We start from the raw sequence: 115,343 nt of genomic DNA, 5'->3' as shown, positions 1-115,343 counted from the left end.
GCGTGTAGATTTCATGCTTGACGAAGGCCGCATAGGCCGGCGCCGTCAGGTACAGCGCCAGGATGAAGAGCAGCGACCAGAACACCGAAAGGCGCGCATCGCGAACGCCGGGCGTGGTGTAATAGCGCGTCAGGACGTGCGGCAAGGCTGCCGTACCGATCATCAGACAGAAGACGAGGGTCAGGAAATTCGCCCGCGCCACCTCGTTCACCGACTCGCCCGGTCCTGGATAGGCGGTCATGTGATGATCGGGATCGACCCCCCGCTGCGCCGCCTGGCGCATGTGTGTCTCCCAGTAGTTGCGCGCGTCTTCGCTGTTTCGCGGCAGTTCCCGGCGCTCGCGTTCAAGCGCCACGATTTCGCGCATCTGTGCGTTGTCATTCTTCAGGGCGTTGATCCTGGCCGCCAGTTCGCGTCGCTCCTCGGCCAGCGACTCGGGGAGAGACAGGATGCGATCGTGGTAGGCATCGGCACGTTCACGGAACAGGCGGCGCGCCTCGACTTCGCCGGGATCGCCGAAGATTCTCTCCTCCAGCACCTGCACCTGCTGCAGCACGCCGCCATAGGTCAGCTGTGCCAAGGGAACTCCGGTCACCTGGTGGGAGAGAATGGTCACCGGAACCAGGTAGGCGACGATCAGGATCGCGTATTGCGCCACCTGCGTCCAGGTCACGGCACGCATGCCGCCGAGGAATGAGCACACCAGGATGCCGGCCAGACCGACGAAGACACCGATCTCGAACTGCAAGCCGACGAAACGGCTGGTGATCAGGCCGACGGCGTAGATCTGCGCAACGACGTAGACGAACGATGCCAGGATGGTCGCCAGGACCCCGACCACACGTGCCGGATTGCCGCCATAGCGGGCAGCAAGAAAGTCCGGGATCGTGTATTGGCCAAAGCGGCGCAGATAGGGTGCCAGCAGCAACGCCACGAGGACGTAGCCGCCGGTCCACCCCATGACGTAGGCCAACCCCTGATGGCCCGACAGGTACAGGGTTCCCGCCAGGCCCATGAACGACGCGGAGCTCATCCAGTCGGCGCCTGTGGCCATGCCGTTGAACACGGCCGGCACGCGTCGGCCGGCAACGTAGTATTCGGCAACGCTGGTGGTCCGCGCCAGGACACCGATCGTCGCATACAGGAAGATCGTCAACAGCAGAAAGGAGTAGCCGATCCAGCGTGGTGGCATGCCGTAACGCTCGAGCACCGCCAGCATCAGGACGAAGGCGAAGAACCCGACCGTGTAGGACGCGTAGTAACGCCGCAGCCGCACCATGTACTCGGCCATCGCCGGCCCTCTCTAGGCGCTCTGATGCATGTGCCGGCGCGCCTTCTCCAGTTCGCGCAGGCTGGCCGGTGTGTCGATTCCCTTGCGGGCGGCATGGGCGACGGCGATCTGCATCAGTTGCGCGGTGGCAAAGGCATCCGACAACGCCTCATGGCGTCGGATGCTGCTGATGCCGAAGTGCTCGAGCCAAGGGTCGAGCCGCTCAGGGCCGGCATCGACCTCACGGAAAAGGTCGGGCAGGATCCACGCCAGATCCAGCCACGGCAGTCGCACCCGCACACCGAGATGCTCCGCCAGGGTCCTCTGCAAGAGCCTTCTCGCAAAGCGGGCGTTGTAGGCCACCATGGGCGCCTTGCCGACGAAACCGAGGAAGGCGATCAACTCATCGACCGGCGGCGAGCCCGCCCGCGACTCGGTCGCAGCGACGTCCGGCGACGACGCAGGATTCGCCCCCTCAGCCTGTTCTTCCAACACCAGTCGCCAGGCATCCTGGAAAGAGATCTGGCCATCGATCACCGCCACGGCGGCAATAGCAAGCAGACGGGCCGTGTCTGGATCGCCACTGCTCGCCTCGACATCGATCACCACGTAGCGACAGCGATAATGCGACCGCCGCAGGTCGGCGTCGGGCAACTGCTGCCAGCCGCCCAGAAGCTGCTCCTGCCGGGCGGTCAGGGCCACACCGGGAGTGTTCCGGGCACCGAGAAGGCGGGAGAACCAGCTCATGCTCAGAGTTGGTAATCAAGCTTGAGGCGAGCCTGCAGCTTGCGCGCCTGACGGAAGGCCTCCTTCAGGACGCGCCGTTCGATCTCGTTCAGATCGTCCGGCCGGATCAGGTTGTCGCCCGGTCGCCCGTGCTCCTGCTCGAAATGCTGATGACGCAGCCGCAGAAGCTGGATGAAATTGAAGCCCTCGATGCTGGCCGCCAGATCGTCAGTGCCGATGTTCATCACGGCACCGGCACGCCGGAGCCGTTGCACGGTGTTGGTCGCCTCGACCGCATTCGCCAGAGCAAAGACACGCGCCGCATCGGTGAACAGACGGACGCCATAGGTCTTCAGGTCGATGGTGCCCGGATGCTCCGGGTCGGTGCTGGTGACGAAGTCGCGGATCCGTCCGAGAGGTGGCGCCACGCTCAGTGCATTCTCGGCCAGCATGCGCAGGAACAGCGGATTGCCACGCGTCTGCCGGAACAGCTCCAGTCGCAGCCTGTGGGCGAGATTGAAGCGGCCGAAGAGCGGACGGAAGTCGAAGAAGATCGTTGCGTTGAGCAAGGCCTGAGGCTCCGGCATCCGAACCCAGCGCGCGAACCGTTCCTCCCACTCCTCGAGGGTCAGGCAGAGGTCCGGGTTGCTCGCCATGATGTTGCCCTTGCACAGCGGAAATCCACAGCGATCCAGATCCGCGTTGACATCGCGCGCAAAATCGAGGAAGCGCAACTGGGTCAATTCGCGATCCATGATGTCGGTGCAGATGAAAACGATCCCGTTGTCCTGATCGGTGGTGAAGGTCTGCTCATCCCGCCCTTCGGACCCGAAGGACAACCAGGCCCAGTCGATGCCATAGAGATCGTGCCGTTCGAGATTCAGCTCGATGATGCGGCGCGTCACGGTGTCGTTGAGGGTGGAGATGAACTGCGTGATCTCCGCCGCGCCGACGCCCTCGGCGAGCATCGTCAAGGACAATTGCCGCACATCGCGGCGCGCGTGCTGCAACACCTCGACGCTGTTTGCAGCATCGATCGCATGTCGAATCTGCCGCAACCCCGCTCCCTGCAGCTTGAACAGATCGCGCTCCGAAACCACGCCGCGCAGGCGACCGCCCTCGTCGACCGCAAGCACATGGCGAATCCCCCGCATCGCCATCAACAGGGCCGCATCGTGCGCATTCGCCGCCAGCGGCAGGGTAGCCGGCGCCGGCGACATGACGCTCGCGATCGGCTGCGTGAGTGACGCGCCGGGAAGAACGATGCGCTTGAGGACGTCGGAGAGGGTGAAAATGCCAACCGGCACTTCCTGTTCGTCGACCACGACCATCGAACCGAGGTGCCGCTCGGCCATCAGTTCGACGACTTCGCGAATCGATGCGGTGGTCGGCACCGCAACGGCTTCCCGCTTGACGACTGCCGCAAGTGGCGAGTTCATCGTCTTCTGCTCGGCGGCGCGCTGCGCGAACTGCAATTGCAGTTGCTGCTGCGACTGCTTGAGGAGGCCGGCGATGTGCTGCGTACAGAACAGGTTGAAGGCCGAACTCTTCTGCGTCAAGGCAAAGAAGTCGTCCGCTGGCAGCTCATAGCAGAAGACCTCGTCGACCGCCTCGTAGGAGCCGAAGGTCGGCCTCTGCGCCATCAGGGCGCCGATGGCGAACGCCTGTCCGGGGCCGAGCGTCGACAACGTCGTTTCGCCGCTGCCGAGGCCGACGGTGGATTTCGCCCGCACCCGTCCACGGTGGATGATGTACAGGGCGGGCGCGACACCCATCTCGGTCGACAGGATGCGCGCACCCTTCGGGTAGTGCTGGAGCCGGACACGCTCGGCAAGGAAGCGCAGTGCCTCCGCCTGCATCTGCTCGAAGGGCGGGTAAGCCTGCAGGAACCGAATGCACGCAGAAATGAGCGTGTCGACCGCACTGGTGCTCATGCTGCTCCTTGATCGGCACGAATGAAACGGCCGGCACCGTTGGCACCGGCTGGGCATACCCGCTTCGCGGCCGCCGCTTCGGGTCCAGGGCCCGAACAGCACCCGGCCCGTTCAGGCTTCGCTGGCGGAGAGCGGCAACCGCCACTCTCCGCCACCGCCGGCAGCCTTGCTGCGCAGCCCCGCTCGCTCAGCCGCGCAACTGCTCGAGGATCGCCGGGTTTTCCAGCGTCGAGACGTCCTGCGCAACCGTGTCACCCTTGGCCAGCGAACGCAGCAGGCGCCGCATGATCTTGCCGGAACGGGTCTTCGGCAGGTTCTCGCCAAAGCGCAGATCCTTCGGCTTGGCAATCGGGCCGATCTCGCGTCCGACATGGTCCTGCAACTCCTTGACCATCTTCTTCGCTGCTTCACCAGTCGGGCGCGGGCCCTTGAGAACGACGAAGGCGCAGATGGCCTCCCCGGTCAGATCGTCGGGACGACCCACCACCGCCGCTTCGGCCACCATCGGATGCGACACCAGCGCCGACTCGATCTCCATGGTGCCCATGCGGTGACCGGAGACGTTCAGCACGTCGTCGATGCGGCCGGTGATGGTGAAGTAGCCGGTGTTGAGGTCGCGGATCGACCCGTCGCCGGCGAGGTAGAGCTTGCCGGCGAAATCGTCCGGATAGTACGACTTCTTGAAGCGCTCGGGATCGCCCCAGATGGTGCGGATCATCGACGGCCACGGCCGCTTGACGACGAGCATGCCGCCCTTGCCCCAGTCGAGCTCGGTACCGGTCTCATCGACCACCGCCGCCTGGATACCCGGGAAAGGCAGGGTGCAGGAACCGGGCACCAGCGGCGTGACGCCGGGCAGCGGCGTGATCATGTGGCCGCCGGTCTCGGTCTGCCAGAAGGTGTCGACGATCGGGCAGCGACCACCGCCGACACTGTCGTAGTACCACTGCCAGGCTGCCGGATTGATCGGTTCGCCGACCGTGCCGAGCAGGCGCAGCGACGACAGATCGTACTGCGTTGGAGCGACCGCCGGATTCGTGTCGGCAGCCTTGACCAGCGAGCGGATGGCGGTCGGCGCGGTGTAGAAGATGCTGACCCGGTGCTCCTGGATCATCTTCCAGAAGCGACCGGCATCGGGATAGGTCGGAATGCCCTCGAAGACCATCTCGGTCCCGCCACAGGCCAGCGGGCCATAGGCGATGTAGGTGTGACCGGTGACCCAGCCGATGTCGGCCGTACACCAGAAGAGGTCGTCGGGCTTCAGGTCGAAGGTCCACTTGGTCGTCACGATGGCGTGCAGCAGGTAGCCGCCGGTCGAATGCTGCACGCCTTTCGGTTTGCCGGTCGAACCCGAGGTATAGAGCAGGAACAGCGGGTGCTCGGCCTCGACCCACTCCGGCTCGCAGACATCGGACTGCCCGGCGATGACGTCGTGCCACCAGATGTCGCGGCCGGCAACCATGTTGCAGGCGCCGCCGGTGCGGCGAAAGACGATCACGTCCCGGATCGACTCGCAGCCGCCCAGGGCGATGGCCTCGTCGACGGCCGGCTTGAGCGGCGGATTCTTACCGCCGCGGCATTGCTCGTCGGCGGTGATCACCGCCACGGCACCGGCGTCGTTGATGCGATCACGGACCGACTGCGCCGAGAAGCCACCAAACACGACCGAGTGGATCGCACCGATGCGCGCGCAGGCCTGCATGGCGACGATTCCCTCGACACCCATCGACATGTAGATGAGGACGCGGTCACCCTTCTTGATGCCGCGCGCGCGCAGGCCGTTGGCGAACCGGCTGACCTGCGCCAGCAACTGGCGGTAGGTGACCCTCGTCACGGCGCCGTCGTCGGCCTCGAAGACGATCGCCACCTTGTCGCCAAGACCGGCTTCGACGTTGCGGTCAAGGCAGTTGTATGAGGCGTTCAGCGTGCCATCGGCGAACCACTTGAAGAAGGGGGCGTTGGACTCGTCGAGAACCTGCGTGAACGGCTTCTTCCAGGAGAGGTGTTCGCGCGCCAGCCTGGCCCAGTAACCGGTGTAGTCCTTTTCGGCCTCGGCACAAAGCGCCTTGTAGGCGTCCATGCCGGAAATGGTCGCCTGGTTGACGAACTCGGCGGAGGGCGCGAAGAAGTTTACGGCCTCGTTCAGTGACATGTTCCATCTCCTCTGATTTATGGTGAACGACAGACGACTCGAACACAGACAATGACGTCGCCGGAGCACGACGCGCCAGCAACCGCGACGCACGGCCTCACCCCCGTGGCTGCCTGCAGAAACGCCAATCGCAGCTGATTAGACGCCGGAAATCTTACATCCCACTTACACGGCGGCGATTCCCCGCATGCGGCAAAAGGGTCAATCTTTGGTGCTAGAATCCGGCATCCCGATCACCCCCCTGGCAAGCTCATGAGTGCCCTCAAACCGACCATCGACCGCCTCGAAACGTTCATCTTCTGGAGCCGCTGGCTGCAGGCACCGCTCTACCTCGGCCTGATCATCGCCCAGTGTGCCTACGTGTACCTGTTCATGCTCGAACTCTGGCACCTGATCCACAACCTGTTCTTCAGCAGCACGCGCATCACCGAGACCGAGGTCATGCTCGTCGTCCTCGGTCTGATCGACGTGGTCATGATCGCCAACCTGCTGATCATGGTCATCATCGGCGGTTACGAGACCTTCGTCTCCCGACTCGATCTCGAAGGTCACCCGGACCAGCCCGAATGGCTGTCGCACGTCAATGCGGGCGTGCTGAAGATCAAACTGTCGACGGCGATCATCGGCATCTCCTCGATCCACCTGCTGAAGACCTTCATCAACGCCGAGAACATGAGCGAGCACACGATCAAGTGGCAGGTCGTGATCCATGTCGTCTTCCTGCTTTCGGCGCTGGCGATGGCGTGGGTCGACCGGCTCATGACGACGACGGTGGCGCTGGGCAAACCGTCCCATGGCCCGCGTCACTAAGAGTGAACCGACATCCGCAGCAGCAGCAAGCACGCTGCCATTCACCGAGAGAGAAGCTCAAATGACCACGATCAAGCAGGAAGACTTCATCCAGAGCGTTGCCGACGCATTCCAGTACATCAGCTACTATCATCCCCTCGACTACATCAAGGCCTTGGGCGCCGCTTACGAGCGTGAGCAGAGCCCGGCGGCGCGCGACGCGATCGCCCAGATCCTCACCAACAGCCGCATGTGCGCCGAAGGCCACCGTCCGATCTGCCAGGACACGGGAATCGCGGTGATCTTTCTCAAGGTGGGCATGGATGTCCGCTGGGACGCCAGGCTGTCGCTGCAGGAGATGTGCGACGAGGGAGTCCGCCGCGCCTACGACCACCCGGACAACAAGCTGCGTGCATCGGTCCTGCTCGACCCGGCGGGTACGCGCCGGAACTCGCGTGACAACACGCCGGCGGTCGTCCATTTCGAGATCGTCCCCGGTCACCATGTCGAGGTCATCTGCGCTGCCAAGGGCGGTGGCTCGGAGAACAAGTCCAAGTTCTACGCCCTCAACCCGTCGGACTCGATCGTCGATTGGGTTCTCAAGACGGTGCCGACGATGGGCGCCGGCTGGTGTCCACCGGGCATCCTCGGCATCGGCATCGGTGGCACTCCCGAGAAAGCCATGCTGCTCGCGAAGGAATCGCTGATGGCACCGGTCGACATGCACGAACTGATCGCCCGCGGAGCCAGCAACCGTGTCGAGGAGTTGCGCCTGGAACTGTACGAGAAGGTCAACGCGCTGGGGATCGGTGCGCAGGGCCTGGGCGGCCTGACCACGGTCCTCGACGTCAAGATTCTCGATTATCCGACGCATGCCGCCAGCCTGCCGGTGGCGATGATTCCGAACTGCGCGGCGACGCGCCACGCACACTTCCACCTCGACGGCTCCGGTCCGGCGGTGCTGACGCCTCCTGATCTCGATCAATGGCCGAAGGTGAACTGGACGCCCAGCAGCGAGACTTCGACGCGGGTCAACCTCGACACGCTGACACCGGCGGAAGTCGCCGCCTGGAAGCCGGGCCAGACCCTGCTGCTGAACGGCCGCATGCTGACCGGCCGTGACGCGGCTCACAAACGCATCCAGGACATGCTGGCGCGTGGCGAGACGCTGCCGGTGGACTTCACCAACCGCGTCATCTACTACGTCGGACCGGTCGATCCGGTGCGCGATGAGGCCGTTGGCCCGGCCGGCCCGACAACCGCGACGCGCATGGACAAGTTCACCGAGATGATGCTCGCCGAGACCGGCCTGATCTCGATGGTCGGCAAGGCCGAGCGTGGGCCGACGGCGATCGCCGCGATACGCAAGCACCGCTCGGCCTACCTGATGGCCGTCGGTGGCGCCGCCTACCTGGTCGCCAAGGCGATCCGGACAGCGAAGGTGGTGGGCTTTGCCGACCTCGGCATGGAAGCGATCTACGAATTCGAGGTCAGGGACATGCCGGTGACCGTGGCGGTCGATTCGACGGGAGAGTCGGTGCACGAGACAGGACCACGGGAATGGCAGACGAGGATCGGCAAGATCCCCGTCGTCGCCGCCTGAAGCCGGGCGGGCGCGCCGGCGACGCGCAGCGGGCGCCGATCCGTTGCGCGACCGGGCCCGGCGGGCGGTTGCCGGAGCGACGGTGCGGGAGGGCACCGTCAGGACGCGCAGGCGCGGCTGCCACTGATGAAAAGGAACGATGACCGTCGGCTCACGGAGGAGGAGGCATGGCGATCGAACGGCACGGAACGACGCAGCGTTATTCGGACATCTGCGCTTACGGCAATACCATCTATCTCGTCGAGACCCCGCAGACGCTCGACAGCAATGTCGCCACCCAGACGCACGAGGTCCTCGCCGGAATCGAGAAGCTTCTGCAACGGGCCGGCAGTGACAAGTCCCGCCTGCTGATGGCGACGATCTACCTGCGCGACATCGAGGACAGCATCGCCGTCAACGCGGTCTGGGACCGTTGGGTTCCGCGGGGAACGGCGCCGGTGCGAGTCTGCGTCGAGGCCAGGATGGCGCACCACGATTTCCTGGTCGAGGTGGCCATCGTTGCCGCGCGCTAGCCGGCCGCAAAGCGCTCGGGTACGAACGGTGGCAGGCGCGTCGACGAGGCTGCCGCCTGCTGCCAGCGTGACGGGCGTCAAGGCACACCGGCTCGCGGTCACAGCCAGCGAGGCGCACCGGTGGCGGCGACCGCCTCTACGGCGGGACGTCACCGGCGCCAAGACCGGCTCCCCGATCGTGAAGGCACGAGCGACGAGCTGCTGCGGTCCGACATGATCGGCATCTTCGACAGCGGTCTGGGCGGCCTGTCGGTTCTCGCCGCCATCGCCCGGAAACTGCCGGCAGCCGATCTCATCTACCTCGCCGACACGGCGCACCTGCCCTACGGCAACAAGGAGGATGGCTACATCCGCAGTCGCGTCCTGCAGATTGGCAGCAGGCTGGTCGACGACGGCTGCGGGGTCATCGTCGTCGCCTGCAATACGGCGACCGCGGCTGCCGTGGCGGCCTTTCGCGAGCATTTTCCCGAACTGGCGGTGGTTGGCGTCGAACCCGGGGTCAAGCCGGCGGCCGCTCAGTCCCGCAGCGGCCGCATCGCTGTCCTGGCAACCGAGTCGACGGCGCGCAGCGAGCGGCTGGCAGGATTGATCCGGCAACACGCCGGATCGGTACGGGTGCATGTCGAACCCTGCCCGGGCTGGGCGACGCGTGTCGAGACGCTGCAGCTCGACGACCCGCATTTTGCCGCCGAGGCGCGCCAGCACCTGACCCCGCTGCTCGAGTGCGGGGTGGACCAGATCGTTCTCGGCTGCACGCACTACAGCTTTCTGGCACCCGTTCTGCAACCGATCGTCGACCAGCGGGCAGCGCTGGTCGATGTCGCCGAAGCTGTCGCCCGCCAGTGCGTCCGCCTGGCCGGTGCTGCAGCACTCGGCAGCGGTCGCCTGACGCTGCTCGCCACGGCCCACCCCGAGCGCCTGCAGGCGGCGCTGCCGGCACTTGGCCTCGGCTGGCTGCGTCACCGCCTGTGCAGCGCCGCCCGCCTGGTCGTCGCCTGATCGTCTGCCTGAGCCGGGCAGGCCGGACACTCGTCGGCCCGATGGTCGCTGCGGCCTCACGCCTGCATTCCTGACGCGAGGCAATGCGAGTCTGCTTACCGGCGGGTTGCGCGGACTGCAACACCGCTTCGCAACATGCGACAAATGCGAATCATTCGCATATAATGCCGGTACAGTCCTGGCCCGGCCGCGAGCGATGCACGGTCTGGGAACTGCGACACACGAGCATGACGACATTCAATCCAAAGAGAGGAACCCGCTACGATGATGGCCACGGGATCGATGACCCTGTTTGAGCTGCCGATGGGGCAGGAAGGAACGGTGCGCGGCGCCCCGGTCGCGAGCGATGAGCGGACGGCGGAACAGGAGATTGCCCTGCGACTCTTCGAGATCGGCTTCATCCCCGGCGAGCGCGTGCGCGTCGTCGCGCGCGGCTACCCCGGTGGCGATCCGCTGGCCGTGCGGGTCGGCGACACGATGTTCGCCCTGCGTCGCTTCGAGGCCGAGCGCGTGCTGGTGACGCCGGCTTGCGAGGCAGCCCGATGAGCGCCGCAACGGAAAGCCTGCGCCTGGCCCTGCTCGGCAACCCGAACTGTGGCAAGACGGCGCTGTTCAATCTCCTGACGGGCAGCCGGCAGAAGGTCGCCAACTATCCGGGAGTCACCGTCGACCGCAAGGAAGGGCACTTCACCACCGCGGCCGGCAAGAGCTTCCGTGTGCTCGACCTGCCGGGGGCCTACAGTCTCAACGCACTCAGCATCGACGAGGAGATCACCCGCGACGTCATCCTCGGCAGGCTCGACGCGGAGCCACCGCCCGAACTGATCGTCTGCGTCAGCGACGCGACCAACCTCAAGCTCAACCTGCGACTCGTCCTCGAAGTCAGGCGCCTGGGCGTACCCATGATTCTCGCGCTCAACATGACCGACCTGGCCAAGCGGCGCGGCATCGTCATCGACGTACCGGCGCTCGCCCGCGAGCTGGGAATGCCGGTCGTCAGCACGATCGCCATCAAGGGCGGCGGTGCCGACGAGCTGATCCGTCAGCTCGATACCCCGCTCGCAGCGACGGGGTCGCCCCCGGCATCCTGGCTGCCGCCGGATGTCGCCGACGTCGGCGCAACGCAACGCGAGGTGCGACGCATCCTGGCCGCGACGGTCAGCCAGCCGGCGGTCGACACGCGCCGCGACGAGAGAATCGACCGCGTCGTCCTGCATCCGGTCTGGGGCATGCTCATTCTCGCCGGTACGCTGTTCCTCATGTTCCAGGCCGTTTTCAGTTGGGCAAGCCTGCCGATGGAGCTGATCAAGGATGGCGTCGCAGCGATCGGCGAGTCGGTCGGCGAGTGGATGCCGGACACCATCCTGCGCAGCCTTCTGGTCGACGGCATCATCGCCGGCGTCGGCAGCGTCCTCGTCTTCCTGCCGCAGATCCTGATTCTCTTCCTGTTCATCCTGGCCCTCGAGGATTCGGGCTATCTGCCCCGCGCCGCCTTCCTGCTCGATCGCCTGATGGGTACCGTTGGCCTCTCAGGACGATCGTTCATTCCGCTGCTGTCGAGCTTTGCCTGCGCCATCCCCGGCATCATGGCGGCGCGCACCATCTCGAACTGGCGCGACCGGCTGACGACGATCATGATCGCCCCGCTGATGACCTGTTCGGCCCGCCTGCCGGTGTACGCGCTGATCATCGCTGCGTTCATTCCCGAGACGACGGTCGCCGGCGTCTTCAATCTGCAGGGCCTGGTTCTGTTCGGCCTCTACGTCGGTGGCGTGGCCAGTGCCATGGCGGTGGCCGGCGCCCTCAGGCTGGCTGCCGGCAAGGGGGCGCAGTCGCCACTGATGCTCGAACTGCCTTCCTACCGCTGGCCGCATGGCCGCAGCCTGCTGCTCGGCCTGCTCGAACGGGCGCGCATATTCATCCGGCGCGTCGGCGGCGTCATCCTGTCGCTGATGGTCGTGCTGTGGTTCCTGTCGTCGTTCCCGGCAGCGCCCGAAGGTGCCAGTGGCCCGGCCATCCAGTACTCGTACGCCGGCATGCTGGGTCGCGCGCTCGAGGTCGTGCTGGCACCGATCGGCTTCAACTGGCAAATCTCGATCGCTCTGGTTCCCGGCATGGCGGCGCGGGAAGTGGCCGTCGGCGCCCTCGGCACGGTCTATGCGCTGTCGGCTGCCGGCGACGATGTGGCCGATCAGCTGCTGCCGATGCTGGCGGCGAGCTGGTCGCTGCCAACGGCTTTCGCACTGCTTGCGTGGTACGTCTTCTCGCCGCAATGCCTGTCGACACTGGCGGTCGTCCGCCGCGAAACCAATTCATGGCGTTACCCCTTGCTGATGGCCGCCTATCTGTTTGCGCTGGCCTATGGCGCCGCCTTCGTGACCTACCGCGTCGCCCTCATCCTCACCGGAGGCTGACATGATCGAGGAAGTCGCCGCCTATGGCGTGGTGGTCGCCGCCATCGCCCATCTCGGCCGCGGGCTGTTCGCCGCCACGCTCATGCCGGCGCTCGCCCGGCGCTGGCCGAATCTGCTGCGCAGCCGACCGACCGCCGCAACCAGTGGCGGCGAGCGCCAGGCGAATGCGCGCCGCTGCAATGGCTGCTGCGGCTGCGCCGGCCGGCGGCAGCAGCCACAAAGCCAAGTGCTCAGCATCCACCGCAAAGGCACGGCAGACCGCTGAACAGGATGCCCCACCGGCCCGGCGATACGGCGGCATTCGCAAGCGACCGGTATCGATGCGTCCACACGTGGCAGGATGCGCGTGGCCTTGCCTGAAGTCAACTCTGTTGCATCTGCAACAGAACCATGTTGAAATGACGTCAACACGAGTCAAGAGTCTTTTGCACAGCGAGAGGAGGGAGGGCATGTCGATGCAGGAGAAATCGTTTGGCAACAAGGGACTGGCGGCCTTGCTCGCCGGCCTGCTGCTGTCCGGAATCCCCGGGCTGGCCGCCGGCGAGGCCGCTGCAGGGGCGCAGGCCCCGGCAAGCGGCGATCAGGCGGCCGCGCCAACGCAGAGTGCCGGCAACGACGACAACGAAGACAAGGCGCCGGACTGGCAAACGAGCACGCTCAGTGGTGACTGGGGCGGCGCCCGGCAGCGGCTTTTCGACGCCGGCGTCCAGGTCGACCTCGTCTACACCGCCGACTACCTGCGCAACAACAGCGGCGGCCTCAAGCGTGGCGGCGGCTACATGGGCAACATCAACCTCGCCATCGGGCTCGACGGCGAGAAGCTCCTCGGCTGGCGCGGCGGCTCGGCGTATCTGGCCCTGATCAGCAACAGCGGCCAGCGCGTGAACCTCAACGATGTGGGCAGCTTCATGGGCGTCGACAATCTCGAGGCGCCGGTCAACCGCACCGGCATCTTCGAGGCTTGGCTGCAACAGTCGTTCCTCGACGGCAAGGCGTCGCTGCGCGCCGGTCTCTACCCGCTCGACAGCGAATTCTACGTCACCGACTCGTCCGGCGTGTTCATCCACCCGTCCTTCGGCATGGCCGCCGAGGTCGCCGACTTCGGCAGTCTCGCCGGCCCGTCGATCTACGCCACGAGCAGTTACGGCGCCCGCCTGCGGGTCGACCCCGATCCGGCGTGGTACGCGATGCTGGCGATCAGCCGCGGCATTCCCAGCGAGCGCATCGACACGGCCGGCCCCAACATCAGCTGGCGCAAGAGCACCGGCAGCCTGCTCATCGGCGAGGTCGGCTTCAGTCCGGTGAAGGCGGGACTCCTTGGCGATGCCTTCGGTCCGGCCGGCGATGACGATGACTACTCGCCGATCAGCAAGGTGGCGATCGGCGCCTGGCGCTACGCGCCTCGCTTCGAGCAGCTGACCGCCGTCGATGCCAACGACGAGCCACGCGACGCGCGGCACTGGGGCGCCTACCTGCTCGGCGAGCAGACCGTCTACCGCGTCCCGGGAAGCAAGCGCGACCTCAGCCTCTTCGCCCGCTACGGCTTCACCGACGGGCGCACGAGCACCCTCGGCTACTCGCTGAGTGCCGGAATGAGCTTCCGTGGTCCGTTCCCCGGTCGCGAGGACGACGTCTTCGGCATTGCGGCGACCCGCGCGCACGCCGATCCGCAGGGGCGTGCCCTGCTGGCCGACGAATCCGGCTCACCACTGACCGCGAACAACGAGACGGTGGTCGAGATCACCTACCAGGCGCCGCTGCTTCCCGGGCTGGTCGTCCAGCCGGTGATCCAGCGCATCTTCAACCCGGGCTTCCAGTTGCCCGATTCGACCGTCGCCGGCGTCCGCCTGCAACTGACGCTCTGAGGGCCGGTGTGCAGCTCCCGGGCGGGAGCTGCACACCGTCGGACACGATCAGCGGCGGCGCGACCCGCCGCCGAGAATCGAGCCAAGGACACCGCGAATGATCTCGCGGCCAACCTGCGAGCCGATCGCCCGCGCCGCGCTCTTCGCCGCCGTCTGGATCACCGAGTCACCACGCCCGCGGCCACCCCCGCCACCGCCAAGCAGGTCGCCGAGACTGCCCAGCCAGCCACCGCCGCCGGCTGCCGGCGGCTGTCCACCGGCAGCCGACTCGCCAGCCGCCGGTTGCTCCGCCGCAACGCCCTTGAGCTTCTCGTAGGCGGACTCGCGGTCGACGGCATTCTCGTAATGCCCGTAGATGGCTGAAGCCTTGATCACCGCCTGTCGCTCCTCGGCGGACTGCGGGCCAATCCGCGAAGCCGGCGGCAGGATGAAGGCACGCTCGACGACGTTCGGCCGCCCCTTCTCGTCGAGAAACGAAACCAGTGCCTCGCCGACGCCCAACTCGGTGATCGCCTCCTCGGCGTCGAACTTCGGGTTGGCGCGCAGGGTCTGCGCGGCCGCCTTGACTGCCTTCTGGTCACGCGGGGTGAAGGCGCGCAGGGCGTGCTGCACGCGGTTGCCGAGCTGGCCGAGCACCTTGTCGGGGATGTCGAGCGGGTTCTGGCTGACGAAGTAGACGCCGACTCCCTTCGAGCGGATCAGCCGCACCACCTGTTCGATCTTCTCGAGCAGCGCCGCCGGCGCCTCGTTGAAGAGCAGATGCGCCTCGTCGAAGAAAAAGACGAGTTTGGGCTTGTCGACGTCACCGACTTCCGGCAGCTGTTCGAACAGCTCGGCGAGCAACCAGAGCAGGAAGGTCGAATAGAGGCGCGGCGAAGCCATCAGCCTGTCGCCGGCCAGGATGTTGACGACGCCGCGGCCATCGTCGGTCTGCATCAGGTCGCCGATGTCGAGCATCGGCTCGCCGAAGAACAGGTCACCACCGTGCTCGCCGAGGTTCAGCAGCCCGCGCTGGATGGCACCGATCGAAGCCGCCGAGACGTTGCCGTACTCGGTGGTGAAGTTCTTCGCGTTCTCGCCGACATGCTGCACCATCGCCCGCAGGTCCTTGAGGTCGAGGAGCAGCAGCCCGTTGTCGTCGGCAATGCGGAAGACCAGTTGCAGCACGCCGGACTGCGTGTCATTGAGATTCAGCAGCCGGGCCAGCAGCACCGGTCCCATGTCCGAGATCGTCGCGCGTACCGGATGCCCCTGCTCGCCGAAAACGTCCCAGTAGACGACCGGGCAGCGCGCCGGTACGTGATCCTTGACGCCGAGCGCGTCGAGCCTGGACTGCAGCTTCGGCGTCAGGCTGCCGGCAGCGGCCAGCCCCGACAGATCCCCCTTGACGTCGGCCATGAACACCGGCACGCCAATGCCCGAAAAGCGTTCGGCGAGCAGCTGCAGGGTGACCGTCTTGCCGGTTCCGGTGGCGCCGGTGATCAGTCCGTGGCGGTTGGCGAGTGCCGGCAGCAGCGCCAGCTCGGTGCCTTCGTGGCTGGCGACGAGGAGAGGTGAAACCATGGGCGACTCCGGAAAGCGATGACGGGAAAGGATGGTGCGGCGGAAGTGCTAGAATGCCGGCCTTGATTATCGACCATTTGCGGCCCGTTTTGTTGCTCGGGGTGCGGCCGCAGCGCAGCGGAATTCTTCAGAGGGCAGCATGGCAGGACATTCGAAATGGGCGAACATCCAGCACCGCAAGGGCAAGCAGGATGAGAAGCGCAGCGCATCCTTCTCCAAGATCGCACGGGAAATCACCGTTGCCGCCAAGGCCGGCGGTGGCGATCCCTCGTTCAATCCGCGCTTGCGGCTGGCGATCGACAAGGGCAAGCAGGTCAACATGCCCAGGGACAAGATCGACAACGCGGTCAAGAAGGGAACCGGCGAGCTCGAAGGCGTCGATTACATCGAGGTCCGCTACGAGGGCTACGGAATCGGTGGCGCAGCCGTGATCGTCGATTGCCTGACCGACAACCGCACACGCACCGTCGCCGAGGTGCGTCACGCCTTCAACAAATATGGCGGCAACCTCGGCACCGACGGTTGTGTCGCCTTCCAGTTCAGGCACTGCGGTCAGCTCCTCTTCGCCCCCGGAACCGACGAAGGAGCGTTGATGGAGGCGGCGATCGACGCCGGCGCCGACGATGTCCTGAGCAACGACGACGGTTCGGTCGAGGTGATCACGCCTGCCAACGACTACATGGCGGTCAAGGAAGCGCTCGCCGCCGCCGGCTTCGCCGCCGAGTACGGCAGCGTCACCATGAAGGCCGAGAACGAGACTCAGCTCGCGGGTGACGAGGCGCTGCGCATGCAGAAGCTCATCGACGTCCTCGAAGGCCTCGATGACGTGCAGGAGGTGTACACCAGCGTCGTCATCGACGAGTGAAGGAGCACATGCAGGCAATCGCTCGCGACCAACTGGCGGCACGCAGCGCAGGCCCGGAAGGGGCGGCGGCCAGGCATCGATGAAGGCGGTCATCCTCGCCGGTGGCGCGGGCACGCGGCTCGCCGAGGAAACGATCGTCCGGCCGAAACCGATGGTCGAGATCGGTGGCAAGCCCATCATCTGGCACATCATGAAGATCTACTCCAGCCATGGCATCAACGATTTCGTGATCTGCCTCGGCTACCGCGGTTACGTGATCAAGGAGTATTTCGCCAACTACTTCCTGCACATGTCGGATGTCACCCTCGACCTGGCGAGCAACCGGATCGAGGTGCATGAACGCCATGCCGAACCCTGGAGGGTGACGCTGATCGACACCGGCGATGCCACGCAGACGGGTGGGCGCCTGCGGCGTGCGCGCGCGCACGTGGAGAACGAGGAGCTGTTCTGCATGACCTACGGCGATGGGGTCGGCAACATCGACATCGCCGCCAGCATCGACTTCCACCGCCAGCAGCGGGTTCTGGCGACCGTCACCGCCGTCACCCCGCCAGGCCGCTTTGGTGCCCTTGAACTGAGTGCCGACCGCGTGCTTGCCTTCCAGGAGAAGCCGGCAGGAGATGGCGCCTGGATCAATGGCGGCTTCTTCGTTCTCAGTCCGCGAGTGATCGACCTGATCGACGGCGATTCCTGCATGTGGGAAGCCGGACCGGTCAGCCAGCTGTCACGGAGCGGGCAACTCGCCGCTTGGCGCCACGATGGGTTCTGGCACGCGATGGATACCCTGCGCGACCGCAACCATCTGGAGCAGCTGTGGGCTTCCGGCAGCGCACCATGGAAAACCTGGTGATCACGCCGGCGTTCTGGCAGGACCGACGGGTCCTGGTCACCGGCCACACCGGCTTCAAGGGTGGCTGGCTCGCGCTCTGGCTGCAGACAATGGGTGCAAGAGTGATCGGCTTGGCACTGCCGCCGGCGACGCAGCCCAACCTGTTCGAGATCACCGGACTTGCCGGGCGGATGGTTTCGATCCTGGCCGACATCCGCGATCGCGACGCACTGACCGCTGCTCTCGCCAGCCACCGGCCGGAAGTGGTATTCCATCTCGCCGCCCAGGCGCTGGTGCTTCCCTCCTACTCCCGCCCGGCAGAGACCTATGCGAGCAACGTCATGGGAACGGTCAATCTGCTCGATGCCATCCGGCACACCGGTGGTGTCCCGAGCGTCGTCATCGTCAGCAGCGACAAGTGTTACCAGCCGCGCGCCGCAGCCTGCAACGAAAGCGACCCGCTCGGGGGAGCCGATCCGTACAGCAGCAGCAAGGCCTGTACCGAACTGGTCGCGGCCGCGTATCGCGCGTCCTTCTTCAACTCGAACGATCATGCCGGACACGGCACCGCGCTGGCGACGGCGCGCGCCGGCAACGCCATCGGCGGTGGCGACTGGTCCGCTGGCCGCCTGATTCCCGACGCCGTGCGCGCTTTTGCTGGCGGGCGCCCCCTGCTGGTCCGTCATCCGGAAGCGATCCGACCATGGCAGCACGTCCTCGAACCGCTCGCCGGCTATCTCATCCTGGGCGAGTGCCTGTACCGGCAAGGCGCTCGCTTTGCCGAAGCCTGGAATTTCGGACCCGGCGGCGACATCTCGCACAGCGTTGCCGACCTCCTGACCAAGATGGCCCGAATGTGGGGCGCGGGAGCCACCTGGCGCCGTGACGACACAGCGCATCCGCATGAGGCGCCGTGCCTGCGGCTGGCTGTCACGAAGGCCGCACAGGCCCTGCAGTGGCATCCCCGCTGGCCGCTCGCCACCGCCCTGCAAATGACCGTCGACTGGTATCGCGCCCACCTGGACGGCCAGGACATGGTGGCCGTCTCGCGCCAGCAGATCGCGCGCTATTGCGAGAGCCTACGAGACGCTGCAAGGCCATGAACACCGATCCGATGCGACAACAGATCCTCGACCTCGTCGAGCGCTACGGCGAAGCGAGCCGCGCAACCGCCGCTTTCCAGGCAGGTGTGACGCCGATCCCGGCTGCGGGCAAGGTCATCGGCGGAATTGAAATGCGGCAGATGGTCGACGCGGTCCTCGACGGCTGGCTCACCAGCGGGCGCTTCAACACCGAGTTCGAACGACGGCTGGGGGCATTCCTCGGGATCGAGCACGTGCTCACCACCAACTCGGGATCTTCCGCCAACCTCCTGGCGTTCACCGCCCTCACCTCGCCAAGCCTGGGCAACCGCGCCATCAGGCCGGGCGACGAGGTCATCACCGTCGCTGCCAGCTTCCCGACGACCGTCAATCCGATCCTGCAGAACGGCTGCGTGCCGGTCTTCGTCGACGTTTCGCTGCCGACCTACAACATCGACGCCGGCCAGATCGAAGCCGCGCTGTCCGAGCGCACACGAGCGATCATGCTCGCCCACACCCTCGGCAACCCGTTCGACCTCGACGAGGTCTGCCGGATCGCCAGAAAGCACGACCTGTGGCTGATCGAGGACTGCTGCGACGCGCTGGGTGCGACCTACGCCGGCCGCCCGGTCGGCACCTTTGGCGACATCGGCACGCTCAGCTTCTACCCGGCGCACCACATCACCATGGGCGAGGGCGGCGCCGTCTTCACGCGCGACGCGCAGCTCAAGAAGATCATCGAGTCGCTGCGCGATTGGGGGCGCGACTGCTATTGCGCGACCGGCTGCGACAACACCTGCGGCAAACGCTTTGCGCAACGGCACGGCGAGCTGCCGTTCGGCTACGACCACAAGTACACCTATTCCCACCTCGGCTACAACCTCAAGATCACCGACATCCAGGCTGCCTGCGGACTGGCGCAGATGGATCGCCTGCCGGACTTCATCGCCGCCCGCCGGCGCAACTGCGAATATCTCAGGCAGCGTCTCGCGCCGCTCGCCGACTTCCTGATCCTCCCCGAAGCCACACCGGGTGCCGATCCGGCGTGGTTCGGCCTGCCGCTGACGCTGCAGCCCGAAGCGGGCTGTGCCCGCGTCGATCTCCTCACCTACCTCGAGCAGTACCGAATCGGCACACGGCTGCTGTTCGCCGGCAACGTCATCCGCCAGCCGTACATGCAAGGGCGCGGCTTCCGCCTCGCCGGCCCCCTGACGCAGACCGACCGGGTGCTCGACGACACCTTCTGGATCGGCCTCTGGCCAGGGCTGAGTGAGGAGATGCTGGACTTCGCCAGCACCAGGATCAGCGAGTTTCTCGGAGGCGAGTTCTGAGCACACCCTGCCCGCCGCTGCCCGGCGCCGATCTCGAGCACATCCTCGCTCAAACCAGGGCATTGTGGCGCGAAATGGCCGGCGCCCAACTCTTGATCACCGGCGGCACCGGCTTTTTCGGCACCTGGCTGCTGGAAACCATCGCCGCAGCCAACGATGCGCTGCAAGTGGCCGTCGGTGCCACCGTGCTGAGTCGCGACCCGGAGCGCTTTCTCCTGCGCGTACCGCATATGGCGAGGCGCAGGGAGTTCGAGTGGCTTCGCGGCAACCCTGCCAGCTTCCCCTTCCCGCCGACGCGCCACGACTACCTCCTGCATCTCGCTACGGCCACCAGCGCCGATCCCCGGCACACCGAACCTATCGAGATGCTGCACACCAAGCTCGCCGGCGTTCACAACGTCCTGCGCCATGCCCGCCAGGCAGGCGTCCGGCGCATGCTGGTCACCAGTTCCGGCGCGGTCTACGGACCACAACCGGCCGACCTCGGTCGCATCCCGGAGAACTGGCACGGCGCGCCGGATCCGCTGAACCCCTCATCCGCCTACGGCGAGGGCAAGCGACTGATTGAACAGGTGTGCACGCTGACACCCGAGGTTCCATTTGTGATCGCCCGCTGCTTCTCGTTCATCGGCCCGCATCTGCCACTGCATGGCCGGTTCGCCGCCGGTAACTTCCTGCGTGACGCCATGAACGGTGGGCCGATCGTCGTCAATGGGGACGGCACGGCGCGCCGAAGCTACATGCATCCGGCCGACCTCGTCTCCTGGCTGTTGACCATCCTTCTACACGGGGAGACCGGCCGTGCTTACAATGTCGGCTCGGATCAGGGCGTGTCGATTGGCGATCTGGCCCGGCAGATCGCGGGTCAGGTCGGCGGCAACCTGTCGGTGGAGATTCGCGGCGAACCGGATCGCTCGGGAGTTCATTCCTATGTACCGCAAACCGATCGCGCAAGGCATGAGCTTGGTCTCCAACTCACGCTCGACCTGCCCGCAACCTTGCAGCGAACCATCGACTGGCTCCGGACGGCGATCGACACGCGAGAACCTCGCATGGCGACCTCTTCCCTGCGGATCCCGGCTCGGCACTGACCGAAAGATGGCATCTCCGTCACCATGACAGACAGCCGGCCCGCCGCGCTGCCCGCGCGCACCGTGTTGATCGATGGCTCCCCACAGACTTGGCGTGGCTACTGGCACGAACTGTGCAGCTTCCACGAGGTGACACGGATGCTGGTCCGTCGCGATCTCATCGTACGCTTCCGGCAAACCTATTTCGGCCTCGCCTGGCTGCTCTTCAAGCCGCTGATGCTGATGGCGGTGACCAGCTTTGCTTTCGGATTCCTTGCCGGTTTTGATCGCAGCCACGCCGTTCCATACCCACTGATCATCTTCTGCGGCGTCATCCCTTGGTACTTCTTCTCGAACGCGGTGCCCGACGGTATGAACTCGCTGGCTGGCCACCTACACGTGATCCAGAAGACCTATTTCCCGCGCGCCATCATCCCGATCGCTGCCGTCGCCGTCGACGCCGTTGAGTTCCTCGTCGCCTGGCTGCTGTTTGCCTTTGCCTGCATCTGGTTCGGCTACCTGCCTGGCTGGCAGATCGTTTTCTTCCCTTTGTTCTGTCTGCAACTGATGGTACTTTGCACCGCCGCCGGCCTCCTGCTGTCCGTAGTCAACCTCCGCTTCCGCGATGTCGGAAATCTGGTTCCCTTCCTCCTGACGATCGGCTTCTTCGTCACCCCGGGAGGGTACACGCTGGCCCGAATACCTGAGCAGTGGCACTCGCTCTACGCACTCAACCCACTCGTCGGCATCATCGAAGGTCTACGCTGGAGCCTGCTGAACGGAATGGACGGTTTCCCGCTCAAGCCGGTACTCGTCTCGCTGGCAGCTACCCTGGCGATTTCGCTCGTGGCCGGTCGGCATTTCCTGGCCAGCGAAGCAAGCTTGGTCGACTTGGCGTGACCCCAACCGGGATGAGCGATATCGTCATCGACATCGAAGATCTGGGCAAACGCTACGCGCTTTCCCGTCGACATCGTCCGGACTCACTCAAGTCTTGGTTGCAAAGCTTGGTGCGGCAATCCAGAACGACAAGCCCCCACCCGAGCGCCGATGAGGAGTTCTGGGCGCTGAAGAACGTGTCTCTGCAAGTCCGACAGGGAGAATGTCTGGCCCTTGTCGGCAGGAACGGCTCCGGGAAATCGACCCTGCTCAAAATCCTCTCCCGCATCATTCCGCCCAGCCAAGGGCGTGCCCGTGTCCGCGGCCGCGTCGCCTCGCTACTCGAAGTCGGCACGGGCTTTCACCCGGAACTCACCGGGCGCGAAAACATCTACCTCAACGGCGCCATGCTGGGTTGTCCGGAGCGCGACATCAGGCGGCGCTTCGACGCGATTGTGGACTTCTCTGGGGTGGAACGTTTCCTCGACACCCCAGTGAAGCACTACTCGAGCGGAATGTACGTACGTCTTGCCTATTCCGTGGCTGCGCATGTGGACGCCGACATCCTGATCATTGACGAGGTCTTGGCAGTCGGTGACGGAGATTTCAAGCAGAAATGTCTCAGCCATCTGGGAACAACACTGGCTTCCGGCAAGTCGGCAATCATGGTCTCGCACGACCTCATGATGCTGGAGGCCTTGTCAAGCCATGTGGCTTGGCTCCGCGATGGTCACCTTCTGGAGGTCGCACCCATCAAGTCTGATTTGTTGCGGCGTTATGCGGTCTAGTGGCTGGACTACCCGCGCAAGTGCGAGCGTCTTGGCCACGTGGCCTGATGCGCGGTACTTCTGCGTGCCTTGGTCGGAGAACAACTGCCGCATGTCTACCCCCTACATCGTTTGCAGTACTGCTGCAAAGAGCCGGGTCCGTTGCGCTCACCAGAATGGACCCGTTGCTGCTCAGCAGAGCTGACCAACTGTGCAAGCTTGGCGGGTAACCTATGAAGCGATGCTGCGATTTGCGGCGCAAGGGCAACTATCGTCACTACCGAGAATCCAGTAGACGTCTCCTCCGGCTGAACGGCTGTCAGTGGCGGCCAACAAGGCAATCGTTCACACCCTCTTAAGAAAAGCCGCCAGCCTGATGATTTGTATGGCACAGTTGCGGAACTTGCAAACGACCTGACAGACGCGGCACGATGGATCTGAGCAAACATGACCACTCCCAGATGAACGACGAGTGGCTGAAGAAGCCGCCGGCGAAGCTCTTCCTGGAAATGTGGAAGCAACTGTTGCACGACGTGAAGGAGCTGCAGGATCGGCTGAATGAGAAACCGGACAGCAGCTCATGTCCGCCGACCAGCCAACCGCCTTGCGCGACGACAGGTGGCTCTGAGAGGAACAGAGTGGCGCGACGGACGAGCGCGGCACTGCAGCCGCGGCCGCGGAGACGGCGGGAATCTCTGCCACACTACCCGACGAGGGACAAGCAATGACGAGCCTACTCAGAAAAGTACTATCGCCCGTTCTGACTTGGATGCTCGAACCACTCATATGCCGCGTCGATGATCGGCTGCGCCTGCAGATTCTGCAGCTGGACGCAAGACTTGCACGACTGGATGCCGCATTGTTCCCACGGCTACTACCTGTTGTCATCAAGAACGAGTTGTGCAACCTTGAGTATCTGCCGCGTGACATTCTCGCCAGCTGCCGCCGCGTACACTTTGTCGGCTACTACGCCAATGACGCGGCGGACCAGTTCTCCAACGCGACTGCCAGTTCGCCGCTTGATTCCTCAGCAGTTCATCTCGCCGTTTCCGCCTTGGGCCCGAATGATGCCGTAGCCTTCCTCGACGAGTATCACTTCCGGCGATTCATGGAAACTCACTGGTGCTCCCCCAGCACGACGGCGGGAACGCTACTGATCGCCACCCGCTTTGAGCTTCAGTCGGAAGACGACTGTCGCCACGTCTTGCATTCTCTGGGTTTCATGGAAATCGCGCGCACGTGCCGGAGCCATGGTGGAAAACCAACAGGAGTTACCGCAGTCAGTCATGCAGAAGCAACGACTTGCGCCCCAAGGTATCTTGACCGTAGTCCGCAAGACGTTCCTGATGATGTCGGATGGCTTGTGGTCCGCCGCTATCCGCAACATGCCTAAGGTAGGACGTCCGGTGTCAATTGCCAACGTGCGCAACCACTATCAGTTCTTGTTGTGCGGCTTTGGCTGCGAATATTCGCTCTCGCCTTTGGCCCGTTATCTCGCCGAGCGAGGCTACCGAACGATCGCCGTCGATATGCAGGACACCCCTTTGCCCGAGGAGATCGCCGGCCCACTGGTCTTCATTTCCTCGCAGCATCCAGCGTGTTCATCACTGGTTTTTCAGGCACACTGGGGCGAGACGCAACCGTTTTGCCAATATGTCGCTCCGCTGGAAATCCGACAGCGCTTGCGCCCAGCTTGTTCTGTTTTCATTCCGCATGATCTGGAGACGCCGATCCGACCAGAAGAACTGGTCTACATGAGCGCGTTTGACTTGTATGCTGCCCCTTCGGGTCCGATTAATCCAGCCCTTGGTCACTACTGCAAAGTCATCAAGACCGGGTGGATAAAGCACAATCAACTTGACCAAATTGCGCCCGACATCGAGGCAATCGTCGCCGAACGGGGGCTGATGTTCGTCAATCAGATTGTGCAAGTACTTCTGCGCGGTGGTGCGCGCTACCTGCTGTCCAGTTACCCCGAGATTCTCGCCAAGGGCCTACCGGTGAAACTGCCCGTGTGGCCGGGATGCGATGCGCTCGAAAAGGAACTGGCTGCCCTGGGTGCACTGGTTCTTCCGGCCGCGCTGCCTAGCACTTCTCTGATTGCCGCTAGTCGCGCTGTGTATGTCAATTGTCCAGGTTCCGTTGTAACAGAGGCCCGCTACCTCAATGTTCCCGTTACTGTCCTGAGGTCCGGTGCCCAGGAAGTAACTCCTCAAAATAATACCACTTCCAAAAGCCTTGTTCCGCCATTCAACTTTCCTCTCTTGTTGGAATCGATAGATCTGCTGCTCGGAGCGCACCGGTGATCCTGCGCAGAACCGCAGTGATCAATGCCGCACGCCGCGGGACGCGGATGGGACAGAGTCGCCCGAAGTGCCTGACGCCGATACTTGGGCGGTTGCTTGTCGAATGGCAACTCCTGACCTTGAGCACCTTCGAGGAAGTCGTTGTCGTCGTCGGTTACCAAGCGCAAGACGTTATTGCGGCCGTAAGCAAATTGCGTTCCGATGCGGTATTTGTGACCAACTCGGAATTCGGGTCGACGGGTACAGCGGCCAGCCTATCGCTAGCACTTGAGCACGCACGATTTCCTGTGGTATCGATTGATGGCGACCTACTGGTGCATCCGAATGATCTCCTTGTCCTGACACAGTCGGCAGTTCCATCGATAGGCGTCAGTGAGATCCAGAGTCTTGCGCCTGTCCTTGTAAGTGCGCGCTGCAACGCCGCAGGTCTGCTTGAAGCAATCGCGTTTCATCATGGCGAACCGCCTCTGCCCGACGCGCTGACCAAAGAATGGACTGGCTTGGTGACGATCTCGCCGAAGGTGCACACCGTTCGCGGCACAGGCCACGTGTATCAGATGATCCGAACACTGTTACCATGTCCAGCAATCCATGTTCGGTGTCGTGAAATCGACTATCCGGAAGAGGTGCCGGCCATGGAGGAATGGTTACGTGATTTGATCGATCAGGGAACGGTTCATGGATAAAGCAGTGATCGACCATTTTTGGCGGCAGCGCTCCGCGCTTGGTATGGGCCGGTGGACCGGGAATTCTATGCTGGCTTTCGAGCTCGACCTGTTGGCGCCATTAGTCGGACCCAACTGCCGGATCCTTGACCTAGGCAGTGGGGCAGCCGAGCTTTCGCGAAATTTGCTGCTCGACTCTTCGCGATTGCTGGCGGTAGACAGGTATCCAAGCTTCCTTGAGAGCATTCCCGATGATTCGCGGATTTCCAAGCAGTGCAGTGACCTTGGATCCTTCGCTACCACGGATAAATTTGATCTCATCCTCCTGTTTGGCGTCGTCACTCACCTGGAGATCGAGGAGGAAGTGGAACTCTACCGAAAGGTCCGTTCGTGGCTCAACCCGGGGGGTATTTTTGTCGTCAAGCACCAAGTCTCTCGCGCGGCCGAACTATCGGTTGATGATTTTTCGGAAGCACTGCAATGTCGCTACGTCGCTCGCTACCCCAACGTCAACAGTCAGGCAAATCTGCTCAGAGCGCACTTCAACACCGTGAAGACCGTCAGCTACCCAGAAGCTCTTAACCACTGGCCAACGACCATGCATCTGGCGTTCCTGTGCTCGGGGGCACGTTAGCCACTCACGCACGGAGCAATACTGCCCTACACCGAATTTGCCGATTTCCTCCAGGATTCCACTGATGCACGAAGCCTCGAAAACACAAGCCATTCGCCCGGAAGATTTCGCCGACCGCTTTCTGGCCGGGCACGGCATCGACCCTGGCGTCGGTGATGATCAGGTTTGCCCATGGGTCGAGAGCAATGCCAGCCATGTCACGCGCTACCGACAAGAACTCACCCACGATGCGGTGCACAGCTCACATTGCCTTGAGCACATGCATGATCCCAAGAGCGCCTTGCGAGAATTGTGGAATCTTCTGAAACCCGAAGGAAAACTCATTGTCGTGCTCCGGGGCGATGGATCACGCAGGGCTCCACCCCTCACGATCTCAGGGATCCTCATTCTGCTCGCCCGCCTTGGTTCTGTCAGACTCGTCTTGCAGAGCCCACGTTTCCGAGTCCTTTTTTTCCTAGCCTGTGCAGTAGACCAAACATTCGACACGGCGCTTGCGCACATTCAAGTGGTCGAAAGAGGTCTCGGCGTCAACTTGCAACAGCCGTCATGACGGCGGCTTCACTGCCGACCGAGAGTCTGGTCACCGTGGTCGGAGCCTTCCCCCATCTGGACATAGGTCAGTCACGAGTTGGGCGGTTCCTGATCCAGCCTGGGTTTCGCATCTCGCAGGATCACGTCAGCCACCGCGAGATGCTGGACAGCTTCGTCGCTACGCCGAGTCGCTACGTCTTCGAAATGTTGCGGCGGACACGGGAAACTCGGCGCGACACACCCCGCATCCTGATCTTCAACCCGTTACTCAGGTTATCAAGCTACTTGATCCGTCTTACCCTCGCCAGGGTCTCAGAATCCCACCACGCTGATGCCGTAGTGCGGTCCAGCAACGGTCTCCCGATGGCCTATCTGTTGACTCTGGAGCCCACCGAGCACTATCGACACCTGGTGCTCCTATCCTGTTCCAATCCCGAACTAGACCGCAAGCTGCTGGCAGCGCTCTATTTCAGAGACGTTGGCCTGATCGCCATCCAGTTCCCTTGCCTCACGGCAGTTTCCAATGGCTTCCTTCCCGGCCCGTACTGGCGTCCGATGGAATGGTGCGCCCAGAATGCGCTCGACGTATTGCACGAGATCGACGGCGAACCAACGGCGCCGATTCCGGATCAGCGCGCCTTGCGCGATGCGGTTCGTATCAGCGCATTCTTCACCCACCATGCCGGTGATGTTCTCTTCATGGGCATTGCCGCGAGCATGACGAAACGTCCTCTGTTCGACGAGATACTGATCAACGAAGCCTACTTCCCGATTGTACGCGACAACCCTGGAGAAGTCGGATTTTCGACCACGGACGGGCCGATTCCATTTCGCGGAGAGTATCGCAAGGAAGACTGCCACCATTTTCTGGACATGGTCCCGCGCTTGGCCAGAGGCATTTTCCACGTTTATTGTCGCGCGACACGGAACTACAACTTCACCAATTTTCACTTCATCGACCATTTCCGCTTCTGTCTTGGCGAATCCCTCACCGATGATAGTCAATTGCATCGGGGCCTGCCCAGCGGTTCGGTCCAAGCGGCTCGCTCCAATGACGATGGGCAGCCGACGATTTTGCTCCATTTCGATGCGGGCTGGCCATTGAAGGTCTATCCGCGAGCATTGCAACTGGAGCTGGCGACGCTCCTGCGGAAACAAGGATTTCGGCTCATTGCGCTGGATGCGCACGCTCCATTGCCGAGTGTCGAATCCGAGCGCTTCCGCACGCTGGAGGAATTCGACGCGCTGCTCGACCGCGTCGATGTAGTGATCGGGATGGACTCGTTCCCGGCCCACTACGCCGCGCAAGCGCGGGCCATCAAGACCATTCACCTGTTCTCGAGTACCCATCCGGTGCACTCTTGGGCGGGCGACAGCGCCGACCATCATGCACTGCATAACAGCGAGAGTTGTTGTCCCTGCCTTGGCTGGGACAGGTGCGTCCGCCACGGCGGCTCGGTCTGCCGCAACTTTGCCACTCCCACTGCGGTGATGCGTGCTGTCGGCGAGATCATCGACAGCCTGCCGCGCGTTGCGCCGACGCTTGAGCGGCTACCCTTGCCCTCCTCGAAATGTCCGCGGCAGTTTCGGGGCGGCACGGGGAAGACCGTTAGCTTTCGCGAACGGGACATCTCCAGAACCCGGCTGCAACTGATGCGACCGTTTCGGTACCTGGCTCTGATTCCCTGCGTCGCGGCCATACTCGTTGGCGAATTCGTCACCGCGGTGCACCACGAGGGCCTTCGCAAGGCGCTGTATCTGACCCATGCGTTCGTGCGCCGTCATTTCCCCCGACTCCTTCCCTAGAGCGGGGGTGGCACATCCTGAGCTCGGCAAGATCGCCATGCGTATGAACAGAGAAATCGTACCGCAAGGTCCAACGGCTCTAACGCCCCCTCATCCAGGAAGGTGCCGTTCCCAAAACCAGGAAAGTCCTCCAGCTCACGCACGCCGTTGCACTCCGCGTCGCGTTCTCAAGACTCGCAGCATCGTCGGCGAACGCCGCTACTCTTCCCGCAAACGATCCATGGAATATTGGACTTGTTATCCGACGTTTCATGGTGAATTTCCTATTTGCTCCCGCGCCCTGTTCATCTTGCCCAACTGCTTCAGCGCTTGGGCCAATTCCGGATGGCTGCTCTGCTTGGAGCACGCCAGGTTGGAACAACCACCTTGGCACGGCCAGCGAGCGGCGATCTGGGGTGGCCCGCTCAAGCATTTCGATTTTCAAGATCCCGACGATCAGGCGCGACTCTCCGATCCTGCTTTCGCGCTGCGTCCACTGACCGGCTTGGTCGTTCTGGACGAAATCCAGACACGGCCGGATTTTTTCCCGCTGTTGCGCGTTCTCCCCGACCGCCCCGAGACACCGGCACGCATCCTGATGCTGGGCAGCGCCTCACCGGAACTAACGCGGCGTGCTGCCGAGAGCTTGGCCGGCCGCGTGACATTTCAGCAACTGGGCGGTCTTGGACTCGATGAACTCGCTGCCGCAAGCGGCTTGGGAACCATCCACCCCACTTGGCTCGACAGCCACTGGCTGCGCGGTGGCTTCCCACGTGCGTTGCTGGCCAACGACGTCCCGACCCGCCGCGATTGGCGAAACGCGTTCATTCGCACCTATGTCGAGCATGACCTGCCGCAACTCGGTATCAGTCTGCCGGCGCTGACCTTGCGCCGCTGCGAGGTCATTCGCCGCAGCGGCGCACGTCGGGGCGGAGCCCATTTCTGCGGTGTCCATACCGGCACTGAACTGGACTTGCTCATCCCGCCGGATAAGGCCTGCCCATGATTACCGTCGCCGCTTACCTGGCTCAATCCATGGCCGATCACGGCCACCGCCATGCCTTCCTCGTCACCGGCGGCGGAGCGATGTTCCTCAATGATGCACTCTGTCATCACCCCGACATCCAGCCTGTCTTCTTTCATCACGAACAGGCGGCAGCGATGGCCGCCGAAGCCTACGCCCGCATCGCCGGCAGACCGGCGATCCTCAACGTCACCACCGGTCCCGGCGGAATCAACGCGATCAATGGCGTCTTCGGCGCCTGGACCGACTCGCTCCCGATGATGGTCCTTTCGGGCCAAGTCAAGCGCGCCACCTGTCTGGCGACGACGCCTGTTCGCGGCCTGCGTCAGTTGGGCGACCAGGAAAGCGAAATCATCCCGATGGTGCGTGGCATCACCAAGTATGCGGCGATTGTCGGCCAGCCCGACGACATCGCCTGGCATCTCGATCAGGCGCTGCACATCGCGACATCAGGCCGACCAGGCCCGGCATGGCTTGATATCCCGATCGACGTGCAGAGCGCCACGGTGGAACCGGCCAGCATGCGTCGCTTCCTTCCTCCGCATGAGCCCGACCACAGGGCTTCCGGGGTCGAGCTGGACGCACTGATCGAGCGACTGCACCAAGCCTACCGCCCGGTCATCATCGCCGGAACCGGCATCCGTGCGGCCGATGCGAGCGAGGACTTCGCCACGCTGATCCGCCGCCTCGGCATCCCGGTGACGACGGCGTGGACGCACGACCTGATCGCCACCGATGACCCGCTTTTCTGTGGTCGGCCCGGCACCATCGGCACCCGCGCCGGCAACTTCACGGTGCAGAATGCCGACCTGCTGCTGATCCTTGGCAGCCGTCTGAACGTCCGCCAGGTCGGCTACAACTGGCAGGCATTCGCGCCGCGGGCATTCAAGATCCAGGTCGATATCGACCCGGCAGAACTGGCCAAGCCTACGGTCCGACCAGATCTCGCGATCTGCCGCGACCTGCGCGATTTCCTGGCAGAGATGAACGCGCGACTTGCCAGGCAACCGCTGCCGCCGAATCCTGAACACGATCGCTGGCTCGCCTGGTGCCGACAACGCCTGATCGACTACCCGGTGGTCTTGCCGAAGCATCGCGAGTTCACCGGCAGGATCAATCCCTACCACTTCATCGAGGCGCTTTTCGACCGGCTGACCGCAGACGACATCATCGCCTGCGGTAACGCCACCGCGACCATCGTTCCCTTCCAGGCTGCCGCGCTGAAGCAGGGGCAGCGCCTCTTCTCGAACTCCGGCAGCGCCTCGATGGGCTACGACCTCCCGGCCGCCATTGGCGCCTGGTTCGGCGCGCTGGCCGCCCGCGGCAGTCAGCGCCGCATCATCTGCCTCGCCGGTGACGGCAGCATCATGATGAACCTGCAGGAGTTGCAGACGATCGCCCAGCACCGGTTGCCGATCAAGATTTTCGTTCTCGACAACCGCGGCTACCTGTCGATCCGCACCTCGCAGGCGAACTTCTTCGGCCGCCTTGCCGGCGCCGACCCGGATTCCGGGGTCACCCTGCCGGATTTCGTGGCGGTTGCCAGGGCGTTCGGCATCAGCGCCTCGCGGCTCGACTCCGCCGACTTCGCGCAGCGCCTGCCGGCGATTCTCGAGACCAGAGAACCGCATCTGTGCCAGGTCGTGCTGGACGAAACGCAGCAGTTCGAGCCGCGCACCAGCTCGCGTCGGCTGCCTGACGGCCAGATCGTCAGCGCGCCGCTGGAAGACATGTACCCTTTCCTCGAGCGCGACGAACTGGCGCGTAACATGATAGATTGACGTCGTCCGACCTGCCCCGGAACGTCCCATGATCCGTCTGCCCAAGCCGCCGCCCGGCGGCATCTTCGAAGACCTGTTCGTGCTCGAGATGGCGAACAACCACCTTGGTCGCCTCGATCGCGGCCTGAAGATCGTCACCGACTTCTCACGCATCGTCCGCTTCAACAACGTCAGGGCGGCGATCAAGCTGCAGTTGCGTGACGTCGATGCCTTCATTCACCAGGACTTCCGGCAACGCACCGACGTTCGCTACATCAGAAAGACGCTCGACACCCGCCTCGGCCGCAGCGACTACGCCCGCCTGGCAGCCGCCATCAGGCGAGCGGGCTGCATCCCGATGGCGACCCCATTCGACGAGGTGTCGGTAGACCTCAGCGTCGAGCTTGGCGTCGATATCATGAAGATCGCCAGCTCGGACATCAACGACTGGATTCTCATCGAGAAGATCGCCAGTACCCAGAAGCCGGTCATCGTCTCCACCGGCGGCTCGTCGTTGAAGGACGTCGACGATCTCGTGACCTTCTTCAACCGCCGCGCCATTCCACTGGCGATCAACCACTGCGTGTCGCTCTACCCGTCCGAGAACCGCGAACTGGAGCTGAACCAGATCGACTTCCTGCGCGACCGCTACCCGATGAACGTGATTGGCTTCTCCACGCACGAACACCGCGACTGGCAGGCGTCGATCGCGATCGCCTACGCCAAGGGCGCGCGCACCTTCGAGCGCCACATCGACATCGCTGCCGACGGCGTCCAGCCTTCGGAGTATTGCAGTCTGCCGCATCAGATCGACCAGTGGTTCAAGGCGCACCGCCAGGCAGTCGAGATGTGCGGCGCGCCCGGCACGCAGAAGCGGATTCCGCTGCGGCAAGAGACCGAGTATCTCGACGCGCTGGTGCGCGGCGTCTACGCCCGCCGCGACCTGGCACGCGGGCACCCGCTGCAGGATGACGACGTCTATCTCGCCATTCCGCTGCAGAAAGGCCAAATCTCGTGCCGCGAATTGATGCGCGGCGAGGTCCTGCTCTGCGACGTGGCGGCCGACGCGCCGATCATGATCGACGCCATCGACAGCCCGTATGCCGAGAACGAGCAACTCAAGGCACTGATCTACCAGCGCGGACTGTGACGGCCGAAGATGAAGCTGATCAGCGTCGTCACCGGCTGCTTCAACGAGGAAGACAACGTCGAGGAGTTGCATTCCCGCATCCGTGCGCAGTTCGAGCGACTGCCCGCCTACGACTACGAACACATCTTCATCGACAATGCGTCGACCGACTCCACGGTGGCAAGGATCAAGGCGATGGCCGCCAACGACCGGCGCGTCAAGCTGATCGTCAATGCCCGCAATTTTGGCCACATCCGCTCGCCGATGCACGCGCTGCTGCAAGCGCGCGGTGACGCGGTGATCGCCATGGCATCCGACCTGCAGGAACCACCCGAGCTGATCCCGGAATTCGTCCACAAATGGGAACAGGGCTACCGTGTGGTTGCCGGAGTCCGCTCCGGGGTCCAGAACACGGTCGCGATGTCCTTCATCCGCCGTGCCTTCTACGCCACCATCGGACGCATCTCGGAGACGCGCCTGATTCCCAATTTCACGGGTTTCGGGCTCTACGACCGCTCGGTCGTCGAAGTCGTTCGTCAGGTGGACGATCCTTACCCGTACTTTCGCGGCCTGATCGCGGACATCGGTTTCGACCATGCCGAGGTGCCGTTCGTGCAGCCGCAGCGCAGGCGCGGCATCAGCAAGAACAACTTCTACACCCTCTACGACATGGCGATCCTCGGCATCACCAGCCATTCGAAGCTGCCAATCCGACTGGCGACGATGGCCGGCTTCGCCCTTTCGGGTCTCAGCCTGCTGGTGGCGGTCGGCTACCTGGCCTACAAGCTGCTGCGCTGGGATCAGTTCTCGGTCGGCATGGCACCGGTGGTCATCGGTTTCTTCTTCTTCGCCTCGGTGCAGCTCTTCTTCATCGGTATCCTCGGCGAGTACATCGCGGCGATCCACACGCAGGTGCTCAGGCGGCCACTGGTGGTCGAGAAGGAGCGGGTCAACTTTGACGCCGGCGGCACAGACGTCTGACCCCAGGTCAAGGCAGGCGCCGGTCGCCACCGAGAAGAGTCTGCCGTCCTGGCTGCTGGCAGACGATCCGCGGCACTCGGCAAGACCGATCGATTCGGTCTCGGTCGCTGCGCTGGCCTATCTGGCGCTGCCGAACCTGATCTTCCTCGCCGGCTGGTTGCGCTGGCCGTTCGCCGCCTTCTTCTCGTTGCTCCTGCTCTGGTCGGCGCGGACGGCCATCGACTGGCGACAGGTGCGCTGGCGCTGTCCGTACCGTGCAGCCCCGGCGTTGCTGATCGTCGCCACCGCTTTCGCCTGGTGCGCCCTTGGCGGCGCCGGCCATTTCCTGGCGGCGCCGATCGACTGGATGGTGCGCGACACGGTCCTCGGCGACCTGGTGTTCGGCGGGTGGCCGGTCGCCTATGCCGCGAAGGAAGGCACCTACTACATCCTGCGCTCGGCGATCGGTTACTTCCTGCCCGCCGCAGTGGTGGCGAAGGCGCTGGGTGTCGCCAGCGCCGACCTGGCCCTATACCTCTGGACCGTGCTCGGAACGGCCATTTTCCTCTTCAGCCTGCCGCTGCCACGGCGTCCCGGAGCCGGGCTGGCACTCGCCCTGCTGCTCGTGGTTTCGTTCAGCGGCATGGATCTGCTCGGCGTGCTGGCGTCTCAGGGGGAGTGGCCGGAACTGCCGGTGCGGCTCGAATGGTGGACGCGATTCAGCTACTCGTCGCTCGCCGCGCATCTCTACTGGGCGCCGAACCATGCCCTGCCGATCTGGCTTGCCAGCGCGCTGTTCTATCGCCACTGGCAGCATCCGGCTTTCCCCGGCTTCGCGCTGCTGCTGCTGGCGCTGCTGCCAATCTGGACCCCTTTCGGCCTGCCGGCCCTGCTGCCGTTCATCGCGCTCGCGGTGCTGCAGTTCCTCGCCGAGCCGCGCCGACCGCTGCCGGTCGTGCCGCTGCTCGTGATGATCCTCATGGTCACCCTGATGGCCCGCTTCCTCGGCATGGACGTCGACGGCATCGGCACCGCGCCCCCGCTGGCTGGCGCCACCGGCACGGCGAGCGAGACGGCGACGCGCGACCACCTTCTCGCCTACCTCGCTTTCGTGGCGCTCGAGTTCGGCGCGCTCGCCCTGGCGTTGTGGTCCCGCCTGCGTCACTCCCGTGGCATCCTGCTGTTCGCCACGCTGACGCTGCTGCTGCTGCCGTTGCTCAGCTTCGGCCCGTCGAACGATCTGCTGCTGCGCGCTTCGCTCGCCTCGCTGGTGATGTTGCTGCTGCTGACGCTCAGCGTCCTGCGCTCGGCGGGCCGGCCAACGCTCGACCTGGGGTACCCGTGGCTGATCGTCCTGATCCTGCTCATCGGCGCCTTCACCCCGTTCCACGAGGCTGCCCGGGCGACGATGGTGCCGCGTTGGCCACCAAGCTACTTGCAGAACCTCGTCGAGCAGCAGGGCGGCAGCTTTCCACCCCACTACGTTGCCCGACTCGATCGGCCGGACATGCGGTTGCTGCTGCGCGAACCCTCGCTCACGCCAGACCGCGAACGTCGCCGGACGGCCAGCAGCGGCGGGCAACGCGAGCGCTGATCAGGGGATTCCCGCAGCAAGCTGGCCGCGGCTGCGCTGATCGTCCCACATCCGTCGGTAGACGTCTTCCAGCGCGCGAACGAAGCCGGGCATGTCGAACAGCGGGCAATGCCTCCGGTCGGCAGCCAGCCGGTTGCGCAACTGCAGCAGGCGCTGCGGGTCGCTGGCCAGCGCCCGGGCGATCTCGCAGTACTCATCCGGCGATCTGGCGACCAGTTCCGGCAGACCCGCGGCGCGCAGCAGACTCGCGCCCACGCGACCGGGAAAGGTGTCGCCGAGCAGGGCGACCATCGGCACCCCGGCCCACAGGACATCGATCCCCGTCGAATGCGAGTTGTAGGGAAAGGGATCGAGGGCGAGATCCGCCAGTTGCAGGCGCGACAGGTGGTCACGCCGGGACTCGACTCGGCGGGCGAAGATGAGCCGCGGCGGATCGACACCACGACGCTGCGCCTCGCTCCGCAGGCGGTCGGCGGCCGTATCGGCGGGCTGGCTGAGCCACAGGCAACTCCCGTCGATCTCGCGCAACAGGCGACACCACAGGTCGAAGACCTGCGGATTGAACTTGTAGCTGTTGTTGAACGAACAGAAGACGAAGCCGTGTTCCGGCAACCCCGCCTCGCGTCGTGACGGCGGTGCGCCGAGCTCGATCGTCGTGTCCGCCGGCAGATAGCAGTGCGGCAGGTGAATGATCCGCTCGCAGTAGCAGCGAGCATCGTGCAGCGGCGTCACCACCGGGTCGCCGAGCAGGTAGTCGGCGAGCCGCGCGTGCCCGAGCGTACCAGCGTAACCCAGCCAGTTTACCTGTACCGGCGCGCAGCGCAGCGCGAGCGCCTCGGGTCGCCCATCCGATGTCCAGCCGCTGAGATCGATCAGGATGTCGATTCCGTCACTCCGCACGCGTTCGGCGGTTTCCCGGACGCTGCAGTCGGCGATATCGACGAAGTGGTCGAAGGCTGCCTGCAGCCGCCGGCGTATCTCGCTGCCGTCGTCCACCCCCATCGAATAGCCGAAGACCTCGACCCGCGACCGATCGTGCAGCTCGATCACCTGCGGCATGATCAGCCCGACGGGATGGTTCCGGTAGTCGGCGGAGAGGTAGCCGATGCGCAGACGGGCCTTCGGCGGCCGCCGATCGGCGCTGTCAACCCCCGCGCCATCTGCCGCATCGAGCACGCTCGCCGGAATGCTGCGGCGGGCGTAGTTGGCCGCGACGCGGCGCTGCTCCTCGGCGCTGGCCGCGGGCAACGAGAGTATGACGAAGGGGTTGTCGCAGAGATCGCGATAATCGTTGCTCAGCACCCGCAGGCGTGACAGCCGTGCCTGCAGCTCGTCCCAGTCGCAGCGCTTGAGACTGGCGCAGAGCAGTTGCGACAGGATCGCCGCGTTGTCCGGGTCGTTCTTCGCCAGCTCGCCGAGACAGACCGCCGCTTCGTCGTTGCGGTTGCTGCACAACAGGGCGCCGGCGAGTTGCTCGATCGCCTCGACGTAGTCCCCCGGGTGGCACTCGATGGCGCGCAGCAGGTAAGGAACCGCCTCGTTCCACTTGTGCATGCGCACGAGGGCAACGCCGAAGTTCTTCAGCACCTCGGGATCATCCGGCTTGAGTTCGATCGAACGGCTGAAGCACGCGAGCGATTCGTCCCAGCGCATCAGCGCGGATAGAACGATGCCGAGATTGTTGTGCGCCTCCGGGTCGTGCGCATTGCGCTCGAGCGAGAAGCGGATCACCGGCAAGGCGTCGTCGTGGCGCCCCTGGCCGATCAGTGCGAAGCCCAGCGCCTTCAGCGCCAGCGGATGCCGCGGCTGGGCGGCGAGGATCCGCCGCGCGGCCGCCTCGACTTCCGGGTAATGGCAACCCTCGACCAGCCGCAGCAGCGCGATGCTGTCCGGCGACATCGCCGCGCCACTGCCCTTTGCCGCCGACGACCGGCGCTGCGAACCCCGGTTCGGCCTCGCCATGCGCTCAGGACTCGCCGACGGCGTGCATGAAAGCGACCTCGAGCGACAGTGTCGGCCGCACCTCGAGCAGCACGTGTTCCGCCTGTCGCAGCGCTTCGAGACGCTGCCAGAGCTGCGGTCGCGGCACTTCGCCGATCCAGCGGCCGGAAAAATCCTCGCGCATCCCGTCGACCGGCAAGCGCCCGTACGAACGGACCTGCACCATCTCCTCATCGCCGGTGAGCTCGGCCGGCGCGCGCACGGCGCGCAGCACGCCCTGATGGATCAGTCCGAAGCGATCGGCGAGCCGTTCGACGTCATGCAGCACGTGCGACGTGAAGAACAGGGTGCCGCCGGATCGCTTGTACTCGGAGAGGATCTCGACCACGTCGCGGCGACCGATCGGGTCGAGCCCCGACAGCGGCTCGTCGAGGACGAGCAGCCGCGGCCTGATGGACAGTGCCTGCGCGATCGCGACGCGCTGCGTCATGCCCTTCGAGAACGAGCGGATCGGTTTCTCGGCCACCGCCCCCAAGCCGAGACGATCGAGCCACTGCCGGCAGTGCTCGGCCGGCCGATCAAGTTGCAGACGATGCAGGCGGACGCCCATCAGCAGGATTTCCAGCGGCGTCAGGTAGTCGTACAGATAGGGGTTCTCGGGAACGTAGCCGAGACCCAGACGCGCGCGCGGATCGTCGACCGGGACGTCGAAAATCCGCGCCGAACCCGCGCTGACGGCGATCAGTCCCATCAGGATCTTGATCGCCGTGCTCTTGCCGGCGCCGTTGGCGCCGATGAAGCCAAAGGCCTCGCCGGCTTCGACCGTCAGCGTGACACCGCGCAACGCCGGCACGGCCGGCGACTTGAGCTTGCGCCGGTACGACTTGTGCAGATCCTCGATGGCGATCGCTGCGCTCATCGGGGTGGCTCCACCGGAGGATTGGCGTTGAGCACGGGAGTGCCGGATGCATCGAGGCTGAAGCCCATGCCGAGCGAGTCCTGTGGAATCGCCGGCAGCAAACCGGCGCTGACGAGATCGTCGAGCCTTTCGGGTTGCCGTCCGAAGCGCTCACGGTACGCGCCGGCAGCGCCCTGCAGCCGCTCCAGATCGCGCAGACGCTGCGCGCGAACTCGCAGGTAGTTGCGGAAGTTCCCAGCGGGCGAATCCTCGGCCATCGCTTCGACCATCGTCGCTGCGTTGCCGGTCTGGTAGCCCTTCTCGATCCAGATCGCCGCCACGTTCTGCAGCGCCCACTGGTCCTGCACGTTGTTGACTCGTGGCACCGCTTCGAGCAGATGCTTGGCACCGGTCGCCGGATCGCGGTGGAAATGGTAGAAGAGAAAGCCGTAATGGAACAGCGGATACCAGTCGAAGCGCCGCGCCGCCGATGCCCGCCGCAGCACGTACTGCGCCGCATCGAGTTCGCCATTCCAGGGCAGCAGCGCCGCGGCGATGTAGTAGTTGTCCTCGTGCAGTGGATTGAACCAGGCGATGTCTCGCTGCAGCTTTGCCTGCACGGCGTAGTCGCTCGCCTTCATGTATTGCGTCTCGGCCACCAGGACGCGAAAGCCAGCCAGATTCGCCGCCAGGTAGCGGTCACCGCCCGCGAGCAGGACTTGCGCGAAGCGGGGCAGCACGATCAGCAGTTCGGGGTCGGCCGACTCTTGCCGCAGTGTCGACAGCCGCTGCTGCGACCAGCCGAAAACCAGCGCTGAAACGAGCAGCGCGGTGAGCGGCAGCAACGGCAGCGAACGCCGCATCAGGAGAACTCCCTGCGGGCGAAGACCAGGCTGGCAGCCGCCAGCAGCACGCCGATGTAGGCAATGGCCATCGTCACCGACCAGAAGACTGCGTCGCCACCGGGCGCGAGCTGGTACATCGCCCACTCGCGCCAGTCGAGCCGCGACAGGTCGGGCAGCAGCCAGCGGACGAAACCCACCAGGGGATCGTAGCTCGCCACCAGTTCCTCGTCGCCGTCGGCACCACGGGCGAGATAGTCGATCGTTGCGCCGAGCGCCTTGCCGGCGACCGCAAAGGCGGCGCCAAGTGCCAGCGGCAGGACGCTGACGGTTGACAGGGCTGCGATGCACAGCGAGAACGCGCCGACAACCGCGGCGTCTAGGGCGAAGCCGGCGATCGCGCTCCAGAAAGGGGCACCGAGCGAGACGTCAAACTCCTGGACGTAGCCGCCGCCGACGAGCAGGACCGCCAAGAGCAGCAACAAGCCCAGCACGACTGCCGCCAGGATCGTCAGCAGAAACAATGCCAGGAATCGCCCGGCGAGAAAACTCGCGCGCGAAACCGGGTAGGCAAGCGAGAACAGGATCACCCGTCGATCGATCTCGCGGGCAACCAGTTCCTGCACCCAGAACAGGTTGAGCAGAACCAGCGAAAAGCGGACCGCCGAGAAACCGACATCCAGAGCGACGGTTTTCGGGTGTCGCGGCGAGAAGAAGCCCGAGAGATAGGCGATGCCGATCATCAGCACGCCGAGGATGAAGACCGCCTGGAAGCTTCGTCCACGCAAACCCGCACGAAGACCTGAAAGGACGAACTCGAGCATGGTAGCCAAGAAAAAGAGCGGGGCACGCCTCACGGCGCGCCCTTGATTTGTAGCTCGAGGAAACAGCTGTCAGTTCTACGAGGAAGCCGCGGCCGCCGCAGCCGCTGTAGTCACCTCGCCCGCAGTGCAACCACTGGCTGCACAGTCGGTCGAAAGCGCTGAAACCGCACCACCCACGGTCGTACCCGTGAAGACCTTCTTGCCCTTCGCCGAACCGGAGGCCACGGCATAAACGGTGCTCGAGTGATCGACACCGTCCAAGTACACGTTCGCCGAGCACTTCGGCGTAAACGGAACCTTGACAAAACTTCCGGTGGTAACTGAGGCCCCGTTCTTCGCCTCCGCCCCCGAACATATGGTAACCGCGTGCGCAGGAAGAGACGTGACGGCGGCGATGGCGAGCACGGACCCAAGAATAATCTTTTTCATGGAAATTTCTCCGCTTACAAGTATGTATGAGTCAGTTCGTCGAGTTGGCAATAGCCGCGGTGAGCAGGTTGCGGGCATCCGACTGCGCCGACTTGTCCTCACCCTTCTTGGTGTACTCGGTGAATTGCGGAATGGCGATCGCCGCCAAGATGCCGATGATCGCGACGACGATCATCAGCTCGATCAGGGTGAAACCCTTCTGCAGCTTTTTCATGAGATTGGACTCCTTCACGGTGGGTGCAACGGACATTCCGTCGAGTCGACACTATCAATATTCGTGCCAGGCAGGAAACGGCCAAAAAGCAGCGATTCCGGGAGCCCATGACGCCGCGTACTGCCAATTGTCGGCAAACGGATGACGAAAAATGTCACACTTTCGCCCGAAAAAGCAGCTATTGAGGGCGGATTTAACGAACCAATCGGCCGCCGGCCGGCAAGGGGGTGGCTGCCGGGCAGCCGCACGGCCGGCCGCCTACTTGACGCAGACCGCGCGCACCTGCTTGAGATCGGTGATACCCGCCAGCACCTTCTCGATGCCGTCCATCTTCAAGGTCCGCATGCCTTCGTTGAGCGCCGTCGCGAGCAATTCGGCGGCACGCGCGCGCTCCTGGATCTGCTGCTTGATGCGGTCGCTGCCGGCAAGCAGTTCGTGCAGGCCGACACGCCCCTTGTAGCCGCTGCCCGCGCAGACCTCGCAACCGCGCGCGCGATGAAGCGTGAAGCGGCCATCGCGCGCATGCTGCGCCAGCCATTCCTGCCGCACGCGCTCGCTCGCGGCCCGCGGATCGGCCTGCCAGGTGCTGGTGTTCGCCAGTTCGGCGCAGTACTCGTCGAGCAGGCTCGCAATCTCCGCCACCGGCGGCTCGTACGGCTCGCGACACGCCGGGCAGAGGCGCCGGGCGAGACGCTGCGCCAGGATGCCGAGCAGCGCATCGGCGAAGTTGAACGGGTCCATGCCCATGTCGAGCAGGCGATTGATCGATTCCGGCGCACTGTTGGTGTGCAGCGTCGCCAGGACCAGATGGCCGGTCAGTGACGCCTCGATGCCGATGGCGACGGTCTCGCGGTCGCGCATCTCGCCGACCATGATGATGTCGGGGTCGGCACGGAGGAAGGCGCGCATCACCGTCGCGAAATCGAGTCCGGCCTTCTTGTTGACCTGCACCTGGCGCAGGCCCTTCTGGGTGATCTCGACCGGGTCCTCGGCGGTCCAGATCTTGGTCTCCGGCCGGTTCAGGTGGTTGAGGATCGAATGCAGCGTCGTCGTCTTGCCCGATCCGGTCGGCCCGCAGACGAAGAACAGGCCGTAGGGCTTGGCGATCAGGTTCCTGAGCCGCTCGAGGTTGTGCGGCGTCACACCCAGTTGGTCGATCGGGATCGGTTCGCCGGCACTGAGGATGCGCAGGACGACGTCCTCGAGCCCGCCGGCGGTGGGCACCGTCGCCACGCGCAGTTCGATGTCAAGCGGTCCCCAGCGCCGGAAGCGGATCTTGCCGTCCTGCGGCCGGCGCTTCTCGGAGATGTCGAGGTCGGCCATGATCTTCAGGCGCGTCACCAGCGCGCCACGGTAGGCCGCCGGGATCTCGATGTAGGGCGACAGCGCGCCGTCGCGGCGGAAGCGGACGACGGTCTTTTCCTTGCCCGGACGCGGTTCGATATGGATGTCGGAAGCGCCCTTCTGGTGTGCCTCGACGATGATGCGGTTCACCAGGCGGACGAGTTCGTTGTCGGCGGCGGCGCTGAGTGCCTCGGCGCCACTCTCGGCGGCGTCGAGGACCGCATCGTCGTCGAGGCCCGACAGCATGTCGCCAACCGAGTCGACCTCGACCGCGGCGGCGAAGAACTGCCCGACGAGTTGCTCGAACTCCTGGCGCGTGCTGACGCGGTACACGATCCGTCTCTTCGGGAAGACGTTGTTTGCCATGCGCGAGGCGCGAACGCGCTCCGGATCACAGGCGATGACGACGACCCCTTCCTGCGTCTCATCGACCGGCAGCCACTGGTTGGCCTCGACGTAATCCCGCTTCAGGTTGCGCAGCAACTCGGTCGGCCGCAAGCGGTCCGGCCTGAACGGCTCATAGGGCACGCCGCAGAACTTCGCCAGTGCGCTGCCGATCGCCGCCAACGGCACCTGGAAATCGGCGGTCAGCACCTGCTCGAGGTCGAGCTGCTTGCGGCGTGCCGCTTTCTGCGCCAGATCGAGCTCGGCAGCCGAGAGGACCGCGTCACTGACCAGCGCGTCGTACCTCGTCTTCGGTATCGCTGGCGGCGGATTGCGTCGCTGCGCGAAGGCGACGGCGAGCGTCTGCGCCAGCGCCTGGACGCCCTCGTCGGCGACCGCCGGAAACGGGGTGTCCGAGCGATTGTTGATCAATTGCACGACGCCGAGCAATTCGCTCGTCTGCGCGTTGCTGATCGGCGCCACCAGCATCTGCTTCGAGCGGTAACCGGTGCGCTCGTCGACCGCCTTCAGGAAACCCAGCCGCGGGCTGTGTTTCGCCAGTTCATCCTGGTCGTAGACGTCGCGCAGGTTGAGCGACCGGCCGGATACGGCAACGTAGCCGGCGACGCTCTGCTCGGAAATCGGCAGACGGATGTCCTTGTGCGTGTTGAGACCCGTCTTGACTTTCGAGACGATGCTGTGGCGATCGTCGCTTACGAGGTAGATCGTCAACCGGTCGGCGTGGAAGAGCTCGCAGATGTCTTCCGACATCTCGAGAATGATCTCGTCGATGTTGCTCGCGCCGTGGATCCGGTTGGTGACGCGCTGCAGGTTCTTGAAGAAGCTCAGGCGTCGACTCATGTCGCCGAGGTTGCCGTCGATGGGCCAGTTCACTGCCGACATGTCGCCTAGAACTCGAAGACCTGGTTGTTGTGGAGCATCTGTGGCTTGTGCTCACCCGCGTCGGACTCGATCTCGGCCATCGTCAGTTCGATCTGGCTCGGCTTCAGATGGCTGACGAAGACTCCGACCCTGGCCGACAGATTCTGCAATTCGGCCGCGAGCAGGCGCGGACAGAGGTGCCTGGACATCTCGGCCAGCCGCTGCTCGCGATTCGGAAAGGCGGTTTCGATCAGCAGGTAGCGCAGGTTGGCGATCTGGTTGACCAGCGGCCAGAACGCCGGGTTGACGGTCGTGTCGCCGGTGAAGACGAGGCTGCCGGCTCCCGAATCGAGCTGATAGCCGACAGCGGGCACGGTGTGCCGGGCCGGCAGAGCGGTGATCGTCCGCGCTCCGAGTCGAACCGACTCGCCGACCGCCAGCGGGCTGTATTGCATTGCCGGCCGCTCCTCGCTCGGGATCGCACTGAAGTCGGGCCAGATCTCCCAGTTGAAGATGTTCCGGCCGATGATGTCGAGGGTCTCGGGAATCGCGTGCACGATCACCGGCTCGGTCCGCAGATCGGCAACCGAATCGATCAGCAAGGGCAACGAGCCGATGTGATCGAGGTGGGAGTGGGTCAGGAAGACATGGTCGATGCGCGCGAGTTCCGCCAGCGGCAGGTGGGTCACGCCCGTACCGGCGTCGATCAGGATGTCGTCGTCGACGAGGATCGCCGTCGTTCCCAGATGGCGCCCGCCGATGCCGCCGCTGCAACCCAGGATTCTGACTTTCATGCTTCCTCCCACGGCCGGCAACTGCGGCCTTCATGCCGACTTCTCGCCGACCGCGCTGCAGGCATTTCTCCAACCCGCCGTGAGAGGACGCGATCGGCCATCAGGTCTTGAGGATGAACTCCATCTTCACTCCGGCAATCTCGATCAGATCGCGGTCTTCCAGGCGCCGCGCTGACGAATCGATCGGTTGCCCGTTCAACAGCGGGAACACCGTGCCTTCGACATGACTGAGGAAGTAGCCCTGCGGGCGCCTGGCGATCACCGCCACCTGCCCCTGGCGGCCGAGTGAAGTCAGGGTCTTGGTCAGTTGCAACTGATGCCCGGCGTTGCTGCCGCTGAGCAGGCGGATGTTCGCGTTCGGCAGGTTCGCCGTCTCGGCGCCAGTCAGCGAGGTTGCCGCCGACGCCGTGACGCCGCTCGTCGCGATGCCGGAAACGGACTCGAAACGGAATGGCGCCGACCGCTCGGCCTCAGCCTCTTCCACCGGCGAGACGGCTTCGGCGAGATACTTCATCTTGTACTTGCCCAGCTCGATGACGTCGCCGTCCTTGAGGAAGTGCTTGCGCACCGACTGCCCATTGACCAATGTGCCATTGGTGCTGTTGAGATCCTCGAGAAAGGAATCGTTGAGTATGGTCACGACCGCGGCATGCTCGCCGCTGATCGCCATGTTGTCGATCTGGATGTCGTTGTGCGCCTTGCGGCCGATGCTCATGCGCTCCTTGCGCAGCTGGATTTCCTTGAGAACCAGACCATCCATGCTCAGTATCAGCTTTGCCATCGCCTTCCCCGTCTTCAAACATGCCACGACCAGAATCTCGACCAGCCCCCGGCAGCGGCTGGAAACTCGCGCAGAACCCTGATCAGCACCACCGAGACGTTGTCCTCGCCGCCATTGTCGTTGGCCATCTGCACCAGGTGGTTCGCCAGCACTTCGAGGTTGTCCCCGAGGGTCAGCAGCACCTGCCGGATGTCGGCCTCTTCGACCATGTCGTAGAGGCCGTCCGAGCAGAGGAGATAAAGGTCACCTGGCCTGACCTGGTGCACATGAATCTCGACATCGACCTCGGCATCGACGCCGACGGCGCGCGTCACGAGGTTCCGGTTCGTCGAAAAGCGCGCCTCTTCAGGCGTGATCAGTCCGCTGTCGATCTGCTCCTGCAGCAGCGAGTGGTCGCGCGTCAGGGCGACGAACTCGTCGCCGCGCAGGCGATACAGGCGCGAGTCTCCGACATGGGCGACGATCACCTGATCATCGCAGAACACGCTGGCCACCAGCGTGGTACCCATGCCGCCAAAGCGCTCCTCGTCCTCGGCAGCGCGATAGATCGCCGAGTTGACGGCCTCGATCTGTTCGATCAGGCAGCGGACGCCGAACGGCTGCCCGGTCGAGCTCTCGATGCGGTGGGCTGCGGTACTGGAAAAAGCAGCGTTCAGCCCCTTGGCGAGCAGCGTCGTCGCCATTCGGCTCGCCACTTCACCCGCATTGTAGCCTCCCATCCCATCGGCGAGGATCGCCAGACCGTGCCTCGCGTCGGCAAGTACCGAATCCTCGTTCTGCCCGCGCACCAGACCGGTGTCGCTGCGCTCGACGATTTGCAGCGCGGGGGAGAGTCTGTTCGTCACCTGCGTCCCCGACAAGCCGTCAAGGAGGCAGGCCGCCGGACGAGCCGACATCGGCGGTCCAGCAGAGGCCTGCCCGGCGGCCCGGCGACGGCCGGACATCTGTCCAAACTATCCGCCATAAGGCAACTCGACCCCGACACCACGCGCACGCGCCATCTCGACGAGCCGTGCCGCCACCGCCAGATCCTGGATGGCGAGGCCCTGCGACTCGAAAAGCGTGATCGCTTCGGCTGTGGAACGTCCGGGCTGCAAGCCACAGATCACGTCGCCCAGTTCCACCAGTTCGCGCGCCTGCAGGCGCCCCTTCTCGAGCAACGGCAGGAGATCGCCCGCTTCGCGCAGTGCGGTTTCGACGCTGTCGACGACGATCGGCGAACAGCGCCTGACGACGTCCTCAGCCACTTCCTGCCGGATCAGCGAGTTCGAGCCGGCGGCGTTGATGTGGGTCCCCGGCGCCAGCCATGCGGCATCGAAGAGGGGAGTCGCCGCGGTCGTCACGGTACTGACGATATCACTGCCGCGCACCACGTCTTCGGGCGAAGCCGCCGCGCTCACCTCGATATCGAGGCGTTGCGAAAGCCTGGCGCAGAAAGCCTGCAGGCGATCGGCCCGGCGCGCGAACACCTTGACGCGCTGCAACGGGCGGGCCGCAGCGATCGCCTCGATATGCCCTTCGGCCTGCCAACCGGCGCCAAAGACTCCCGCCACACGGGCATCGGGCCGCGCCAGCCAACGAGTCGCCACACCCGAAGCGGCCGCAGTGCGGACCATACCCAGCCGGTCGGCCTCGAGCACGGCCAGCAAGCGACCACTCGAGGCCTGGTAGAGATGGACCAGGAAGCGAATACCGGAGCGGTTGCTCGTGTAGGCCTTGTAGCCGATGACGTCGAGTTGTGGCAGCGCCCCCTGCAGAACATGCAGCGTCGTCTGCGGCAACCGCGTGCGCTGCCGTGGCACATCGTGCGCCTGTCGCAGCGACAGCGCACGATGCGCGGCTTCCACCTCCGCCAGCGCCAGCGGCATGGTCAGCATTCCCGTAACGTCCTGTTCACTCAGAAACAGCGCCATGTCTTCCTCGCTCCCGACCCGCAGTCGATCGCTCTTGACGCCCCGCCGCCAGCCAGCAGGAACCCATCCCGGATTTTACTTGTAAACTGCCAGCGGCAAAGGCAGACAAGAAGGGCAGACCGCAGCCTGCCCCCTTCTTGCGGAACCATCAAGCCCCTGGTGCGCTAGATCATCGCCTTGATCAGCTTGCCCATCTCGGACGGATCGCGCGTGACCTTGAAGCCACACTCTTCCATGATCGCCAGCTTCGCATCGGCGGTATCCGCGCCGCCGGAAATCAGCGCGCCGGCGTGACCCATGCGCTTGCCGGCAGGGGCAGTGACGCCAGCGATGAAACCGACGATCGGCTTCTTCATGTTGGCCTTGCACCACTGCGCCGCGTCCGCCTCGTCGGGACCGCCGATCTCACCGATCATGATCACCGCGTCGGTATCCGGATCGTCGTTGAACAGGCGCATGATGTCGATGTGCTTGAGACCATTGATCGGGTCGCCACCGGTGCCGACTGCCGATGACTGGCCGAGGCCGATTTCGGTCAACTGGCCGACGGCCTCGTAGGTCAGCGTTCCCGAGCGCGAGACGACGCCGATGCGGCCCTTGCGGTGGATGTGACCGGGCATGATGCCGATCTTGACTTCATCCGGCGTGATCAGGCCGGGACAGTTCGGACCGAGCAGCAACGTCTTCTTGCCGCCGGCGGCTTCCTTGCGCAACATCTTGTTGCGCACGACGAGCATGTCGCGAACGGGAATCCCCTCGGTGATGCAGACGACGAGGTCGAGGTCGGCCTCGACCGCTTCCCAGATCGCCGCCGCAGCTCCCGGTGGCGGCACGTAGATCACCGAGACGGTGGCACCGCTCTGCGCCGCGGCTTCCTTCACCGAAGCGTAGATCGGGATGCCGAAAATGCTCTCGCCGGCCTTCTTGGGGTTCACCCCGGCGACGAAGCAGTTCTTGCCGTTGGCGTATTCCTGGCATTTCTCGGTGTGGAACTGGCCCGTCTTGCCGGTGATACCCTGGGTGATGATCTTGGTGTCCTTGTTGATCAGAATCGACATGTTGGGCTCCTTAACTGACCGCAGCAACGATCTTGGTGGCGGCGTCGGCCATGGAATCGGCAGTGATGATCGGCAGGCCGGATTCGCCGAGGATCTTCTTGCCGATATCTTCGTTGGTTCCCTTCATGCGCACGACCAGCGGTACCGCAAGATGGGTTTCCCGGGCTGCAGCGACGACGCCAGTGGCAATCGTGTCGCAGCGCATGATGCCACCGAAGATGTTCACGAGGATGCCCTTCACCTTCGGGTTCTTGAGCATGATCTTGAACGCCTCGGTGACCTTCTCGGTCGTCGCACCGCCGCCGACGTCGAGGAAGTTGGCGGGCTCGGCGCCGAACAGCTTGATCGTGTCCATCGTCGCCATCGCCAGACCGGCGCCATTCACCAGGCAGCCGATGTTGCCGTCGAGCGAGATGTACGACAGGTCGTGCTTCGAGGCCTCGAGTTCGTCCGGGTCCTCCTCGTCGAGGTCACGGAAGGCCATGATTTCCGGCTGCCGGTAGAGCGAGTTCGAATCGAAGTTGAACTTGGCGTCGATCGCCTTGATGTTGCCGTTGCCTTCGAGGATCAGCGGATTGATTTCGGCCAGTGAGGCATCCGTTTCCATGTAGCAGCGATACAGGCCCTGCAACGTCGCCACCGCCTGCGCCACCGATTCGGCGGGAACGCCGATGCCGACCGCGAGTTCAGTCGCCTGCGCGTCACTGAGCCCATCGACCGGGTCGATGAAAACCTTGAGGATCTTCTCCGGGGTGTCGTGCGCCACCTTTTCGATGTCCATCCCCCCTTCGGAAGAAGCCATCATCGCCACCTTCTGCGTCGTGCGGTCGGTCAGCGCAGCGACGTAATACTCCTTGCGAATGTCGGCGCCCTCTTCGATCAGCAAGCGACGCACCTTTTGCCCCGCCGGGCCGGTCTGGTGGGTGACGAGCTGCATGCCGAGGATCTGGCTGGCGTATTGACGAACTTCATCGAGCGACTTCGCCACCTTGACGCCACCGCCCTTGCCGCGGCCACCCGCATGGATCTGGGCCTTGACCACCCAGACCTTGCCTCCGAGGGATTCCGCTGCCTTGACCGCATCATCGACGGTTGGACAGAACACCCCGCGCGGAACGACGACGCCGAATTTCTTCAGGAGTTCCTTGCCCTGATATTCGTGAATTTTCATGCGCTTTCCTTGCTTGAGTTAAGGTTGCGAAACGTAATGAACCACGGGCAGGAGGCCCTACCCAGGCTTCTGGCCGCGGTACCAGCGCGGGTAATAGCGCTGTACTGCGTCTGAATGCGACTCCAGAGCGTGACACCGATCGAGCTGATAGGGCTTGTGGGCACTATCGTCGCTATCCGGTACGTCGCTGGCAAAGGTTTGCAGCGCAGCCGTCGGCAGGAACATCAGCAGTTCGCTGAGATGTGAGCACCCGCGCGTGCTGCGAAAGAGCTGCCTGACCGCCGTCCGGAAGCCATGAAACAGGTTCAGCCCGACCAGCTGCGCATAGTCGGGGGTGATGCGGTCGCAGTAGCCCACGTAAGGCATGCCATCGGTGCAGGCCGCGGCATCGCGGATGGTCATCTGCTGATCGATCGTCACCCGCACCGACATGTCGTGTACCGGCTCGCCGCGCCTGCGCAACCCCGACGAAAGCGGGTAATCCTGGTCCTTGACGTCGACCAGACGAGCCTCGATGTCCCAGCAACCATCGTCGCGGCGGTAGCCTTCGAGCTGGACGCTGCGAACGTGCTTGCGGGTCCGTGGGGCGGTGGTGGGGGGCAGCGGCATCGATGATGGGAGGGATTTGCGAAGCCGGCTGGATTTCGCGGCTGGCAAGGAATTCTACAGCAAAAATCCCGTCGATCGTGACGGAATTCATAATTATGGATTCCCGGCTGCCCGCCGAAACCGCCGCGCCCGCGGCTGGCGCCAGCGGCCGCGGGCGCCGAACCGATGTCGCCGGCGGCCCGGCTTCAGCAGCCCATCACGCGCCTGATCTCAGCCAGCCCGGCGGACAGCATCGCCAGATCCTGTGGCTCGTTGAGCCTCATCTCCTCGAGCACACCACTGGCAACAGGCGTCGCCGGCAAACCCCCGGCAAGCACCTGGCGCAGCAGATGCTGCCGCAGCTCCGCCAGTTCTGCCGCCAGCCGCGCGCGGGCGCGCGCCTGCCAGCGGTTGCCGGCAGGCAGGAGCCCGATCGCGGCGGCCAGCCAGTCGAGGTCGATCCGGCTGGCGAGTTCGGCCAAACCGCGCGCCACCTCTTCGAGCGACCGGGAACAGGCGCGAGCCAGGTTCACCCGATCGATGGCGCCGACGATCGCCGCCGCGTCTGCCGCCAGCGCCGCGGCCGCCAGTTCGCCACCCTGCCCCTGCCGTACCCGGTCGATCACCGCGACGACCGCCGGTCGATACTTTTCAACCAGCTGACCGATCGTCATTCCGCCGAGATGCTGCGCCAGGATCAGCTCGCTCGCTGCCGCCGTCATCGCGCGCACGGCGAGCATCAGCTCCATCTGCCGGGTGGTATCGAGCGCGAGATCGAGCGCCTCGATCTCGCGCCACAAGGCCTCGGCGTCGAGTATCCGGCTGGTGGCATACCAGGCGCTGGCCACCTGCGCCGGCGAAGCGCCCGTCTCGTCGCCAAGACGCAGGACGAAGGTGGTTCCCATCCGGTTGACGAGGCGATTGACCAGTTGCGTGCTGATGATGTCCCGCTGCAGCGGATGTGCCGCCATCTGGGCACGGCAGGAGTCCTGCAGGACGCTCGGGAAGTAGCTTTGCAGCAGGTCACGAACATCGCCACTGTCGGGCACATCGGAGGACAGCAACGCCTCCTTGAGGGCGATCTTGGCGTAGGCCAGCAGCACGGCGATCTCGGGCGCGGTCAGTCCGCGCTTCTGCTGGCCGCGCTCGGCGAGACCCTTGTCGTCGGGCAGGAACTCGACGGCACGGTGCAGGGCGCCGCGCGCTTCGAGACTGCGGATCAGCCGCGCATGGGCCGGCAGCAGCTCGCCTGCAGTGGCCACTTCGAGCGCGATCGCCTGCGTCTGCTGGTAGTTGTCCGCCAGCACCAGAGCCGCCACCTCGTCGGTCATCGAGGCGAGCAGCGCGTCGCGCTGCCTGCCGGTCATTTCGCCACTGGCGACCAGGCCGGCGAGCAGGATCTTGATGTTGACCTCATGGTCGGAGCAGTCGACACCGGCCGAATTGTCGATCGCGTCGGTGTAGATGCGGCCGCCGTTGAGGGCAAATTCGATGCGGCCCTTCTGGGTGAGGCCGAGGTTGCCACCCTCGCCGACCACGCGTGCCCGCAACTGGCCGGCATCGACGCGCAGGATGTCATTGGCGCGGTCGTTCGCTTCCTGATGACTCTGGCTGCCAGCCTTGACGTAAGTACCGATGCCGCCGTTGTAGAGCAGGTCGACCGGCGCCTGCAACAGGCTGCGGATCAGTTCGGGCGGCGACATCTGGCCGGCGTCGGTCGCCAGCCAGGCCTGCACCTGTGGCGACAGCGGAATCGTCTTGGCGGTACGCGACCAGACGCCACCGCCGTCCGAAATCGACGCCGGATCGTAGTCGGCCCACGACGAGCGCGGCAGGTCGAACAGGCGCTGCCGCTCGGCGTGGCTGCGCGCCGCGTCCGGATCGGGATCGATGAAGATGTGGCGGTGATCGAAGGCGGCAAGGAGCCGGATTTCGCGCGACAGCAGCATGCCGTTGCCAAAAACGTCGCCCGACATGTCGCCGATGCCGACGACGGTGAAGGGTTCCCTCTGGATGTCGCGACCCAGCTCGCGAAAGTGCCGCTTGACCGCTTCCCAGGCGCCGCGGGCGGTGATGCCCATCTTCTTGTGGTCATAGCCGACCGAGCCACCGGAGGCAAAGGCATCACCCAACCAGAAACCGTATTCGATGGCGATGCCGTTGGCGATGTCCGAGAAGCTAGCGGTCCCCTTGTCGGCGGCAACGACCAGGTAGGGATCGTCGCCATCACGCCGGCGGACACCGACCGGTGGCACCACCTGCCCGTCGACCAGATTGTCCGTCAGGTCGAGCAGGCCACGGATGAAGGTCGAATAGCAGGCGACACCCTCGGCCTGCCAGGCTTCCCGGTCACTCGCCGGCGGCAGGCGCTTGCAGACGAAACCGCCCTTCGAGCCCAGCGGAACGATCACGGCGTTCTTGACCATCTGCGCCTTGACCAGGCCGAGCACCTCGGTGCGGAAGTCCTCCATCCGATCCGACCAGCGCAGGCCACCACGGGCGACGCGGGCACCACGCAGGTGCACACCCTCCAGCCGTTCGCTGTAGACAAAAATCTCGTACAACGGCGTTGGTGCCGGCAGGAAGGGGATCTCGCGCGAGGACAGTTTGAACGACAGGTAAGCCTTCGCCTGACCGTCGCTTGCCGCCTGGTACGCGTTGGTGCGCAGTGTCGCCGAGACGGCCGTCTGCAGCGCCGAGAGAATCCGGTCGTCATCGGGATTGCTGACCTGCAGCAGCGCCATCGTCAGTTCGTCGCCCAGCGCAGCGGCACGGGCAGCATCGGCCGTCGGGGCAAACAGCGCGGCGAAGAGTTCGACGAGGCGACGGGTGATGTCGAAGTGGGTCGCCAGGCAGCGCTCGACGTAGGCCTGGCTGAATGGCAGTCCGGCCTGCCGCAGGTAGCGGCTGTAGGCACGCAGGATGCCGATCTGGCGCCCATCGAGGCCCGCCAGCAGCACCAGGCGATTGAAACCGTCGTTCTCGGCCTGGTCGCGCAGCAGGCGCTCGAGCAGCTCGACGAAGGCCTGCCGCGTCGCTTCGTCGTCGAGCGCTCGTGCATCGGGCAGGCGGACGGCGAAGTCGGCGATGTGCAGGTCACCCGCCGGCAGGCTGAATGGCTGCTCGGACAATACCGTCAGACCGAGATTTTCGAGCACCGGCAGGATCGCCGACAGCGGTCGCGGACGGCCACGGCGAAAGAGCTTCAGGTGCTGGTGCGCGCCGTCGTCGCCCTGCGCCGCGCTCAGCTTGACCTCGACCAGGCCGCTCCGTTCGGCGGCCTGCAGGCAGTCGAGATCCGACACCGCAGCGGCCGGCGTCACCCGCTCCTGGTACGACAAGGGCAATTCGCGCGCGTAGCGGCGCAGCAGGCGGTTGCCATGCTCCTCACCATAGTGGCCGACGAGATTCTGCTTCAGCTCGTCGCTCCAGCCGCGCACGATGCGCGCCGTTTGACGCTCGATCGCCGCGGCATCGTACGCGTAGTGGGTTCCGGCCGGCGTGCGGGCAATGAAGTGCAGGCGCGCGAGACGCGACTCGCCGATGGTGACGAAGTAGTCCACCCGTTCCGCAGCCAGCGTTTCGTAGAGCAGCGCCGAGATGCGCTTGCGGACCGTCGTGTCGAAACGGTCACGCGGCATGTAGGCGATGACCGAAACGTAGCGCCGCCAACGGTCGTCACGCATGAAGACACGCACCTGCTCGCGCTCGTGCAGCGCGACGATGCCGCGGGCGATGCGCACCAAGTCGGCATGCGCTATCTCGATCAGTTCGTCGCGCGGATAGGTCTCGAGGACGTTGAGCAGGGTCTTGTCGCGGTGGCTGCGCGCGACGAAACCGATCTCCCGCCGCACGGCGGCCACCTTCTGCCGCAGCAGCGGAATGTCGGTCGCCGACACATGATAGACATGCGCCGTGTATAGGCCGACGAAAGCGCGCAGCCCGATGATGCGGCCGCTGCCGTCGAGACGCTTGACGCCGATGAAGTCGAGATAGGCCGGACGATGGACCGAAGAACGGGCATCGGCCTTGACCAGGATCAGCGGCGATGGATCCCTGCCCAGCTCGCTGATTTCGCCCGGAATCGCCGCCAGGCAGCGGCCAAAGCGCGGGTGGCCGGCCTCTCTCAGGATGCCGAGGCCACTGTCGGCGACCCGGGCCAGGCGCTGCTCGCCGGCAGCGACCAGGTACTCGGCAGCGCCAAGGAAGACGAAGTTGTTGACGGCGATCCAGTCGAGGTACTCGGCCGCCTCGACCGCCTCGCCCACCTCGGCGTCGGTGGCGAGTTCGGCGGCGGCAGCGCGCATGTTCTGCTGGATGGCGGCGCCATCATCGACCGCCGACCGCACGTCGGCGAGGACGCCGGTGATTTCCTGCTGCAGCTCGTCGACTTCCGAGCTGTCGCCAATGCGGTCGATCTCGAGATGAATCCAGGACTCGGTCCGACTGCCCTCCCCGCCATGTGGCGTGATCCGCTGCAAGCCACCGTCGGGCCCGCGTTCGGCGCCGAGCAGGGGGTGCAGCAGACGGTGGATCGCCAGCCCACGGCGATAGACGAGCATGGTGATCGAATCGACGAGGAAAGGCATGTCGTCGGTGACGACGTCGATCACGGTATGCGGCGAGTGCCAGCCGTGGCGATCGAAGTCCGGCGTATAGAGGGCGAGTACCGGCTGCCGCGGCGACCGCCGCTCACCGAGGCGATGATGCTGGACGGCGGCACCGACGAGTTCTTCCGGACTCGCGTCGCTACCGCCGGCAAAATCGAAGTCGACGTAGTAGGAGTCGAGAAAACTGCTGACCGACGCCGACAGCCTCAGTCGGGCGGCGACTTCGTGCAGGTCGCGGCGCAGGTTGCTTGCGGTTTCAGACATCGTCGCCATGGCGCTCTCCTTGGACAGGGACGGTGACAACGCGGCGCCGGGCAGCGGTCAGCGCCAGCTGCAGGGCAAGCGGCGGTGCGTGCGGCGAGGCGGCCCATCCGGCGGCAGGCCCGGTGTTTCGCCACGGAGTGACGGCGCCAGCGGCGCGCCACCATTCTCAGTGATGCAGGATCTTGGCCAGGAACTGCTGCGCCCGCTCCGAGCGCGGATTGCCGAAAAACGCCTCCTTGCTGTCGTCCTCGACGATCCGGCCCTGGTCCATGAAGATCACGCGGTTGGCGACGCGGCGGGCAAAGCCCATCTCATGGGTCACGCACATCATCGTCATTCCTTCCTGCGCCAGTTCGGTCATCACGTCGAGCACCTCGTTGATCATCTCCGGATCGAGCGCCGACGTCGGTTCGTCGAACAGCATGCAGATCGGGTCCATCGACAGTGCCCGGGCGATCGCCACGCGCTGTTGCTGCCCCCCCGAGAGCTGGCCCGGGTATTTCTCGGCCTGCACCCGCAAGCCGACACGGTCGAGCAGCTTCAGGCCCTTTTCGCGCGCCTGTTCCGGGTTGCGACCGAGCACCTTGACCTGCGCGATCGACAGGTTGTCGACGATGCGCATGTGGGGGAAGAGCTCGAAGTTCTGGAAGACCATGCCGACCGTCGAGCGCAGCTTCGAAAGGTTGGTCTTCGGATCGCCGACCGAGACGCCGTTGACGATGATCTCGCCGCTCTGGAAGGGCTCGAGGCCATTGACGCACTTGATCAGGGTCGACTTGCCCGATCCGGACGGCCCGCAAACGACGATCACCTCGCCCTTGTGGACCTGCGTCGTGCAATCGGCGAGCACCTGGAAGGCACCGTAGTGCTTGCTGACCTTGTTCATCGAAATCATCGAAGTCTCCTCGCGACTGTGTCCGACCGGCCTCAGGCCGTCTTCATCCTGTTCTGGTAGTGGCGGACGACCCGCGATGCAGCAAAGCAGAGAACGAAGTAAACCGCGCCGGCAAAGAGCAGCAACTCGACCAGCCGGCCGTCGCGGTCACCGACCTTGTAGGCCGCGCCAAAGAAATCGGCCAGGGCCGAAACATAGACCAGCGACGTGTCCTGGAAGAGGATGATGCCCTGCGTCAGGAGCAGCGGCACCATGTTGCGGAACGCCTGCGGCAGAACGACCAGCCGCATCGCCTGACTGTAGGTCATGCCGAGCGCACTCGCCGCCGCCATCTGCCCCCTCGGCACCGACTGGATGCCGGCGCGGATGATCTCCGAGTAATAGGCGGCTTCGAACAGCGCGAAGCCGGCGATCGCCGAGGTCAGTCGCATGTCGGTGCCGCGCGGCAGGCCGAACAGGCTCTCGAGCAGGTGCGGCACGATCAGGAAGAACCACAGGAGCACCATCACCAGCGGCACGGCACGGAAGAGGTTGACGTAGCCGGCGGCGAACCACGACAGCGGCGTGATCGACGACAACCGCATCAACGCCAGCAGCGTTCCCCAGACGATACCGAAAACGACGGCGCTGAGCGTGATCTCGAGCGAAATCTTCATCCCGTCCCAGAGGAAGGGCAGCGCATTCGGAATCGACGACCAGTCGAACTCATGCATCTCACTTTCCTCCGATGTAGCCGGGAACGCGCACGTGCGCCTCGACCCAGCGCATGCCGAACATCACCACGACGTTGAGCAGCAGGTAGGCGACGGTGACGGCGATGAACGACTCGTACGGCTGTGCCGTGTAATCGACCAGTTGCCGGCCCTGCGCCGCCAGTTCGAGCAGGCCGATCGTCGAGCAGACCGCCGAGTTCTTGAAGATGTTGAGGAACTCCGAGGTCAGCGGCGGCACGATCAGGCGCACCGCCATCGGCAACATCACATGGCGGTAGGTCTGCGGCAGCGTGAAGCCGAGCGCCAGACCGGCGTTCTTCTGCCCGGGCGGCAGCGAGTTGATTCCCGAGCGCACCTGCTCGGCAACACGCGCACTGGTGAAGAGCGCGAGGCAGATCATCGACGACAGGAACTGTTGCACGATCGGGTTCGTCTGCTTGAACGCATTGCCGAGCTTCTCCGGCAACAGCTCCGGCATGACGAAGTACCACAGGAAGAGCTGCACGAGCAACGGAATGTTGCGAAAGACCTCGACGTAGGCCGTCGCGATGCCGGCCAGCCACTTGTTGGGAACGGTGCGCAGGACACCGACGACTGCCCCGAGCAGCAGCGCGATCAGCCAGGCGGACAACGACAGGCCGACGGTCATCTTCAGCCCGTAGAACATCCAGCCAAGGTAGGTCGAGCCGTCGCCGGTCGCCGTCGGCTGCAGGAAGACTCCCCAGTTCCAGTTGTAGGCCATTGCGCCCCTCCCGCGTCACGGGCGCGGCAGCCGGACGGCCGCCGCAACCCGCCGGATAGCCAGTCGAAAGCCTAGTCGAAAGCCTTGTCGTTCGGCGACTTGTAAATGTTCTGCACGGCCGTCGACAGCGGGAAGTTGAGGTTCAGCCCCTTCGGCGGGATCGGCTGCAGGAACCACTTGGCGTAGATCTTCTCGGCCTCACCGGAAGTCATCACCTTCGCCAGCGCATTGTCGACCACCTTCTTGAACGCCGGGTCATCCTTGCGCAGCATGCAGCCGTAGGCTTCGTACGACTGCGGCGTGCCGACCACCACCCAGTCGCTCGCCCGCTTGGCCTTGGCCATTTCGCCGTAGAGCAGCGCGTCGTCCATCATGAACGCCACCGCGCGGCCGGTCTCGAGAGTCAGGAACGACTCGCCGTGATCCTTGGCGCTGATGATGTTCATCTTCATCTGCTTCTCCTCGTTCATCTTGCGCAGCAGACGCTCCGAGGTGGTACCGGCAGTCGTGACGACGTTCTTGCCGGCGAGATCGGGGAAGTCCTTGATCCCCGAGTCGGTCTTGGTCATCAGGCGGGTACCGATGACGAAGATCGAGTTCGAGAAGCTGACCTGTTTCTGACGCTCGGTGTTGTTGGTCGTCGAACCACATTCGAGGTCGACCGAGCCATTCTGGATCAACGTGATGCGGTTCGCCGAAGTGACCGGCAGCAGGCGGACATCGAGCTTCGCCAGTTTCAGCTCCGCCTTGATCGCGTCGACCACCTTCAGCATCAACTCGTGCGAGTAACCGATGACCTGCTGCTTGTCATCGTAATACGAGAACGGGATCGACGACTCGCGATGACCGAGCGAGATCGCGCCGGTATCCTTGATCTTCTTCAATGTCCCGGTCAGTTCCTGCGCAATGACCGGCGCCGACAGCAGACTGGCAACGAGACCGGCGACGAGCGCGCCGCGCAGAGTATGTTTCAACATCGTGTCTCCTTCCTTCTGGGTGGAATGGTGCATGGGCTTTTCGGGCGATGCCGAGCGCCGCGATTGTGGCATGAGTTGCAACGCGCGCCAAGCCATGTTTCGGTCATGAAAGCTGCCCGGCGTCGCCGCTTTGCTCAACTGACGGCAGTAGGACCGGCTTCAGGCCTTACAATTCCCGTTCATTGCACGCGGCAGGAGCGCGAAACCACTGATGCAGCCGGCACCGATCCGTTACAGCATTGTCCCGAGCAGTCCGGCAGCGCACCTGCTCGAAGTGCGCTGCACCCTCCCCGGACCCACCGCCGATGGCCAGCGCTTCGCCCTGCCCGCCTGGATCCCGGGCAGTTACCTGATCCGCGACTTCGCCCGCCACATCGTCTCCATCCGTGCCGAGAGTCGTGGCCGGCCGGTCGCCTTGCGCAAGCTCGACAAGCACACCTGGCAGGCGGCACCGGTCGCCGGCAGTGACGACCTGTGCATCATCCACGAGGTCTACGCCTGGGATCCATCGGTGCGCGGCGCGCACGTCGACCAGACGCACGCGTTCTTCAACGGCAGCAACGTCTTCCTGCGCGCACTCGGACACGAGGACCGGCCGTGCCTGGTCGACATCCGCCGCCCGGGCGGCCAGGCGTATTCCGGCTGGCGCGTCGCCACCACGCTGGCGCTGGCGACGGACGCGCCGGGCGCCGCCAGACGGCACGGCTTCGGCCTCTATCGTGCGAGCAATTACGACGAACTCATCGATCATCCCGTCGAAATGGGCCACTTTGCCCTGGCCGCCTTCAGCGCCTGCGGCATCCCGCACGAGGTGGTGATAAGCGGTCGCCACGACTGTGACCTCGATCGCCTGACGGCCGATCTGCAGCGCATCTGTGAGTGGCAGATCCGCCTCTTCGGCGAGCCGGCGCCGATGCCCCGTTACCTCTTTCTCGTCACCGCCGTCGGCGACGGTTACGGCGGGCTCGAGCACCGGTCGTCGACCGCCCTGCTGTGCGCCCGCGACAGCCTGCCGTGGCCGGGAATGCGCGGTCTGCCAGAGGCTTACCGGGGCCTTCTCGGCCTCTGCAGCCACGAGTACTTCCACACCTGGAACGTCAAGCGGATCAAACCCGCCGCCTTCGTCCCCTACAACCTGGATGCCGAGAACTACACGACGCTGCTCTGGGCCTTCGAGGGGTTCACCTCCTACTACGACGACCTGACTCTGCTGCGCTGCGGCCTGATCCGTCGCCAGGAGTGGCTCGACATCATCGGCCGCACGATCGACAAGGTCTGCAACGAGCCCGGACGCTTGCGGCAGACCCTCGCCGAGTCGAGCTTCGACGCGTGGACGAAATACTATCGGCCGGACGAGAACACGCCGAACGCGGTCGTCAGCTACTACGCCAAGGGCGCGCTGGTGGCGCTGGCGCTCGACCTGAAGCTGCGCGCCGAGACGGCCGGCCGGGTGACGCTCGATCACCTGATGCGAGCGCTCTGGCAGCGTCACGGCGACACGGCGGGCGTCGACGACGACGACATCCGGCTGCTCGCCGAGGAACTCTCCGGTCTCGACCTGCGCGCTTTCTTTGCTGACGCGGTGCATGGCACGAGCGATGTCGACCTGGCGCGACTGTTGCGGCCTTTCGCCATCCGGCTCCGGCGCCAGCCGGCAGGACGCACACCGTCGCTTGCGGTGAAGACGGCCGGCGAAGGCAGCGAGCTGCGCCTGGCGACGGTCTATGACGGCGGCCCGGCGCAAGCGGCCGGCCTCGCCGCCGGCGACCTCCTGCTGGCGATCGACGGCCTGCGGGTGACGCCTGCCAATCTCGAGCGCCTGCTCGCCCGGCACCGGGCCGGCGATGTGCTGCGGTTGCACGTCTTTCGCCGTGACGAACTGATGGAGTTCTCGCTGCGGCTCGGCGATCCGGCACGCGACCGCCACCATCTGCAATTGCTGCGAAAGCCCAACCGGCTGCGCGAGGAGTGGCTGCAATGACCAACCTGGCTGCACTGCGCAAGAGTTACGAAAAGGCCGAACTGAGCGAGGAGGCTTCGCACGCCGACCCGCTGGCACAGTTCGCGCAGTGGCTCGGAGAGGCGATCAGCGCGCAACTGCCTGAACCGAACGCGATGACGCTGGCCACCGTCGACCAGTCGCAGCGCCCGTCGACGCGGGTCGTGCTGATCAAGGGCTACGGTGCGGAAGGCATCACCTGGTACACCAACTACGACAGCCGCAAGGGCCGCGAACTCGCCACCAACCCCTGCGCCGCTCTGCAGTTCCACTGGGTCGAACTCGAGCGCGTCGTGCGCATCGAGGGGCGGGTCGGCAAGGTCAGCGCCGAAGAGAGCGACGCCTACTTCGCCAGCCGCCCGCTCGATTCCCGCATCGGCGCCTGGGCCAGTCCGCAGAGCGAGGTGATCACCAGCCGCGCGGTCCTCGTCGCCAACGCCGCGCACTACGGCGCCCGCTTCCTGCTGCAACCGCCGCGCCCACCGCACTGGGGCGGCTACCGCCTGCAACCCGATCGTTGGGAGTTCTGGCAGGGACGGAAGAGCCGGCTACATGATCGCCTGCGCTACCGGCTCGACGAGCAGGGAACCTGGCTGCGCGAGCGGCTGGCGCCGTGAAAGAGGAACAGGCGGCGCAGCGCCGAGAGCGGGGCTTCGCGCCGCACCGCGGGGGGATCAGCCGCCGTTTGCCTTGAAGATGTCCACCTTCGTCTCGCGACACTTGCGCAAGCTGAGTTCGCGCGACCACTTCGAAGCAGCTTCATGGCTGATTCCACACCCCGTGTGGCTCGCAACTCCGGCCAGCTGATGGCGCCACCAAGCGCATCGATCACTGCAAACGTCAGGTCGGAGGGAGACCGGCAAACACCCGCCGGATCTCGGTAGCGTGATTCGGCCTGGCTCGCAGGCAAAGGACCAGTCATCCTATTTTCCTCTGTTAGCCGCTGTCGGGAAGCGGCAAGAGCAGGGTTGGCAACGCAGGGAGCACCTCTTTGCGCGGCTTGGCGGCCAGGATTCTCTCGATGATGTAGCGTACCAAAGCGGCCCAGCGTTCCGGTTTGGTCAACTGTGGCGCATTTGCCCTGATCGTCTCGAAAGCCTTGCGGCCACAGGCGATCATCGCTTTGATCTGATCGCCGGCGGCATGGGTCAGCGTGATCAGGAGGCGGGATTGCCCGGCATGCTGAGTGAGGCGCGCGACGCCAGAGAGGAGCAAGGGGCGGGAGGTGATGGCTTCCCGGCGAGTCTTCGGATGGGCGAGGCGAACGTACCAGCTCCACCAGTTGTAGATCAGAGCGACGGCTCGGGCCGACAGGTTGCAGCGCTCGAGATCCTGCGTCGTATAGCCACCCCACCCCCACTGGTTGGTCAGCTCGTCAAAGCCGTTCTCGCAGTCGGCCCGATCACGATACAACTGTCCGAGGGCCGCGAGATCGTAATCGCTGTGGGTCACCAGAACGGCGTACTCCCAGTTCTTCGCGAGTTCCTCGCTGTTGCCGAACGGGAGTCTGTCCTGGCCCTTGCCGGCCTTTCGCGCGCGCGCTTTGACGGTCGTCTCCGGCTTCTGGCGGGCGCGCCGGACCACCACCACCCGTCGGGCGCAGGTCCAACCCATCAGCTGGAGCTTGGCCTCCACGGCTTGCTCGCCAGCTCCGACATCCTGCCAGTCACCGTTCTTCCAAAGACGCTCGATCAAGCGAACCACTCCCGCGCTTTGCCGTAGCTTGAAGAGGTAGGGTTGATCGATCGCTTCCAGTTCCTTCATGATCCGCTCGACCCCGAAGCCGATGTCGCCGCGTACCAGACGCGGACGCGCCTCGGGCGGTAGGCGGCCGAGAATTTCGAGCAGTCGCGGCAAGCCGTGGCACCCTGCGATGGCCTTGCCACTCTGGACTTCGGCATCGAGTACCAGACGCATCCCGGAGATCCAGTACGTGTGAACGACATGGCTTGGCCGACCGGGCTTCACGGGGTTGTAACCGATCTCCGCCCCGGCCTGATGACCATAGAGCACCTTGACCGTCGTGTCGATGTCGAGAATCCACTGCGTCCACAAGGCTTTTAGAATGCTCTCGCTCAACGCCGTTTCCATCCAGGCGCCGGTCCGCGCCAAACGAGCTTCTCGCTCCAGACGCTCCGCTTCGGAACAGCGCTTCGGTGCGGGCGCCAAGTGCGCGAGCGCACGCCGCAGACTCTCGTCGCTGATGATCGCGCTCATGCCGAGGATCTCCGGCGCCACCCCATCGCTGCGCAGTCCCGTCACATGGGCATAACGGCGTTGTCCATCCAGAATCGACAGCAGCCAAGTGCCCAGGACATTGCGCACAGACGGCGCATTCGGGCTCGTGTACGCCATCGGGCAGCCTTCCAGCCAACGCTCGAACAACCCCGAGAACTCCAGGAACTCCGCGAAGAACGCGAGCTGCCCCAGCGCCGTGGCGCTGCCACCCTCGTCCCAGCGAACCTGAAAGCGGCCCCCCGGTGTCGTCACCCGCAAGGTCTCTGCTACGACGGCACCCGGCGCGCTCAGCGCGTTCTGAACCGCCACCACCACCGCTCTTTGCTCGAAATGCTCTTCACCCATTGGGTGATCCCCCCTTCTCGGCTGAAACCCGCATCACATCACGGTCTCGGCCGGTTTGGCGAGTGTCAACTGAGGAAAATAGGGTCATGCGTCGTCGTCTTGCGGGAACATCACTCGGCATTCCGCGTACAGCGTGAACGGGGCCACCTGTTCTTGCGCGTCAGTTTCGGGGCCTTGGTCGGCAATCGGTCCTCACGCCAGGGCCGCGCCAACGGCACGGGCAAATGCCTGGAAACTGCGCGACCGGTTTCGCTGGATGACCATGTGCGCCGCAACCGATCGAGCCAGTTCCAACTTGCGCAGACCGGTGCCGAAGTAGCCCGCTTTCTTGAGCACGCGCTCCATGGCTTCCCAGGTTCCGCCAGCGATCGCGTCTGGGTCACGAAAACCTGCCTTCTCTGGCACAGTGGCCGGAACACGTGGATAAGCCGCCCGCACGGCTTCCCAGTCGCCGAAGAACCACGCTTCCAGCTCCTCAATGGCCACGCGGTTTGCCACCTGGAATCCCTCCCCCTGGCTGACGACCGATTTCGTCTGCAGACCTGCCGCGGCAGCCATGCCCTCCAGTTCCGATTTCAGCACCACACAGTCATCGTCATCTCGATCGACCAGGACAAGAATCCGCCAACTCTCGGGCAGCCAGGCCGCATAGCCCTGCAGGCGATCCGGTGCGCACTTGAGCAGTGCATCCTTGCATTGAAAGCGGATGATCTGAAACTCGATGTCGCCGAGCAGTTTCGGCAAGAGTTGTTGCAAGGCGGCTTCCATCGAGTATTCCTCGACAAAAACGATCAGCTTCTCGAGCATCAGCCACGCCCCTTCCTTGCGGCTCGCGGCCCGCCCTGATTCACGAGCGGATCGCCCAAGCCGAAATGCCCCTCCATCCACAGATACCCCAGGGAGGCTCCAGCCCGCACCAGTTCGGGAATGCCCTGGATATCACAGGCTCTGACAGCTTGGGTAAAGCCCTGCTCATTCCGGTAGAGCACCCGCACCTCGTCGGCGCGGATGGCATCGAGCAGGAACGGGGAATGACTGGTGATGAGCAATTGCGAGTGCTCGGAGGCAGCACGGCACTCTTCGGCCAGCTCCGGCAACAAGCGCGGGTGCAGGAAATTCTCTGGCTCCTCGATGCCGATGAAGCGGGGCGGTTCGGGGTTGTAGAGCACCGTCAGATAAGCCAGCATCTTCATCGTTCCGTCCGACGCAAACTTTGACAGTACCGGCAGCTCGAACGGCGCATCCTTGATCTGGAGAAGCAATCGACCGTCTGGCATGGGCTCGGCCTCGACTCGTTCGAGGCGGGGAATGCGCTGACGCAACACCGCGAAAATGTGTTCCAAACGTTCCGGGTACTGTTCTTTCAAGTGCTGGATGACGTTGGCCAGGTTGTCGCCTCCCTTGGTCAATCGCTCCTGCGGCCCGGCCTCCGGCTGATTTCGTGTCTGGTCGATCGAGAGGTACGACACATACCAGTCCGTAATGAATTCGCGCAGTGCTGCCACCCGCGGGTGCTCGGCCAACTGCCCCAAGGTATTCACCGCAATCAGGTCGGGTGAGCGGAGCGTCGTGTCTTTCCGTTGATCCTCAGCGTCAGGCAACTCGCCACTGACGGCACGCCCCACACCACGACGAAACTCCAGGAAACGGAAAGGCTTCCCGCTCGTGCCGCGCCGCCATTGCAGCCACTCTTCAATCACCTCTGGACCCCTGCTGCCCTCATCAATCGCCAAGTGGTAGCTGATCACGGGGGTCCCGCGGCTCTCGCGGTACTTGAGATCAAACACGATGGGACCAGATGCGCTACGCGTCTTGAGTTCCCTGCCACGACCGCGCCGGTCCCAGGCATGCCGCAAACCAAACTGGAAACACTCGGAGAGGAAATTGAAGACATCGAAGAGAGTGGACTTGCCGCTCCCGTTCGGTCCCAGCAATACGGTCATCTTCGTCAGGTTGTCCAGCTCGACCTGACGCAGCGCACGGTAGTTTTCTACCCGCAAGGACTCAATGCGCGGGATGCCCTGACTTCTGGTTGAACTCGCTTGTTTGCTCATCACAGCTCCTCTGACTTCCTCGTCTTTTCCCAGCTTGGCCCCGATGTCCATTGGGCGGTTTCTGTCAGGGCGTGCGACCACATGGCGTCCTTGGCGACGCGCCGCTGATCTGCACGCGGCCGTCCAGATTGGGCTTGCCGATGGTCGAGTCACGCTGCGGGGTGGACTGAACGGGATCAATCTCGACACGGCATTGCTTGGCGTTCCTGAGTGCCGGCATGGTAGCGCACTGGCACGAACACGTCTTCCGGCTCCGCTGTTCCAGATTTGCGTCGGTCGTCCAGCATCGACAGGGGCCGGCAACGGCTGCCGCTGCCATGCTCATCGGCTTTCGGAACAGGGTCGGTGACCGACGCTGTGCCCGTCTCCCGCGCGAAATCATCGGCGCCGTACGGGCGCAGCGGTCTGCCGGCGTCCGTGCTGCCGGCGCCACCTAGTCGTCGCGCGGCGCGACCTTTTCCCACGGCCCCGGGCACTGCATCACCGCCGGGTAGTAGCCACCGTTGGCCCGGCAGTAGTACCAAAAGCCGGGCTCCATTGCTTGGCCGGCGTCCTGCTCCTGGGCAACCGAGTCGGCACCTCTTTCGACATAGACGACTGGTGGCGGCACCGTCACCACGGGAGGATAGAGGACTGGCGGCGGGTAGTAGACTGGCGGGCCCCAAGGCCAGCCCCAACCCGGTGTGGCACCAAAGTAGAAACCGACGCTCGGCCCATAGGGTCGCCAGCGCGGACCATAGTAGCCGCCGCGCGGTCCGTAGTAACCACCGCGTGGCCCGTAGTAACCGCCGCGCCCGCCGGCGACGACGACGCCGCCGGAGACCGAAGCCGCGCCGTAGCCATGCGCTTCAGCCATAGTCGGAAGGGGTGGCCAGGCCAGCAGCAGGAGCAATGCTGCAATCGTCTTCTTCATCATCATCAACTCTCTCCGCTGCCGCAGTTCGCCGGCGCCAGGGCGGCCACCCTGCCACGTTCGCCGGGACCCAACCGCCGACGCTGGACGTCGACAGCCTCGGCACGACCCCGCATCCGGCCTGATCCCGGAACAACGCGGCACGGGCGCTTCCCGCCGACAGAGGATTTCCGACGCGCACGGGATCAAGCATCTTCGGACCGGCAGAGTCCGACATCGCCGCCGCCGGCCGCAGTCAGTGGAACGATCTCCTCGACGATCGCCTGCGCGCCGGTGCAACGCCACCTGATCTCGAGGTCGCCGAGGCGAAAACCATAGATCCGTTCTGCGTCATCAGCATACGCCGGCCGTGGGTCCTGTGCCAGCACCTCGCTCAGCAGCTCCGGCAGATGCGGCCAGCGCGACGACTGCTGCCGCAACTGCGCCAGAGCCGACAAGCGGAATTCGACGGCCAGTCGTGGCGGTGGCCCGGGAACGAAGCCGGAGCGCGCCTGCGGCACGCTGTCGACGAAAGGCAGGTAGGGCTTGATGTCGATGATCGGCGTGCCGTCGAGCAGATCGACCCCGGCCAGCTCGAGGACCACGCCGGCGCGCGTGTCGACAGCGGTCAGTTCGACGACCGACAAGCCGATCGGGTTGGGGCGAAAGGGGCTGCGACTGGCAAAGACGCCCACCCGCTGGTTGCCGCCGAGACGCGGCGGGCGGACCGTCGGGCGCCATTCGCCGGCACCCCGGTGGAAGATGAAGCTCAACCAGAGGTGCGAGAAGCCTTCCAGGCCGCGCACCGCTTCGGCACGGTCATACGGTCGCAGCAACCGCAGCCGTCCGATGGCGTGCGGTGCCAGTCGCGGCTGGCGCGGAATGCCGAAGCGGTCCCGAAACGGGGTCTCCAGATAACCGATTGGTGAGACGACGAACTCGGACACTGCTAGCACGCACTTCCGCGGAATCCGTCAGCGCCACGGCGCCCGCCAGCGGCGAGCGGCTCAGGCGTCGAGCAGCGACAGGGCATGACTGGCCATCGCCCGCGCCACCGTCTCCGCCTCGCCGACTGCATCGGCCAGCTCGAAGGTGGTTCCCGGGTGCTGCCGTCGCAACTCGGCGAGCAGCAGCGGCACATCACGCTTCAGGTGTCCACCGCGGGCGATGAACATCGGCAGGACGAGGACTCGCGCGACGCCATCGGCAACCAGGCGCTCGGCGCAGTCGCGCAGGTTCGGCAGCATGAACTCGAGGAAGGCCAATTCGACACGCAGGCCGGGGGCCTGCTGGCGCAGCAGCGCACACACGCGCTGCATCGGCCGCGCCCACTCGGGGTCGCGAGCACCATGCGCAAAGAGGATGAGGGCGGTTCCCGGCATGACGACAGTCTAGCGCATCGGACCGCGGCTGGCGGCGATCAGCCGAAGCCGGCGACGACGGCGATGTCCTCGGCCCGCGCCACCAGATGGTCGGCGCCCCAGGCCTCGATCGGCTCGTCATCGCCGAGGTAACCGTAACGCACGGCCACCGTCGCCATGCCGGCCGCCCGGCCGGCCTGAATGTCGCGCACGTCGTCACCGACGTAGAGGCAGCGCGCCGCATCGGCGGCGAGCAGGCGGCAAGCGAGCTGCATGGGCTGTGGCGCCGGCTTGGCGCGGCGCGCAGAGTCGCCGCTGACGACGCAGGCGGCGCGCCGGGCATAACCGAGCTGGTGCAGCAACGGCAACGTGAAACGCTGCGCCTTGTTGGTAACGATGCCCCACGCCGCACCCCGCCCCTCGCAAGCGTCGAGGACTTCGTCGATGCCGGCGAAGATGGTGGTGTGCACACAGATGTCGGCGCTGTAGTAACGCAGGAAGCGCTCACGGAACTCGTCGTAGAGCGGATCGGTCGGCCGCATGTCGAGTCCGGCGGCGAGCATGCCGCGCACGCCGTGCGAGGTGTGCGGGCGCAGGCGGGCAGTCGGCACCGGCGCCAGATCGAGATCGGCACGCAGCCGGTTGAGCGCCGCCGCCAGATCGGGGGCGGTATCGGCGAAGGTCCCGTCGAGGTCGAAGAGGACGGCGTCAAACATCCTTCACCAGATGCACCAGATAGTTGACGTCGGAGTCGCTGCCCAGCGTGTAGCGTCCGCTCAAGGGGTTGTAGCTCATGCCGCGCAACTCGCGCGACTCGAGCCCAACCTGCCGCCCCCAGCGCAGGAGTTCGGACGGCCGGATGAAGCGGGCATAGTCGTGCGTGCCACGCGGCAGCAACCGCAACAGGTACTCGGCGCCGATCACCGCCAGCAGGTAGGCCTTCAGGTTGCGGTTGATGGTCGAGAAGAAGACGCTGCCACCCGGTCTGGCCAGCGCGGCACAGGCAGCGACGGTGCTCGCCGGATCGGGAACGTGCTCGAGCATCTCCATGCAGGTGACGATGTCGTAACACCCGGCTTCACTGGCCGCCAGTTCTTCCGCCGCCACCTCGCGATAATCCACGCTGCGGCCGCTCTCCAGCAAATGCAGACGGGCAACGGCGAGTGCCTTGCGAGAAAGGTCGATTCCGGTCACCACCGCGCCGCGTTCGCACATGCCCTCGGACAACAGGCCGCCACCGCAGCCGACATCCACCACCTTCCTGCCCGCCAACGCGCAGCGACTGTCGATCCAGTCGAGGCGCAGGGGATTGATCTCGTGCAAGGGCTTGAAATCGCTCCCCGGATCCCACCAGCGGTGCGCCAGCTGGCTGAATTTCTCGAGTTCCCCCGGGTCCGCGTTGATCGTCATCGTCTCACCTTCTCCGCACCGGCAGCGGGGAAAGCCCGCCGCTGCTAGGCAGTTCGGTCACTTCGTCGTGCACAATGAAAAAGCCCTGCCGGGGCAGGGCTTTCCGTGGCACACATCGCTCACTTGGTGCCGATGAGCTCGATGTCGACACGACGGTCGGGCTGCAGGCACTCGATGACCTGCTTGGTCGCCTTCTTGCCCGGGCACTGATCAGGCTTGGTGACCGGATTCTTCGGACCCTTGCCTTCGGTGTAGATGCGGTTGGCGTCGACGCCCTTGCTCACCAGGTAGGTCTTGACGGCAGCGGCGCGACGCTCGGAGAGCTTCATGTTGTGCGCCAGCGAACCGAAACGGTCGGTGTGACCGACGGCCAGGATCACTTCCAGCTTGATCTGCTTCGCCTTGGCAGCCACTTCGTCGAGTTTTTTCTTGCCTTCCGGACGCAGCACCGCCTTGTCGAAGTCGAACAGCGCGTCGGCGGCAACCGTGATCTTGTCACCCGTCGGCTTCGCCGTCGGCGCGGCGGCGCCAGCCCTCGGTGCCGGCGGCTCGCAGACTTCCTTCGGCAGCAGGTCCTTGTCGCACTTGCAACCGGCTGGGTCGTTGGCCGCAGCAGCCGGCGTCCAGAAACCGGTACGCCAGCAGAGGCCGGTGCCGCTCATCACGACTTCACCGCGCTGATCGATGACGTATACCCGATTCAGCGGAATCGAGGTCTGTGCCTGCGCGGACGACGCGCCAAAGCCGAAAGTCGCGGCAAGGAGCGCGGCCAGCATGGAGTTTCTTGCGGTTCTGTTCATCTCGGTTTCCTTCATTGGTTGAAGCCTGCGGCAGAAACCCGCAAAGCCTGTTATGCCTCGTTTCTTGACCGAACTCATCACGGACGGATTTTATTCTGCCACAACAGGGCCATTCCGATCAATCCGCTTTCGTCGCCTTCGCTCAGCCGCCCGTTCTCGACCCTCACCCGTCCGGCGACCCAGACGTCGCTGACATGCTCGCGTCCGACCGCGTAGGTGAGATGCGAAACCGGGTCGTAGCAGGGAGCGAGCGCGACGTCGTCGAAACTGACGGCGCAGAGATCGGCCGACTTGCCGACGACGATCGAGCCGATCTCGCCGTCGAGACCGAGTGCACAGGCGCCGCCGAGGGTCGCCATGCGCAGCACCTGGTGGGCCGCGACGGCATCGGCACGGCCATCACGTTCCTTGGCCAGCAACGCCGCCAGACGCATTTCCTGAAACAGGTCGAGGCGATTGTTGCTCGCCGCGCCGTCGGTGCCGAGCCCGAGGTTGACTCCGCGCGCGGCAAGCCGCGCGATCGGTGCGATGCCGCTGGCCAGCTTGAGGTTGGAACTCGGGCAGTGTGCCACCGAACAGCCATGCGCTGCCAGCAACTCGATCTCCTGCGCCTCGAGGTGCACGGCGTGTACGGCGATCAGCGTCGGGCCAAGCAACCCGAGGCGGCGCAGGCGCTCGATCGGTCGCACGGCGAAGCGCTGCAGACTGTCCTCGATCTCCTGCTGCGTCTCGTGCAGGTGCAGGTGCAGCGGCACTTCGATCTGTTCGGCGAGCGTCAGCACCTGCGCGAAGCTGCGATCGGCGACGGTATAGGGAGCGTGCGGAGCGAGGCAGAACGACAGCAGCGGCTGTCCGAGAAGACGGTCGCGCACCGCCAGTCCTTTCGCCAGATAGTCATCCGCATCGGCCGCGTAGTTGCTCGGAAAGTCGACGGTGATCAGGCCGATCGCAGCGCGGATTCCCGACGCCAGGGCAGCCTCCGCCGCCGCCGCGGGAAAGAAGTACATGTCGTTGAAACAGGTGATGCCACCGCGCAGCATCTCGGCACACGCCAGTCGGGTGCCATCGTGGACGAACTGCGCCGAGACGTGCCGCGCCTCGGCCGGCCAGACATGGTCCTGCAGCCACCGCATCAGCGGCAGGTCGTCCGCGAGACCGCGCAGCAGGCTCATCGCGGCGTGTGTGTGCAGGTTGACCAGCCCGGGCAGCAACACGTGCTGCGGCAGGCACTTGCGTTTGCGCGCCCGGTAACGAGCGTCGACTTCGGCGCGTGGCACGATGGCGACGATGCGCCCGCCGTCGACGACGACGGCGTGCTGGTCGAGAACGGCCCCGGCCGGCTCGACGGGCACGACCCAGCGCGCCTCGATCACCAGATCGACCAGCGGCAGACTCGTCGTCATCGGCGAACGACCGCGCCAAGGCTAAAAAAAACCCCGCTTTCGCGGGGTTTTCTGCGCAGCGCGCCGGCCTTACTTGGTGCCGATGAGTTCGATGTCGACACGACGGTCAGGCTGCAGGCACTCGATGACCTGCTTGGTCGCCTTCTTGCCCGGGCACTGATCAGGCTTGGTGACCGGATTCTTCGGACCCTTGCCTTCGGTGTAGATGCGGTTGGCGTCGACGCCCTTGCTCACCAGGTAGGTCTTGACGGCAGCGGCGCGACGCTCGGAGAGCTTCATGTTGTGCGCCAGCGAACCGAAACGGTCAGTGTGACCGACGGCCAAGATCACTTCCAGCTTGATCTCCTTCGCCTTGGCAGCCACTTCGTCGAGCTTCTTCTTGCCTTCCGGACGCAGCACCGCCTTGTCGAAGTCGAACAGCGCGTCGGCGGCAACCGTGATCTTGTCACCCGTCGGCTTCGCCGTCGGCGCGGCGGCGCCAGCCCTCGGTGCCGGCGGCTCGCAGACTTCCTTCGGCAGCAGGTCCTTGTCGCACTTGCAACCGGCGGGGTCCTTGGCCGCAGCGGCCGGCGTCCAGAAGCCCGTACGCCAGCACAGGCCGGTACCGCTGAGAACGACTTCACCGCGTTGATCGATCACGTAAACGCGATCACCGGCGGTTTGCGCCTGCACAGCGCCAGCCGCCGCGAAGAGGCCGATTGAGGCCAGCAGGGTAATGATGGTTTTCGATTTCAAGATGTTCCTCCTCGATTAATCTCTGTTACGTCCGAATGCGTGAAACGCGATGCGATTTTTGCGCAGTCAGGAAATTTAAGCATACAAACTTGATTTTCTTCAAGCATCGGCCCGGAATTGTGTAGTATTTATGCAACGAAACTGGGTGTCCGGCGGCACGTCGGCGCCGCCAGCCAGCCACCGCGAGTTCAGGCAAGGGAGGAGAAGATGCAAGCAGCCAGTCTCGATTCGCTCGCTTCGATGGTCCAGGCGGCGCGCCGGGTGGTCGTCTTTTCGGGTGCGGGACTGTCCGCCGACAGCGGCATCCCGACCTTCCGTGACGGTGCCACCGGCCTGTGGAACAACGTCGACCCGGACGAGGTGGCCAGCATCCAGGGTTTCCTGCGCAATCCCCGGCGCGTCTGGAGCTGGCTGCTGGAACTCAAGGCGCTGGTCGATGACCGACGTCCGAACCCGGGGCACCGGGCGATCGCCCGCCTGGAAGAACTCTGCGCGGCGAGCCGGTTCACCGTCATCACACAGAACATCGACGGCTATCACGCGCTCGCCGGCAACCAGGACGTGCTCGAGGTTCACGGCACCATCCACCGCGTCCGCTGCCACCGGCATTGCGGCTATGCCAGCACTTGGGACCAGGCCGCCAGCGAGCCGTTTGCGTGCCCCGACTGCGGCGCTCCGGTACGGCCCGATCTGGTGATGTTCGGCGAAATGCTCGACGAGGAAGTCTTTGCCGCAGCCCAGGCGTGCAGCCTCAGTGCCGACGTCTTCTTCTGCGTCGGCACCTCGTTCACCGTCCAGCCAGCCGCCCACCTGCCGGTCTGGGCCAAGTACTCCGGCGCGACGGTGATCGAGGTCAACCCGCACCCGACGTCGCTCAGCGAAGCGGCCGACTACTCGATCCGCAGTGGTGCCTCGCAGTTCTTCTCGGCGCTCTGCGATCGACTCGCCCCCGACTGAAGGAAGAACGACCCGCAACGCCGCCGGCCGGCGGCGACGCTGGCCGGACCGAGGCATCGTCTATAATGCGCGGCTTCCGTTGCCCCGGGCCTGCACGCTTCGCCAGGCGGGCCAGCGCCAATCGCCACCTGAATCCAGAGCCGCCGTCCTTGTCATCACCGCTTCCCCCACTGCCCTTGCCAGCCACGGGCGAGCGCTTGCAGTGGCCGTCATTCGCCGGCTCGGCCGACGCGCTGCTTCTGGCGCAGGCTGCCAACGCCGCCCGCAGCCGAGCCCGGGGTGGGCTGCTGGCCGTCATCACCAGCAGCGCGAGCGACGCGCAGCGACTGCTGCAGGAAATTCCGTGGTTCGACGGCGGGCTACGGGTCCGCCTGCTGCCCGACTGGGAAACGCTGCCCTACGACGGCTTCTCGCCGCATCTCGACCTCGTTTCCGAGCGCCTGGCGACGCTCTACGCGGTGACGCGTGGCGAATGCGACGTCCTGCTGCTGCCAGCGAGCACCGCGGTCTGCCGTCTTGCACCACCGGCCTACCTCGCGGCCTATACTTTCTTCCTCAAGCAGGGGGAGCGTCTGGATGGTGAGCGGTTCCGCGCCCAGATGACGCTTGCCGGCTACGCGCACGTGACACAGGTGGTGGCACCGGGCGAGTACTCGATCCGCGGCGGCCTCATCGACCTCTTCCCGATGGGCGCGCAACTGCCGTTCCGCCTGGATCTTTTCGACGACGAGATCGAGCACATCAAGACCTTCGATGTCGACAGCCAGCGCACGCTGTATCCCGTCGCCGAGGTCCGTCTGCTGCCGGCACGCGAGTTCCCGCTCGACGGCGCCGCACGCAGCCGTTTCCGGCAGCGCTTTCGCGAAGCTTTCGAAGGCGATCCCGCGCGCTCGTCGATCTACCGCGATGTCTCGAACGGCGTCGCCAGCGCCGGGATCGAGTACTGGCTGCCGCTGTTCTTCGATGCGACCGCAACGCTTTTCGACTACCTGCCGCCCAGCACGCTGCTCTGCCTGCACAATGATGTTGCCGAGGCCGTGCGCGCCTTCTGGCGCGAGGCGCAGTCGCGCTACACGCTGCTCGCGGGCGAACGCAGCCGTCCGCTGCTGCCACCGGACGAACTCTTCCTGGCTGAAGAACCGTTCTTCGTCGCCGCCCGCGCCTATGCCCGCCTCAGCCTGCGGGCAGGCGGCGACGGCCCGGCACGCCGCCTGCCCGAATTGGCGATCGACCGCCGCGCCGACGATCCCCTGCGCCGCCTGAAGACCTTCCTCGACGGGTTCCCCGGCCGCTCGCTGCTGCTCGCCGAGTCCGCCGGGCGACGCGAAACGCTCGCCGCGCTGCTCGCGGACTACGGCCTGCAGCCGCGCGCCTGCGGCAGCTTCGACGAGCTGCGCGCCGGCGAGGCAGCCCTTTCGCTGGGGGTCGGACCGCTGCACGATGGCTTCCTGCTCGACGGGCTGGCGATCATCACCGAGGCCGAGCTCTACGCCGGCAGCCCGTCGCGCCGCGCGCGCCATGTCGCGGCGCGACGGACGTCGATCGACAACTGGCTGCGCGACCTGACCGAGCTGAAAGTCGGCTCGCCAGTGGTGCATGAACAGCACGGCATTGGCCGTTACCAGGGGCTGGTCCATCTCGATCTCGGTGAAGGTGACACCGAGTTCCTCGAACTGCACTATGCCAACGATGCCCGGCTCTATGTGCCGGTGTCGCAACTGCACGTCATCGCCCGCTATTCGGGAACCGACCCCGACGGCGCGCCGCTGCATACCCTCGGCTCACAGCAATGGGAAAAGGCGAAACGCCGCGCCGCATTGCAGGCACGCGACACGGCCGCCGAGCTGCTGGCCCTCTACGCCCTGCGTGCGGCGCGGCAGGGACACGCCTGCGACTTCAAGCCACACGACTACGACGCTTTTGCCGACGGCTTCGGCTTCGAGGAAACCCCCGACCAGGCGGGCGCGATCGCCGCCGTGATCGCCGACATGCGGTCCGGACGGCCGATGGATCGTCTGGTCTGTGGCGACGTCGGCTTCGGCAAGACCGAGGTGGCGCTGCGCGCGGCCTTCTGCGCCGTCGCCGGCGGCCGGCAGGTGGCCGTCCTCTGCCCAACGACACTGCTCTGCGAACAGCACTTTCAGACTTTCGGCGACCGCTTTGCCGATTGGCCGGTGCGGATTGCCGAGCTGTCCCGCTTCAGGACGGCGCGTGAGGCCGCGCAGGCGCTGCAGGAACTGGCCGACGGCCGTCTGGACATCGTCATCGGCACCCATCGCCTGTTGCAGAAGGACGTGCATTTCAAGCGTCTCGGCCTGGTGGTGATCGACGAGGAGCATCGCTTCGGCGTCCGGCAGAAGGAAGCGCTGAAGGCACTGCGCGCCGAGGTCGATGTCCTGACGCTGACCGCGACACCGATCCCGCGCACGCTCGCGATGTCGCTCGAGGGACTGCGCGACTTCTCGGTGATCGCCACTGCCCCACAGAAACGTCTGGCGATCCGGACTTTCGTCAGCCGCTTCTCCGACGGCATCATCCGCGAAGCCCTGCTGCGCGAATTCAAGCGCGGCGGCCAGGTGTACTTCCTGCACAACGAGGTCGAGACGATCGAAAACATGCGTGAGCGCCTGGGCAAGCTGTTGCCCGAGGCCCGCATCGTCGTCGGTCACGGGCAGATGAAGGAGCGCGACCTCGAGCGCGTGATGCGCGAGTTCACCCAGCAGCGGGCCAATCTGTTGCTGTGCACGACGATCATCGAAACCGGCATTGACAATCCGCACGCCAACACGATCCTCATCAACCGTGCCGAGAAGTTCGGGCTGGCGCAACTGCACCAGCTGCGCGGTCGCGTCGGACGTTCACACCACCAGGCCTATGCCTACCTGCTGACGCACGACGACGCGGCGCTCAACAAGCAGGCGAGGCAACGCCTCGAGGCGATCCAGATGATGGACGAACTCGGTGCCGGCTTTTACCTGGCGATGCATGACCTCGAAATCCGTGGCGCCGGCGAGGTGCTCGGCGCCAGCCAGTCGGGCGAGATGCTGGAAGTCGGCTTCCACATGTACAGCGAGATGCTCGGACGTGCCGTTGCGGCCTTGCAACAAGGCCAGGATGCGGACCTGTCACAACCGCTTGCGGTCACCACCGAGATCAGGCTGCACGCGCCGGCCCTCCTCCCCGACGACTATGCGCCCGACGTGCACCAACGCCTGACCCTCTACAAGCGCCTGGCGGATTGCACGCTTGACGACGAACTGAGTCAGCTGCACGAGGAACTGGTGGATCGCTTCGGTGAGTTGCCGCCGCAGGCGCGCGCGCTGCTCGACAGCCATCGGCTGCGCCTGCTGTGCAAGCCAGTCGGCATCACCAGGCTTGATGCCGGCCCCGAACAGATCGTCGTGCAGTTTGCCGCGAATCCGCCACTCGATCCGCTGCGGATAATCCAGCTCATCCAGAAGGACCGCAACTATCGCCTCGCCGGACAGGACCGACTGGTCCTCAGGCGCGAGTGCCCGACCCTTGCCGAACGTGTCGCCGCGGTCAGGGAAATCATTCATCAACTCACCGCCGAGCGCCAGCCATGACCACTCTCGACATCGACAACATCAACGTCACCGCCTTCGACCCGATGCCCTCGCCTGACGATATTCTCGCCCTGCAGCCGCTGCCGACGCACGCCGCCGAAGTCGTCAGGAACAGCCGCGACGTCCTGCGGCAGATTCTGGATGGCAGAGACCACCGCCTCTTCGTTGTCGTCGGCCCGTGCTCGATCCACGATCCGGTGGCTGGCCTCGACTACGCCAGGCGGCTGCGGGCGCTGGCCGAGGAAGTCCGTGAAACGCTCTACCTGGTGATGCGCGTGTACTTCGAGAAGCCACGGACGACGACCGGCTGGAAGGGCTACATCAACGATCCGGACATGGACGACTCGTTCCACGTCGACCAGGGGATGAGCAAGGCGCGCCGCTTCCTCCTCGAACTGGCTGAACTGGGTCTGCCCGCCGGCACCGAGGCCCTCGACCCGATCGCTCCGCAGTATCTCGGTGACCTCATCAGCTGGACGGCAATCGGCGCCCGCACCACCGAGTCGCAGACCCACCGCGAGATATCCTCGGGTCTGTCGACCCCGGTCGGGTTCAAGAACGGTACCAGTGGCGACGTCGGCATCGCCGTCAACGCCATCGTCTCGGCGTCGCGGCCGCACAGTTTCCTGGGCATCAACGGCCAGGGCCGCACGGCGATCGTGCGCACGCGCGGCAACCGCTATGGTCACCTGGTCCTGCGCGGCGGCGACGGGCGACCGAACTATGACACGGTCAGCGTGCAGATCGCCGAACAGGCCCTGTCCAAGGCGGGACTGCCGGCCAACATCGTCATCGACTGCTCACACGCCAACAGCTACAAGAAGCACGAGTGGCAGCCGCTGGTGATGGCCGACGTGGTCAACCAGGTCCGTCTCGGCAACCGGTCACTGGTCGGCATGATGATCGAGTCGAACCTCGTCGCCGGCAATCAGGCAATTCCGGAAGACCTCTCGCAGCTCAGGTATGGATGCTCGGTCACCGATGCCTGCGTCGACTGGCCAACCACCGAACAGATGATCCGCAGTGCCGCCGGGCTGCTCCGCGAGGTGCTGCCGGGCCGCAGCCGCTAGGACGTCGCCTCGCCTGCCGGCAGCGCGCGATACAGGCGTCCACGGCTGACGCTTTTCGGCAAGGATCTCAGCGCCGCGCCGCGCGCACGGCGGCATCGCCATGCTGCCGCGTGAACGCCTCGGCCGCTTTCCCGACCGAAACGAAGAAATCCATCTTGCCGATCTCTTCTGAAAGACCGACCTTGGCCAGTTCCTCGAGGAAGGGCCGCGGGGCATCGGCGATCTTGACGTCAACCCCCTCGTCGGCGAGTTCGCGGTGCAGCTCGGCGAAGCGCTGGGCAGCGGTCACGTCCATGTCGTGGATCGCCTGTGCGTCGATGACCAGCCAGCGCACCGGCGCGTCGGCCGCATCGACCAGGGTCCGGATGCGGTTCATGACATGCCGGGCGTTGGCGAACATCAGCGGCGCGTAGAGTCGGTAGACCAGCAGCCCGGGCACGCTTTCCACACCCTCCTCGTCGTCCCGGCAATCATGGAACTTGCCGTCGATGAGACGCCGGCGCAGCACTGCGTCGTCGGGTCGCGAGATCTCGACAAGAACCGAAATCAGCGACAGCAACAGTCCAAGGATGATCCCCGGTACGACGCCGGCGATCAGGATCGCCAGCGTCACGCCCATCGCGATGCCGCACTCGACCCGATCGACCCGGTACAGGCCGCGCAGCGAGGCCAGTTCCAGCATGCCGATCGCGGTGACGATCAGGATCGCTCCCAGCGCGACCTTCGGCAGCAGGGCGATCAGCCCGGTGAGGAAAAAGAGGAACAGCAGCAGCCCAATCGCCAGGATCAGCTGCGCCACCTGTGTCCGACCGCCGGCCGAATCGACGATCGAGGTCCGCGACTGGCTGGCGGAAACCGGAAAGCCCTGCCAGAGACCGGCGAGGATGTTCGCCGAACCGAGGGCGACGAGCTCGCGATTCGGCCGCACCTCGTAGCCGTTCTTTTCGGCAAAGGTCTGCGCCAGCAGGATACCGTCCGAAAAGGCGAGAAAGGCAATCGCCACCGCCGCCGGCACCAGCGCCGCGAGGTCTGCCCAGCGCACGCCGGGAATCGTCAGGCTCGGCACGCCCGAAGGCACGGCGCCGACCAGAGCGATGCCGTAGCTGCCGAGATCGAAAAGAAAGGTGGCGACGATCGCCACCGCACACACCGCCAGCGCGCCGGGAATCCGTGGCGCCCAGCGCGCCAGCCCGACCAGCAGGAGAACCAGCAGCACGCCGAGAATGAAGGTGGGAACCTGCGTCTGCGGCAGCTTCTCGATGACCGTGAAGACGATCTCGAAGAACTCCTCGCCTTCGGTCTTGATGCCGAACATCTTGCCCAACTGGGTGGCGATGAGGACCAGCGACGCCCCGTTCAGATAGCCGATGAGAACCGGTCTCGACAGCAGGTCGGCGATGACCCCGAGCTTCAGCCGGGCGGCAAGCAGCAGGACGCATCCCGACAGGACACCGAGGATCGCCGCCAGAACGACGATGCGTGCCGGATCGCCACCGGCGAGCGGCAGGATCGCCGAGCCGGCGAGCAGACCGATTGCCGCATCCGGTCCGGCGATGACGTGCCGCGAACTGGAAAACAGCGCATAGCCGATCGCCGCCGCCAGCGCCGCATAGAGGCCGGCGATCGGCGGCAGGTGCACGAGTTCGGCGTAGGCGATCACTGAGGGAATCGAGACGATGCAGGCGGAAAGACCGGCGATCGAATCCTTGCTCAGCCAGGCCAGGCGATACTCGCGCAACGTGGCGAGCAGCGGCAGGCCTGAATTAAGGAATCTGGAGACGATGGAAGCATTCATGTGCATGGATCCGAAAGAATCTGCTGCGCCGACCGGCGCCGCTCTGCCGTCCACCCGCCGGGTCACCGCCGAATTTGCTCGATCGCTCCAGCAATCCCTGGCGAACCATGACGAAGTATTCAAACCGGCAAAAGAATGCACCATAAGCCGGCACCAAGGCAAGCGGCGCACAAACCGGTTTTCGATGGGTTCGTCGAAGGCCGCGCCGCACAACCCCGAGCAGCACGCGGCGTGCGTTGCGTGACGCTCGGTGCAGTAGCGCTACCAGGATGATGGACCGCCATCGCGAGAGCAGGTAAACTTGCGGCCCGATCGCCGCGCCAGCCAGCTTCAGGGAGAACTTCGCCATGCAGATCAATGTTGAAACCAAGCCCGTCGGCTCCGCCGCCTACGACGCCCGCAAAAAGCGCCTGGTGGAAACGATCGACCGGCTCTACCTGCGCGAGGCGAAGGCACCCTTGCAGAAGATGATCTCGCGCATCCATCCGGCCGATATGGCGGCGATCCTCGACGACTTGCCGCCGGCGCATGTGGTCGACATCTTTCATGCCATTGCCGACACTGCGATGGCAGCCGACGTATTCAATCAGTTGCCCGCCGACCGGCGCACCCAGTTGCTGACCGAGTCGTCGATCGAGAAGATCGCCGGAGTCCTCGAGCATCTGCCGCCGGACGACCTCGCCGACCTCATCGGGGAGTTGCCGGAAGACCAGCGCGAGCAACTGATGGCCCTGCTCGGACGCGACAGCAAGGATGAGGTCGAAAGTTTGCTGCAGTACGACCCGAACAGCGCGGGCGGCATCATGACGACCGACTTCTTCTCGCTGCCCCACAGCCTCAGCGTCGAGGAAGCGATCGAGAACATCCGCAGCCGTGAGGACGTCGAGATGGTGTTCTATCTCTACCTCACCGACGAGATGGGTCGCCTGGTCGGCGTCGTCTCGCTGCGGCAGTTGCTGCTCACGCGAGCAGGCACGCCCCTGCACAAGGTCATGAACCGGCGAGTCATGAAGGTGACCACGGATACCGACCAGACCACGGTCGCGATGCTCGTCGACAAGTATCGGCTGCTCGCCATCCCGGTGGTGGACGAGGACAACGTCCTGGTCGGCATGGTCACCGTCGACGACGTGATCGACGTCATCGAGGAAGAGACGACGCGCGACATGCTGAAGATGGCAGGTACCAGCGAGTCGGAGACACTCACCCATTCGGCCCTGAAGATCGCCACCATCCGCCTCCCCTGGTTGCTGGCGGCCTTCATCGGCGGCCTGGCGGCGACAGCGGTGATCGGACAGTACGAGGAGATCCTCGGCCAGGTGCTCGTCCTCAGCGCCTTCCTGCCCGTCATCATGGGTATGGCCGGCAACGTCGGCGTCCAGTCCGCAACCGTCGCCGTGCGCGGCCTGGCGACCGGCTCCATCGACGTCAAGGACACGCTGCCACTGGTCCTCAAGGAACTGCGCGTCGGCCTCGCTCTCGGTGGCTTCTACGGCGTCATCCTCGGCATCTATGGCTACTTCATGCACCACAGCCTGCAACTCGGGCAGGTGGTCGGTCTGACGATCCTCGGCAACATGACCGGCGCCGCCCTGCTGGCGGTATTGCTGCCCATGATGTTTCAGCGGATGAAGGTCGATCCGGCAGTGGCGACCGGCCCGTTCGTCACCACCGCCATCGACATCCTCGGTGTTCTCAACTACTTCGTCATCGCCAGCTGGATCTACAAGCTGTAGGCAGGCTGTCGCGAGCGCGAGCGGTCACCGGCCGGCCGCTCCGGCGACTGCCACGGCGGCAGTCGCTGCTGGAAATCATCGAGCAACTGCGCAAACTCGGGCAACAGCTCTGCAGTCTGTGCCGCCAGCCAGTCCTGCACCTGAACCCGGCTTGCAGCCGGCAGGACTGCGGCGACCAGTTGTGTCGCCACGGCAAGGTCATTGAGCCTCCCCAACATCTCCTGCAGCGCGGTCGCCGACTGGAGGTAGTCGGCCAGCAATGGGCCGGCCAGCAGCGGAGAAAAGAACTCGAGGCCGTAGCGAAGCTGCTTGAACGCGACGCGCAGGCGATGACGAGCGGCGACGTCGGTCTGCAACGGCGCCGCTGCGCGCTCATTGACACGCCGTGCGCGCTTGCCCAGGCAGCGCGGAACGAAATCGGCGAGCCGGCCAGCCGGCGAAACGGGCAGATCGACCAGTGCGGCGCGGAAATCGAGCAAGAGCCGCGAATAGTCCTCCGACTGCAGTGCCCTGCGGCTCACCCGACGGTAGCTGGCACAACGGCCTTGCACGCGGCTTGCGAGACGAGCGCCGTCAACCCTGCCGGCGAAGACCTCGGCCAGAACGGGCAGGGTCTCGGCACGGAAGACATCCCAGTTTCGGTTGTCGCCAAGCTGTGTCGCCAGCGCCTGCCAGAGCGGATCGAAGCGGGCGACGAAAGCTTCGGGCAGCAGCGGCTCCCAGAGGCGGATCGCCGACCTCAGGCGACGGATGGCAACCCGTGCCTGATGGACGAACTCCGCTTCCTCGCTGTCACGGACACCCTGCTCATTGGCCTGCAGATGGCCGATGCACGCCACCGCGATCAGACGAAAGGCGTCCATCGTCGGCATGTCGGCGTGAACGGCGACCGGCTGCGCCTTGACTGCCAGCAGGGGTGCGGCATCGAGGAGGCGGTAGGCGCGCTCCGACTTGCTGCCCGCTTCGGGATGCATCGGCACGCCGGCCTGGAGATCGAGAGCGACAGCGAAGAGATCGCTCAGTGACCCCGACAACAGTTCGATCTCAACCTCACGGATGCTCTGACGGCGTCCTGCGGCCTCTATCCGGCCGCGGTCGAGCGCGACTTCGATGCGCACACCGGAACGTGGCGCGAAGACATGCGCCTCGCGCCGGAAGCGGGTGGTGAACACCGGTTGCAGTTCATCGCGCAGGGATTCGAGAAGCTCGCGGACGGCGACGTCGTCCACATGCGCGAAATCGAAGTCGCCTGCCCGACCAGGCGCCTCCCATTCGCCACGCTGCGCCAGCCCGGCAGCAAGCGGCGGCGCCGTCTTCACGCCCAGCAACCACTGGCGCCCGTGCTGCCGGTAGCGAACGACGATTCGTTCGCGCCGCAGGCGGCGGTCCGCTGTGTCGTAGTAGGTGTTGCGCAGCAACTTCGTGCTGCGTTCGCTGCCCGCCAGCAGCGGCAGTTCCAGCAATCGTTGAGCCGCAGCCGCCGACAGGGACAGCTTGATTTCCGTTTCCGTGGCCATCGACGACCTCTTGCTGGCGAAGACCGGGCCCCCCCGGCGGTTCAGACCTTTTCCCCTGGCACCAAGCCTCGCGACCCGCTCCGCGAGCAAGGCATGCTGCCACTGCAGACTCTAGCACAACAATGGCCCCGGACATCTCGGTCACGGTGGCGCCAGGCGAGGAAATTCGACACGCGCACGCAGGCCGCCGAGGCTTGCATCGGCGAGCAGGACGCGTGCGCGGTGGCGCTCGGCAATGGCCCTGACGATCGCCAGCCCGAGCCCGCTGCCCGCCTCGCCGGCTGCCGCGCGGCGGTAGAAGCGGTCGAACACCCGCTCGCGTTCGGCGGGCGGGATTCCTCCTCCCGAATCACAGACTTCGACGAACGGCAGATCGTCGCTGCTGCCGGTCACGACATCGACCCGCCCGCCACGCGGCGTGAAGCGCAAGGCATTACTGACCAGGTTGGCAAGAAGGATGCGCAGGGCATCGGCGTCGCCGGCGACCAAGCAGGACTGCTGCTGTGCTGGCGCTCCGAGATCGATCTGCCTCGCCTCGGCCAGCAACAGGTGATCGACGATGACCTCCGCCGCGAGTTGCCGCAAGTCGACCGGCTGCAGTGTCGACTCACCCGCACCGGGCTCCAGTCGCGCCAGCGTCAGCAACTGTTGCACCGAATGGGTGGCGCGCTGCAGGCCGCCCTTCAACTCGCTGAAGGCTTCGCTGCGCGCCGCGGCGTCGGCGGCGCGCTCGGCCAGCTGCACCTGCAGCGTCAGTGCCGCCAGCGGCGTCCGCAGTTCGTGTGCCGCATCGGCAACGAACTCGCGCTGTTGCTCGAGCGCTCGCTGCAGGCGCAGCAGGAGGTCGTTCAGCGCCACGACCAGTGGCACCACCTCGGCCGGCACCTGTTGGTCGGGCAATGGATCGAGCGCAACGGCGGTGCGCGTGCCGACTGCCTGCGCGACGTCGACCAGTGGCCGCAGGCCGCGGCCGATGACGACCCAGATCAGTACCGCGAGCACCGGCAGCAGGAGCAGGAAAGGCGCGACGATGCGCAGTGCAGCCGCCAGCGCCAGGCGGTCGCGCAGCTGCATCGGCTGCGCCACCTGGATCACCTGCCCGCCCTGCTGCAGACCGAAGACCCGCCACTTGCCGCTGCCGGTATCGACCGTCACATAGCCCAGAGGCACCTGGTGCGGCAAATCCTGCAGTGGATGCGACAGGTAGATGCGGGTCCCGTCCGCTGCCCAGATCTGGACCGAAAACTCCTCGGCATCGTCGCTGCCTGGCTTCCACCGCAGCGCACCATGCCGCGCCTCGTCTCGAAACGACAGCGCCAGTTGCCGCAACTGGTAATCGAGCAACGCGCTGGCTTCGTCGCGCGCCGTCCGATAGGCCGCCAGCGCTCCCGCCAGGGTGGCGAGGGTGATCACCGCCAGGAGTGCCAGCAGCAACTGGCGGCGGATCGACTTCATGGTGCCGGCGGCACCAGATAGCCGACGCCACGGATGTTCCTGATCCGCTCGGCGCCCAGCTTGCGCCGCAACGAGTGGATGTGCACCTCGACGGCGTTGCTGCCGATCTCCTCGCCCCAGCCATACAGGCGCTCCTCGAGGTCGGCGCGCGACAGCGGTGTGCCCGGACGTTCGAGCAGCGCCTGCAGCAGCGCGAACTCGCGCGCCGAGAGCAGTACCGGCTGGCCGTTCTGCGTCAGCTCGTGCGTTGCCGGATCGAGCTGCAGATCGCCGGCGACGAGCAGCGGCGTGGCCCGTCCGGCATGCCGACGCAGCACGGCGCGCATTCGTGCCGACAGTTCGTCGAGATCGAAGGGCTTCACCAGATAGTCGTCGGCGCCGGTGTCGAGCCCCTTGATGCGGTCGGCAACCGAATCGCGGGCGGTGATGACGAGCACCGGCACGCGACTGCCAGCACGCCGCAACCTGGCCAGCAGGTCGAGGCCAGATGCCCCGGGCAGCCCGAGGTCGAGCAGCAGCAGCTCGTACGGTGCCGTCGCCAGCGCCAGTTCGCCGGCATGCGCATCGCGCACCCAGTCGACCGCGCAGCCATCCTGCCGCAGCCCCTGCTGGACGCTCTTGCCGATCATCGGGTCGTCTTCAACCAGCAGCACGCGCATCCTCGTGACCTGCCGCAAAAATGGTTCGTCGGGCTCGCCGCAGTGCTGCCGGTGGCGAGCAATCCGGGCGACCCGTCAGAGTCTACCCGCTTTCGACGGCGCCGTGCGCCAGGCCGGCCACCGGCCGGCGCCGGCGCCCGAAGGCGACACATGGCTGGTCACCCGCGCGCCCGGCGGCGGCATCGCGAACGGCGCCGCGGCGGCGATGCTTGGGAGTATGATCGCCGGCTGGCGACCCCGAGACTGCCGATGACTCCCGACGAATACTGCCAACAGAAAGCGGCCCGCAGCGGTTCGAGCTTCTACTACAGCTTTCTCTTCCTGCCGGCCGCGCAGCGACGTGCGATCACCGCACTGTACGCCTTCTGCCGCGAGGTCGATGACGTCGTTGACGAATGCCAGGATCCGCAACTCGCGGCGACCAAACTGGCCTGGTGGCGCCAGGAGGTCGCGCGACTGGCGAGCGGCCAGGCACAGCACCCGGTGTCGCAGGCGCTGCAGGCGGCGAGCAGTGAGTATGGCCTGCCACCGGAACAGCTGCAGGAGGTCATCGACGGCATGGAGATGGACCTGCAGCAGTCGCGCTACCTCGACTTTCGCGCCCTGTCGCTCTACTGTCACCGTGTCGCCGGCGTCGTCGGTCTGCTCGCGGCGGAGATCTTCGGCTATCAGGATCGCCGGACGCGCAAGTACGCGCACGACCTCGGGTTGGCGTTCCAGCTCACCAACATCATCCGCGATGTCGGCGAGGATGCCCGGCGGGGTCGCATCTACCTGCCGATCGACGAACTGCAACGCTTCGAGGTGCCGGCTGCCGACATCCTCAACGCCCGTCATTCGGAAAACTTCCGCCGCCTGATGAACTTCCAGGTCGAGCGTGCCGAGAGCTACTACGCGCAGGCGATCGCGCAACTGCCGGCCGTGGACCGCCGGCAGCAACGTCCCGGGCTGGTGATGGCAGCGATCTATCGCACGCTGCTCGACGAGATCCGGCGCGATGGCTGCCAGGTGCTGCAGCAGCGGACTTCGCTGACGCCGCTGCGCAAGCTGTGGATCGCCTGGCGCACCTGGGCGCGGGGATGAGGGCCGCCGTCGTCGGTGGCGGCTGGGCAGGACTGGCGGCGGCGGTCGAACTGGCGCAGGCGGGGTTCCGGGTCACCCTCTTCGAGGCCTCCAGGCAACTCGGCGGCCGCGCACGCAGCGTCGAGCTGCACGGGCATCGACTCGACAATGGGCAGCACATCCTGGTCGGCGCCTACCACGAAACCCTGCGCCTGATGCGGACGGTCGGCGCCGATCCCGAGCGACTGCTGCTGCGACTGCCGCTCGAGCTGCGCTTTCCCGGCAGCCTGCCGCGGCCCTTCCGGCTCCGTCTGCCCCGGCTGCCGCCGCCGTTGCATCTCGCCGCCGGACTGCTCGCTGCTGCCGGCCCGACGCTCAGCGAAAAGCTCGCGGCGGCCCGTTTTCTTCGCGCCCTGCAGCGCAACGGCTATCGCGTGCCGGAAGGCGACAGCGTCGCCGAACTGCTCGACCGCCACGGCCAGCGCGGCGCACTGCGCAGCCATCTCTGGGAAGCACTCTGCCTCGCCGCGCTGAATACGCCGCCGGCGGCCGCTTCCGCCCGCATCTTCGCCAACACCCTGCGGGACAGCCTCGGCAGCGGCCGCACGGCAACCGACCTGCTGCTGCCAGCCGCCGATCTCGACCAACTGCTGCCGGCCGCCGCAGCCAGCTTCATCCGCCGGCACGGTGGCGAGATTCGCAACGGCTGCCGGATTCGCCGCATCGAAGCGGGACCGGCAGTTCTCGGCGAGGCTTTCGACTGCGCCGTCCTCGCCGTCGCGGCGCAGCATGCGCCCGCTCTGCTCGCCGGCCACCGGGCCACGGCAGAGCTGGCACAGACCCTCGCCGCCTACCGCTTCGAACCGATCGCCACGGCCTACCTCGGCTTTCCGCCGCATGTCTCACTGCCGCTGCCGATGCTCGGCCTCGCCCCCCGTTCGTCGACTGACGTCGGCCAGTGGGTCTTCGACCGCGGCGCGCTCTGCGGCACCGCCGGCGTCCTGGCCTTCGTCCTCAGCGCCCACGGGCCATGGCAGGAGCTCGACAACGCGGCGCTGGCGGCGCGGCTCGTCGGGCAACTCGCGGCCACCCTGCGACGCAGCCTGCCACCCGTTCTCTGGCAGCAGGTCATTCGCGAGCAGCGGGCAACCTTTTCCTGCCGCCCCGGTCTTGCGCGCCCGGGCGCACGGACGGCACTCGCCGGCTGGTGGCTGGCGGGTGATCATGCCTGCGCCGACTATCCGGCGACGCTCGAGGCAGCGGTCCGCAGCGGCGTTGCCGCCGCCCGCGAGATCAGGGCATCTCTTCCAGCTGGCCGGCATGCATGCGCAAGCGCCGCGAGCAGCGGGCCGCAATCTCCTCGTCGTGGGTGACGAGGATCAGCGTCGTCCCGCGCTCGGCATTGAGCGCGAACATCAGCTCGATCACCTGGTGGCCGGTCGCAGCATCCAGGTTGCCCGTCGGCTCGTCGGCCAGCACCAGCCGCGGCCCGGGGGCAAAGGCGCGCGCCAGGGCGACGCGCTGCTGCTCGCCGCCCGACAGGTGCTTCGGATAGTGCCGCAGGCGCTCGCCCAGGCCAACGCGCTGCAGCCAGAACGCAGCCTGGGCGCGGGCATTGGCGGTGCCCGCGAGTTCGAGCGGCAGCATCACGTTCTCCAATGCCGTCAGCGACGGCAGCAACTGGAAGCTCTGAAAGACGAAGCCCAGCAGACGCCCGCGCAGCACCGCCCGCGCGTCCTCGTCGAGCCCGCCGAGTTCCTCGCCCGCCAGCCGTACCGAACCGCTGCTCGGCCGGTCCAGCCCGGCCAGCAGGCCGAGCAGCGTCGACTTGCCCGAACCCGACGCACCGACGATCGCCACCGTCTCCGCGGCGGCGACGACGAACGAAATATCGTGCAGAATGGTCAACGGCTCGCCACCGTTATCTACGCGTTTGGCGAGTTCCCTGACCTCAACGACCACCGATGTTTCCCGAACCATGCCCGCTTTCCCCAACTGTCGCCGCCTCCTGCTTGCCGGCCTGATGTTGCTCGCCAGCGGCACCGCCGGTGCGGCCATGAACATCCTCGTCTTCGGTGACTCGCTGTCGGCGGGCTACGGCATTCGCCAGGATGCCGCCTGGCCAGCCCTCTTGAGCCGGCGGCTGCAGGAGAAGAAGCTCGATTATAAGGTCGTCAACCTCAGCATCTCGGGTGAAACCACCAGCGGCGGCCGCGCACGGATCGACGACGCCCTCGACAGGCACTCGCCGCGGGTGGTCATCCTCGCGCTCGGCGCCAACGACGGCCTGCGCGGACTGCCACTGGCGCAACTGCGCGACAACCTGACGGCGATCGTCGCCAAAGCGCAGCAGAGGAATGCGCGCGTACTGCTCGTCGGCCAGCGCATCCCGCCCAACTACGGATCCTATGCCGCGCAGTTCCACGCCACCTTTGGCGAAGTGGCCAAGGCCCGCAAGACGGCACAAGTAGACTTCCTGCTCGACGGTGTCGCGACACAGGCACAGCTGTTCCAGGCCGACAACCTGCACCCGACCGCCGAGGCGCAGCCGCTATTGCTCGACAACATCTGGCGGGGACTGGCACCGCTGCTAAAATGAGGGCCCGAAAGCCGGAGACGCTGGCGGCATGAAACACGATATCGCGACGATCGGACAGCTTGCCGATCTGTCGGCCTTCGACGAGATCATCGATGTCCGCTCGCCGGCCGAGTTTGCCGACGACCACATTCCAGGATCGGTGAACTGCCCGGTGCTCGACGACCGGCAGCGCAGCGAGGTCGGCACGCTCTACAAACAGGTGTCACCCTTCGCCGCCCGCCGGATCGGAGCGGCCTACGTCGCCGAGAACATCGCCGGCCACCTGCGCAGCCACTTCTGCCAACGCGACAGGAACTGGCAACCTCTTGTCGTCTGCTGGCGGGGCGGTCAGCGCAGCGGCTCGCTGACGCACATCCTGCGGCGCATCGGCTGGGATGCGCAACAGCTCGCAGGCGGCTACAAGACCTATCGCCGGCTGGTCATCGCCGGTCTCGCCGAGATCCCCCGGGGCCTTTCGCTGCGGGTGCTCTGTGGCGCCACTGGCAGCGCCAAGAGCCGTATCCTGCAGGCGATCGGGGCGCGTGGCGAGCAGATCCTGGACCTCGAGGAGTTGGCCTGCCACAAGGGCTCGGTGCTGGGCGTCCTGCCCAACTGCCGGCAACCTTCGCAGAAAATGTTCGAATCGCGCCTGTTGACCGCGCTGACGGCGCTCGACCCCAGCCGGCGGGTGTTCGTCGAGGCCGAGAGTCGCAAGATCGGTTCGTTGCAGGTGCCTGAAACGCTGATCGCGACCATGCGCGCCGGTGAATGCATCACCATAGAGGCATCGATCGATTCCCGCGTCGACTTCCTCCTGCGCGATTACGAGTATTTCCTGGGCGACCCGGACTGGCTGCTCGCCCGCCTGCACGCCCTGCGCGATCTGCAGGGCAGCGAGGCAATCCAGCGCTGGTCGGGGTACGCGCGCAACGCTTCCTGGCGCGAACTGGTGCGGGAGTTGCTGCAACTGCACTATGACCCGCTCTATTGCCGCTCACAGAAACAGAACTACGCCGGCTTCACGGCGCCGGTGACCCTGTCCACCGCCGATCTGAGCGCCGGCGGCATCGACGCTCTGGCCAGCCGCATCTGCGGCGCTGCCTGATCGCCCGGTCGCCCGCTCAGAGCCAGGTGATCAGGTCGTGGCGCGCCACAGCGAAACGGAAAATGTGAGCCGCGACCGCCTTTCGATTATCATCCGTGCCATCGCGTCGGAGAAGCGGAATGACAGAAGACAGGCAGCACGATCGGGTCGTCGTCAGCGAAAACGGACGCGGACCTTACCAGCAGACGATCGAGATCGGCAAGCACCGGCTGCTCGCCGACGAGCCCCCCGCCCTGGGTGGCGAGGACAGCGGTCCGGCGCCCTTCGACCTGCTGCTCGCCAGCCTCGGCGCGTGCACCTCGATCACCCTGCGCATGTACGCCCAGCGCAAGCGGCTGCCACTGGCGCGGGTACGCGTCGAGCTGCAGCACGACCGCGTCGATGTGGCCGGAAGCGGCAAGCGCGATCGCATCGTTCGCCAGATCCGCCTCGAAGGCGACCTGAGCGCAGACCAGCGCAGCGCACTGCTGGCGATCGCCAACAAGTGCCCGATGTACCGCACGCTGCGTTCCGACCTGCTGATCGACAGCATCGTCGCCGAATGAGCCGGCGGCTCGACGCCACGGCAGCCGGCACGGGTATTGCGGCCAGCGCCACGCACGCACGCCCGCAGGGTGGCGGGATTTGGCCCGAAGCGTGCGGAATGCCGCAATGGCGGTCGATTGGAAGCTGCTCCCTAGAGACTTCGGCGACTGGTTGTGGTAAATTGATGCAGTGCAACATCCACCACCGCAACACCTCTCACCCGGGAGGTGATTGGCCATCATGCTAGAACACCACTACCTCACGACACTGTTTGAGCCGAAATCCGTCGCCGTCATCGGCGCTTCCGACCGCGTTGATTCGGTCGGCAACGTCCTGTTCAGGAACATCCTCGAATCGGGTTACCGCGGCCGTCTCTACCCGATCAACCCGGCCCACGAGAGCATCCAGGGCGTCCAGGCGTACAAGTCGATCGAAGAGATCAGCGCCCGTGTCGAGATGGCGGTGATCGTCACCCGCCCGCAGACGGTGCCTGGGGTCATCGAGCAGTGTGGCCGCAGCGGCGTCAAGAACGCGATCGTCATCACTTCCGGTTTCGCCGAGGCGGGTCATTCCGGCGCCGCACTGCAGCGCAAGATGATGGAGATCGCCCGCAGCTATGGTGTCCGCCTGCTCGGCCCGAACTGTCTGGGGATCATTCGTCCCAACCTCGGCCTCAACGCCACCTTTGCCCGCGTGCACGCCGACTCCGGCCATCTGGCCCTGGTTTCGCAGTCAGGCGCGATCTGCTCGGCGGTTCTCGACTGGGCGAGGAGCAACCGCATCGGCTTCTCCAGCGTGATCTCGCTCGGCGGCACGACGGACGTCGATTTCGGCGAAATCCTCGATTACCTGATCTACGACAACCTGACGCACTACATCCTGCTCTACGTCGAAGGCATCCGCGATGCCCGCCGCTTCATGAGCGCGCTGCGCTCGGCGGCGCGCATCAAGCCGATCGTCCTGTTGAAGGCCGGCCGCCACGCCGGCGGCCTGGCGGCAGTCGAAACGCACTCGGGAATGGCGGCCGGCTCCGACATTGTCTTCGAATCGGCCGTGCGGCGCGCAGGCGTCGTCCGCGTCAAGAACATCGGCCAGTTGTTCTACGCCGCCAAGGCGCTGGCGTCGAAGTTCCGCCCACAGGGCAAGCGCCTGGCGATCATCACCAACGGTGGCGGACCCGGCGCGATGGCCGCCGACCGTGCGGGCGATCTCGAGATTCCGCTGGCACAGCTCTCCACGGAGACGATGCAGAAGCTGAATGCCACTCTGCCACGCACTTGGTCGCAGAGCAACCCGGTGGACATCGAGGGCGACGCGACGCCGAAGCGCTACCATGACGCCACCCTGGCGGTGGCCGAGGACGATGCCGTCGACGGCGTCCTGGTGATGCTCTCGCCGCAAGCGATGACGCAGCCGATGGAAGTCGCCAAGGCGGTGATCGAGGTCGACCTGCAGACCGCCAAGCCGATCCTCACCTGCTGGATGGGCGAAGAACAGGTTCACGAGGCGCGCAGCCTGCTCGAGGACGCCGGGATTCCGTCGTTCCGCATGCCGGAAACCGCGATCGAGCTCTACTATCACATCTCGACCTACTACTGGAACCAGAAGCTGCTGCTGCAAACGCCGGCGCCATCGTCGAAGCACTCGCGTCCGGAGACCGAAGGCGCGAAGATGCTGATCGAGGCCGTGTTGCACGAGCGGCGCAAGCTGCTCTCGGAGATGGAGTCGAAGGCCATCCTGCGCGCCTTCCGCATTCCGGTGGCGCAGACCATGGTCGCGCATACGCCGACCGAGGCGCTGCTCCTCGCCGAGCAGATCGGTTTCCCGATCGCGATGAAGATCGACTCGCCCGACATTCTCCACAAGAGTGAGGTCGGTGGCGTGCGCCTGAACATCACCAACGCGCCGGCAGCCCGCAACGCCTATCACGACATCATCGAGACGGTGAAGAAACGGCATCCGACGGCACGCATCAACGGCCTGTCGATCGAGCCGTTCCTCGCCCGGCCGAACGGCCGCGAGCTGATGATCGGCGTCTCGCGCGACCCGATCTTCGGGCCGATCATCACCTTTGGCGCGGGTGGCACCGAGGTCGAGGTGTTCAGCGATCGCGCGGTGGCGCTGCCGCCGCTCAACCGCTTCCTGGCGCGCGACCTGATCCAGTCGACACGCGCCTCGAAACTGCTCGGCGAGTTCCGCAACATGCCGGCGATCAACCACGAGGCACTCGAGGAGATCCTCCTGCATGTGTCACAGATGATCTGTGAACTGCCGTGGTTGCAGGAACTCGACCTGAACCCGCTGATTGTCGACGAAAGTGGCGGCATCGCCGCCGATGCCCGCATCGTCATCGATTATGCAGCGCCTTCCGGTGACCGCTACGCGCACATGGCGATCCACCCCTACCCGGTGCACCTGATCCAGGAATGGGAGTTGCCCGACGGCCGCACCGTCACCATCCGGCCAATCCGGCCCGAAGATGCCGAACGCGAACAACGCTTCGTCATCGGCATGTCCGACGAGAGCAAGTATTACCGCTTCATGGACACCATCCGCGAGCTGACGCAGACGATGCTGGTGCGTTTCACGCAGATCGATTACGACCGCGAGATGGCCTTGGTGGCGACACTACCCGATGCCGACGGCCAGGAAGTCCAGATCGGCGTCTCGCGCTATGTCACCAACCCGGACGGCGAGTCGGTCGAATTCGCGCTTGCCGTCGCCGACGACTGGCAGCGACACGGCGTCGGGCGCAAGTTGATGAGCGCGCTGATCGACTGTGCCCGCATCAAGGGCTACCGCAGCATCGTCGGCGACGTGCTGTCGATGAACAGCAAGATGTTCAGCCTGATGACCAAACTCGGCTTCACCATCCACCCACACCCGGACGATCCAGCGGTGAAGCGCGTCGTCAAACCGCTCAACAACTAGCTGTTGTTGCGGCGCTGCCCGGGGTCGGAGGCAGGCCCCGCGGCCTGCTGCCAAACCAGCCATCCGGCTCCGCCTTGCCGCTCCCTTCGAAGACACCCGCAGCGCGCGGCCGGAACCGCCCCCGGCGGCGGCTCAGCGCTGCTCGAAATTGACGTCGTAGGGATACGGACGCTGCGGCTCGCTGGCCTGCCGCAGCGCGTTCTGCTCTTCGAGGTCGACCTTCCTGTCCCACCAGATCGCCCTGCCCCGCCTCTGATCCTCGGCCCACTCGGGGTGCTGCGCCAGCATCTCGCGCATGAACTTGGTGTGATCGGATTCGTACAGCGCCATCTCGCCTGCTCCCGGTAAGAGTGCCCGCCACGGCGGCGAACTGCCACCGATTATACGCCCGTCGGGCATCCCCGGCAGCGGCCCGGTGACGCCCGCAAGCCTCAGTGCAGCACGATCGGCCGCGCCGTGCCGGCGCAGTATTCGTCCAGAAGCGCATCGACCGACTCTTCGCTGCGCTGCTCGTCGGGAATGCTCTCGATCGCCCGGCGCAACCCGCCCGCCGCCGCCCCGTGCACGAACAGGCTGCGGCTGCACGTCTTGTCGACCAATTCCAGGGCCTCGTGCGTCGGGTAGGCAACGATCGCATACTGCTGGCTGTTGTAAACGATGCTGATCATGGCTACGATCTCCCTCAACCCTTTGCGAAACGCATGATGCCGCCTTCAGAGGCGACGCGGATGCGCTCTCCGGCGGCGAAACGCCCTTCGAGAATCGCCTTGGCCAGCGGGTCCTCGATCTGCGACTGGATCGCACGCTTCAGCGGCCGCGCGCCGTAGACCGCGTCGAAGCCGGCAGTGGCGATTTCCCCCAGGGCGCTGTCGGTCACCTCGAGCTGCAGCTCCATCTGTGCCAGACGCCGTTCGAGATAGCCAAGCTGGATCTTCGCGATCGAGCGGATGTGCTGTTCGTCGAGCGCATGGAAGACGACGACCTCGTCGATGCGATTGATGAACTCGGGCCGAAAGTACGACTTCACCTCGCCCATCACCGCCAGCTTGATCAGTTGATGGTCGTCACCGGCCATCTGCTGGATCATCTGGCTACCGAGATTCGAGGTCATCACCACCACCGTGTTCTTGAAATCGACCGTACGGCCGTGGCCGTCGGTCATGCGCCCGTCGTCGAGCACCTGCAGCAGCACGTTGAAGACGTCGGCGTGCGCCTTCTCCACCTCGTCGAGCAGGATCACCGAATACGGCTTGCGACGCACGGCCTCGGTCAGGTAGCCCCCCTCCTCGTAGCCGACGTAGCCCGGCGGCGCTCCGATCAGGCGCGATACGGAATGCTTCTCCATGAACTCGCTCATGTCGACGCGGATCAGGTGCTCGTCGGAGTCGAAGAGGAAAGCGGCCAGCGCCTTGCACAGCTCGGTCTTGCCGACTCCGGTCGGACCGAGGAAGAGGAACGAGCCATAGGGCCGGTTCGGATCGGCGAGCCCGGCGCGCGAGCGGCGGATCGCGTTCGCCACCAGGCGCACCGCTTCGTCCTGCCCGACGACGCGCTGGTGCAGGCGTTCCTCCATCTGCAGCAGCTTCTCGCGCTCGCCCTGCATCATCTTCGACACCGGGATGCCGGTCGCCCGCGACACTACCTCGGCGATCTCCTCACTGCCGACCTCCGTGCGCAGCAGTCGCTTCTGGCCACCGCCGTCGCCGGATTTCTCGGCAGCCTTCATCTGCGCTTCGAGTTGCGGCAACCGGCCGTACTGCAATTCGGCCAGCTTGTCGTACTGCCCCTTGCGCTGCAGTTCGGCCATCTGCGCCTTCAGCCGGTCGATCTCCTCCTTGATCTGCGCGCTGCCCTGAACCTGCGACTTCTCCGCCTTCCAGATCTCGTCGAGGTCGTTGTACTCGCGCTCGAGCTTGAGCAGTTCCTCCTCGATCAGGTGCATGCGCTTCTTCGACGCCTCGTCGCGCTCCTTGCGCACGGCCTCGCGCTCGATCTTGAGCTGGATCATCCGCCGGTCGAGCCTGTCCATCACCTCGGGCTTGGAGTCGATCTCCATCTTGATCCGCGCCGCCGCCTCGTCGATCAGGTCGATCGCCTTGTCGGGCAGGAAGCGGTCGGTGATGTAGCGATGCGACAGCTCGGCAGCGGCGACGATCGCCGGGTCGGTGATGTCGACACCGTGGTGCAGCTCATACTTTTCGCGCAGTCCGCGCAGGATGGCGATCGTCGACTCGACGCTCGGCTCGTCGATCAGCACCTTCTGGAAACGGCGCTCGAGGGCCGCATCCTTCTCGATGTACTTGCGGTACTCATCGAGCGTCGTCGCACCGACGCAGTGCAGCTCGCCACGCGCCAGCGCCGGCTTCAGCATGTTGCCGGCGTCGATCGCGCCTTCGGCCTTGCCGGCGCCGACCATCGTGTGCAGTTCGTCGATGAAGACGATGATCCGCCCCTCTTCCTGCGCGATTTCCTTGAGCACGGCCTTCAGCCGCTCCTCGAACTCACCGCGGTACTTGGCACCGGCGAGCAGCGCCGCCATGTCGAGGCTGAGGACTTTCTTGCCCTTCAACGTTTCCGGCACCTCACCATTGACGATGCGCTGCGCGAGCCCCTCGACGATCGCCGTCTTGCCGACGCCCGGCTCACCGATGAGCACCGGATTGTTCTTCGTCCGCCGCTGCAGGATCTGGATCGCCCGCCGGATCTCGTCGTCACGGCCGATCACCGGGTCGAGCTTGCCGAGACGGGCACGCTCCGTCAGGTCGATGCAATACTTGGCAAGCGACTGTCGCTGTCCTTCGGCTTCCTGACTGTCGACCGCCTGACCGCCACGCACCGAAGCCACCGCCTGTTCGAGCGAAGCCTTGACCAGTCCGTGCTGTTTCGCCAGCCGGCCGCAGTCGCCCTTGTCGTCGGCGAGTGCGAGCAGGAACAGTTCGGAAGCGATGAACTGGTCGCCACGCTTCTGCGCCTCCTTGTCGGTGAGGTTGAGCAGGTTCGCCAGGTCGCGCCCCACCTGCACCTCGCCACCATGCCCTTGCACCTTCGGCAGGCGGCCGACCGCCTGCACCAGCGCCGCCTTCAGCGCCTGCACATTGACGCCGGCGCGTGCCAGCAGCGATGCGGTCGAGCCATCTTCCTGCTGCAGCAGCGCGAGCAGCAGGTGCTGCGGCTCGATGATCTGGTTGTCGTGGCCAATCGCGAGACTCTGGGCATCGGCCAGTGCCTGCTGGAACTTCGTCGTCAGTTTGTCCAAACGCATGTGCTGCACTCCTTGCCGGAAATGGGTCGATGACATGCATATGGGGCCGACCGGGCGCAGTTCAATGCGCCACGCCGAGCCGCTGACGAGTTGATGGACCGGTCCCTGCTGCGACCGGAGTGGCGCCAGGCCGTCGTCGCGTCGCGGTCACCTTGGGCTCGGAGATGCTGCCGCCGCAGACAGGCGGGGTGACGGCGTAGCCGTGGGAATCGAAGTCCATCCTGCTGTCCGAGACGCCACCCATCACGCGAAGCAGCGGCGGCGGGTACGGTTGCTGTCCGAGCGCTGACGCATCACCAGCGCCGCTGCCACGCGGGATGCCCCTACCCCGCGTGCGCGGCGCCGCGGCGGCACAGACTTCACCCCGGCGGCGCGCTCATTGTCTGCGCACCATCACGCGCCGGCAGACGCGATCTTCGCCGGGTCCGGACGTGCGCCTAGGAAGCTTCCCTGACCTCGGGAACCTTCCAACTGCCATCCAGAATCGATGGTGCGTTTTCCTTCGGCCAGTAGAGGCGCATCATCAGGACGAAGGGGCCGTTGGGTGCCGGCAGCCAGTTCGATTCCTTGTCCTTGCCCGGCGATTCGTTCTGGATATAGAGGTCGACCGACCCATCCGGGTTCGTCTTGAACTTGTTGCGCTGGCTCAGGTTGTAGCGATTCAGCTTGTTGTCCACGAAGAAATAGTCCGCGTCGTACATGGTGAGTGACCAGAACCCGTTCACCGGCGGCAGTTGGCCCTTCTCGAAGCGCATGACGTACTTCTTCTCGCCGCTGTACTTGGCAGCGATGTCCGGTCCCTCCGAGGTCGGATAAACGGCATCCTCGGGCCGGTTGGCGCCGAGGCCGATCGCGGTGACGAGCGCGCGCTGGATGTAGTTCGTTCCGTACAGGCCGGTCTTCGTGGTGAACAGCCAGCCGTGCTCGAGCTTGAAGTCGCCCGCGACGATGCCGCCCTTCATCCAGTCCATGATCAGTTCCTGTGCCGGCTTGGGGGCACCGGCAAGGCCCTTGGCAACGGCGGGATCGAGCTTGGCTGCGTCGAAGTCCTGCCCCGGAACGACACCGATCCTGGCAAGCTTGGCCAGCATCGGAGCATCATCGGCCGCCGCCGGATTGCTCTTCAGCAGCTCGGCGAAGAGCTTGAAGTACGCGCTGGCATCGAGCGCATCGACCTGCGCGCGGACGGCAGTCTTCATGTCGATGGCCGGGTCGACCACTCCAGGGGTCGGCGTGCGGGATTGCCCGTAGGCGGACAGCGGCACGACCGAAATCTTGTCCTGCAGGGCATGAACGGCCTTGTAGTCCTCGGGGGTGCCGGTGCAATAGATGCGCCCGAGAATCCAGACGATGCCCGTCGGGGACTTGTACTCGGTCACGCCGGCGGGCAATTCGCCCGACCAGCCCGGTCCGGTGATGGCGTAGGTCTGTGCCTTGGTGCCCGTCGTCCGCTTGCCCGGAACCTGGAACACGTTGGTCCAGCCGTCGAGCATCGGGAACAGGGCATAGCGGTCCTTCATGTCCGGGAGGCTCAGGATCCAGGGCTCCTTCGAAACGTCGATCCAGGCGGTCGTGTACAGCGTGTCGGCGTTCGGCGCCGTGACATCGCGGTACGCGGCGTCGGGGTAGCTGCGCATCCGCACGAATTGCCCCATTGGTGCGCGCGACCCTTCCGCTGCGGCGACATTGGTCATCACCCGGCGCGTCATCTCCATGGTCACCAGGGGGTAGGCATAGACGTAGCTCTCGATGGCGATCGCGCGTGCTTCGGCTTCCTTGGCCGCCGCTTCGACCGCCTTCGCTTCTGCTTCAAGCTTCGCCTTGGCTTCCGCAGCGACACGGTCCACCTGCGGTTCCGCCTGTTTGCCGCACGCCGCGAGCAGCGCGAGTGACAGCGCTGCGAGTCCGATGGCGGCGCCATTGAGGCGCTTGCCGATGGCTTGTTCCTTCATTGAAGAATCTCCTTGTGGGTTCTGGAACGGCAAGGCTATCACAACAGGATGGCGCGTCGACAGCGGGCCTGTGGACCTTGCACCACTCATCCCTCGGCCAGAGTCTGTCCGTGCCAGCAGGAGTCACGGCGCCCAACCGGCTCGCATGCCGTCTGCTCGAGGTGTTCGAGAAAGACGGCCGCCACCGGAGACAGGCGTTTGCCGCGTGGGTAGAGGGTGAACCAGCGGGACTGGAGCGGGAAGCCCTGCACATCGAGAATCGTGAGCTGATCGCCCGCGGGTCGGGCGGCCAGGGCGTGGCGCGAGATCACCGCCAGGCCGAGGCCCCCGGCAACGGCCTGCTTTATCGCCTCGTTGCTGCCCAGCGCGAGCCGCACCTCGGGAACGAAGCCATGGTATGCGAAGTGAGCATCGCACGCCAGTCGTGTCCCCGAACCCCGTTCGCGCAGGATGAAGCGTTCGGCCGCGAGGTCCGCGAGTTCGAGGGGCCGCCCCGCCAGCCGGTGCCCTTCGTTGGCGATGAGGACCAGCGGATTGGGCAGGAACGCGTGGCGTTCGAGGTCGAGGTTCTCGGGCGGCATCGACATGATGTAGAGGTCATCGCGGTTCTCGCGCAGACGGGCGACGACACCGTCGCGATTCAGGACTTCGAGCGCAATCTCGATGTTCGGGTGCGCCGCACAGAAGCTGCCCAGCAGGCGCGGCACGAAATACTTCGCGGTGCTCGCCAGCGACACGCGCAGGCGTCCCCGTTCCAGCCCTTTCATCGCATCGATGGCCTGCTCGAACGCCAGCCATTCGTCGAGCATCGCCCGCGCCGTCGCCGCGAGCACCTCGCCCGCCGCGGTCAGGTGGAGGCGCTTGCCGATCTGCTCATGGAGGGGGAGACCGACGGCGTCGGCCAACTCGCGCAATTGCATCGATACCGTCGGCTGCGTCACGTGGCAGGCCGCTGCGGCCGCTGTGACGCTGCCGTGGTCGGCAAGCGCGAGAAAGAGACGCAGCTGGCGAAAGGTTGTATTCATAGATACTGATCTATTCCAATCATCATGAATATCGATTGTTCATTATTTTCACCGGTCGGTAACATCGCGGTCAACATCAATGACCGCGAAGGAAGCTTCTTCCGCCATGAAAGCGCATACGTCCGAAACCCAAGCCTCCGTCAACCCGGCGCTTGCCCTGCAGTTCCTCAAGGAGGGCAACGCGCGCTTCGTCAACAACCTGCGCGTGAGCCGCGACCTGCTGCAACAGGCCAACCAGACGCGCGACGGACAGTGGCCGTTCGCCACCATCGTCAGCTGCATCGACAGCCGCACGTCCGCGGAACTCATCTTCGACCAGGGCCTCGGCGACATCTTCTCGGTACGCATCGCCGGCAACGTGATCAACACCGACATCATCGGCAGCCTCGAATTCGCATGCCACGTGGCCGGGTCGAAGCTCATCGTCGTGCTCGGGCACACCTCGTGCGGCGCGATCAAGGGCGCATGCGACCATGTGGAGCTTGGCAACCTGACCGAGTTGCTGTCGAAAATCCAGCCCGCCGTCCATGAAGAGAACAGGACACTCGATCCGGCAGCGCGCAACTCGATGAACGCCGCGTTCGTCGAGAACGTCGCCGACCTCAACGTACGTCGCTCGGTGCGCTCGATCGTCAACCGCAGCACCATCCTCGAGCACATGATCGCCGCCGGCAAGGTGGGCATCATCGGCGGCAAACATGACCTGGCCAGCGGCACCGTGACGTTCTTCGACGACACCTGGTTGTACGACGAAGCGTCGATGCGGATCATCACCGGCAACCACTGATGTCCATTCGGGTTCGACCGCGGTGACGATCGGCACTTCGCCGGCGGCGACCGGTTCTTTTTCGGCGACGTGCGGCGTCCGGGGCGTCGTCCGCCGCTTCCCGGTCGAAGTCGACAGCGCCGGCACGCCCGCGAAGCCGCGACGCTGTTGCTCGGGCTGCCCCGTGCTGACCCGCACGGCGCAGCGCGCGGCCTAACGCCGTGCGCGGTGGCGACGCAAAGCGACGCCACTCCGCTGGCATAGCCAAGCCTCGAGCTGGATTTCGATCAACCGATCGCGCGGTAGCATCAGGCTGCGCCCGCCGCCTGGCGGCAAGCCCCTTTGCCGATGCACGCATGGGAGAATCCAGCGCAAATCGAGCCAGGACCATCGGGTGCAGGTCTGCAGATGCGGCCCCGATGGCGGTTGGATGCCTCGTCCTCTCCACATGGCACAGCCAACACCGGCAGGATCCACCTCACGCGCCCGGCTGCCGCCAGCGCTCGGCGGCGCGGTCGTCATCATCACGCGCCTCGACCCAGCGCGCCCCTGCCGCAGTCAACTCGCGTTTCCAGAACGGCGCCCGCGTCTTCAGGTAGTCCATGATGAACTCGCAGGCGGCGAAGGCCTCGGCGCGGTGCGCGGCGGCGACGGCAACGAGGACGATGCGGTCGCCGGGCAGCAGGCGGCCGACGCGATGGATCACCAGGGCGTCGATCAGCGACCAGCGCTGCAGCGCTTCGCCGACGATCGCCGCCAGCGCCTTCTCGGTCATCCCGGGGTAGTGTTCGAGGCTCATCTCGCTGACGCCGTCGCCACCGCTGACATCGCGCACGAGGCCGACGAAGGATGCCAGAGCACCGACCCGCGGCTCGGCACGGCAAAGGTCGGCGAGTTCGCTGCCGATGTCGAAATCGGCTTCCTGGATGCGCACCGGCATGCCTCAGCCCCCCGTCACCGGTGGAAAGAAAGCCAGCTCGTCGCCATCGGCGAGCGGCCAATCGAGCGGCACCATCTGCTGGTTGACGGCACAGCGCAGGTTCCTGGTCCCGGCCAGGCCCTCCCACGCACCGCCCCGCTGGCCGAGATGGCGAATGAGGCCGGCGACGTCGCGCACACCGGCCGGCAGCGCCAGTTCCTCGGCGGACCGGCCGAGGCGCTCGCGCACGGAAGCGAAGTAGAGAATGTTCAACATCAGTGTCTCCCGGATTCAGTCGAGCAAGGCCGAGAAAGGCATGAAGCAGACTGCGTCGCCACGCCGGATCACCTGCTGCGGCGGGTTGTCGATCAGGCCATCGCCCCAAGCCGCCGAGGTCAGGACGCCCGAGCCCTGGTTGCCGAAGAGCTCGACCGCGCCGCCGGAATGGCTGCGGACGCGCAGGAACTCGCGCCGCGCGTCCGGGCTTGGCCAGTCGAAATCGGCGCGCAACCGGTAGCTCGCCGGGGTCACCTCGCGCACCCCCTGCATCCGCAGAAGCAGCGGCCGCACCAGCATCAGGAAGGTGACGAGGCACGATACCGGGTTGCCGGGCAGCCCGACGAAGGGGACCTCGCGGCCGTTCGTCGCCAGATGGCCGAAAGCCAGCGGCTTGCCCGGCTTGATCGCGATCTTCCACATTTCGAGCCGGCCAGCGCCCTCGACCGCTGCCCGGACATGATCCTCCTCGCCGACCGAGACGCCAGCGGACGAGAGCACCAGGTCGTTCTTTCCGGCCGCGGCGCGCAACGCGGCCTGCGTCGCCGTCAGGCTGTCGGCGACCTCGCCGGCGTCGTCGACGATACAGCCAAGCCGTTCGAGCAGGGCCGCGAGGAGGAAGCGGTTGGCGTTGTAGATCGCCCCCGGCGGCAGCGTTTCGCCCGGCATGCGCAGCTCGTTTCCGGTGCTCAGCAGCGCCACCCGCAGGCGCCTGAACACCGGCAACGAGGCGATGCCGACCGAAGCCGCGAGCGCCGTGTCCTGTGGCCGCAGGCGCTGGCCGCAGGCGAGAATCTCGCTGCCGGCGGCGATGTCGCTGCCCGCCCGACGGATGTGCTCGCCTGGTTGCGGCAGGTGGTTGATCCGCACCTGCGCCGCAGCGTGTTCGCACAGTTCCTGCATCACGACCGCGTCCGCGCCGGGCGGCAGCGGCGCTCCGGTGAAGATGCGCGCCGCACTTCCCGGTTGCAGCCGGCTGCCGACGCTGCCGGCCGGAATGCGCTGCGTCACCGGCAGGCAAATCCCCGGCCGCGGGACATCGGCAAGCGCGACGGCATAGCCATCCATCGCCGAATTGTCGAGCGGCGGCGAATCGACCGTCGCCATCTGTGCCTGCGCGAGGACACGTCGATCGGCGTGTCGCGTCGCCAGCGACTCGACCTCGGCGACCGCCGGAGCCGCCGCGAGCAGGCGCTCAAGTGCTTCTTCAAAGGACTGCATCGGCTTCCTCCGTGCGTTGAAGATGATCGAGGATGAAAGCGACGATCGCCGGCACGTCGTTCAGGTCCAGCCAGCGGAGCCCCGCCGGCAGACCCGCCGGCTCTGCCTCGTCCGAGGCGACGGCGACGATCTGCCGCTGCTCCGGCCACAGCGGTGGCTTGCCATGCGCCGGCCGATGGACCTCGAGGCGGGCGATCGGCTCGCGCTTGAAGCCCTCGACGAGGAGCAGGTCACAGGGCGAGAAACGGCTCGCGCATTCGGCCAGCGTCGGCTCGGGCGCACCGCGCAGCTCGCGCATCAGCACCCAGCGCGACGCGTTGACGAGCAGCACTTCGCTGGCCCCTGCCTGGCGGTGACGGAACGAGTCCTTGCCCGGGCGATCGACGTCGAAGTCGTGATGGGCGTGCTTGAGCACCGAGACGCGCAGGCCACGCTCGATCATCTGCGGCAGGATGCGCTCGATCAGCGTCGTCTTGCCAGCACCGGAGTAGCCCGTGATGCCGAAGATCCTCATTCGCAGCTGAGGCAGCGACGCTGCCCGGGAACGGCGAGGACCGCGGCGAAGCCGCCACCGGGAGTCCGGAAATTGGTCGTCTGGCCACGGTAGAGGCGCGCCGAAACCAGTTGCACCGCACCGCGGTATGCATAGTTGCGCAGGTCGAGCTTGAAGTCCTGCTCGACACCGTCGATCAGCAGGCGGCGTTCGGAGGGGCTGACGACCGCCTGCGCGACATGGCCGCCGCGCGCGACTTCGGCGAACACCCGGCGCGTCAGCTTGTCGCCGCGATAGGCGGCCTTGCTGCCGAAACCGGCGGCCGGCTTGAAGAACCACTGCCGGCGGCTGGCCCAGAAAGCGTCGGCGTTCTCTGGCGTGACCTCTTCGGTACGTGGAATGCCGCTGGCGAGCAGCTCGCGGTCGCCAGGGTCCACGCCGATCGCCCGCAGCCACTCCTGGTCCCCGAGTGCCAGCAGATTGCGTTTGTCGGCGAACAGCGCATGCGTCCGCGGATGCGGCGTGAGGACGACGGCGTCGTCGAGATAGGCCTGGCGCAGGCTGGCGTTGCGTGGCGCGGCGAGCGCGAAATCGGTCAGCCGATTGTACACCAGGTCGATGGCCTCGCCGCGGCAATGCAGCCGCTCGCCATCGTACGACAGCTCGGCGGGATCGGCGACCAGCGCAGCGATGCCATTGTCGGCAAAGAGCCGGCGAAAGAGCTCGAACTCCGGCGCCAGGTATTGCTCGGCCGGCACCTCGTCGACGATCGCGACACGCGCCAGCGGACGCGTCGCCGCCACTTCCGGCCGCGCCAGCCGCCACTCGTTGCGGAACATGTCGAGAAAGAGACGCTCGACCGGCGGCGGTTGCGGCATGATCTGCGCCACCGCCGCACAGCACGCCCGTTGCGCCCGCAGGAGACTGGCATTGAGCAGCGCACCGCCGGCATTCGAGTTGATCTCGATGAGTTGCGGCCCCTGCGGAGCGAGATGGAAGTCGTAGCCGAGGAAGACACCCGCGGCTGCCGGCGCGTGCTGCGCCACCGCCGGCGCGTAGGCGAGCACCCGCTGCCGGTAGGCAGGCAGCGCGACCACCCGCTCGATGGCGGCGATCGTCCGCGTCATCCGCTCGAGATGCAGTGCGCCGACGAAGACCATGCTGTCGGCGAACAGGTGCGGGCGGCTCGCCAGCCAGTCACTCGCTCCGGCGTCACGCGCACAGGCCGCGAGTTCCCGCCGCAGCGACTGGTGATCGACCGAGATGCAGGCGCAACCACGATTCAGCAGTTCCGCCGCGGCACGGCAGTCGGCCGGCAGGAGTTCTTGCAGCGATGGTGGCAGTTGCGCGTTCATGCGCCGCTGGCACCGGCTGCCGGTCTGAAGAAGGCCACCGCGTCAGCCAGCTCGCGCGTCCGCCGCATCGGTGGCAGGCTGCGCCAGATCCGCTTGCCGTAGGTCTTGGCGATCAGGCGTGGATCGCAGATCATCAGCACGCCGCGGTCGCTCTCATCGCGAATCAGCCGGCCCGCCCCCTGCTTGACGTTGATGACCGTCCGCGGCAGCTGGTACTCGAGAAATCCATTGCGGCCTTCGCTGCGCAGCTTATCGAGTCGTGCCGACAGCACCGGGTCGTCGGGTGGGGCGAACGGCAGCTTGTCGATGACCACCAGCGACAGTGCCTCGCCACGGACATCGACGCCTTCCCAGAAGCTCTGGCTGCCGATCAGGATGGCATTGCCGAGACGGCGAAAGCGCTCGAGCAGCTCGTTCTTCCCCAACTCGCCCTGCAGCAGCAGCGGCAGCTCGAGACCGTCGCGGGCGAGCCGCTCGGCGAGCAGTTCGTGTACCCGGCGCATCGCGCGCAGCGAGGTGCACAGGAAAAAGGCGCGGCCGCCGCTCTCGCGCAGCACCGGCCACGCTGCGCCGACGACCGCCTCGGCATGGTCGGGAGCGTTCGGTTCGGGCAGATTGCGCGGCACGTAGAGCAGCGCCTGCCGCGGATAATCGAAGGGGCTCTCCCAACGCGCCGAAGACGCATCGACCAGGCCCATCTCCGCACAGTAGTGGCCGAAGTCGTTCTGCACGGCGAGCGTCGCGGAAGTGAAGATCCAGGCGCGCGGATGCCCGCTCATCTGCTTCTGCATGATGCCGGCGATCGCCAGCGGCGTGGCATTGAGCTGCAGCGCGTGCGTATAGGTCTCGGCCCACCGGACGAAGTCGTCGTTGGTGCCGGCCTGCCAGGCTTGCAGCCGTTGCAGCAGGCTACCCGCACGCCGCCAGCAGTTGTCCAGCCCCTCGCTGCGCTGCGCCTGCGTCTCGAGCAGGGCGGCCAGCGCCTCGACGGCTGCGATCGTGGTCGCCAGGGCCTCGGCAAACCGGGGTCGGGCGGCAAGCTGCGGCAGTGCATGACGCGCCGGCTCGACCGGCAGCGTGAGCCGCAGATCGCGCACGTCCTTCTCCAGCCGGACGCTCAGGCGTGGCAGGTCGAGGCAGTCGCGCGCCGCCGTCAGCGCTTCGCTCTGCGCGTCCCGGCCAAGTTCGAGGAGTTGCGCGGTCGAGACGCTGTCGCCGAAGAACAGGCTGGCGACCTCTGGCAACTGGTGCGCTTCGTCGAAGACCACCGTGTTGCAGGCCGGCAGGAGTTCCGCCGTGCCCTCGTCGCGCAGCATCACGTCGGCGAAGAAGAGGTGATGGTTCACCACCACCAGGTCGGCGGCCAGCGCCTCACGGCGGGCAGCAAGGACGAAGCACTCCTTGTGCTGCGGACAGTCCTGCCCGAGGCAGTTGTCGCGCGTCGAGGTGACCATCGGCCACACCGTCGCGTTCTCGGGCACATCGACACACTCTGCCTTGTCGCCACTGCGCGTCTGCTGGGCAAAGCGTGCGATGCGCTGCGCCCAGGCAGCATCCTCGCGCGTGAGGAAGCGGCCATCGGCGAGCGAGCGTGCGAGATGGTGGTGGCAGAGATAGTTGGCACGGCCCTTGAGCAGGGCAACCCGGACCGGCAGGCCGAGAGCCTTGCGGATGGTCGGAACGTCGCGCGCGAAAAGCTGGTCCTGCAGGTTTTTCGTCCCCGTGGACACGATCACCTTGCCCCCCGAGAGCAGCGCCGGAACGAGGTAGGCATAGGTCTTGCCGGTGCCGGTGCCGGCTTCGGCGACGAGCACCGCGTTGGCCGCCATGGCGGCGGCAATGCGTTCTGCCAGTTCGAGCTGCTGCGACCGCGGACGATAACCGGGAACCGCCGCGGCGAGCGGCCCGGAGGCGGAAAAGACTTCAGCGAGCAAGGCGGTCATTGACGGTCCGTCGGAGCAGCGAGCATGCTACCAGAAGCCGGCTCAGACAGCCGCAAAATGAAGGTCCGTGCGCAGGAAGGCAGCCACCGCTCACCGGCAACGGGCCGTTGGCAGCCGGGTCCGACAAGGAGACCGCGGCGGCAGATGATCGATTTCCCTGTCGGGCAAGGACTGCCCCGGCCGCATGGCGCGGCAGCACCAGGGCATCGGCCAGGGCCCGGGGAAGCGAAGATTTACTCCGTGCCGCTCTTCTGCAACAGCTCCCGCAGGAAACGCACGGGAATGGCGAAGCTGATCCCGGACGGCTTGCTGAGAACCGATTCCTTGTTTTCCTTGACGAAGACCATGTTGATGACGCCAAGCACCTCGCCGCGGCTGACCTCGAACAGCGGGCCGCCGCTGTTGCCCGGGTAGGCCGTCGCATCGAGCTGATAGATGTCGAAACTGCCTTCCCTGATCTGCTGCACGACACGGGCGTTCAGTTCGCGGGCATTGGCCCCCGGCAGGACGATCGGCGTGATCGCCGAAATGATGCCGCGATGCGTGACCGGCGACAACCCCAGCGCGCCGCCGATGGGAAAGCCGGTAAAGGCGATCGCCTGGCCTTCGCGCACGGGCTCCGATTCGTGCAGGGTGAGGGTCGGCAGCAACGGGCCATCGATGCGCAGCAGCGCGAGATCGTGCCCCTTGTCCACCGCGACGACCCTGGCCGGCCGCTGCTGTGCCTTGCCAGCGGCCGGCCGGACGAGGATGACCAGCTTCTCGCCTGCCGCCTCGTCGATCGCTGCCGCGACCACGTGCGCATTGGTCGCCACCGTGCGGCCGTCGCCGACGACGAAGCCCGTTCCGCGCATGACGAACTGCGGGCTGCGGGTCACCTGCTGCGTCCCGACGACGACCACCGATGGCTTGATCCGCTCGATGACATCGGGCAGTTCGGCTGCCACCGTCCCTGCCAGGCCCAGCAGGCCACAGACAACGGCAACGGCGGCCAGCAGGTGGCGCAAGGCCGAAGGCACGGCCTGCATCCTACACTCCCCGGATCGAACGGATGCGCGGCAACTCCGGCGACGGCGTGGTCACCTTGGCGTCGTAGGGATGATCGTCGCGCTTGAAGATGCTGATGATCCGCTTGACGTAACCCTGCGTCTCGGCATAAGGCGGCACGCCGCGGTAGCGATTGACCGCGCCCTCGCCCGCGTTGTAGGCGGCGGCAACCAGACTGACGTCGCCCTCGAAATAGGCCAGCAGCCAGCGCAGATACGCCAGCCCGCCACGCAGGTTCTGCTCCGGATCGAATGGCTGCCGGACGTTGAACCGTGCCGCAGTATCGGGAATGAGCTGCATCAACCCCTGCGCGTTCTTGTTCGACAGCGCTGCCGGATTGAAGTTGGATTCGGTGCGGATCACCGCCAGAGCCAGCCGCGGACTGACGCCGTACTCCGGTGCCAGCTGGTTGACCAGACCGACGACCTTTTTCTGCATTTCGGTGATCGGTACGAGGACATCCTTGCCGTCGTCGAGGAAGGCGAAGCCGCGCATGCAGTCGGGAACGGTCGCCGCCGGTTCGCCGACGAATCGCTGCATCCTCTGCGACTGCTCGTGTCCCTGCCTCGCCGCCAGGGCAAAGAAGTACGCCGCCCGGGAATCGTCGCGCTCGATGCCGCGACCATTGGCGTACATCCAGCCGAGGTTGAACTGCGCTTCGGCATCACCCATCCGGGCGCCCTCGCAATAGAGCTTCACCGCGCGCGCGTAATCGCGCGGCACGCCCTCGCCGTGCTCGTGCGCCAGAGCCTCCTTGCGCAGCGCCAGCCGGCGCTCGGCCTCGGACTCCTTTGCCGCGACGCCGGCGGCAGCGGCAAGGGATGGCGCGGCAAGACCCAGCAGGCCACAGAACAGGATTGCACCCCGGCGCATCAGGGCGGAACAGCCAAGACAGGAAGCTTTCATCAACGAACTCCAGCGGCCACGCCGAAACGTGACACGTACCACGGCATCGCCGCCCGAACCCCCTCCTCGATCCGGTGGCTTGGAAAATAGCCAAGCAGACGCCTGGCCTTGGAAATGTCGGCGCGCGAGTGGCGCACGTCGCCTGGTCGGTAATCGCCATGCACCGGTCGCAAGTCGCGCACGTCGGGACAGAAGTCGAGCAAGGCCTCCCGCAGGACGTCGAACAGCCGGTTCAACGAAGTACGGTCGTCGACGGCGACGTTGTATACCTGATTCACTGCCGCCGCATCGTCGCTCGTCGCCGCCAGCAGGTTGGCCTGCACGGCATTGTCGACAAAGCAGAAGTCGCGACTGGTCTCGCCGTCACCGTTGATCGTCACGACATCGCCGAGCAGCATCGCGCGCGTCCAGCGTGGGATGACCGCGGCGTAGGCCCCCTCGGGGTCCTGGCGCGCGCCGAAGACGTTGAAGTAGCGCAGGCCGACCGACGGCAGGCCATAACAGCGCGCGAAGACGTCGGCGTACAACTCGTTGACCAGCTTGCTGACGGCGTACGGCGACAGCGGCCGGCCGATCTGTTCCTCGACCTTGGGCAACGCCGGATGATCGCCGTAGGTCGAACTCGACGCCGCATAGACGAACCGCCGCACGCCGGCATCGCGGGCGGCGACGAGCATGTTGAGGAAACCGTCGACATTGCTGGCATTGGTCGCCAACGGATTGGCCAACGAGCGCGGCACCGAACCGAGGGCCGCCTGGTGGAGGACGATCTCCACCCCGTGGCAGGCTTCACGGCAAGCATCGAGGTCGCGTATGTCGGCCTCGATGAAGCGATGCCGGTGCCAGGCTTCGACGCCAACCAGCGACTGCACTTCGTCCAGGTTGCGCCGGTGGCCGGTCGCGAAGTTGTCCATCCCGACTACCGTCTGGCCCATACGGAGCAGGTTCTCGACGAGGTGCGAGCCGATGAAGCCGGCGCTTCCCGTCACCAGCCAGCGCGCCGGGCGCTGCCGCAACCGCTCAGCGAGCGACGACAACACCGGCGCCGCAGTAAAACTCACAGACGCCACACGCTCACCCCGTGCGCCACCAGCTGCGCTTCGTTGAACATGCTCTTGACGTCGGTCAGCACACCGCCGGGCTGCAGCTTGCCGACGAAATCGGACAACGGACGCTCCTTGAACTGGCGGTGGGCAACCGCAGCGACAATCGCCGCTGCCGCCGGCAGCTCGTCCCACGGCGCCAGCTCGACGCCGTACTCGTGCCGTGCCTCGGCTGCATCGGCCACCGGTTCATGCACGATCACGCGCGCACCGTAGGACTCGAGTTCGCGGATGACGTCGATGACGCGCGAGTTGCGCAGGTCGGGACAGTCCTCCTTGAAGGTCAGGCCAAGGACGATGATCGGTGCCCCCTTGACCTGCCAGCCATTGCGAATCAACTGCTTGACCGTCTGCTCGGCAATGAACTTGCCCATGCCGTCGTTGATCCGCCGCCCGGCGTTGATCACCTGCGGGTGATAGCCGAGCATCTCCGCCTTGTGCGTCAGGTAATAGGGGTCGACGCCGATGCAGTGACCACCGACGAGTCCCGGCCGGAAGGGCAGGAAGTTCCACTTGCTGCCCGCCGCCTCGAGGACCTCGACGGTGTCGATGCCGACACGATCGAAGATGATCGCCAGTTCGTTCATCAGGGCGATGTTGAGGTCGCGCTGGGTGTTCTCGATGACCTTGGCAGCCTCGGCAACCTTGATGCTCGACGCCGGAAAGACGCCGGCCGTGATGACGCTGGCGTACATCTGGCGAACGCGCTCGAGGGTTTCCGGGGTGTCACCGGAGACCACCTTGACGATTTTCGTCAGCGTCCGCTCCTTGTCGCCCGGATTGATCCGTTCGGGCGAGTAACCGACGAAGAAGTCCTGCTTCCATTTCATCCCGGAACACTTCTCGATGATCGGGATGCACACTTCCTCGGTCGCGCCCGGATACACCGTCGACTCGAAGACGACGGTCGCGCCACGCTTGAGGTTCCTCCCGACCACCTCCGACGAGCCGATCAACGGACCGAAGTCCGGTTGGTGCGCCGGGTCGACCGGCGTCGGTACGGCAACGATGACGAAGTCCGCCGCCGCCAGAGCCGTCGGATCGTTGCCGACTTCGAGGTGGATGGCCGCCGCGAGATCGGTGCTGCTGACCTCACCGGTCGGGTCGACGTGGCGGCGATAGTGCGCCACCTTGCTCGCCGACAGATCGTAACCGATGGTCCGCATCTTCTTGCCGAACTCGACGGCGAGAGGCAAACCGACGTAACCGAGACCCACCACAGCAACAATAGTCATGAACACTCCATTCAGTTGGTTTTCCGCGCTGACTTCAGCAAGCCTCCGCTTGACTACAGACCCTTCTGCAACTCCGCGACCTCTGCCTGCGCCGGGAACTTGTCGCCCAGCTTGGCGACCTCATCAAGCTGCTTCTTGGCTTCTCCCTTCTGGCCTGCCTTGATCAGCGCCCGCGCATAGTTGACGCGGATCACCGCTGCCTGCGGCGCCAGGTCCAGTGCCTGGCGGAACAGCTCGAGCGCCCGCTGCGTGTCGCCCTTTTCCATCAGCAGCACCGCCAGGGTATCCATCTGTGCCGGCTGGTTCGGTGCCAGCCTGTTCGCCTTCTCGGCATACTCCATGGCCTTCGGGTCCTTCGTCTGGGCGCCCACCCAGGCCAGATTGTTGAGCACGATCGCATTGTCCGGCTGCGCCTCGAGCAGCACGCGGTAGTGCCGGGCAGCAGTCGCATAATCCTTGCGTGCCGTCGCGTGGCCTGCCAGGTAGAAGCGGAAACGCGTGTCCTTGACGTTCTCCTTGAGCCAGCCGGCGGCGAAGCTGTCCGCCTCGCTCAAGTTGCCGCTGCTCGCCAATGCGAGATGCAGCTTGGCTGCCACGTCGGGACCTCCAGCCTCCTTGAGCCCCAGACGGTAGGCGGCAATGGCTGCCGGCCAGTTCTTCAGCGCAGCCTGCGCGTCGCCCTCGAAGAGATAACCGATCGCCTCCTTCGGCCGCTGCTTCTGGACCTCCTTCGCCACCGCAATGGCTTCGGCCGCCCGCCCGGCATCGAGCTCGAGCATCATGATCCCGCGCTGTGCCTCGAGCGAATTCGGCTGCACCTGCAGAGCCTTCCTGAGGTTTTCCAGGGCAGCTGGCTTGTTCTTGGCCGCCACCTCGATCTCTGCCATGCGCAGATAGGGCAGCGGCAGATCGGGTTTCAGGGCCGCCAGTTTGCCATAGGTCGCCAGCGCCTGATTGTAGTCCTGCGCCGCCTGCTGCGCGCGTCCGGCCGCGTCGAGGATCTCCGGCCGGTCGGGCAAGGCGGCGACCGCGTCCTGTCCGGCTGCCAACGCACTCTTGACCTCGTTCTTGCCCAGATACAAGCCGATCAGCGCCAGTCGTGGTGCGGGCTCCTGCGGGTTCGCGGCGATCGCACGGTTGATCAGGGTGGCGACTTCCTCGGTCTTGCCCCCGGTCCTCGAGCGCAGCTCCGCCAGGGCGAGATATCCCTGCGTACTCTTCGGATCCTTGGCGACAACCGCCTCGAAGCGCTTCTTCGCCTCCTCGGGTTTCTTGTCCGCCATGTCCAGGCTGGCCAGGTTCGCCGCCGCCGGGAAGTAGGCGGCGTTCAGTGCGAGTGCCTGCTCGAAACTCTTGCGGGCGCCCGCCACATCGCGCTTGCCAAGCAGCGCCGTGCCGCGCAGGTTGTGCACCAGCGGGTTCTCGGGCTGCTTCTTCTCCAGGGCGGCGATCGCCTTCAACGCCGGGTCGAACGCCCGCCGTTGCAGATGCGCCGTGATCAGCGCCAGATCGGCGCGATTGCCGGGGTCTGCGGCAGCCACCTGTTCGAGGTCGCGGAAGGCCGTGTCGGTATCGCCCCGGGCCAGATTGACCATCGCCAGCGAAGTCCGCTTGCCGGCATTCTGCGGATCGAGCGCCGCCGCCTTGGCGAAATACTCGCCGGCCTTTTCGACTTGGCCATTCTGCAGGAACACCTGTCCGGCCAGTGCCAGCATGTTTGAATCCTTGTCGATCTTGCCGAGAACCGGCTCGATCAGCGCCAGGGCCTTCGCCGGCTTGCCGTCACGCAGGTAACTGGCAATCAACACGCGGCGGGCAATGCCGAGTTCGGGTGTCTTCGGCAGCGCCTTCAGGAGGTAGTCCTCGGCCTGCGGGTAGGCCTTGAGTTCGTATTCGATGAGGCCGGCCAGTTGCAGACCGAGCGGGTTTTCCGGAACGACGCGCAACATCAGCAGGATGGCGTCCCGGGCGGCGGGATAGTCCTTCTTCTGGTAGGCCAGCATGGCCGTCAGGTAGTGCGTCTGCGGATGATTGGCGGCGAACTGCTTGATCGTCGTCAGCTGCTGCGCGGCCGCATCGAGCTGATTCTCGGCCAGTTGCTGGCGCATGATCGCAGCGTGCCCCGCCAGATAGTCCGGCTTGACTTCGACCGCCTTGCGATAGGCTGCCATCGCCCCCGCACCGTCGCCCTGAGCCTGCAGCAGATCACCCTTGAGCTGCCAGGCTTCGTACAACCTGGGCGAATCCTGCAGTCCGCGGTCAAGTATCGCCAGCGCTCCGGGCAGGTCGCCGCCGGTGGCTTTCAGCCGTGCCTCGCCGATCAGTGCCGGCGCATAGCCCGGCTGCGCCGCCAACGCCGCGGCATAGGCTGCCTCCGCCTGCTGCGGCTTGTCCTGCAACAGATAGGCCTGGCCAATCGACGTCTGCAGGTCCGCCCTCGCCTCGGCGGTCGCCAACGGGGCGTTGGCCAGATCCTTGATCACCTTCTCCGCCTGGCCCATCATCAGCAGTGTGCGGGCCAGCAGGGGGGTGATCTGTTCGACCGAGTAGTTGAGTTCCTGCGCCTTGCGCAACTCGACCTCGGCACCAGCCGGATCGCCACCCGCAAGCAGCGCCCTGGCCAGCAGAAAACGGGCTTCGGCGAGTTGCTGATCCTGCTGCAAGGCGTTCTTGAGCTGGATCACCGCCGTCTTGTGGTCGTTCTTCTGCAGTGCTTCCTTCGCCTGATTCAACAGATCCGCGGGCTTCTCGCCACCACCGCAGCCCAGCAGGAGCAGAGTGGCGAGCAGTGCCGAGGCGGTCGCCTTGCGCAGCGCAGGCACGGAGTTACGAGTATTCATCAAAATCCCCCTGTGTCGAAAAGCTTGCCCGAAAAACATCCAGCTGAAGGCCTCACTTGAGCCCAAACCTGTGCATCATATCGTACAGCGTCGGGCGGCTGACACCGAGCAGTTCGGCAGCCTTGACGACATTGCCGTCGGCGCGCGCCAGAGCGGCGATCGTCACCCGTTTCTCGGCCTCGTCACGCGCGTTGCGCAAGTCGAGCACTGTTTCCTCGGCCTGTGTCGCGCCACCGAGGCCGATGTCGGCGGCAGTGATCTGATTGCCGTCAGCCATGATCACCGCCCGCTTGATGCAGTTCTCGAGTTCCCGAACGTTCCCCGGCCAGGCGTGGGCCTCGATCACACGCAGCGCATCCTCGCGCAGGCTCATGGCACCGCGAGCGTTCTCGGCGGCGAAACGCCGCACGAAGACGTGTGCCAGCAGCGCGGCGTCGCCCGTCCGGGCACGCAGCGGCGGTATGTTCACGACAATCTCCGCCAAGCGGTAATACAGATCTTCGCGGAAACGACCCTCGCTGATCAGGTTCTGCAGATTCTGGTGCGTGGCGCAGACGATCCGTACATTGACCGGAATCTCGTTCCGCCCGCCAATCCTCTCGATCACCCGCTCCTGCAGGAAGCGCAGCAGCTTCGCCTGCAGGTTGTGCGGCAGATCGCCGATCTCGTCGAGCATCAGCGTGCCGTTGTTGGCCGTCTCGATCTTGCCCGGCGTCGTCTTGCCGGCACCGGTGAAGGCGCCCTTCTCGTAGCCGAAGAGTTCGCTTTCGAGCAGGTTGTCGGGAATCGCCGCGCAGTTGATGGCGACGAAGCGCTCGCGACGCCTTGGTGACGACTCGTGCAGACCACGCGCCAGGAGCTCCTTGCCGGTACCGCTTTCGCCGAGCAGCAGTACGGTCGCGTCGGTGACGCCGACGCGTTCGATCGTCCGGCAGACGCGCAGCAGATCCGGGTCACGGGTGATCATTCCCGACATCGCATCCGGCTGCTGCATCGCCTGCAGCCGCTCATTCTCCTTCTGCAGTTCGTGCAGCCGGAATGCCCGCTGGATCGTCAGGCCGAGCATTTCGACCTCGAACGGCTTGGCGAAGAAGTCATAGGCGCCGAGGGCGATCGCCCGCAGGGCATTCGCGCGGTCGTTCTGGCCGGTCAGCACGATGACCTTGGTATCGGGTGCGAGGCCCAGGATCTCTTCGAGCAGCTTGAAGCCCTCCGACACCGAGTCCGGGTCAGGCGGCAGGCCCAGATCCATCGTCACCACCGGCGGCTGGTAACGGCGGATCAGTTGCATCGCCGTCTCGCGGTCGTCGGCACCCAACGTCTCATACTGATCGAAGGCCCAACGGATCTGCTTCTGCAGGGCGCGGTCATCCTCGACGATCAGCAGGTGCGGCAATTTCGCAGCGCTCATTCCTGTTTCCCCGACAATTCATCCGACTTCAGTGCCTTGCCCGCCTCGAACAGCGGCAGCAAGAGGTCCACCTGAGTGCCCACATCGACCGCGCTGTCCACCGAGACCCTGCCGCCCAGTTCATGGACGTACTGGAAGCTCTCATACGCGCCGATTCCCATCCCCGTCGGCTTGGTCGTCTGGAACGGCTTGAACAGCCGTTCACGAACGAACTCGGGACTCATCCCGTGCCCCGTATCGCCGACCTCGACGCGAGCCTGTGTGCCCTGGCGGGCCATCCGGACCCAGACGCGGCCGCCACTTTCGGTGGCGTCGAGCGCGTTCTGCACCAGGTGGCCGATGACCCGCTCGATACGATCCTCGTGACCACGGGCCAGCAGTTTCTCCTCGATGGTCAACTCGACCTCGCGCCCCTGACCCGCCTTGGCCGTCTGTATGCGGCGCAGGACATCCGCCAGATCGATGCCACGCGGCCCGTCGAGTGGCGTCGTTCCCTGCCGCAACTGCATCATCAGCTGCCGCATGCGCTCGACGGAGTGCTCGACGGTCATCAGCATGTCTTTCTGGAACTCCGGATTGTCACGGTGACGTTCGGCGTTCTTCAGCATCAGCGAGAGCTGGGCGATGATGTTCTTCAGATCATGGACGACGAAAGCCGACATCCGGTTGAAGGAATCGAACTTGCGTACCTCGAGAAGCGCTTCGCTCGCCTGCATCTGACCGAGGAAGGCGCCAGCCTGCCTGGCCGCCGTCTTCAGGAGGTCGTTCACCTCCCAATTGACGTCGATGCGCGTGCGTGCCGTCGCCAGCACGACGAAGGCGATCAACTCGCTGCCGGTGGTCAACGGCACCACCAACCAGGCGTTCGGTACCTCGACCAGCCACGATGGGACCACCAGCCCGTCGTAGCGGCGCGGTAGCGAGCGATACTCCTCGAGGTTGATCACCCAACCGCTGTCGAGCAGAAAGCGGCAGAGCGGGCTGTCGGCATCCTCGGTGGCCGCCGAGGCAGGCATGTTCCAGAACGCCGCCTGGGCAAAGAAGCGGCCAGAGGGATCCTTGAGCCAGAGCGCACCGCTCGGGCTCTCCACCATGTCGGCCAAGCCACGAACCACGTGCCGGCCCAGACCCGCAAAGCCGCCCTGAGCAGACAACGTCGCGGTGAAACGCAACCACTCCTCGCGGTAATCGTAGCGGTAGCTGAAGAAATGCTTGCCGACCTGCACCCTTAGACGAGCCCGCATCGAGCCGGAGAAGGTCAGCACCGCCAGCACCAGCAGCGCAGCGAAAAGCAGGGCCAGTTGCAGCGCCCGCCCCCACTCGCCGCCGAAGAAGCGCACGTAGTAGCCAGCGGCGGCCATGAACAGCAGGTAAGTGCCGACGATCAGCAAGGTCGCCGACTGCAGGGCCGCACGTTGCGACATCACCAGTCGCCGCTTCCAGTCATGACTGCGGATTGCCGACAGTGCCACCAGCGGCAGGGCGAGCGCATGGGCAAAACCGCGGATGCTGAAGGCATCGGCATCGATGCGGTTGAACAGCAGGGCGTCGGAATAGACGTAGAGGTCGAACAGGAACACGCCACCCAGCCCAAGACACAACGGCTTGATGCTCCAGCGGAAATCCGGCGACACGTTGCGGAAGAGGCGTTCGACCAGGACCAGCCCGAAGACGCACATCGCCAACGAGGCAAACAGCGCCAGCCTCGCCGACGAGCCCACGAGGTCGACACCGAAGACGGCCATCGCCTGCGCGACGAAACCGCAGGAGACCAGCAGCACGGCAATGGCGCTCAGCCAGCCGCTGCCCGCCGTCGCCGGCGCCCCTTCGACGGGCGACTCCGGACGCATGAGGATGATCAGGAAGAGATACCAGCCACCAAAGCGCAGCACGTCGGCCAACAGGTTGCCGGCGAGAAAGATCCCCTGGCCGGTGAGCGCGAAGGCCAGTCCCAACATGCCCCAGAGCGTGCACAGAGCGACGGCCAGAAACATCGCGCCGCTGCGACTGCTGCCTCGCCGACCCGACGCCAGGTAGAGCGTCAGCAGCGCCGCCAGCACGCCCGCCAAGCCA

Annotated in this window: 98 protein-coding genes (2 of these 98 cut by a window edge); 40 read left to right on the top strand and 58 right to left on the bottom strand. The window is 65.4% G+C overall.

The features are described 5' to 3' along the window. The 4 genes from V5B60_RS09175 to acs all read right to left on the bottom strand — a co-directional run. Positions 1 to 1,291, bottom strand: the 5' portion of a protein-coding gene (locus V5B60_RS09175; protein WP_332346721.1) for a sodium:solute symporter family protein. Its footprint begins 746 nt before the window's first position; only the first 1,291 of its 2,037 coding nucleotides appear in the window; its start codon is at positions 1,289 to 1,291; its stop codon lies off the left edge, out of view. Between the two features lie 12 nt (positions 1,292 to 1,303). After that, positions 1,304 to 2,017, bottom strand: coding sequence for a 3'-5' exonuclease (locus V5B60_RS09170; protein ID WP_332346720.1), 714 nt, complete (start codon positions 2,015 to 2,017; stop codon positions 1,304 to 1,306). A gap of 2 nt (positions 2,018 to 2,019) precedes the next feature. Further along, positions 2,020 to 3,930, bottom strand: a complete 1,911-nt coding sequence (locus V5B60_RS09165) for a DUF294 nucleotidyltransferase-like domain-containing protein (protein WP_332346719.1) — start codon at positions 3,928 to 3,930, stop codon at positions 2,020 to 2,022. A gap of 187 nt (positions 3,931 to 4,117) precedes the next feature. Next, the gene (acs, locus tag V5B60_RS09160; RefSeq protein ID WP_332346718.1) at positions 4,118 to 6,082 is read right to left on the bottom strand and encodes an acetate--CoA ligase; all 1,965 of its coding nucleotides are present in this window, start codon (positions 6,080 to 6,082) and stop codon (positions 4,118 to 4,120) included. Positions 6,083 to 6,334: 252 nt separating this feature from the next. Between acs and V5B60_RS09155 the strand changes: the two genes are divergently transcribed. The 8 genes from V5B60_RS09155 to V5B60_RS09120 all read left to right on the top strand — a co-directional run bounded on the left by V5B60_RS09155 (position 6,335) and on the right by V5B60_RS09120 (position 14,264). Beyond that, positions 6,335 to 6,892: a TIGR00645 family protein gene (locus tag V5B60_RS09155; protein ID WP_295352033.1), complete on the top strand. Its 558-nt coding sequence runs from the start codon at positions 6,335 to 6,337 to the stop codon at positions 6,890 to 6,892. Positions 6,893 to 6,953: 61 nt separating this feature from the next. Beyond that, positions 6,954 to 8,474: a fumarate hydratase gene (locus V5B60_RS09150; RefSeq protein ID WP_332346717.1), complete on the top strand. Its 1,521-nt coding sequence runs from the start codon at positions 6,954 to 6,956 to the stop codon at positions 8,472 to 8,474. A 167-nt stretch (positions 8,475 to 8,641) separates the two neighbouring features. Further along, positions 8,642 to 8,986 (top strand): RidA family protein, encoded by a 345-nt coding sequence (locus V5B60_RS09145; protein ID WP_034937833.1) that lies wholly within the window; start codon positions 8,642 to 8,644, stop codon positions 8,984 to 8,986. Between the two features lie 213 nt (positions 8,987 to 9,199). Then, a complete protein-coding gene (murI, locus tag V5B60_RS09140) occupies positions 9,200 to 9,985 on the top strand; it encodes a glutamate racemase (RefSeq protein ID WP_332346716.1) in 786 nt (261 codons plus the stop codon). 264 nt (positions 9,986 to 10,249) lie between these two features. Next, a complete protein-coding gene (locus V5B60_RS09135) occupies positions 10,250 to 10,531 on the top strand; it encodes a FeoA family protein (protein WP_434735315.1) in 282 nt (93 codons plus the stop codon). Next, a complete protein-coding gene (feoB, locus tag V5B60_RS09130; protein ID WP_332346715.1) occupies positions 10,528 to 12,399 on the top strand; it encodes a ferrous iron transporter B in 1,872 nt (623 codons plus the stop codon). Before V5B60_RS09135 ends, feoB begins: the two co-directional genes overlap by 4 nt. A 1-nt stretch (position 12,400) precedes the next feature. After that, positions 12,401 to 12,664, top strand: a complete 264-nt coding sequence (locus tag V5B60_RS09125; protein WP_332346714.1) for a hypothetical protein — start codon at positions 12,401 to 12,403, stop codon at positions 12,662 to 12,664. A gap of 184 nt (positions 12,665 to 12,848) precedes the next feature. Beyond that, positions 12,849 to 14,264, top strand: a complete 1,416-nt coding sequence (locus V5B60_RS09120) for a carbohydrate porin (RefSeq protein ID WP_332346713.1) — start codon at positions 12,849 to 12,851, stop codon at positions 14,262 to 14,264. 48 nt (positions 14,265 to 14,312) lie between these two features. On the opposite strand, the gene V5B60_RS09115 is transcribed toward V5B60_RS09120, so the two are convergent. Further along, entirely contained in the window at positions 14,313 to 15,827 is a 1,515-nt protein-coding gene (locus V5B60_RS09115; protein ID WP_332346712.1) for a helicase HerA-like domain-containing protein, read from the bottom strand. Positions 15,828 to 15,966: 139 nt separating this feature from the next. Between V5B60_RS09115 and V5B60_RS09110 the strand changes: the two genes are divergently transcribed. The 18 genes from V5B60_RS09110 to V5B60_RS09025 all read left to right on the top strand — a co-directional run bounded on the left by V5B60_RS09110 (position 15,967) and on the right by V5B60_RS09025 (position 35,038). Continuing rightward, a complete protein-coding gene (locus V5B60_RS09110; protein ID WP_324598733.1) occupies positions 15,967 to 16,692 on the top strand; it encodes a YebC/PmpR family DNA-binding transcriptional regulator in 726 nt (241 codons plus the stop codon). Positions 16,693 to 16,771: 79 nt separating this feature from the next. After that, complete coding sequence (gene rfbF, locus V5B60_RS09105; protein WP_332346711.1) at positions 16,772 to 17,542, top strand: glucose-1-phosphate cytidylyltransferase; 771 nt, start codon at positions 16,772 to 16,774, stop codon at positions 17,540 to 17,542. Continuing rightward, entirely contained in the window at positions 17,527 to 18,624 is a 1,098-nt protein-coding gene (gene rfbG, locus V5B60_RS09100) for a CDP-glucose 4,6-dehydratase (RefSeq protein ID WP_332346710.1), read from the top strand. The genes rfbF and rfbG overlap by 16 nt, the downstream gene beginning before the upstream one ends. Next, entirely contained in the window at positions 18,621 to 19,934 is a 1,314-nt protein-coding gene (gene rfbH / locus V5B60_RS09095) for a lipopolysaccharide biosynthesis protein RfbH (RefSeq protein WP_324598736.1), read from the top strand. Before rfbG ends, rfbH begins: the two co-directional genes overlap by 4 nt. Before the next feature lie 74 nt (positions 19,935 to 20,008). Next, on the top strand, positions 20,009 to 21,025 hold the full coding sequence (locus V5B60_RS09090) for an NAD-dependent epimerase/dehydratase family protein (protein ID WP_324598737.1): 1,017 nt from the start codon (positions 20,009 to 20,011) through the stop codon (positions 21,023 to 21,025). A gap of 24 nt (positions 21,026 to 21,049) precedes the next feature. Beyond that, positions 21,050 to 21,904 (top strand): ABC transporter permease, encoded by an 855-nt coding sequence (locus V5B60_RS09085; RefSeq protein WP_324598738.1) that lies wholly within the window; start codon positions 21,050 to 21,052, stop codon positions 21,902 to 21,904. 11 nt (positions 21,905 to 21,915) lie between these two features. Continuing rightward, positions 21,916 to 22,671 carry an ABC transporter ATP-binding protein gene (locus V5B60_RS09080; protein WP_324598739.1) on the top strand — a complete coding sequence of 252 codons (756 nt, stop codon included), beginning with the start codon at positions 21,916 to 21,918 and terminating at the stop codon, positions 22,669 to 22,671. Between the two features lie 703 nt (positions 22,672 to 23,374). Beyond that, positions 23,375 to 24,043 (top strand): hypothetical protein, encoded by a 669-nt coding sequence (locus V5B60_RS09075; protein WP_324598740.1) that lies wholly within the window; start codon positions 23,375 to 23,377, stop codon positions 24,041 to 24,043. A 13-nt stretch (positions 24,044 to 24,056) separates the two neighbouring features. Further along, positions 24,057 to 24,956, top strand: a complete 900-nt coding sequence (locus tag V5B60_RS09070) for a hypothetical protein (protein WP_324598741.1) — start codon at positions 24,057 to 24,059, stop codon at positions 24,954 to 24,956. Continuing rightward, positions 24,953 to 25,642: an NTP transferase domain-containing protein gene (locus V5B60_RS09065; protein ID WP_332346709.1), complete on the top strand. Its 690-nt coding sequence runs from the start codon at positions 24,953 to 24,955 to the stop codon at positions 25,640 to 25,642. The genes V5B60_RS09070 and V5B60_RS09065 overlap by 4 nt, the downstream gene beginning before the upstream one ends. Then, the gene (locus tag V5B60_RS09060; protein WP_332346708.1) at positions 25,635 to 26,255 is read left to right on the top strand and encodes a class I SAM-dependent methyltransferase; all 621 of its coding nucleotides are present in this window, start codon (positions 25,635 to 25,637) and stop codon (positions 26,253 to 26,255) included. The genes V5B60_RS09065 and V5B60_RS09060 overlap by 8 nt, the downstream gene beginning before the upstream one ends. Positions 26,256 to 26,319: 64 nt before the next feature. Continuing rightward, on the top strand, positions 26,320 to 26,805 hold the full coding sequence (locus V5B60_RS09055; RefSeq protein WP_324598744.1) for a methyltransferase domain-containing protein: 486 nt from the start codon (positions 26,320 to 26,322) through the stop codon (positions 26,803 to 26,805). Beyond that, entirely contained in the window at positions 26,802 to 28,592 is a 1,791-nt protein-coding gene (locus tag V5B60_RS09050) for a glycosyltransferase family 9 protein (RefSeq protein WP_332346707.1), read from the top strand. The genes V5B60_RS09055 and V5B60_RS09050 overlap by 4 nt, the downstream gene beginning before the upstream one ends. 220 nt (positions 28,593 to 28,812) lie before the next feature. Then, positions 28,813 to 29,577: an AAA family ATPase gene (locus V5B60_RS09045; RefSeq protein WP_332346706.1), complete on the top strand. Its 765-nt coding sequence runs from the start codon at positions 28,813 to 28,815 to the stop codon at positions 29,575 to 29,577. After that, on the top strand, positions 29,574 to 31,376 hold the full coding sequence (locus V5B60_RS09040) for a thiamine pyrophosphate-binding protein (RefSeq protein ID WP_332346705.1): 1,803 nt from the start codon (positions 29,574 to 29,576) through the stop codon (positions 31,374 to 31,376). Before V5B60_RS09045 ends, V5B60_RS09040 begins: the two co-directional genes overlap by 4 nt. A gap of 28 nt (positions 31,377 to 31,404) precedes the next feature. Further along, positions 31,405 to 32,505: an N-acetylneuraminate synthase family protein gene (locus tag V5B60_RS09035; RefSeq protein WP_332346704.1), complete on the top strand. Its 1,101-nt coding sequence runs from the start codon at positions 31,405 to 31,407 to the stop codon at positions 32,503 to 32,505. Positions 32,506 to 32,514: 9 nt separating this feature from the next. Then, positions 32,515 to 33,465 carry a glycosyltransferase family 2 protein gene (locus V5B60_RS09030; protein WP_332346703.1) on the top strand — a complete coding sequence of 317 codons (951 nt, stop codon included), beginning with the start codon at positions 32,515 to 32,517 and terminating at the stop codon, positions 33,463 to 33,465. Next, entirely contained in the window at positions 33,440 to 35,038 is a 1,599-nt protein-coding gene (locus V5B60_RS09025) for a hypothetical protein (RefSeq protein WP_332346702.1), read from the top strand. The genes V5B60_RS09030 and V5B60_RS09025 overlap by 26 nt, the downstream gene beginning before the upstream one ends. On the opposite strand, the gene V5B60_RS09020 is transcribed toward V5B60_RS09025, so the two are convergent. The 19 genes from V5B60_RS09020 to V5B60_RS08930 form a co-directional block, all read right to left on the bottom strand. Continuing rightward, on the bottom strand, positions 35,039 to 37,000 hold the full coding sequence (locus V5B60_RS09020) for a tetratricopeptide repeat protein (RefSeq protein WP_332346701.1): 1,962 nt from the start codon (positions 36,998 to 37,000) through the stop codon (positions 35,039 to 35,041). A gap of 4 nt (positions 37,001 to 37,004) precedes the next feature. After that, on the bottom strand, positions 37,005 to 37,898 hold the full coding sequence (locus tag V5B60_RS09015; RefSeq protein ID WP_034937734.1) for an ABC transporter ATP-binding protein: 894 nt from the start codon (positions 37,896 to 37,898) through the stop codon (positions 37,005 to 37,007). Continuing rightward, on the bottom strand, positions 37,895 to 38,740 hold the full coding sequence (locus V5B60_RS09010; protein ID WP_034937732.1) for a hypothetical protein: 846 nt from the start codon (positions 38,738 to 38,740) through the stop codon (positions 37,895 to 37,897). The genes V5B60_RS09015 and V5B60_RS09010 overlap by 4 nt, the downstream gene beginning before the upstream one ends. Further along, positions 38,740 to 39,543 carry a hypothetical protein gene (locus tag V5B60_RS09005; protein ID WP_034937729.1) on the bottom strand — a complete coding sequence of 268 codons (804 nt, stop codon included), beginning with the start codon at positions 39,541 to 39,543 and terminating at the stop codon, positions 38,740 to 38,742. The genes V5B60_RS09010 and V5B60_RS09005 overlap by 1 nt, the downstream gene beginning before the upstream one ends. A 75-nt stretch (positions 39,544 to 39,618) precedes the next feature. Beyond that, positions 39,619 to 39,972, bottom strand: coding sequence for a hypothetical protein (locus V5B60_RS09000; RefSeq protein ID WP_332346700.1), 354 nt, complete (start codon positions 39,970 to 39,972; stop codon positions 39,619 to 39,621). 31 nt (positions 39,973 to 40,003) lie between these two features. Then, positions 40,004 to 40,186, bottom strand: a complete 183-nt coding sequence (locus V5B60_RS08995) for a prepilin-type N-terminal cleavage/methylation domain-containing protein (protein ID WP_034937723.1) — start codon at positions 40,184 to 40,186, stop codon at positions 40,004 to 40,006. A 258-nt stretch (positions 40,187 to 40,444) separates the two neighbouring features. Then, complete coding sequence (locus V5B60_RS08990) at positions 40,445 to 42,817, bottom strand: GspE/PulE family protein (protein WP_332346699.1); 2,373 nt, start codon at positions 42,815 to 42,817, stop codon at positions 40,445 to 40,447. Positions 42,818 to 42,822: 5 nt separating this feature from the next. After that, entirely contained in the window at positions 42,823 to 43,590 is a 768-nt protein-coding gene (locus V5B60_RS08985) for a 3',5'-cyclic-nucleotide phosphodiesterase (RefSeq protein WP_332346698.1), read from the bottom strand. A 100-nt stretch (positions 43,591 to 43,690) separates the two neighbouring features. Continuing rightward, complete coding sequence (locus V5B60_RS08980; protein WP_295352079.1) at positions 43,691 to 44,371, bottom strand: FHA domain-containing protein; 681 nt, start codon at positions 44,369 to 44,371, stop codon at positions 43,691 to 43,693. Between the two features lie 14 nt (positions 44,372 to 44,385). Continuing rightward, complete coding sequence (locus V5B60_RS08975) at positions 44,386 to 45,186, bottom strand: Stp1/IreP family PP2C-type Ser/Thr phosphatase (RefSeq protein ID WP_295352136.1); 801 nt, start codon at positions 45,184 to 45,186, stop codon at positions 44,386 to 44,388. A 138-nt stretch (positions 45,187 to 45,324) separates the two neighbouring features. Beyond that, positions 45,325 to 46,284, bottom strand: a complete 960-nt coding sequence (locus V5B60_RS08970) for an ornithine cyclodeaminase family protein (RefSeq protein WP_332346697.1) — start codon at positions 46,282 to 46,284, stop codon at positions 45,325 to 45,327. Positions 46,285 to 46,448: 164 nt separating this feature from the next. After that, positions 46,449 to 47,342: a succinate--CoA ligase subunit alpha gene (gene sucD, locus V5B60_RS08965; protein ID WP_295352073.1), complete on the bottom strand. Its 894-nt coding sequence runs from the start codon at positions 47,340 to 47,342 to the stop codon at positions 46,449 to 46,451. A 10-nt stretch (positions 47,343 to 47,352) separates the two neighbouring features. Beyond that, the gene (gene sucC, locus V5B60_RS08960; protein ID WP_295352071.1) at positions 47,353 to 48,513 is read right to left on the bottom strand and encodes an ADP-forming succinate--CoA ligase subunit beta; all 1,161 of its coding nucleotides are present in this window, start codon (positions 48,511 to 48,513) and stop codon (positions 47,353 to 47,355) included. Between the two features lie 57 nt (positions 48,514 to 48,570). Further along, entirely contained in the window at positions 48,571 to 49,122 is a 552-nt protein-coding gene (locus tag V5B60_RS08955; protein WP_332350488.1) for a DUF2889 domain-containing protein, read from the bottom strand. A gap of 185 nt (positions 49,123 to 49,307) precedes the next feature. Continuing rightward, positions 49,308 to 53,975, bottom strand: a complete 4,668-nt coding sequence (locus V5B60_RS08950) for an NAD-glutamate dehydrogenase (protein ID WP_332346696.1) — start codon at positions 53,973 to 53,975, stop codon at positions 49,308 to 49,310. A gap of 166 nt (positions 53,976 to 54,141) precedes the next feature. Continuing rightward, the gene (locus V5B60_RS08945; protein WP_332346695.1) at positions 54,142 to 54,870 is read right to left on the bottom strand and encodes an amino acid ABC transporter ATP-binding protein; all 729 of its coding nucleotides are present in this window, start codon (positions 54,868 to 54,870) and stop codon (positions 54,142 to 54,144) included. A 32-nt stretch (positions 54,871 to 54,902) separates the two neighbouring features. Next, entirely contained in the window at positions 54,903 to 55,583 is a 681-nt protein-coding gene (gene gltK, locus V5B60_RS08940) for a glutamate/aspartate ABC transporter permease GltK (protein WP_332346694.1), read from the bottom strand. A 1-nt stretch (position 55,584) separates the two neighbouring features. Beyond that, positions 55,585 to 56,325: an amino acid ABC transporter permease gene (locus tag V5B60_RS08935; protein WP_332346693.1), complete on the bottom strand. Its 741-nt coding sequence runs from the start codon at positions 56,323 to 56,325 to the stop codon at positions 55,585 to 55,587. A gap of 71 nt (positions 56,326 to 56,396) precedes the next feature. Further along, positions 56,397 to 57,299: a glutamate/aspartate ABC transporter substrate-binding protein gene (locus tag V5B60_RS08930; RefSeq protein ID WP_434735368.1), complete on the bottom strand. Its 903-nt coding sequence runs from the start codon at positions 57,297 to 57,299 to the stop codon at positions 56,397 to 56,399. Between the two features lie 214 nt (positions 57,300 to 57,513). Between V5B60_RS08930 and V5B60_RS08925 the strand changes: the two genes are divergently transcribed. Both V5B60_RS08925 and pdxH read left to right on the top strand, forming a co-directional pair. Then, the gene (locus V5B60_RS08925) at positions 57,514 to 59,283 is read left to right on the top strand and encodes a M61 family metallopeptidase (protein WP_332346691.1); all 1,770 of its coding nucleotides are present in this window, start codon (positions 57,514 to 57,516) and stop codon (positions 59,281 to 59,283) included. Then, entirely contained in the window at positions 59,280 to 59,918 is a 639-nt protein-coding gene (gene pdxH / locus V5B60_RS08920) for a pyridoxamine 5'-phosphate oxidase (protein WP_332346690.1), read from the top strand. Before V5B60_RS08925 ends, pdxH begins: the two co-directional genes overlap by 4 nt. Before the next feature lie 319 nt (positions 59,919 to 60,237). Here the strand turns inward: pdxH and V5B60_RS08915 are convergent, their stop codons facing one another. From V5B60_RS08915 to V5B60_RS08865, 11 genes are all read right to left on the bottom strand, one after another. Beyond that, positions 60,238 to 61,884 (bottom strand): transposase, encoded by a 1,647-nt coding sequence (locus V5B60_RS08915; RefSeq protein WP_332346689.1) that lies wholly within the window; start codon positions 61,882 to 61,884, stop codon positions 60,238 to 60,240. Between the two features lie 192 nt (positions 61,885 to 62,076). Continuing rightward, positions 62,077 to 62,691 carry a DUF4276 family protein gene (locus V5B60_RS08910; RefSeq protein WP_332346688.1) on the bottom strand — a complete coding sequence of 205 codons (615 nt, stop codon included), beginning with the start codon at positions 62,689 to 62,691 and terminating at the stop codon, positions 62,077 to 62,079. After that, positions 62,691 to 63,938: an AAA family ATPase gene (locus tag V5B60_RS08905; RefSeq protein WP_332346687.1), complete on the bottom strand. Its 1,248-nt coding sequence runs from the start codon at positions 63,936 to 63,938 to the stop codon at positions 62,691 to 62,693. The genes V5B60_RS08910 and V5B60_RS08905 overlap by 1 nt, the downstream gene beginning before the upstream one ends. Positions 63,939 to 64,371: 433 nt before the next feature. Continuing rightward, positions 64,372 to 64,857: a hypothetical protein gene (locus V5B60_RS08900; RefSeq protein ID WP_332346686.1), complete on the bottom strand. Its 486-nt coding sequence runs from the start codon at positions 64,855 to 64,857 to the stop codon at positions 64,372 to 64,374. Positions 64,858 to 65,036: 179 nt separating this feature from the next. Then, entirely contained in the window at positions 65,037 to 65,777 is a 741-nt protein-coding gene (tsaA, locus tag V5B60_RS08895) for a tRNA (N6-threonylcarbamoyladenosine(37)-N6)-methyltransferase TrmO (RefSeq protein WP_332350486.1), read from the bottom strand. A 60-nt stretch (positions 65,778 to 65,837) separates the two neighbouring features. Then, positions 65,838 to 66,212, bottom strand: coding sequence for a sirohydrochlorin chelatase (locus V5B60_RS08890; RefSeq protein ID WP_332346685.1), 375 nt, complete (start codon positions 66,210 to 66,212; stop codon positions 65,838 to 65,840). A 38-nt stretch (positions 66,213 to 66,250) separates the two neighbouring features. Beyond that, positions 66,251 to 66,907, bottom strand: coding sequence for an HAD-IA family hydrolase (locus tag V5B60_RS08885; protein ID WP_332346684.1), 657 nt, complete (start codon positions 66,905 to 66,907; stop codon positions 66,251 to 66,253). Then, on the bottom strand, positions 66,900 to 67,601 hold the full coding sequence (gene ubiG / locus V5B60_RS08880; protein ID WP_295355788.1) for a bifunctional 2-polyprenyl-6-hydroxyphenol methylase/3-demethylubiquinol 3-O-methyltransferase UbiG: 702 nt from the start codon (positions 67,599 to 67,601) through the stop codon (positions 66,900 to 66,902). Before ubiG ends, V5B60_RS08885 begins: the two co-directional genes overlap by 8 nt. Positions 67,602 to 67,720: 119 nt before the next feature. Further along, positions 67,721 to 68,401, bottom strand: coding sequence for an OmpA family protein (locus V5B60_RS08875; RefSeq protein WP_295355787.1), 681 nt, complete (start codon positions 68,399 to 68,401; stop codon positions 67,721 to 67,723). 77 nt (positions 68,402 to 68,478) lie between these two features. After that, positions 68,479 to 69,804 carry a TRZ/ATZ family hydrolase gene (locus V5B60_RS08870; protein ID WP_332346683.1) on the bottom strand — a complete coding sequence of 442 codons (1,326 nt, stop codon included), beginning with the start codon at positions 69,802 to 69,804 and terminating at the stop codon, positions 68,479 to 68,481. Between the two features lie 69 nt (positions 69,805 to 69,873). Then, a complete protein-coding gene (locus V5B60_RS08865) occupies positions 69,874 to 70,539 on the bottom strand; it encodes an OmpA family protein (protein ID WP_332346682.1) in 666 nt (221 codons plus the stop codon). Positions 70,540 to 70,746: 207 nt separating this feature from the next. Here V5B60_RS08865 and V5B60_RS08860 point away from each other — a divergent pair, with 207 nt between their 5' ends. The 3 genes from V5B60_RS08860 (at position 70,747) to V5B60_RS08850 (ending at position 76,153) form a co-directional block, all read left to right on the top strand. Beyond that, positions 70,747 to 71,496 carry an SIR2 family NAD-dependent protein deacylase gene (locus V5B60_RS08860; protein ID WP_332346681.1) on the top strand — a complete coding sequence of 250 codons (750 nt, stop codon included), beginning with the start codon at positions 70,747 to 70,749 and terminating at the stop codon, positions 71,494 to 71,496. 65 nt (positions 71,497 to 71,561) lie between these two features. Continuing rightward, complete coding sequence (gene mfd, locus V5B60_RS08855; protein WP_434735314.1) at positions 71,562 to 75,083, top strand: transcription-repair coupling factor; 3,522 nt, start codon at positions 71,562 to 71,564, stop codon at positions 75,081 to 75,083. Further along, entirely contained in the window at positions 75,080 to 76,153 is a 1,074-nt protein-coding gene (locus tag V5B60_RS08850; RefSeq protein WP_295355783.1) for a 3-deoxy-7-phosphoheptulonate synthase, read from the top strand. Before mfd ends, V5B60_RS08850 begins: the two co-directional genes overlap by 4 nt. A 67-nt stretch (positions 76,154 to 76,220) precedes the next feature. On the opposite strand, the gene V5B60_RS08845 is transcribed toward V5B60_RS08850, so the two are convergent. Next, a complete protein-coding gene (locus V5B60_RS08845; RefSeq protein ID WP_332346679.1) occupies positions 76,221 to 77,948 on the bottom strand; it encodes a SulP family inorganic anion transporter in 1,728 nt (575 codons plus the stop codon). Between V5B60_RS08845 and V5B60_RS08840 the strand changes: the two genes are divergently transcribed. Both V5B60_RS08840 and mgtE read left to right on the top strand, forming a co-directional pair. Next, complete coding sequence (locus V5B60_RS08840) at positions 77,935 to 78,192, top strand: hypothetical protein (RefSeq protein ID WP_332346678.1); 258 nt, start codon at positions 77,935 to 77,937, stop codon at positions 78,190 to 78,192. The genes V5B60_RS08845 and V5B60_RS08840 overlap by 14 nt on opposite strands. A 103-nt stretch (positions 78,193 to 78,295) precedes the next feature. After that, a complete protein-coding gene (mgtE, locus tag V5B60_RS08835) occupies positions 78,296 to 79,684 on the top strand; it encodes a magnesium transporter (RefSeq protein WP_332346677.1) in 1,389 nt (462 codons plus the stop codon). Here mgtE and V5B60_RS08830 read toward each other — a convergent pair. From V5B60_RS08830 to V5B60_RS08820, 3 genes are all read right to left on the bottom strand, one after another. Next, positions 79,672 to 81,201, bottom strand: coding sequence for a CHAD domain-containing protein (locus V5B60_RS08830; protein ID WP_332346676.1), 1,530 nt, complete (start codon positions 81,199 to 81,201; stop codon positions 79,672 to 79,674). The genes mgtE and V5B60_RS08830 overlap by 13 nt on opposite strands. Positions 81,202 to 81,342: 141 nt before the next feature. Further along, positions 81,343 to 82,656 carry a sensor histidine kinase gene (locus V5B60_RS08825; protein WP_332346675.1) on the bottom strand — a complete coding sequence of 438 codons (1,314 nt, stop codon included), beginning with the start codon at positions 82,654 to 82,656 and terminating at the stop codon, positions 81,343 to 81,345. Further along, positions 82,653 to 83,315 carry a response regulator gene (locus tag V5B60_RS08820; protein WP_332346674.1) on the bottom strand — a complete coding sequence of 221 codons (663 nt, stop codon included), beginning with the start codon at positions 83,313 to 83,315 and terminating at the stop codon, positions 82,653 to 82,655. The genes V5B60_RS08825 and V5B60_RS08820 overlap by 4 nt, the downstream gene beginning before the upstream one ends. A gap of 249 nt (positions 83,316 to 83,564) precedes the next feature. Between V5B60_RS08820 and hpnD the strand changes: the two genes are divergently transcribed. Together hpnD and hpnE are read left to right on the top strand one after the other, a co-directional pair. Further along, on the top strand, positions 83,565 to 84,398 hold the full coding sequence (gene hpnD, locus V5B60_RS08815) for a presqualene diphosphate synthase HpnD (RefSeq protein WP_332346673.1): 834 nt from the start codon (positions 83,565 to 83,567) through the stop codon (positions 84,396 to 84,398). After that, on the top strand, positions 84,395 to 85,750 hold the full coding sequence (gene hpnE / locus V5B60_RS08810) for a hydroxysqualene dehydroxylase HpnE (RefSeq protein WP_332346672.1): 1,356 nt from the start codon (positions 84,395 to 84,397) through the stop codon (positions 85,748 to 85,750). The genes hpnD and hpnE overlap by 4 nt, the downstream gene beginning before the upstream one ends. On the opposite strand, the gene V5B60_RS08805 is transcribed toward hpnE, so the two are convergent. Beyond that, a complete protein-coding gene (locus tag V5B60_RS08805) occupies positions 85,671 to 86,357 on the bottom strand; it encodes an ABC transporter ATP-binding protein (protein ID WP_332346671.1) in 687 nt (228 codons plus the stop codon). The genes hpnE and V5B60_RS08805 overlap by 80 nt on opposite strands. On the opposite strand from V5B60_RS08805, the gene V5B60_RS08800 reads away from it, so the two are divergent. From V5B60_RS08800 to V5B60_RS08785, 4 genes are all read left to right on the top strand, one after another. Continuing rightward, positions 86,356 to 86,976, top strand: coding sequence for an arylesterase (locus tag V5B60_RS08800; protein WP_332346670.1), 621 nt, complete (start codon positions 86,356 to 86,358; stop codon positions 86,974 to 86,976). The genes V5B60_RS08805 and V5B60_RS08800 overlap by 2 nt on opposite strands. Before the next feature lie 28 nt (positions 86,977 to 87,004). After that, positions 87,005 to 88,060, top strand: a complete 1,056-nt coding sequence (gene mnmH, locus V5B60_RS08795) for a tRNA 2-selenouridine(34) synthase MnmH (RefSeq protein WP_332346669.1) — start codon at positions 87,005 to 87,007, stop codon at positions 88,058 to 88,060. 119 nt (positions 88,061 to 88,179) lie between these two features. Next, a complete protein-coding gene (locus tag V5B60_RS08790) occupies positions 88,180 to 88,605 on the top strand; it encodes an OsmC family protein (protein ID WP_295349402.1) in 426 nt (141 codons plus the stop codon). A 220-nt stretch (positions 88,606 to 88,825) separates the two neighbouring features. Next, complete coding sequence (locus tag V5B60_RS08785) at positions 88,826 to 91,516, top strand: bifunctional acetate--CoA ligase family protein/GNAT family N-acetyltransferase (RefSeq protein ID WP_332346668.1); 2,691 nt, start codon at positions 88,826 to 88,828, stop codon at positions 91,514 to 91,516. A 132-nt stretch (positions 91,517 to 91,648) separates the two neighbouring features. Here V5B60_RS08785 and V5B60_RS08780 read toward each other — a convergent pair whose 3' ends face one another. From V5B60_RS08780 to V5B60_RS08760, 5 genes are all read right to left on the bottom strand, one after another. Continuing rightward, positions 91,649 to 91,846, bottom strand: coding sequence for a DUF3460 family protein (locus V5B60_RS08780; RefSeq protein ID WP_295349406.1), 198 nt, complete (start codon positions 91,844 to 91,846; stop codon positions 91,649 to 91,651). 101 nt (positions 91,847 to 91,947) lie between these two features. Next, positions 91,948 to 92,184 (bottom strand): DUF3567 family protein, encoded by a 237-nt coding sequence (locus V5B60_RS08775; RefSeq protein WP_332346667.1) that lies wholly within the window; start codon positions 92,182 to 92,184, stop codon positions 91,948 to 91,950. Positions 92,185 to 92,198: 14 nt separating this feature from the next. Continuing rightward, on the bottom strand, positions 92,199 to 94,778 hold the full coding sequence (gene clpB / locus V5B60_RS08770; RefSeq protein WP_332346666.1) for an ATP-dependent chaperone ClpB: 2,580 nt from the start codon (positions 94,776 to 94,778) through the stop codon (positions 92,199 to 92,201). A gap of 437 nt (positions 94,779 to 95,215) precedes the next feature. Then, positions 95,216 to 96,730 carry a DUF1254 domain-containing protein gene (locus V5B60_RS08765; RefSeq protein WP_332346665.1) on the bottom strand — a complete coding sequence of 505 codons (1,515 nt, stop codon included), beginning with the start codon at positions 96,728 to 96,730 and terminating at the stop codon, positions 95,216 to 95,218. 86 nt (positions 96,731 to 96,816) lie between these two features. After that, positions 96,817 to 97,755, bottom strand: a complete 939-nt coding sequence (locus tag V5B60_RS08760) for a LysR family transcriptional regulator (protein ID WP_332346664.1) — start codon at positions 97,753 to 97,755, stop codon at positions 96,817 to 96,819. 106 nt (positions 97,756 to 97,861) lie between these two features. Between V5B60_RS08760 and V5B60_RS08755 the strand changes: the two genes are divergently transcribed. Next, positions 97,862 to 98,542: a carbonic anhydrase family protein gene (locus V5B60_RS08755; RefSeq protein ID WP_332346663.1), complete on the top strand. Its 681-nt coding sequence runs from the start codon at positions 97,862 to 97,864 to the stop codon at positions 98,540 to 98,542. Between the two features lie 457 nt (positions 98,543 to 98,999). Here the strand turns inward: V5B60_RS08755 and moaE are convergent, their stop codons facing one another. The 13 genes from moaE to prsK all read right to left on the bottom strand — a co-directional run. Next, the gene (moaE, locus tag V5B60_RS08750; protein ID WP_332346662.1) at positions 99,000 to 99,461 is read right to left on the bottom strand and encodes a molybdopterin synthase catalytic subunit MoaE; all 462 of its coding nucleotides are present in this window, start codon (positions 99,459 to 99,461) and stop codon (positions 99,000 to 99,002) included. 3 nt (positions 99,462 to 99,464) lie between these two features. Continuing rightward, on the bottom strand, positions 99,465 to 99,716 hold the full coding sequence (gene moaD, locus V5B60_RS08745) for a molybdopterin converting factor subunit 1 (protein WP_332346661.1): 252 nt from the start codon (positions 99,714 to 99,716) through the stop codon (positions 99,465 to 99,467). Between the two features lie 15 nt (positions 99,717 to 99,731). Next, on the bottom strand, positions 99,732 to 100,937 hold the full coding sequence (locus V5B60_RS08740) for a molybdopterin molybdotransferase MoeA (RefSeq protein ID WP_332346660.1): 1,206 nt from the start codon (positions 100,935 to 100,937) through the stop codon (positions 99,732 to 99,734). After that, the gene (gene mobB, locus V5B60_RS08735; protein WP_332346659.1) at positions 100,924 to 101,451 is read right to left on the bottom strand and encodes a molybdopterin-guanine dinucleotide biosynthesis protein B; all 528 of its coding nucleotides are present in this window, start codon (positions 101,449 to 101,451) and stop codon (positions 100,924 to 100,926) included. The genes V5B60_RS08740 and mobB overlap by 14 nt, the downstream gene beginning before the upstream one ends. After that, complete coding sequence (locus V5B60_RS08730; protein WP_332346658.1) at positions 101,448 to 102,785, bottom strand: hypothetical protein; 1,338 nt, start codon at positions 102,783 to 102,785, stop codon at positions 101,448 to 101,450. Before V5B60_RS08730 ends, mobB begins: the two co-directional genes overlap by 4 nt. Continuing rightward, complete coding sequence (locus V5B60_RS08725; protein WP_332346657.1) at positions 102,782 to 104,728, bottom strand: ATP-dependent DNA helicase; 1,947 nt, start codon at positions 104,726 to 104,728, stop codon at positions 102,782 to 102,784. The genes V5B60_RS08730 and V5B60_RS08725 overlap by 4 nt, the downstream gene beginning before the upstream one ends. A 233-nt stretch (positions 104,729 to 104,961) precedes the next feature. Next, entirely contained in the window at positions 104,962 to 105,756 is a 795-nt protein-coding gene (locus V5B60_RS08720) for a S1C family serine protease (RefSeq protein ID WP_332346656.1), read from the bottom strand. Position 105,757: 1 nt separating this feature from the next. Next, entirely contained in the window at positions 105,758 to 106,681 is a 924-nt protein-coding gene (locus V5B60_RS08715) for a transglycosylase SLT domain-containing protein (protein ID WP_034936197.1), read from the bottom strand. Beyond that, entirely contained in the window at positions 106,681 to 107,721 is a 1,041-nt protein-coding gene (locus V5B60_RS08710; RefSeq protein ID WP_295349462.1) for an SDR family oxidoreductase, read from the bottom strand. Before V5B60_RS08710 ends, V5B60_RS08715 begins: the two co-directional genes overlap by 1 nt. A 17-nt stretch (positions 107,722 to 107,738) precedes the next feature. Further along, entirely contained in the window at positions 107,739 to 109,019 is a 1,281-nt protein-coding gene (locus V5B60_RS08705) for a nucleotide sugar dehydrogenase (RefSeq protein ID WP_295349431.1), read from the bottom strand. 53 nt (positions 109,020 to 109,072) lie between these two features. After that, the gene (gene prsT, locus V5B60_RS08700) at positions 109,073 to 111,859 is read right to left on the bottom strand and encodes an XrtA/PEP-CTERM system TPR-repeat protein PrsT (RefSeq protein ID WP_332346655.1); all 2,787 of its coding nucleotides are present in this window, start codon (positions 111,857 to 111,859) and stop codon (positions 109,073 to 109,075) included. Between the two features lie 52 nt (positions 111,860 to 111,911). Beyond that, on the bottom strand, positions 111,912 to 113,270 hold the full coding sequence (prsR, locus tag V5B60_RS08695; protein WP_332346654.1) for a PEP-CTERM-box response regulator transcription factor: 1,359 nt from the start codon (positions 113,268 to 113,270) through the stop codon (positions 111,912 to 111,914). Then, positions 113,267 to 115,343, bottom strand: partial view of an XrtA/PEP-CTERM system histidine kinase PrsK gene (gene prsK, locus V5B60_RS08690; protein WP_332346653.1) — the 3' portion only. Its footprint extends 38 nt past the window's final position; the window shows 2,077 of its 2,115 coding nt (coding positions 39-2,115); the start codon falls outside the window, past its right edge — the gene reads right to left on this strand; it ends in the stop codon at positions 113,267 to 113,269. Before prsK ends, prsR begins: the two co-directional genes overlap by 4 nt.

Origin of the sequence: Accumulibacter sp. (assembly GCF_036625195.1) — a bacterium.
Lineage (GTDB): Bacteria > Pseudomonadota > Gammaproteobacteria > Burkholderiales > Rhodocyclaceae > Accumulibacter.
The sequence above is the reverse complement of the archived record's forward strand: the minus strand, read 5'-3'. Positions and strand labels throughout refer to the sequence as shown.

What these genes read in the sequence shown, in the direction of transcription:
- clpB (WP_332346666.1), bottom strand. Translation starts at nt 94,778, where the DNA reads ATGCGTTTGGACAAACTGACGACGAAGTTCCAGCAGGCACTGGCCGAT.
- V5B60_RS08725 (WP_332346657.1), bottom strand. Translation starts at nt 104,728, where the DNA reads ATGACCGCCTTGCTCGCTGAAGTCTTTTCCGCCTCCGGGCCGCTCGCC.
- V5B60_RS08775 (WP_332346667.1), bottom strand. Translation starts at nt 92,184, where the DNA reads ATGATCAGCATCGTTTACAACAGCCAGCAGTATGCGATCGTTGCCTAC.
- V5B60_RS08900 (WP_332346686.1), bottom strand. Translation starts at nt 64,857, where the DNA reads ATGATGATGAAGAAGACGATTGCAGCATTGCTCCTGCTGCTGGCCTGG.
- acs (WP_332346718.1), bottom strand. Translation starts at nt 6,082, where the DNA reads ATGTCACTGAACGAGGCCGTAAACTTCTTCGCGCCCTCCGCCGAGTTC.
- mobB (WP_332346659.1), bottom strand. Translation starts at nt 101,451, where the DNA reads ATGAGGATCTTCGGCATCACGGGCTACTCCGGTGCTGGCAAGACGACG.
- V5B60_RS09145 (WP_034937833.1), top strand. Translation starts at nt 8,642, where the DNA reads ATGGCGATCGAACGGCACGGAACGACGCAGCGTTATTCGGACATCTGC.
- prsT (WP_332346655.1), bottom strand. Translation starts at nt 111,859, where the DNA reads ATGAATACTCGTAACTCCGTGCCTGCGCTGCGCAAGGCGACCGCCTCG.
- V5B60_RS09045 (WP_332346706.1), top strand. Translation starts at nt 28,813, where the DNA reads ATGGAATATTGGACTTGTTATCCGACGTTTCATGGTGAATTTCCTATT.
- V5B60_RS09150 (WP_332346717.1), top strand. Translation starts at nt 6,954, where the DNA reads ATGACCACGATCAAGCAGGAAGACTTCATCCAGAGCGTTGCCGACGCA.
- V5B60_RS09035 (WP_332346704.1), top strand. Translation starts at nt 31,405, where the DNA reads ATGATCCGTCTGCCCAAGCCGCCGCCCGGCGGCATCTTCGAAGACCTG.
- V5B60_RS09110 (WP_324598733.1), top strand. Translation starts at nt 15,967, where the DNA reads ATGGCAGGACATTCGAAATGGGCGAACATCCAGCACCGCAAGGGCAAG.
- V5B60_RS08755 (WP_332346663.1), top strand. Translation starts at nt 97,862, where the DNA reads ATGAAAGCGCATACGTCCGAAACCCAAGCCTCCGTCAACCCGGCGCTT.
- V5B60_RS09015 (WP_034937734.1), bottom strand. Translation starts at nt 37,898, where the DNA reads ATGAGCGCAGCGATCGCCATCGAGGATCTGCACAAGTCGTACCGGCGC.
- mnmH (WP_332346669.1), top strand. Translation starts at nt 87,005, where the DNA reads ATGAAACACGATATCGCGACGATCGGACAGCTTGCCGATCTGTCGGCC.
- V5B60_RS08720 (WP_332346656.1), bottom strand. Translation starts at nt 105,756, where the DNA reads ATGCAGGCCGTGCCTTCGGCCTTGCGCCACCTGCTGGCCGCCGTTGCC.
- V5B60_RS09080 (WP_324598739.1), top strand. Translation starts at nt 21,916, where the DNA reads ATGAGCGATATCGTCATCGACATCGAAGATCTGGGCAAACGCTACGCG.
- V5B60_RS08705 (WP_295349431.1), bottom strand. Translation starts at nt 109,019, where the DNA reads ATGACTATTGTTGCTGTGGTGGGTCTCGGTTACGTCGGTTTGCCTCTC.
- V5B60_RS08870 (WP_332346683.1), bottom strand. Translation starts at nt 69,804, where the DNA reads ATGACGACGAGTCTGCCGCTGGTCGATCTGGTGATCGAGGCGCGCTGG.
- ubiG (WP_295355788.1), bottom strand. Translation starts at nt 67,601, where the DNA reads ATGACGATCAACGCGGACCCGGGGGAACTCGAGAAATTCAGCCAGCTG.
- V5B60_RS09005 (WP_034937729.1), bottom strand. Translation starts at nt 39,543, where the DNA reads ATGCTCGAGTTCGTCCTTTCAGGTCTTCGTGCGGGTTTGCGTGGACGA.
- V5B60_RS08740 (WP_332346660.1), bottom strand. Translation starts at nt 100,937, where the DNA reads ATGCAGTCCTTTGAAGAAGCACTTGAGCGCCTGCTCGCGGCGGCTCCG.
- sucD (WP_295352073.1), bottom strand. Translation starts at nt 47,342, where the DNA reads ATGTCGATTCTGATCAACAAGGACACCAAGATCATCACCCAGGGTATC.
- V5B60_RS08850 (WP_295355783.1), top strand. Translation starts at nt 75,080, where the DNA reads ATGACCACTCTCGACATCGACAACATCAACGTCACCGCCTTCGACCCG.
- sucC (WP_295352071.1), bottom strand. Translation starts at nt 48,513, where the DNA reads ATGAAAATTCACGAATATCAGGGCAAGGAACTCCTGAAGAAATTCGGC.
- V5B60_RS08925 (WP_332346691.1), top strand. Translation starts at nt 57,514, where the DNA reads ATGCAGCCGGCACCGATCCGTTACAGCATTGTCCCGAGCAGTCCGGCA.
- V5B60_RS08955 (WP_332350488.1), bottom strand. Translation starts at nt 49,122, where the DNA reads ATGCCGCTGCCCCCCACCACCGCCCCACGGACCCGCAAGCACGTTCGC.
- gltK (WP_332346694.1), bottom strand. Translation starts at nt 55,583, where the DNA reads ATGCATGAGTTCGACTGGTCGTCGATTCCGAATGCGCTGCCCTTCCTC.
- V5B60_RS08800 (WP_332346670.1), top strand. Translation starts at nt 86,356, where the DNA reads ATGCCCGCTTTCCCCAACTGTCGCCGCCTCCTGCTTGCCGGCCTGATG.
- mfd (WP_434735314.1), top strand. Translation starts at nt 71,562, where the DNA reads ATGCGCGGCTTCCGTTGCCCCGGGCCTGCACGCTTCGCCAGGCGGGCC.
- V5B60_RS09165 (WP_332346719.1), bottom strand. Translation starts at nt 3,930, where the DNA reads ATGAGCACCAGTGCGGTCGACACGCTCATTTCTGCGTGCATTCGGTTC.
- V5B60_RS08885 (WP_332346684.1), bottom strand. Translation starts at nt 66,907, where the DNA reads ATGTTTGACGCCGTCCTCTTCGACCTCGACGGGACCTTCGCCGATACC.
- mgtE (WP_332346677.1), top strand. Translation starts at nt 78,296, where the DNA reads ATGCAGATCAATGTTGAAACCAAGCCCGTCGGCTCCGCCGCCTACGAC.
- V5B60_RS08790 (WP_295349402.1), top strand. Translation starts at nt 88,180, where the DNA reads ATGACAGAAGACAGGCAGCACGATCGGGTCGTCGTCAGCGAAAACGGA.
- V5B60_RS08730 (WP_332346658.1), bottom strand. Translation starts at nt 102,785, where the DNA reads ATGAACGCGCAACTGCCACCATCGCTGCAAGAACTCCTGCCGGCCGAC.
- V5B60_RS08970 (WP_332346697.1), bottom strand. Translation starts at nt 46,284, where the DNA reads ATGGCGCTGTTTCTGAGTGAACAGGACGTTACGGGAATGCTGACCATG.
- V5B60_RS08995 (WP_034937723.1), bottom strand. Translation starts at nt 40,186, where the DNA reads ATGAAAAAGCTGCAGAAGGGTTTCACCCTGATCGAGCTGATGATCGTC.
- V5B60_RS09120 (WP_332346713.1), top strand. Translation starts at nt 12,849, where the DNA reads ATGTCGATGCAGGAGAAATCGTTTGGCAACAAGGGACTGGCGGCCTTG.
- V5B60_RS08915 (WP_332346689.1), bottom strand. Translation starts at nt 61,884, where the DNA reads ATGGGTGAAGAGCATTTCGAGCAAAGAGCGGTGGTGGTGGCGGTTCAG.
- V5B60_RS08760 (WP_332346664.1), bottom strand. Translation starts at nt 97,755, where the DNA reads ATGAATACAACCTTTCGCCAGCTGCGTCTCTTTCTCGCGCTTGCCGAC.
- V5B60_RS08990 (WP_332346699.1), bottom strand. Translation starts at nt 42,817, where the DNA reads ATGTCGGCAGTGAACTGGCCCATCGACGGCAACCTCGGCGACATGAGT.
- rfbG (WP_332346710.1), top strand. Translation starts at nt 17,527, where the DNA reads ATGGAAAACCTGGTGATCACGCCGGCGTTCTGGCAGGACCGACGGGTC.
- V5B60_RS09135 (WP_434735315.1), top strand. Translation starts at nt 10,250, where the DNA reads ATGATGGCCACGGGATCGATGACCCTGTTTGAGCTGCCGATGGGGCAG.
- V5B60_RS08715 (WP_034936197.1), bottom strand. Translation starts at nt 106,681, where the DNA reads ATGAAAGCTTCCTGTCTTGGCTGTTCCGCCCTGATGCGCCGGGGTGCA.
- V5B60_RS08985 (WP_332346698.1), bottom strand. Translation starts at nt 43,590, where the DNA reads ATGAAAGTCAGAATCCTGGGTTGCAGCGGCGGCATCGGCGGGCGCCAT.
- V5B60_RS09085 (WP_324598738.1), top strand. Translation starts at nt 21,050, where the DNA reads ATGACAGACAGCCGGCCCGCCGCGCTGCCCGCGCGCACCGTGTTGATC.
- V5B60_RS08890 (WP_332346685.1), bottom strand. Translation starts at nt 66,212, where the DNA reads ATGCCGGGAACCGCCCTCATCCTCTTTGCGCATGGTGCTCGCGACCCC.
- V5B60_RS08820 (WP_332346674.1), bottom strand. Translation starts at nt 83,315, where the DNA reads ATGCGCGTGCTGCTGGTTGAAGACGACCCGATGATCGGCAAGAGCGTC.
- pdxH (WP_332346690.1), top strand. Translation starts at nt 59,280, where the DNA reads ATGACCAACCTGGCTGCACTGCGCAAGAGTTACGAAAAGGCCGAACTG.
- V5B60_RS08905 (WP_332346687.1), bottom strand. Translation starts at nt 63,938, where the DNA reads ATGAGCAAACAAGCGAGTTCAACCAGAAGTCAGGGCATCCCGCGCATT.
- V5B60_RS08785 (WP_332346668.1), top strand. Translation starts at nt 88,826, where the DNA reads ATGCTAGAACACCACTACCTCACGACACTGTTTGAGCCGAAATCCGTC.
- V5B60_RS08825 (WP_332346675.1), bottom strand. Translation starts at nt 82,656, where the DNA reads ATGAAGTCGATCCGCCGCCAGTTGCTGCTGGCACTCCTGGCGGTGATC.
- V5B60_RS08840 (WP_332346678.1), top strand. Translation starts at nt 77,935, where the DNA reads ATGGAAGCATTCATGTGCATGGATCCGAAAGAATCTGCTGCGCCGACC.
- V5B60_RS08875 (WP_295355787.1), bottom strand. Translation starts at nt 68,401, where the DNA reads ATGAACAGAACCGCAAGAAACTCCATGCTGGCCGCGCTCCTTGCCGCG.
- V5B60_RS08980 (WP_295352079.1), bottom strand. Translation starts at nt 44,371, where the DNA reads ATGGCAAAGCTGATACTGAGCATGGATGGTCTGGTTCTCAAGGAAATC.
- V5B60_RS09000 (WP_332346700.1), bottom strand. Translation starts at nt 39,972, where the DNA reads ATGAAAAAGATTATTCTTGGGTCCGTGCTCGCCATCGCCGCCGTCACG.
- prsR (WP_332346654.1), bottom strand. Translation starts at nt 113,270, where the DNA reads ATGAGCGCTGCGAAATTGCCGCACCTGCTGATCGTCGAGGATGACCGC.
- V5B60_RS09040 (WP_332346705.1), top strand. Translation starts at nt 29,574, where the DNA reads ATGATTACCGTCGCCGCTTACCTGGCTCAATCCATGGCCGATCACGGC.
- V5B60_RS09125 (WP_332346714.1), top strand. Translation starts at nt 12,401, where the DNA reads ATGATCGAGGAAGTCGCCGCCTATGGCGTGGTGGTCGCCGCCATCGCC.
- V5B60_RS08765 (WP_332346665.1), bottom strand. Translation starts at nt 96,730, where the DNA reads ATGAAGGAACAAGCCATCGGCAAGCGCCTCAATGGCGCCGCCATCGGA.
- hpnE (WP_332346672.1), top strand. Translation starts at nt 84,395, where the DNA reads ATGAGGGCCGCCGTCGTCGGTGGCGGCTGGGCAGGACTGGCGGCGGCG.
- V5B60_RS09115 (WP_332346712.1), bottom strand. Translation starts at nt 15,827, where the DNA reads ATGGTTTCACCTCTCCTCGTCGCCAGCCACGAAGGCACCGAGCTGGCG.
- V5B60_RS08945 (WP_332346695.1), bottom strand. Translation starts at nt 54,870, where the DNA reads ATGATTTCGATGAACAAGGTCAGCAAGCACTACGGTGCCTTCCAGGTG.
- rfbH (WP_324598736.1), top strand. Translation starts at nt 18,621, where the DNA reads ATGAACACCGATCCGATGCGACAACAGATCCTCGACCTCGTCGAGCGC.
- V5B60_RS09170 (WP_332346720.1), bottom strand. Translation starts at nt 2,017, where the DNA reads ATGAGCTGGTTCTCCCGCCTTCTCGGTGCCCGGAACACTCCCGGTGTG.
- hpnD (WP_332346673.1), top strand. Translation starts at nt 83,565, where the DNA reads ATGACTCCCGACGAATACTGCCAACAGAAAGCGGCCCGCAGCGGTTCG.
- murI (WP_332346716.1), top strand. Translation starts at nt 9,200, where the DNA reads ATGATCGGCATCTTCGACAGCGGTCTGGGCGGCCTGTCGGTTCTCGCC.
- V5B60_RS09060 (WP_332346708.1), top strand. Translation starts at nt 25,635, where the DNA reads ATGGATAAAGCAGTGATCGACCATTTTTGGCGGCAGCGCTCCGCGCTT.
- V5B60_RS08935 (WP_332346693.1), bottom strand. Translation starts at nt 56,325, where the DNA reads ATGGCCTACAACTGGAACTGGGGAGTCTTCCTGCAGCCGACGGCGACC.
- V5B60_RS08910 (WP_332346688.1), bottom strand. Translation starts at nt 62,691, where the DNA reads ATGCTCGAGAAGCTGATCGTTTTTGTCGAGGAATACTCGATGGAAGCC.
- V5B60_RS08830 (WP_332346676.1), bottom strand. Translation starts at nt 81,201, where the DNA reads ATGGCCACGGAAACGGAAATCAAGCTGTCCCTGTCGGCGGCTGCGGCT.
- moaD (WP_332346661.1), bottom strand. Translation starts at nt 99,716, where the DNA reads ATGTTGAACATTCTCTACTTCGCTTCCGTGCGCGAGCGCCTCGGCCGG.
- V5B60_RS08845 (WP_332346679.1), bottom strand. Translation starts at nt 77,948, where the DNA reads ATGAATGCTTCCATCGTCTCCAGATTCCTTAATTCAGGCCTGCCGCTG.
- V5B60_RS09020 (WP_332346701.1), bottom strand. Translation starts at nt 37,000, where the DNA reads ATGGCGAGGCCGAACCGGGGTTCGCAGCGCCGGTCGTCGGCGGCAAAG.
- V5B60_RS09055 (WP_324598744.1), top strand. Translation starts at nt 26,320, where the DNA reads ATGCACGAAGCCTCGAAAACACAAGCCATTCGCCCGGAAGATTTCGCC.
- V5B60_RS09090 (WP_324598737.1), top strand. Translation starts at nt 20,009, where the DNA reads ATGGCCGGCGCCCAACTCTTGATCACCGGCGGCACCGGCTTTTTCGGC.
- V5B60_RS09010 (WP_034937732.1), bottom strand. Translation starts at nt 38,740, where the DNA reads ATGCGGCGTTCGCTGCCGTTGCTGCCGCTCACCGCGCTGCTCGTTTCA.
- V5B60_RS08805 (WP_332346671.1), bottom strand. Translation starts at nt 86,357, where the DNA reads ATGGTTCGGGAAACATCGGTGGTCGTTGAGGTCAGGGAACTCGCCAAA.
- V5B60_RS09050 (WP_332346707.1), top strand. Translation starts at nt 26,802, where the DNA reads ATGACGGCGGCTTCACTGCCGACCGAGAGTCTGGTCACCGTGGTCGGA.
- V5B60_RS08780 (WP_295349406.1), bottom strand. Translation starts at nt 91,846, where the DNA reads ATGGCGCTGTACGAATCCGATCACACCAAGTTCATGCGCGAGATGCTG.
- V5B60_RS08860 (WP_332346681.1), top strand. Translation starts at nt 70,747, where the DNA reads ATGCAAGCAGCCAGTCTCGATTCGCTCGCTTCGATGGTCCAGGCGGCG.
- moaE (WP_332346662.1), bottom strand. Translation starts at nt 99,461, where the DNA reads ATGCCGGTGCGCATCCAGGAAGCCGATTTCGACATCGGCAGCGAACTC.
- V5B60_RS09075 (WP_324598740.1), top strand. Translation starts at nt 23,375, where the DNA reads ATGACGAGCCTACTCAGAAAAGTACTATCGCCCGTTCTGACTTGGATG.
- rfbF (WP_332346711.1), top strand. Translation starts at nt 16,772, where the DNA reads ATGAAGGCGGTCATCCTCGCCGGTGGCGCGGGCACGCGGCTCGCCGAG.
- V5B60_RS09155 (WP_295352033.1), top strand. Translation starts at nt 6,335, where the DNA reads ATGAGTGCCCTCAAACCGACCATCGACCGCCTCGAAACGTTCATCTTC.
- feoB (WP_332346715.1), top strand. Translation starts at nt 10,528, where the DNA reads ATGAGCGCCGCAACGGAAAGCCTGCGCCTGGCCCTGCTCGGCAACCCG.
- V5B60_RS09030 (WP_332346703.1), top strand. Translation starts at nt 32,515, where the DNA reads ATGAAGCTGATCAGCGTCGTCACCGGCTGCTTCAACGAGGAAGACAAC.
- V5B60_RS08950 (WP_332346696.1), bottom strand. Translation starts at nt 53,975, where the DNA reads ATGTCTGAAACCGCAAGCAACCTGCGCCGCGACCTGCACGAAGTCGCC.